Here is a 113,813-nt window from a genome sequence, read left to right on the forward strand (position 1 = left end):
TTTATTTGGCGGGGCCATGTGTGGTTTGGCCGGGGCTTACATTTCACTGATTTATACGCCGATGTGGGCGGAAAACATGACGGCGGGCCGGGGCTGGATTGCTCTGGCACTGGTGGTTTTTGCCACATGGAAGCCGGGACGTGCCTTGATCGGGGCTTACCTGTTTGGGGGTGTCACCATCTTGCAGCTTAACGTACAAAGTTTGGGCGTGGATGTTTCTGCGCACTTGATGAATATGTTGCCTTATATCGCAACGATTTTGGTTCTCGTGCTGATTTCACGCGATGAAACTAAAATCAGACTGAATGCACCAGCCTGTTTGGGGAAACCCTTCCGGGCTGATGGATAAATGACTTGGGAATGAGAGACGATAAAACAATTAAAACTGTTTGCTGTATGCGAAAGGATGAAACGAATGTCTAAAAAACTTCTGGCGGGTGTTTTGGGCGCTGCGGCCCTGATGATGGGTGCAGCTTCGGCACAAGCCGACGAACCGGCGAAAATCGGTTTTGTTTATGTGTCACCGATTGGTGATGCGGGTTATACCTACCAACATGATTTGGGTCGCAAAGCGATTGAAGAAAAATTTGGCGACAAAATCAAAGTTAGCTTTGTTGAAAGTGTGGCAGAAGGCCCGGATGCCGAGCGTGTGGTTATGAATTATGCAAAAAGCGGCTATAAAGCTGTTTTTGCAACATCATTCGGCTACATGAACCCGACGTTGAAAGTTGCCAAACGTTTCCCGAAAGTCGCGTTTGAACATGCAACAGGCTATAAACGGGCGGCAAACGTCAATACCTATCAGGCGCGTTTTTATGAAAGCCGATACCTGACAGGTCTGGTGGCCGGTTCTATGACAAAATCTAATATTATTGGTTATGTTGCCGCCTTCCCGATCCCGGAAGTGGTGCGTGGCATTAACGCCTTTACCCGTGGTATCCGTGCAGTAAATGACAAGGCGCAAGTGCGTGTGATCTGGACGAATTCCTGGTTTGACCCGGGCAAAGAACGCGAAGCCGCCGATACATTGATCGGTCAAAAAGCCGACGTGCTGACCATGCATGCGGATAGTCCGGCCACCATTCAGGCGGCAGAAGACGCCGGTATCTATGCAATTGGCTATAACTCCGACTTTGCGAAATTTGGTCCTAATTCTCATCTGACATCCTCTGTGACCAATTGGGCGCCTTATTATGTGAAACGTGTGGGCGAAATTCTGGATGGGTCCTGGAAAGGCAATCAGGACACATGGGAAGGACTGAGTGCGGATATGGTACAAGTTGCGCCGTTCCACAAAGACGTTCCCCAAGATGTGCGTGACCGTGTTGAACAAGCTAAAGCCGACATTATCGCAGGTAAACTGCATCCGTTTGCAGGCCCGATCAACGATAACGAAGGTAAAGAGCGTGTGGCTGGCGGTCAAACCATGAGTGATGGCGATATGCTGGGCTTTAACTGGTATGTCGAAGGCGTTGTCGGTAAATTGCCGAACTAAGCTGTCTTTTCCAGATTTAATGAAAAAAGGACCGGTGGACTTGTCTGCCGGTCCTTTTTTATGTCTGTTACATTCTGTTACGAAAAACCTTCTTATATGCAATCATTCTGTTACAGCAAATGGGTTATCTTTAGGTTGCGTGGAACTCTAGAGGACTTAAGTGTTATGGAACAGAAAACCAAATATTCTTTTATCTTACGAAACCTGCACATAATCGGCGGGCTTGTCTTTGTTGCGGCTCTTGTTTTAGGGATTGTCATGGAAGATATGGCGCGGGGGCCGGAAAAATTCCAACTGATGTTTTTTCACAAAAGCCTTGGATTGGCTGTTCTGGGATTGGTTGCCCTCCGTCTTTTAGAATGGGTGCGTAGCGCACAACCTGTTGCGCTTGAAAGCCATGCGAACTGGGAAGTCTGGGCCGCAAAGCTTGTGAAAATTGCCTTGTATATCGTGATGATTGTCTTGCCGATTTCCGGAGTGCTTATGTCTTGGTTTAAAGGCTATCCTGCGGCCTTCTTCGGCCTGTTTGAACTGGCCCCGATGGTCGAAAAAAGCAAAGACCTAGGCGAGCTGTTTGAAAGCATCCATAAAGCAATGGTCCCCTTGACATTTGGACTGCTGGGTTTGCATGTGGTGGGAGCTCTGAAACATCACTTTATTGATCGCGATGAGACCCTTGTGCGTATTTCTCCCTTTTCCAAAGGGTGATCATAGCTTAAAATCAAAGCAGGTTGCCGAAGTAGCTCAGGGGTAGAGCAACTGATTCGTAATCAGTAGGTCGGAGGTTCAAATCCTCTCTTCGGCACCATGTTTTTCAATGGCTTAGCGTATATCCAATGCTAGGTCATTTTTTATTTGGACGCAATTTGGACGCAGTTGGCACGATTTCACGATCTTCTTCCTTGGTAATTATATTACTTCTTTTCTTATTTTTCTAAGATTCTATAGAAAACAAGGTGTCCAACCTGTCCAAGTGTCCTAATTCCTGCAAAATCAGATAGTTAAATAGGGGCACCTTTGATTTTAACCTGTCCAACACCTGTCCAAATATCCGAAAAACCCCCTAAATTCTTGAAATATAATTATGTGTTAAATGGATAAAATACGCTTAAGGCCTTGTTAAGCAATAAGAAAAACAACAACCACAACAACAACCACAACCAAAAAAATAATACATATTCTCTCACAGGTCGGGGTGTGCATTACCCGCTCCTCAACTCATTGGCCAGAAGGACCCGTTACCTGTATCAGGGGGGGGGTAAGTGCTATAGACTGTCGCGGTTTTAGACCAAACGTGACATGGCATCAGGTTTCGCGGGTCATGTGAGGCACATTGCGGCTTTCAGATCAGAGAGGGGGCGGGATTGATGTATAAAAAAAGAGGAGCAACAGCCCCTCGATCTTTTATTTATTCGGTATCATTCTTGTTAATGATCCAATGTCGGTTTCCTTGTATCTTGCCTTTTTCTGCATGAACGCCAAGGATACGTAATGTCGGTGTTACCCGCCTCATAGCAGTTCCCATTGCTGTTGGTGATTTGGGCCAGCTTGAGGAACGACGCAGGGGTTCAGAGACATACCCGTTGATCCGTTCCATTAATGCTGCAGCCGTTCCTTTAAAGCCTCCTTCATCAGCAATGGAAAGAATAGCCTGAATTAAGGGATCGTCTTCGGCGGTTGCCCGAATGGCATTATCTTTATTTTGTTTGAATATATGAATAAACGAATAAGGTTCCCAGCCGAGTCCCGGTTCTGCCGCTGTAATCCATTCTACAAAATCAATCATACGCGGTGCGTCTTCGAGTTTAATATGGTCGATATTACGTAAGGCACATGAGACAGCATCTAATAAAGCACCCAATACGCCGGGATGTGCTTCTTTAAAGATTTGGTCTACTTCCCGTTGGCTTCGACGTTGTTTTTCAGAAATGGTGGGGAGTTCAATAAAAATGGATCGATCGCCAAAATCGGGGCGGGATGCCAAATCAGGAATGCCGTTTAGAATCATCGGGCAATTGGCTTCTAAAATACATTCGCCCATATCACTATGCAGTTCCCGTGTTGCGTATCCCCCGCCTGTTGCAATACGGCATAACGCATCGGATAACCAAGGGGCAATATATGATACATTATCGTAAAAAAGAACACGGTTGTTGGTCGCTGAAACCATAAGGTCTCGCTCGTTACTCGGTTGACCATTGCCGCCTTGAACGGTGGAGGGATCAACCAGTTGGCGCAAAAAATTGGTAATAGTGGTTTTGGCAGATCCCTGTTGTCCATTTACCAATAGGATCGGATAAGGGCCATTGGGGCGAAGGGCTGCAACGAGCCACGACACCATAAGGCGAAAGTCGTTGTCATTTTCAGCATTGATGAAATCATGCAGTCGTTCAATTGTCTCGCCGGCTTCCGGTTCGGGTAAAGCGGCCATGCTTGTCGAACGAATAAATTTAACTGGGGCGCGTTCAATCATGCGCCAGCCTTTTGGGCCTATTTCTACGGCTTTCCAGCTTTCGTCACCCAAGTCTAAATAGATATGGTCTTCCAGTGCGCCAATACGACGATAGACAGGAAAACGCGGTCTATAGTGGATTGCTTCTGCTTCCATTGTTTTTAGGCTATCTGTAACGGCTTGAGAGCCGGGGGCATGCCCAAACTCTCTATAATAATGACCGCATAGCCAAACATTAAAATCGTTGCTTTTGAGCGGCCAGTTTTCCCAATGACCATTAATATAGACGGAAGCATAAGCTGTGCGCTTTTTGTCGTGCCAAAGCTCTATCGTATCCATAAGAGATAAGATTAAATCGCGCTGGGGTACGCGCCCAGCGCCTTCTTCTTCCTCGTCTGTATTATTTGAACGCCCCCTTTTACCACCTGTTCGCGGCTTCGTGTCTTGCCCTGCCCCTGTTTGCCCCTCATCAACATTGAAGACTTCTTCTACCGATTGCGCTGTTCCCACAAATGAAATAGCGCGTTCATAGTCCCAGTCTTTGTTTTCTGCGTCCGCTGCGTCCCATCCTTCTGATACTGTTTCAGGTGGTGAGATAACGGACACTTGTGCAGAAACAAGTTTTAAGGCTTTGGTGGCAAACTTCGCATACTCCATTCCCGGTGTGTCTGCATCAGGCCAGATAATGACGTTACGTTTTGCCAACGTTCCCCAGTTCGCCTTCTTTCCGGCATTGGAGCCACCCATTGTTGTAACGGCAATGTGATCGGGTAAAAGGCGCTGGCAAGCATCGGCAGCCTTTTCCCCTTCGCACAGGATAACGGGGGCTTTTGGGTATTGGGTCAACAGGTGGGCATTATAAATCGGGCGGGGTTCCAATGGCGCTTTCCAACGCCATTGGTGCTTACCGGTTCGCCCATTGTAACAATAAGTCGCTGGAATTACTTCTTTATCCCCATTTCCTAAATCGAAACGATGAACGAGGCAAACCAACTCGCCCGCCGTATTTCGGTAGGCATATTCCGCTGTTGCCTTTCCGTGTTGATAATGTGGATCGGGGGCGGGAATATTGGCGGGTATAACGGCAAGCGGTTCCCATTCTTCTTTTTTCCGGGTTTTTCGTGGGGGTGTAGATTGCTTTTCCTGCTTTGTCATGGGTGCAAACATGGCTTTATTGGTCATAGGCATCTACCCCGAGCATTTCTGCCAATGCCAATGCAGATTCTTTTTGCGAAATGCCAGCAAGAAAGGCTCCTAAACTGACCACGTCACCTCCACTATCACCGGAGGCAAAATCACCCCATTTACCGGAATATAGATTGACCTTGAAACTTCCTTTGTGTCGGTCGTGGCGTAACGGGTTGCGCGCGACATACTCCGCTCCCTCAGTTCTTCCGTCAGGCAACCAACGGGAGAGAATGGAAGGCAAACACGATAAAGCTTGAGCATTGATGTCTTGAAAATTGATCTGTTGGCTCATTTTTCTTCCTCCCCGTCGGAGGGAGTGAACGTAACTTCAGGAATAAAGCAACTTATGTCGATAGACGGAAAGTTTTCTTGATGTTTCAGGTGGCACTCGACACCGGTCAGGTCGATGTAATAAGCATCTTCATCGCAAAACTTTGCTTTTCGTTTGAGAGCTCCATGAATGGCCCCACCAATAACAGCTGAGAAAAGGGGGTAAGGTTTTTGCCGTCCCTCTTGCAGGTATAAATCTCTGCTTTTGCTGAGAAGGGTTTCAATTACAGGCATTGACCGGGATGTAGTTTTAATGCCTGCAGACAAACCGATGGTTCCCGAATAGTCCACATCAGCGAACAGGTTCACAAGCAAATCGGGTATGGCCATATAACCAGCGCGATAACTTAAAGACCAACAAGGACACGGAAGAGGGTCGCCCTGATAACCTTCTTTGGTTAACTCAATTGTAAATAGATCAGGGTTATTAATATCAGATGCCAAGAGGTCCAGATGGCGGTCAATATTACCCTCTGAAATCCAGCCTTTACCAAAAATATCTACGTTGTATGGCTGGATAAAGTCCACTAGCGCATTATAGATATCGTTTCCTGTTGTTACATAGGTGGCCGGTAAAAAAATACTCTCTCTCTGAACAATACCTGCTGAGACAGCGGCAAGACATGGCTGCAGCAAACTATTCATTATATCCGGCCCCCCGCTTCTGAGGTGGAGGTAAAGCGCTGGTCAGCAATCCAGTCAACGACATCGGAACGTCGATAACGAATGGATCGCCCTATCTGAATAAAGGGGCAGCCGCCACCTTTTACACGTTCATTTCTTAGGGTTCCTTCGGCCTGTCCACGTAAATACGCGGCTTCTGCAGGATATAGAAGCGCATCCGGATCAGTTGGGATTGGACGGCCTGCGGGTTCAATGGGGTAATTCATTATAATAGGTCCTTGATTGCTTGTTATTTGATGCAATCCAAGAAACATTATTGTGTTTTATAATGCGAACACCCTTAACCCTGCTTAAGAGTGTTTGACCTGATATTTTTTCAAAAACGTAAGGTAGTATTCATTGGTATGGAAATTTTCTCTCGCAAATTTTCTTATATTTTATGATTAAGATGATTGTTTTTATACCCCATTATTAGCGTAAGGGCGATATCCAGCGCTAGGTCCATTTCTTCTGGCCAGTCTTTTACGATACGTTTTTTCTTATACGCATCAAGTTGTTTAATATGTTCAATTGCGTCTTGTTTGCTTCTGGTTGGGCGAGGGCCATTTGCTTTTATTTCATCACGTATTATTTTAAAACAAATGGGTATTCCTACCAAGACACAGGGACTAGGTAACCATCGTCCAAAAGCACCGCTTAGAGGATGTTCATTTTTTTTACCCGCTGTATTTAAATGTAGAAGTAAGGAAGGGTTTGGAACATATACCCAGCCAGTTAAAGAATGTTGTTTCTGGAACTGAGTGAAATTTTTACGAGCAGTAGAAGGTTTTCCTAACAATTGTTTTGTATTAGCTGCTCTCGAGGCGGCAGCATCTGCGTCAACATTCAGGATTCGATCTTCAACCAGATCTTTAGGAACATGTATGAAGTGTTTATTATCTAGTTTTTTAAAATCCTTTATGAATGTATCAAAGTCCTTGGAATACTTCCCCCAAAGGCTAGCTTGCACAGCTTTACCAGAAAATTGTTCGGCCCATACAGCCTTCCAACTCATAAAGGCATCGCAATAAGTTGCATAATGTTTGCGGTCTTCCTCAGGGCTAACTAACCCTTGATGATATCGAATTATCTTTTCTTGAATGGCAGTTTGTAATTTAGAGGGAATATTTATGCGATATCGCTTGCAGACCTCTACCGCTTCATACAATGGAGAAAACAAGTTTAATTTATGGTATGCTGACAAAGCGGATTCCACAGCATACCACACAGTTAAAACAATAGGATCGTGATTATTACCTAGACTTTTATGGTCAAAGAAATCTGGGACTTGAATAACTCTTTGTAAAGGGTCCTGACATGACTGAAATGTCAAATTCGTAAAGTCCCACATACCAAACTGTGTGTAGCTCAATTCTTTTCCTTCAATTATTGAATATAATGAAGAAGTAAGCAGCGTACCGCGATTGTTGATGAATATACTTGATTCTGGTTGGATGAGTTCAGCAGAGAAAATTTTGGCATCTTTACCAAATGGGTACCCTTCACTTTCTAAATTAATATCTTCTAGGTTGATTGTATTACTATCGCCGTCTTCCCATGTGATTGATAATTTTGAGCCTCCATCAATGTGTTGAACATTGATGATTTTTCGAAGAAGAAACACAATATTATCCCTTCAATCTTACACCAGCGCCGCCGTCAAGGCTCTGCGCCCCTTCTTCAATGAAAATGATACCAGCGTCTTCAAGAGTTGTTTGAAGGGCCTGTATTGTGCGGCCATGTACGCCTGAACCATTTTCAAAACGGCTAACTGTATTAAAACTGACGTTTGCTTTACTAGCTAGTTCGCGTACTCCCCAACCTAATGCTGTACGTGCAAGTTTAATTTGAAGGCCATTAATCATTTTTACCTCGAAAAACTGATTACAGTGTACCTATTTTTGATTGATTGGTACATAAATATAAGATATGATTACACTGTAATCAAAAATGGGTAAAGAGGCAACAAAATGCGATATCGTCTTTCTTCTGCAATCAGTCGCAAATGGGATACGGGTGGTCGTTCTTTTTCTGCCCCAGTTCAAAAAGTGTATGTCACGGCGCTGGCGAAAAAGGTGATGTGCATGGCGTGGGCGATTGCTCAGGAAGCCCAAGAAGATTTTGGTGGATCCGTTCGGCAATATCTCAAAGAAGCATTAAAGCGTGCTTGGGCGCTGATTAAAACTGATCGGATGGAACTGGTAACGGCTGATATTTGTTTCCATTCTTCGAAGCAGAAACAAGCCAACCATTCCCCGATTGCGATGAAACCTAATTCTCAGTCTGCCGCATATTATGCGGCTTGTTGGTAAAGGAAAATCAAATGTGTACACAAATGACAAAAGATGAAGTTGTCAAACAAATTCCCACATTTTCGTTCAATGGTGAAACCTATAAACTGAATTTTGAAACGTATATTGGGTTCGAGAACATTATGATTTCATGGCCGAATGGAAATACGCCAGACGCATTGTATGAATACTGCACAAAGCACCAGAACGCTTTTATCTCGGAACTTCTTAAGATTTCTACTCTAAAGGCAGCAATGGTGAAATTACAGGTGATGGAACGTGAAATGTACACGTCTTCCTGCATGCAGCGTGATGATTGGTATGCCAGTGATGAACTTGCGCTTTTCAACTCCGCTATAAATGACCTTAAAAAAATTGCTGGGGAGGCAGTATTATGAAACCAGGTACAGTAGAGCCGTCTGTTAAAAAACCGGATTGTGAATGTGAGGGGACTAACGAAAGACCAAGAGCAGAAGAGCTTGCTGTATATTTGCTGCAATTGAATCCTATGCAGAAACAGGCTGCGTTCGCACTCATGCTCAATTTGGCGCTTAAAGGAGACAAACGACTTCGTGAAGTAGAGGACGATCACGGGATTCAATATTTCGATGAATCTGGAAAATTATGGGGCACTATGACATTGAAAGATAAGAAGGCCCCAATATGGCAAAAAGCTGATGCTCCTGATTGATAATGTGTTAATTATCAACATGTTATGGTGATTTTTTCTCTGCATGTTTCCGAATTAACCACCTTCTGGCGCTTTCTAGACCATCTTCTGATAAGGGGGGCTGAGTAAGCACATAATACGTAAATTTCACGTTGCAAATAACATGAGATCGACGTTTTGCCATACGAGCCGCATGGAGCCTGTCGCTCCTGCGGCTTTCTTTATCATATTCCAGACACCGGAATATCAGTTGCTCAATCTCAAAATCAATAACTCTCCTGTGAAAATCCAGCGCCTGATTTACAATTTCGTCTTCGGTTGGCTCATAGGTATCGGACATGGTCAAAATCTCCTGACAATTGATTGTTTCTTAATTAGATCGCAAATTGACAGGTTTGGTAATTCCGAAATTTCATTAATTACAGAAAGGGCAGGGGCGCTGGTGACAAGGCTTACCTATCAGCTTCGGCGGCACCAATTGATTGGTATAGGTCGAAAAGAGCGTTATGTGCGGTATTAGCTTTTTCAAACCATTGATCATTTCCGACAATACTGGGGTGTTCAAGCAGTTCACGCGCAATCAAATCCATGACCAGATATGTTGTATGCAAGGCAGCATGACAGGCAAAAGAACCGGGTTTACTCTGCTCTATAAGTTCTTCGACCGTTTCACCTTCTTCTAATAAGCTTGCCAGTGTTTGAATGGTATTTTGAAGTGACTGTTCGAGATTATCGTTGTTGGGCAATATACGTTCCTTCCTTCAATTATCTTGTAATTGGTTCAGTGCCACTGCTTAAGATATTTAGGTATTCTTGATAGACAAATATTTTGTGCCGCTCCTTACCCGTCACTTCCTTGATGATGCCTAAATCTTCTAAGCTATTTAAGCTGCGTAAAACTGTAGGAAGTGATACGCCACATGCATCCTTAATTTTACCTGTATTTGCGATGGGGTGAGACTGAAAGTAGGCATGGATGGTTAATATTGCGGCAGTGGATTTACCGGAATCACCTATTTTAAATCGATCTTCTTCAAACAAGGCCATGATGGCTTGCGCTGTAGCTGTGGCTTGATTGGCTGTTTCGATCACGCCAATGAGGAAGAACTCTACCCAAGCTTCCCAATCCCCTGTTTCACGAACATTTTGCAGATGATCATAATAGGCTTGTCGGTTGGCCTTAAAATAGAGACTGAGATATAGCAAAGGTTCTCTAAGAATATTTTCTGTGCATAAAATGAAGGTAATTAGCAAGCGACCTAAACGTCCATTCCCATCAAGAAAAGGATGGATAGATTCAAATTGAACATGGGCTAAGGCTGCTTTAACTAACGCTGGTAAACGCTCTTTTTCATCGTGCAAAAATAACTCAAAAGCATTGAGGCATTCATTCAGCTTTTCAGGTGGTGGAGGAACATAGTGAGCTTGACTAGGGCGGAATCCCCCTACCCAGTTCTGCGAACTTCGAAATACACCCGGCTGCTTGTCGCCACCTCGTGCATTGTTCATCAGCTCAGCATGAATTTCTCGGATTAATCTCAAAGATAACGGAAACTGTTTCAGGCGTTCCAATCCATAATTCATTGCAGCAACATAGCAAGAGACTTCGGTTACATCGTCAATTGGTGCGCCGGGTGCTTCTTCTGTTTCAAAAAATAAGAGATCAGATAGCGAAGATTGAGTTCCTTCAATCTGCGATGACAGGACAGCTTCTTTGCGGACATACATATAAAGGAATAGCTTGGAATCAGGCAAAATCATGCTCATGCTATCCAATCTCCCCAAGGCAACAACTGCTTGGTCAAGCAAAGGATATAACTGCCCCATCTCTAATGGTGGGGTAGGTGGTAACGGATTGGGTATATAGGCTTGATAATTGTCACCAGCTACCGCAGAGCCATTTAAGTACTGTCCGGTTTGTTCTCTATGTACCATCTTGATCTCTAACTAACATAAGGTGCGATTTTCGTTATTTACGATTTTCGTAATAACACGGATGTTAGTTAAGGGCAATTAAGTTGCAAAAAACTTAAATTTTGTTAGTTAGGCTAAGTTAACTCACATAGATGATATTAAACGTGAGCTTCTGGCTGTCTACCAGCTACAAAATAAGTCAGCTAGGGAGTTTGTAGGCACCGATCCTGTGCTAGTTCAGGGATGATATCTGCGACATGTTGAATTATAATCACTGTTTGGAAAACCGGATAATTTCAGCACTTGTTTCATCATCTGCCATAGCCGCCTGTAAGTGTCTACCGATGGTATTTGTTGCTTGATGAAGTGGCTCAGCTTCTAAATGGGCATAACGTGCTGTTGTTTGGGTTTGTGTATGCCCCAATAAGCCGCCAATCAAGGGCAAGGGGATGCCAGCGCCAACGGCAATACTTGCAAAACTGTGACGTAGATCGTGAACGCGGACATCAGCAATACCTGTTGGTAAGGTGTACCCTTTTTGATCTGCAATTCGTTTGACCGTTTGCAAACTTGGCCGGGTGTTATTTTCCTGTTTTATTTTTTCAATGACGGGTCCCCATATCTCGTCTTCTTCCAACATTAATATTGTTGTGAGATTGCGAATGCGTCGCCAAGTAGGACCTAAATCATCCATATGGGTTTGAGGATTCTTGCCCACGATGGCGTAAGGATTGTCTTTGAGCTTCTCTATATTGTTAAGGACTTCCAGTGCGGGTGGGCTTAATGGGATGTCTTTTGCACCCGTCTTGCTGTCCGGTAATGCAAAGCAACGGCGGTCCCAATTGATATAATCCCATTTTAAAGAAAGAATTTCACTCTTTCTTGCGCCGGTGAAAATTAAAAGCCGCAAAGCAGCCAAGGCATGCGGGGTACCTATATTTTCCCGTTCTGCAATGTGCATTGCTTTTGAGATAATCTGTAATTCCTGTTGAGATAAATAGCGTTTGCGTTTCTCTTCTTTAAATTTCTGCAATCGATCAGTCGGATTGCGCCAATCGTGACGGATTTCATAAAGATCATCGGCAGTAAAATTGAATATTTTGGAAAGTAGTGCCAATACACGATTAGCCTGATATGGGGTATCTTTTAAGGATTGGTGCAAACGTCGGACATCACTTTTGGCAACATCTACGGCTTTTACTTTACCCAGTGCAGGGAAAATAAAACGATCCAAGAGGTGACGGTTCTCATAAACTGTTTTTTCTTTGTTATGAGGAATAGAATGTTCGATTAAGAAACGGTTGCCCAGCTCTGTCATGGTTTCGGCTTTACGTAACAGGTCTTGTTTAACTGCGGGATCATTACCGTTTTCAACATCGGACAACAATTCGAAGGCGGCTTTTCGGGCTTGGTCAACAGTCATTGGTGGATAGCGGCCCACCTTGCGTTTACGTTCCCGCTTGCCAGCGCGCCAGTAAACTTGGAAGGTTTTATTCCCTTTTGGGCTAACGCGTATGCCGAACCCCTTTAATTCATCATCCCAAACAGCATATTCCTGTTCGGTTGGCTTTAGGGAATCAATTAAACGTTTGGTCAATTTCGGCATAGGTCACCTCATATAATAGAGTGGACAGGTGTAGGACAGGTAAATTTTTAAAGTGCCCCTTCTAAATGGCGCAGTAACCTTGGCGCTGGACAGGTTGGACACGTTGGACACCTTTCAGGCCCCTCTATCTCAATATTGATTACATCCATTTTGTATTTTCAAAATTCCATTTGGACGCAATTTGGACGCAAATTTCAGTTATTCATGGTGATCTACATTAACAATACTTATCATGCTATGTCACTAAAATAACGTAATATCAATATGTTGATGATATGCAGTGATTTTGCATGGCCCCACGTGATACCATAAAATTCTAATTCGTAATCAGTAGGTCGGAGGTTCAAATCCTCTCTTCGGCACCATGTTTTTCAATGAGTTATGTTACGTTATATACTTATTACTGTAATATGGACATGGTCGTAATAGCTCTAGCCATATATTGGCGGGATGCTTTTTCTTGGAAAAGGAGTTAAGGCTGACGTTTGCGACGGTGTTATGTGGATTGATCGGGCTGTCCGTCAAGGTGACACGGATGCACAATTGATGTTAGCAGCCATGTAAATATGACAAAAACTCAATTGATAGATTGACACACACCGAATTTGGGCGCAAATGATCCCTTTAGTATTCATTCGCGATCGCGCAATTCCGCTGAAAGCTCAGCGTGACAATATCTCGAAATTGAAAATAATTTATTGAATGCCCCGCCTGCGCTCCGGGATGTTAAAAATGCCGAAGTTCATCCCTGTGTCGAAATAGGATGTATGCGCGGCCGAAAGAAGCTTTATGCAATCGAAAAATTTTGAGGCGCTAGGCCTGTCTGAACCATTGTTGCGTGCACTGCAAGAACAACAATTTGAAACTCCTACGCCCATTCAAGAACAATCAATACCTTCTCTGTTAGAAAAATGCGATTTGTTGGGGATTGCACAGACCGGGACTGGCAAGACGGCAGCCTTCAGTCTTCCCATCCTGCATGAACTTGCCGAAGATTGGGAACCACCTGCGCCCAAGTTTCCCTTAAGTATCATTCTTGCTCCTACCCGAGAGCTGGCAATTCAAATTGGCGAATCGATTGAAAGCTTAGGGCGACATCTCCCTGTTCGACATACGGTTATTTTTGGGGGTGTTAGCCAAAAACGTCAGGTTAGCGCACTTCAGCGCGGTGTTGATATTGTCGTTGCGACACCTGGACGTCTTTTAGACCTAATGAACCAAGGGCATATTTCACTCAATCACATTTGGCATTTTGTATTGGACGAAGCTGATCGTATGTTGGATATGGGCTTCATCCATGATGTTAAAAAAATCATTGCCGCATTGCCAAAAGAACGCCAAACCCTGTTCTTTTCCGCAACTATGCCCAAAACGGTTTCTGGACTTGCCAGTAGTATACTGCACGATCCCGTCCGTATAGAGGTGACACCGCAATCAACACCGGTTGAACGCATTGCCCAAAGTGTGTACTACGTGCCCGCAGCGGATAAAAATGGATTGCTAACCAATATCTTAGGCGATAAGTCCATAAATAAAACCATCGTTTTTACGCGGACGAAACACCGGGCCAACCGGGTGGCACAACAGCTTGATAAGGCAGGTATCACGTCAGCCGCTATTCATGGCAATAAATCGCAAAGCGCACGGCAAAAAGCACTTAAAAACTTCAGCAGCGGTGAAGTCCGTGTTTTGGTGGCGACAGACATAGCAGCACGAGGGATTGACATCGACAATGTCAGCCACGTCATTAACTTCGAGCTTCCGAATATCGCTGAAGATTACGTCCATCGTATCGGTCGTACAGCAAGGGCCGGGGCATCTGGCGCTGCAATTTCTATGTGTGATCCAAGTGAACAAGCTTACCTTCGTGATATTGAAAAACTGATGCAGCAGCAACTTGATGTTTTAGGTGGTCAACCGTCTCAGGACGAGCCCAAACCGACTAAGCGGGGTTCTCGAGTGTCTCCGAACCGCCGAGCGAAGTCAAAACGGTATCGAGGTAAGCCTAAAAAAAGCGCAGCGTAAGTTTTACTGAACATATGACATCACGAAATCGGAGTGGCTTCGGGCTATCTTTTTTTAAATTGGCAGATGCTGGCGAGATCGACATTTTTCTGTCAGATGAAGATGATGAATTATTCTCTCAAGAGAAGGAAAAGTTATGGGATCAGGATCAACACGACTAAACACTGCAGATGATAAAATGATCGCGGCCATTGAACGCGGCGATCAGAGTGAATTTCAAGACAGCAGACCGCCAAAGGTTAAGGACAATACCCTTATCAAATCCAAAAAAGCACAAAAGCAAAAAACGCTTGATAAAACCAAAGCTTTGAAAGCGTTGAGGCTGGCTGCAGAGAAAGAAAAGAAGGCTAAATAGAAGCCGAAGATTTCTTTTTGCTTTGGGTTCATAGCGGACATTTAATCCATCACAGAGTTTGTCCGTTCTCGGCCTTGATATTTTGTCCGGTGATGGAAAAGGCCTGCAATAACATTAGAACAGTATTGGCGATATCTTCTGGTGTCGAAATACGTTGTAACGGAAGTTGACCGGACAAGGCATACATTTTGTCTTCATTGCCTTGCCACCACCGGGTTTTTACGGCGCTCGGCATAACGCCATTTATACGGATATCCGGGGCTAATGCCCCTGCCAATGGCTTTGTTAGTTCATCATTGCAGCTTTGGAAACGGCATATGGGATTGACGACCCAAAACCGGTTTTTCCAGCAATACTGCCCACATTGACAATTGCGCGCCCAATGCCAGTTGCGCCGCCTGTAACCACGGCAATTTTACCATCCATTGGGCTGAGCATTTACCGACAAGCTGATCTCCTAATTTGTCCAAGCCTTTTAAAAGGTAAAGGGGGTTGCGAGCGCGGGAAGGGCAAAAACTGCAAACGCGGTTTTATGCAACTACAGCTGAATCCAGAGTGTTTAAAAACCCTTAAATTTTGTCTGCGCATGTAGGTAACACTTTTTTTACGAAAAAACAGTATGTTGTAAGGAGCTTGAGGCGTGCCTTGAACGTTAGACTTTCTGCGACATGGATGTTTTTTACCGTAAAAACAACATTCGCAGTTGATCTTAACGGGCAAAGGCTCACATAATGACAAATAGGCAATAAAAATGTTGGAAAATTCAACGCATGTCCATCAGGGGGCATCCGATCCGTCGGCGTCATCTTTTTCACATGGCGCAGACAATGATAAAGAACAAAATGGCGATGTAAAAATGACTGAGACAAAATCAAAAGCATCGAATTTGAAACATTCCTATACCATTCCCTGCACCAGTCAATTTCGGGATCGGGTGTCAAAACTGGCAGATCGCAAAAAAGTGAATGTGGCGGATCTTGCTCGTTCCGTTTTGTTGATGGTCAGTGATGCTGACATATCTGATTTTGCTGATCCGGGTGATCCGGACCCCCAAGATCGTGAAACCGTGATCCTGAAATCTGGTCCGAGCAAGGGACGACCGTGGCGACGCAAGCCTCGCCTGCAAGTTCGTATGGCGCCCGGTTATGATGCTTTGTTTATTCGTAAGGCACTCAACTTGGCATTGTATATGGAGGAGGGGAAGGCACAGGTGCGCATCGATACCCCAGAAACCATAGAGCAACGCCAGCGCGAGATTGAGCGTATTCGTAAAGAGGCGCAAGAAGCGGCGCAAACAGAACAGAAAAATCATCAACTACCCGAAACAGTTGAGGAATTGGAAAGACTTCAGGCGATTGTTTCTGTGTTATCGTTTGAACCGTTACGAGATGGTGTTCAGGATCGAAGTGATGCGTTGCATATTCTGGGTTTCCCACCAAGGACCTATCCAAGCCGTATGGAACTGCGGGCCCGGTTTCGCATGCTGGCAACAATTCACCACCCAGACGGGAAGTATGGCAGCCATGAACGCATGAGCCAATTGAACCAAGCGATGGAAGTTTTGCGCTATGCAAGCTGACTTATCCACAGGGATGTGGATAAATTTTCTTTTGCCGTTCTGTTTTCGGAACGGCATTTTTTTTGGTAGGATACTCTCATAAACTACACTGATTGAAAGGTAGAATAGATGCAGCGACCTCGTCTTCTTGTCACCAGAAGATTGCCGCAAGATGTGGAAAATCGACTTATGGATACATTTGAAACCAATTTATCCACAGGTGAATTTGCCGACAATTCAGAAAAGTTAATTAAACACAGTCAAAATGTAGATGGTATTTTATGCGCGCCTTGTGATCAAATCGGTGCCGATTTGATTGCAAAACTACCGGACCGTATTCGCATCATTTCGACATTTTCCGTCGGCTATGAACATGTGGATGTTGCGGCTGCGAAAAAACGCAATATCGTGGTAACCAATACCCCCGGTGTTTTGACCGACGCAACAGCCGATATTGCACTGTTATTGATCTTAGGGGCGACCCGTCGTGCCTATGAAGGTGAACGCCTTATTCGGGAAAATAAATGGACAGGTTGGGTCCCGACCCAATTGATGGGAATAGGGCTTCAGGGCAAGCGTTTGGGTATTTTAGGTATGGGGCGTATCGGACAGGCGGTTGCCGTGCGTGCCAAAGCGTTTGGCATGGATATACATTATCATAACCGTCGTCCGGTTGCGTTTGATGCGACCTATCATGAAACGGCGGAAAGCTTGTTGGCACACAGTGACGTCCTGTCCCTGCATTGCCCCTTAACGCCTGAAACCAAGGGGTTTTTAAACGAAGAAGCCATTGAGAAAATGCCGCAAGGTGCTGTGGTGGTGAACACCGCCCGTGGCCCGGTTGTAGATGATGACGCCTTGATTGCGGCGTTGAAAAGCGGTCGTTTAAGCGCGGCCGGACTGGATGTCTTCACCGGGGAACCAAACTTGCATGCTGGCTATCGTGACCTGCCCAATACGTTTTTACTGCCTCATTTGGGCAGTGGCACGGTGGAAACACGCAACGCGATGGGGTTTTGTGCCTTGGAAAACCTTAAAGCATTTTTTGAAGGAAACACGCCGCCCAACGTGGTGGTGTAAACAAAGAAAAAGCCCTCTGTCATTAACTGCAGAGGGCTTTTTTTATGTGCGCAAGAGGGCTATCCTCTTAGTACATGTGCTGACCACCGTTGATGGACAGGGTTGCACCTGTGATGAAGTCGCCTTCATCAGCAACCAGGAACAGTACGCCACGTGCGATATCGTCGGCACGACCCAAACGGCCCATCGGGATTTTCGCGATAATTTTTTCAAGAACCGCAGGCGGAACTGCACGAACCATATCGGTATCTACGTAACCCGGTGCAATGGCGTTAACGGTGATGCCTTTGCCTGCGCCTTCTTGGGCCAAGGCTTTGGTGAAGCCGTGGATACCGGATTTGGCAGCAGCATAGTTAACCTGACCATATTGCCCGGCTTGACCGTTAATAGAACCAATGTTGACAATCCGACCAAAGCTACGCTCACGCATGCCGTCAATAACACCGCGACACAGGTTGAAGCAGGAGGACAGGTTGGTTGCAATAACCGCTTCCCAGTTGTCCGCAGACATACGGTGCAGGGTGCCGTCACGTGTGATACCGGCGTTGTTGATCAGGATCTCAACAGGGCCGAGGTCGGCTTCAATTTTCTTGAGCATTTCCTGACAGGCATCAAAATCGCTGACGTCACATTTATAAGAAGCAATGCCTGTTTCTTCTGTAAATTTCTTTGCGGCTTCTTCGTTACCGCCAAAATTGGCAGCGACGGTATAACCGGCTTCTTTAAGGCGTTCAGAAATTGCGCGGCCAATACCGCGCGTCCCACCAGTTACGAGTGCTACACGACCCATCTGTTTCTTCCTCTACTTTTTTAGTCCACAGTTTTTTTGTTCTGAAAAGACCGAAACTCCCCGATCTTCAATCTTGGCATTGTGGGGACATTAATGGCATAAATCCACCCCTAATTTTGAAATATTCAAACTTTATCGTTTTGCATAAAAAAAACAGCTCTTCCCATATAGAAAAGAGCTGTTTTTCAATAGTTTATCAACGTTGTTCGCTTGTTTAACAAACGATCATCAGTTGTGACTTAGGCGCGTTCTACACACAATGCTACACCTTGACCGCCGCCGATACACAGCGTTGCAATCCCTTTTTTGGAATCGCGGCGTTTCATTTCGTGCAACAGGGTGACAAGAATGCGGTTGCCGGATGCGCCGATCGGGTGACCAATGGCAATAGCACCGCCATTAACGTTGACTTTATCAGTGTCCCAGCCGAGTTCCTTGTTAACGGAAATGGCTTGTGCCGCAAACGCTTCGTTGGCTTCCATCAGATCGAGATCGTCGATAGACCAGCCGGCTTTATCCAATGCTTTGGTGACAGCCGGGATCGGGCCTGTCCCCATGATTTTCGGATCAACACCGTGGGTGGCCCATGCTTTGATGGTTGCCAGTGGTGTCAGGCCGCGTTTGTCAGCTTCTTCCTTGCTCATCAACACAACAACGGAAGCTCCGTCATTGAGACCGGAGGCGTTACCGGCGGTGACGGAACCGTCTTTAGAGAAAGCCGGGCGCAGTTTACCAAGGCCTTCTGCGCTTACGCCTTCTTTGATGAATTCGTCTTTGTCAAAAACGATATCGCCTTTGCGATTTTTGATGGTTACCGGGACGATTTCTTCGTCGAACTTACCAGCAGCGCGTGCGGCTTCGGCTTTGTTTTGCGAACCGGCGGCAAAAGCGTCTTGCTCTTCGCGTGAGATTTGGTACTTGTCCGCGATATTTTGCGCCGTTGTCCCCATATGGTAGTCGTTAAAGGCACACCACAGACCGTCTTTGATCATGGTGTCTTCCATTTTAGCCGGGCCCATTTTTGTGCCGTTGCGAAGATGCATAACGTGCGGAGACAGAGACATGTTTTCCTGACCACCGGCAACAACGATATCGGCATCACCCATCAGGATGGCTTGCATACCCATTGCAACGGAGCGTAGACCGGACCCGCAAACCTGATTGATGGTCATGGCGGTGGACTCTTCCGGGCAACCGGCAAGAAGGGCGGCTTGGCGTGCCGGGTTTTGGCCCTGACCACCGGTCAAAACCTGACCCATAAAGACTTCCTGAACGTCTGCAGCATCGACGCCTGCGCGTTCCAACGCGGCTTTGATTACCGTCGCGCCCAATTCGTGCGCGGGGACGCTGGCAAGGCTGCCGCTAAAGTTACCGACCGCTGTACGGGCTGCACCAACAATGACCACTTCAGTCATACTCAATGTCTCCTAAATATAATTATTATTTCCCCTGCAAAGGGCGGATAAGCCGCCGCCTCGCAGGCCAATAGGGTATAGAAGCAAGACGAATGGTCAAGCAATGATTGTGCGAATGCGAAATTAGAATTGTTATATAATTATTTTTCTTGTGTTAAGAGCCACTTAGCCAAGGGGGTATAAAGCCCCCGCTGCGCGTTGCGCCCAGTCATCATGCCGATGTGTCCGGCTTTTACGGTTTTGACCTGACGGTTCGGTAGTTTTTGGGCCAAAGCATGGGCCGATTCCGGGGAAGCGATTCGGTCATTTTGTGGGATCACCAGATAAGTTGGATGATGAATTTCCCTCGGGTCAATAAAATGGCCGTCGATTTCCCAAATACCGCGTCCGGGTTTGTTATCGATATACCAACCAAACAGACAGTCACGCGCAACATTCCCGACCAAGGGGACGCCATCATTGATCCAGTCTTCCATTGCGACAAACTTTTCGGCCGTGCGACTTGCGGGATCCATTTTAGAAAATTCCATAAACTTTTGTAGAATTTGGTAGGGATCAATGGCGGCAAACAGGCTTTGGATCATATCGACGGGTAAAAGCCCCAAAGTTTGTATGAGACTTTCCAATTGAGGTTGAGCGCAGCGCATAATATGGGCATGGCGAGAACTGCCCGCGTGAAAATCCCACGGTGTCGCCAAAAGGGCGAGGCGGTCAATTTTGTCCGGTTCCAAGGCCGCCAATGCAGTGCATAGAACACCCCCCATACAATATCCGATCAAAGTGACGGGGCGATTGCATTGACGATGGATTTCAGTGACGGCGTTGTTCAGGCGTTCAAGGATATAGTCTTCCAGTGTGAATTCTTTTTCTGCCGCACCCGGTTCCCCCCAATCCAGTAAAAAACAGCGGATACCTTTGTCTGCGAGGCTGCGCATCAAGCTGCGTTTTTCGCTGAGATCAAGAATGTAGGCTTTATTGATCAGCGACGGTACGGCAAGAACGACGGGGCTGTTGTCGGGACCGCCGTAATCCAGAAGACGTGATGCGCCGTCCTGCCATAAAACGGGGGCCTCGCTCAGGCAGCGTTCATAAGGGTGTTTGTGATAGGCGCGCACGCCCGCCAAAAAATGCTGAGCCCGTAAAAAGGTTTCCGCATCAAGGGCAGCGCGAAAAGAATCTTCAGGATAGGCCGAAATTTGGTCAGTCAGGCTTTCGGCCTGTATTTTCAAGTCGGGACTCCAGTTCATGGACCCGCTTTTCAAGCTCATTAATGCGGCGCGACAGCTCATCCATGTTGCGCTCAGTGTGCTCAGGTGCAGGGGAAGCGGACGTGGTCCCACCCGTTTGGGCGGTTGTGAACGGGTTTGTGCCATCTTTGAATTGCTCTTTCCAGCTATCAGCCCAGTTTCCCATCCAGCTTTGAATTTTTTCCGGCGTATCCAGTGTTTTCATCATTTCGCTGGCTTGTTGATTGAAGACTTCGCCTAATTTAAGGCTGTCTTCGACAGCGCGTTCTGAAGATTGGGAAAGAAGCTGTTTTTGCCAAAGGTCGAGATATTGTGCGGCGAGATCGTGGATCTTGTTATCGGAATCACTCATTGCTTTTGTTGTCTCTTTTTTGCCGTTATGCAGCAACGCTGCCGCAAAAAGTTACTATAGGGACCGGATAAAGGTCAATTATTTGGTGATTTTTGTAATTTTTTTAACAATACTGCAATGCGATACTTTTGTGTGCAGTGAATTCGCGTTATGGTACAAGGCTATGGGGAGACCTCCACATAATATATATGTGAGAGGGCTTGGGACTTAAAAAAAGAAGATATGATATGGCACAAACTGAAGATAAAGAAGCACCGATTACGATCAAGAAGTACGCCAACCGCCGTTTATACAACACCGCCACCAGCAGCTATGTTACGCTGGACCATCTGGCACAGATGGTAAAAGAAGGGACCCAGTTTGCTGTTTTTGATGCAAAAAGCGGAGATGAAATCACGCGTTCAGTCCTGACACAGATTATTGTGGAAGAAGAAGCCAAGGGCCAAAACCTGTTGCCGGTCAGCTTTTTGCGTCACCTGATCAGCTTTTATGGTGATAGCTTGCAAGGACTGGTGCCCAGTTATCTGGAACAATCGATGCAATCTTTTGCCACCAATCAGGAAAAGATGCGCGATTATATGAAAGAGACAATGGGGGGATTAAACCCGTTCGGTTCCTTTGAAGAGATGAACAAGCAAAACATGGTGATGTTTGAAAACGCCATGCGCATGTTTGCGCCGCAATTCTATAAAGAAGGCGAAAATAAAGAGACGGACGCAGGCCGGAAAACGGATGAGAAACCGTCTCAATCGGCTGAAAAAGCAGGCGATGATCTGGAAAAAATGAAAGCTCAACTGGAAGCCATGCAGCAGCAGTTGAGCAAACTCAGCGAAAAATAAATCCAACTTAAATTTTAAGACTGCATGCGTTCAGAACGCCTTTTGCTATGCGCGAAAGGCGTTTTTTTGTGATCACATTTTGTTGCAAAGGTTGCCTTTGGGCTGACAGTCTGCTGTTTTGATTCTATACTGAACCACTTTCTGTATCTGAATTGCAGGTAAATACGCCCGTGGCCGTTACTCTTGAAACCAAAGCACTTGTCCCCACCGTACCGGCGGGACCCTTACGTGCGCGTGGTCGAAATCAAGAAACTGTAACGGATGCGTCTAAAACGCAGAATTCGGCACAGGCTTTTGTCAATAGCCTGCCGGCAGATATTCGCAATAAAGTCGTGCGCCCCTTGCATGATCGTGTGCGCCACGACAAATCAGAAGAAGCCACGCAAGAACAGGAGACACAGAAAAGCAAGGCGCAACCTGCCGATACAGGTCAGGCGCAGGCGCTGAATGAGGGGAGAGATAATAGATCTTATTATTCAAGCCCGACATTCATTGCCAATTTGACAGTGCTGCAAGCGCAACAGGGATATGGGGCTGATCCGCAGGTACCCCTCGGGGCAGCGCGTTACAAAACGTCACATCAAGCTTACCTTGATGCTGGCGCGCAACCTGGAGGAGAGTTCAACGCAAGAGAAGACTCCATAAAGAGTGCGGAACGCGAAGAGAAGATTATGATCGTGCCTCCGGTCATTTCAACCGTAAATTTTGTTGCATAATTGTTGAAATATTTTGAAATATTTTGACAGAAAATATTTTTGAGATGCTCTAGAACGCCCTTGGATCATAAATATTTTGCCTTGCAACAGTTATTTCTTATATATTGTAAGGCGAAATATTCTAGAAATATTTTCTTGCAAAATATTTTTGTCCGGTATAATCATTGATAGAAATCCATAATAAACAAAGCGGAATATTGGTTGAATAAGGAGATCACTTTCATGTCCGATGCCGTCGAAAGCAAAGTCGCAAACCGTGCCACAGATACGGACCGTCATGTAGGCGCACGTATTCGCGAACGCCGTATTATGTTGGGATTGAGCCAACAACAAATGGCCGACATGATCGGCGTTACCTATCAACAGGCGCATAAGTATGAGCGTGGGATCAATCGTATTTCAGCCGGTCGCCTTTATGAAATTGGGCAGGTTCTGAAAGTTCCAGTCGGATTTTTCTTTGAAGGTCTGGATGAAGAAGACGAAACAGAGATTGAACTGACAGACCGTCAGCGTATGTGTCTGGAACTGGCACGGAATTTCTCTCATATCAACAATGATCGTCATCAGGACGCACTCAGCCAATTGGCGCGTGCACTTGCTGCTGAAAAAAAATAAAGCAGACGGATTCTAGGTTTTGAACGTTTAGCCGGGCGTGAAATGTTTTCGCGCCCGGTTTTGTTTGTCTGGAAAATACAAGAAATGACTGCTATATAATCGGTAATTTTATTAATTTCGGCGCACTAAACTTGAAACTTTGGATAAAGTTTTGGGTAAAATTGACAAATGTCATGGGCGAACGGCCCTGTTTTTGGGATATAAAGCCGAGCTTTCGAAATTGTATTTAAGGAATCGCGAGACACATGACCTCTCAGACTGTTTCCATTGCCATCACCGGTGCCGGTGGGGCGGGTGTAATGACGGCGGGCCAGATGCTTCTGGACGCTGCTGCAAAAGCTGGCCTTTATGGCCTTATGACACGTTCCAGCGGACCGCAAATTCGAGGTGGCGAAGCCGCAGCCTTTATTCGCTTGTCCAGCGAACCCGTGGCCTGCCCGGATGATCACTTTGATGTATTATTCTGCTTTGACTGGATGAACGTAGATCGTTTTGCTGCCGAATTACCCTTGCGCAATGACAGTGTGATTATCGGCGATGCGTCAGCAGGTGAAGCCCCGGACGTTTTGAAAAACAGCGGGGCCCGCATGGTTCTTGTGCCGCTAAGCGATACGGCAAAAGAAGTTGAAGGCGGTCGTCCCAATATGATCGGTTTGGGGATGCTGGGCGAGATTGCCGGTTTGCCCTTGGACGCGTTGTCAGCCATTTTGACAAAGGTGCTGAAACGCAAAGGTCAGGCGGCATTGGATGCTTCCATTGCCGGGGTGAAACGCGGGATGGAAGTTGCCGGTGAACTGGAAGCCGAGATCGGTATCAATTTACATCTGGCGAGCAAAGACAGTGAAGCGATACGTTGGTCTTTAACCGGGAACGAAGCAGCCGGAATGGGGGCCATTCGCGGCGGTGTTCGTTTCTGTGCGGCTTACCCGATTACACCGGCGACCGAAATTTTGGAATGGCTTGCCCCCAATCTGGAAAAAGTGGGGGGGACCCTAGTTCAGGCCGAAGACGAACTTGCGTCTGTCAACATGATTATCGGCGGCTCGTTCGGGGGCGTTCCATCGATTACAGCAACATCCGGTCCCGGTCTGGCTTTGATGACCGAGGCGCTCGGTTTGGCGGTTTCAGCCGAAATACCCATTGTTGTGGTGGATGTGATGCGCGGGGGGCCCAGCACGGGGATCCCGACCAAATCCGAACAAAGTGATTTGAACATTGCGCTGCATGGTTTACATGGCGATGCACCCCATATTGTAACGGCACCGAATTCCATTTCTGACTGCTTGTTTACAACGCAGTGGACCGTACATCTGGCGGAGGCCTTGCAGACAACGGCAATCGTTTTATCCGATCAGTCGTTGGGTCAGTCGCGCAATGTCATTGATAAACCGGCGGATTTGGCTTTTGTGGCAAAACGTGAAGTCGCCCCGGCCCATGTGGTCGATTACAAACGCTATGCCCTGACGGACAGCGGCGTTTCGCCTATGGCTATTCCGGGCACACCGGGTGGGGAATATGTGGCAGACGGTCTGGAAACACAGGAAAATGCCCGACCTAGTTCACAGGCCGAAGACCATTATGCCCAACTTGATAAGCGCGAACGTAAATTGACCGGGTTCGATTACGGCCAACATTGGGCGGAAATTGAAGGCGATAGCGATTTTGCCGTTATTACTTTTGGGTCGGTTACAGCCCCGGTACGCGAAGCGATCAAACGATTGGAAAGCGAAGGCCAAAAGATTAAATTAATATCCATGCGCTTGCTGGCTCCTGCCCTGCCTGATCGTTTCAATGAAGCAATGGCAGGTGTGAACAAGGCATTGGTCGTGGAACAAACACATTCAAAACAGTTCTATCGTTACCTGCGCAGTGAATTTGATCTGCCGAAAGACACAACTGTATTGGCGAAACCGGGACCGTTGCCGTTCCGCCCTAATGAAATCGTTACTAAAATCAAGGAGCTGGCATAATGGATCAGGCTGTTCAACACAAACCGTTGACGTTTAAAGACTATAAGTCCGATTACAAGCCGGTCTGGTGTCCGGGATGTGGCGACTTTTCTGTTTTGGCCTCTGTCACCAAAGCCTTGGCGGAACTGCAAGTCGCGCGTGAAAATTGCGCGGTGATTTCCGGTATCGGCTGTAGTTCTCGTATTCCGGCTTATACCAGCGTTTACGGGTTCCACGGTATTCATGGTCGTGCGCTTGCCAGTGCGACAGGCCTAAAAGTGGCCCGTCCTGATTTGACCGTTATTGCCACAGGCGGTGACGGGGATGGATTTTCCATTGGGGGGAACCATTTCCTGCATGCTTGTCGTCGCAATGTGGACATGACCTATATTGTGATGGATAACGAAGTCTACGGCATGACCAAAGGGCAAGCCTCACCGACAACAGCATCGGATTGGGAAGGTTCCAAACTGACACCGCATGGGACAGGGGTTTCCCCTTTCAACCCGTTGGCGGTTGCGTTATCTGCCGGGGCAGGTTTTGTGGCCCGTGGTTTTGCAGGGGACCCGAACGGATCGGCGAAACTGATTACACAAGCTATTCAGCACAAAGGATTTTCTTTTGTACAAATTCTCAGCCCTTGTGTGACGTTCCGTCCCGAACAGACGGAATGGAAAAAAATCATCCGCAAAGGCGAAATTTCGGAAACCAATGCTTTGGCTGAAGCAATGGCATTTTTGGCAACCGATGACGGGTTCAGCACAGGCGTTCTTTATGAGACACAGCGCCCGGTTTATGCGCCCAAACAGGAAGAGAAATATAGTGTGAAAGATATTGAAGCCAGTTTTGAGCTTTAAGGTTTTTACATAACTGGAAAAAGGGGCGGCAGACATCATATCTGCTGCCCTTTTTTTGTTATGGGTTTTCTGTTTGTTGTGGTGAAACGGCAGACCCGGCGAGCAATCCACCGTCAATATTGATCTCGCTGCCCGTCATGTAACTTGCTTCGTCACAAGCCAGCAACAGGCAAACGGCTGCAACTTCGTCCGGGGTGCCAAAACGTTGTAAAGGTGTATCCGCGACAAAGGCTTTTAGGCGTTTGTCGCGTTCGGGGCCTTCTCCCAACATGGGATCCCACATGGGGGTAAGAATGGCACCGGGGTGAACGGAATTACACCGGATGTTCAATCCTTCCTGTGCGCAATAAAGCGCAACGGTTTTGGTGTGATTGCGTATGGCCGCTTTGGAGGAGGCATAAGCCGCAGCCGCCGGGATGCCAACCAGACCGGAACGTGACGATATATTGATAATCGACCCATTGCCTTTTTTACGCATGGCTTGAATGGCGTAACGACAACCTAAAAAGGTGCCATCCAGATTGATGGCGTGAACGGCCCGCCAGTTTTCAAGTGTGGCATGTTCAGGGTCATGGGCGACAAGGTTGTCATCAAAGCCCGTGATACCGGCATTATTGACCAGCACATCAATATGCGGATAAAGACTGGCAAGCTGTTGCCAGTGGGCTTCTTGCGAGACATCCAGTTCAAGAGCGATGCCTCCGATTTCTGCCGCGATGTTTTGTGCCCGCTTAAGCAGACGGTCGGTGACGATAACTTCGGCGCCTTCATCAGCAAAAGTTCTGGCAATGGCGGCGCCGATACCGCGCCCGGCGCCTGTAATGACGCAGCGTTTGTTTTTAAGACGATGCATGGGATCCTCGTGAATAAATATGACCCTTACCTTTGGTAAGAGCTTAAAAAGTAACAGGGTTCAGCAAAGCTGCGTTACTTGTTCACGGGACCGACTCCTTGGGTGGACATAAAAAAAGGATGGAACGAGAAAAACGTTCCATCCTTTTAATTTAGCAGAATTTGTTTTAGTCGAATAGACAGGAAACAGATTGTTCGTCATGGATCCGTTTAATCGCTTCCGACAGGATCGGGGCGATGGAAATATGACGAATGTTGCTGGCGTCAATGACCGGGTCTGTACCTTGGATGGAATCTGTAACGGCCAGTTCCTTTAGGGCAGAAGAGGTAATGCGTGAAACCGCACCACCAGACAGGACACCATGCGTGATGTAGGCAGAAGCGCTTTTGGCGCCGTTTTCCAACAGGGCTTGCGCTGCATTACATAAAGTACCGCCGGAATCGACAATATCATCAATCAGAATACAGTTTTTACCGTCAACATCACCGATGACGTTCATAACTTCGGATACACCGGCGCGTTCGCGGCGTTTGTCGATGATGGCAAGATTACAGTCCAGACGTTTGGCAATGGCACGTGCGCGAACCACACCGCCGACATCGGGAGAGACAATCAGCAGATTTTCTGTATCGTAGTGTTGCGCGATATCGCGGGCAAAGACCGGAGCGGCGTGCAGGTTATCCACCGGAATATCGAAGAACCCCTGAATTTGACCGGCGTGCAGGTCCATTGTCAAAACGCGGTCCGCACCGGCAGTGGTAATCAGGTTTGCAACCAGTTTTGCGGAAATCGGCGAGCGCGGGGCTGATTTACGGTCCTGACGGGCATAGCCGAAATAAGGAACAACAGCAGTGATGCGACGGGCCGATCCACGACGCGCGGCGTCAATGGTGACCAACAGTTCCATCATATTGTCGTTTGCGGGATAAGACGTTGGTTGAACGATGAAGACATCTTCACCGCGAACGTTTTCGAGAATCTCAACGAAGACTTCCTGATCGGAAAAACGTTTGACGCTGGCTTCGGTGAGAGGGGTGCCAAGCTCTTTACAGATTGCTTCGGCCAGAGGACGGTTTGCGTTACCGGTGAGGATTTTCATGTGAAAACCTAGTCCATGATGTGGTGGGCCCGAGTGATTTCGCGCCGAACATATCAATGCGTCACTTTGATGTAAACGTCTTATTAACGATCTCGATCATCTTTGTGAAGGAACAAAGACATTTCAACGCGTGTGGGATTGTCAATAAGGGGCAATGAACCGTCGGTTTCGCCGTCCGGGCGCTGCCGTTGTACCGATTGAGGTGCGACTCCGGTCAAATTGGGCTTCACTGCGATGGCGTTCGACCATTAATCCAATACTCTGGACGGCAGCGCGTGAAATTTCATAGGCCAATCGGCCCCACGGTTTGTTCAAACGGCCTTCATCCAGTTGGTTGTTCAATTGTGCCCGGCCCAGCTCATGTCCGGTTGGATCTTTGACGATCCAAGCAATTTTGATGCGCTGTTTGCCTTCAAAAGGATCAAGGGCGCGCACCTCTGCATCCAGAATGTATCCGTTTTTAGACGGCTTATTGCGTACCAAGGCACCGGCTTGGCGTAGGGTCAGGGTCATGGCCTTTTTCAAGGCATTTGCGCCATCCCCCGGTGCTCCGTCGATTTTATCGATGAAAAACACGACGTCTTGATCACGTACTGCCAGTTCGACTGCCTCGCGTTCCCGGTTATCTTGTAGATAACTTGCAAATTCATCGGCGGCAGCTTCGACCAGATTGTCGATCAGGGCTTGATCACCATATTCCCAACGGTGACGATCCACATTTATCGGTTGGGAATATTCGAGTTTTTCGCCGCTTTCGCGTTTGGCAAAGGTCCAGTAAATTGCCCCTGTTATATGAGGGTTACGACGGTTACGTTTAATGACCACTTGTCCCCGAACTTTATAAGACGGGTTGGTAATCAGGTTGCTGGTTGAGGGAATACCGCGCGCGCCCAGACTTTCTGCAAGGCTGTTTCCCATAATCTGTGCTAATGGTTTGGCGATCCCTTCAATCGGTTGAATGAAAATCGTTCCCCCATCGCGCAGACGCAGGCCGGAGGGGTCAAACCCGGTTCGGCTATGGCGTAGCGGTTGCGGGGCCTGCGTACAGGCAACCAGTATCAAGACAAGACTGAGGGCAAAAAGACGATGGAACATGGCGGTGTTATGGTTCTAAATGACCATGACGCAGGAAAACATCAGGGCCGCGAGGCTTAGTAACATCATCATCACAAGATAAGGCATTATTCTGCTTCCAAGCTAATAACGGAAATCTGACGTCCATAGTCCGGTTCGTTTCTATGGGTGGCACGACGGTAGCTGAAGAAACGTTCTTCATCCGGGTAAGTATCGGCCAAGGATGCCTGAATACTGGCCAGTGACAACATTTCCAGACGGGATTTGACAAATCCCGGCAGGTCAAATTGATAATGCCCTTCGCGCTCTGCGTCTGTGAACCAGCTCTCAAAGGACGGGTCCTGATTGAGAAAAGTTTTACGAAAACCGGCATCGACTTCATATGAGGCCTGATGAATGCAAGGACCGATACAGGCATGGATGCTGTCACGTTTGGCCCCAAGATCAATCATGGCCTGAACCGTGTTTTCCAGCACCCCGCCAATGGCCCCTTTCCACCCGGCATGTGCGGCACCGATAATGCGGTTTTCACGATCGTGAAACAGGATGGGGGCGCAATCGGCTGTTAAAATCCCCAAGGCGATCCCCGGCTTGTTGGTAACAAGGGCGTCGACTTCGGGGCTGCGTTCACGTGTCCAGACCTGATCGACGCTATGGACACGATTGGAATGAACCTGTGCCGCACTGAGCAGGTCGGAAATCCGATTGCCGAGACTTTGCACCACAAGGGCGCGGTTGGTCATAACATCAGACAGACTGTCTTTTGAACCCCATGCGCAATTCAACGAGTCATAAAGACCTGTGCTTAATCCGCCGATACGGGTGAAAAAGCCGTGGGTTGTCGTGATGTTGTCGGCTGTTAAAAAGACGGGGTCTTGGCTCATGTCACTTAACCTTCTTCAAAGGCAGCCGGGGTGGGCTGATCGGGATGGGTCGCACATAATACTTTGAATAATTTACCCATTTCTTCAGGCGCTGTCAGGCGTTTGTGGGCGGCGATCAGGCTGGGGCGTTGTGTATCCTTGGCATGTTGCAACAAGGTCTGAAACCGTTGGGCAATGCCAAGGCGTTCCAAAAACAGGCCCTGGCCAATCGGTCCCCAGACTTTGGCCCCGCCATCGCGGAAACTATGGGCCAATGTGGCAAAATCCACATGCGCGGTTAAGTCCACGTCACCGGGATGATCCAGAACGGGGGCGTATTGATGATTTTTCAGGGCTTGCAGGGTTTCGCCAAAATCCGGTTGGGCGTAGCCATAATCAATGGCTAAAAAGGCCCCGCCTTGTTCCTTGATCCGTTGCCCCAACCCATAAGCCACCGATTGTGCGTTGGATGAAATTTCAAACAAGAAACCTTGATCGTCCTTGTCTTTTAAGGCAGGGGGCATCAAGGCTGTGGCGGCTTGATCACTTTGCAGGACAAAACGCAATCCCGTTCCATCGGGGTCAAGATCGATAAACCGTTCTGCCCAGCCCTTTTCACCTTTTTCAAACTGGCGAATGGGCAAGGCATCAAAAAATTCGTTGGCGATGAAAATTGCAGGGCCATCGGGTAAATGGGTGAAATCATCATGCCATTGGATATCCAGCCCGCTATCTTGCAAGGTTTCTTTCTGGCGGGATTTCAAAACGGGGCTGATTTCCACCAGATGCACACAAAGGGCCTTATGAAAGCCGGGTACCGCACGGCTGGCGCGTAAGGCATCCGACATCAAGGTGCCGCGCCCTGGTCCCAGTTCTACAAGATGGACTGACGCGGGACTGCCCATTTGCTGCCATGTAATCGCAGCCCATAAACCAAGCAGTTCGCCAAAAGCCTGAGAAATTTCCGGGGCGGTCGTGAAATCACCTTTGAGCCCAAACGGGTCTTTTTTCATGTAGTAACCGTGTTTGGGATGGCACAAACATTCTGCCATAAAATCGGATACGGAAATCGGACCGGTATTTTCGATGCGCTGGCGCAGGATTTTCAACAAGGACGTCATGCGCGTTCTGTCCCCTTTTTATTTTGCCCGTCGATATTTTGATGGCGCAAGGCATAGATTATGAACCCGACCCCAATGATGATCATGGGCACGGATAGCCATTGTCCCATCGTGGAACCGCCGCTTAAATAGCCGATTTGCACATCGGGTTGGCGCACCATCTCAACGATTGAACGGGCGATACCGTATCCGGCAATGAAAACCCCCATAAAAAGACCGGGTGACTGGCGCAAACGTTCACGGCGCGACAGGATGAACAGCACAATAAACAGGATGAGGCCTTCCATCAGGGCTTCGTATATCTGGCTGGGGTGGCGCGGGTTTGGTCCGCCGTTGGGGAAGATGACCCCCCACGCGACATCGGTTTCGCGCCCGAATAATTCGGCATTGGCGAAATTGGCAATCCGTCCGAAAAACAACCCAATCGGTGCCCCACAGGCCAGCAAATCCCCAAAGCTCAGCATGGGCAGTTTGTGTTTTTTACAGAATAAAATCGCAGCAACAACCACACCAAGGAATCCGCCGTGGAAAGACATGCCGCCTTTCCAGACCTGTAAAATAGCCATTGGATTTTGGCTGAAATAGTCGAAATTATAAAACAGCACGTACCCGGTACGACCGCCTAAAACAACGCCGATTGTTGCCCAGAACAGAAAATCGTCAACTTGTTCGTGGGTGATCTGGCCGGGGAAAGATTTGGTCAGAAACTTGATATACTGCCAACCGCCGACCAGACCGACGATATAGGCCAATGCATACCAGCGAATAGCGATGGGCCCCAGTTCAACCGCAATGGGATCGATCATGGGAAAGGCAATGGCAAATGTCATCTGATGTAATCTCTTTCTTTCGATAAAAGAATGTTTTTACGCAAATGCGTCGTTGCAGGTTGTCTCAACCTGCTTGGGATTTACTTTAGCGGTGCGGATTGTCTTTACAGAGATAGTCTTGAACGTAGCGCCGTACACCCTCTTCAAGCTCCGTAAAAGGTTTATCGTATCCGGCAGCGCGCAACTTATCCATATTTGCCTGTGTAAAATATTGATATTTATCGCGAATATTTACAGGCGTGTCGATGTAATGAATTTTCGGTTCCATATCCAACGCCACATAGACTGCGCTGGCAAGGTCTTTGAAAGAACGGGCTTTCCCGGTTCCCACGTTAAACAGGCCACAAACGTCTTGATGCTCATAAAGCCAAAGGATGACATCAACCACATCGCCAACCCAAATGAAATCACGCAATTGTCCGCCATCTTCATAGTCCGGGTGATGGGATTTAAAAAGCCGACACATTAATTTTTCAGCCGCATCGGGATAGACATGGGCGACAACGCTTTTTTGCCCGCCTTTGTGATATTCGTTGGGTCCATAAACGTTGAAAAATTTCAGCCCGGCCCATTGCGGTGGTGTGGTGCCGCCTTCTTCGGTTGTGCGTGCGACGGTGCGGTCAAACAGATGTTTGCTCCAACCATAGGCATTGAGAGGTTCAAGACGGGACAGGTCTTTGCGGTTTTCAAAATCATCAAAACCATGTTCCCCGTCGCCGTATGTCGCAGCGGATGACGCATACAGGAAACGCACTTTATATTGTGAACACCAGTCCCACAGGGCGGTTGTCAGACGGAAGTTGTTGTCGATGATTTTATCTGCATCTGTTTCTGTGGTGGCAGAAATCGCGCCCATGTGAAAGATGGCTTTAATATCGTCCTGATATTCTGCTAAAAAAGGAAACACATCGTCCGGGTGGATAATGTCATAGAGATCGCGCTTGGCGAGGTTGCGCCATTTGACGCCGTCACGCAAACGATCCACCACGACCAGTTTCTCGTTCGGATAACGTTCTTCAAGGGCTGCAACGATATTCGATCCGATAAATCCGGCACCACCGGTAACAACAAACATGGATATCATCCTTACTTTAACATGAGCATTCTTGCGTTCTCTTATAGGGCGATCAGAGGTATGGCTTCAAGCAAGACTTGCGCTGAAAAGAACTCATGGCATAATGCGCCACCGATTCGCCCCTATAAAAAGGAAAAGACTCATGCAAAGCAAAAACCGTATTTTCGATGATGTTGCCAAGGTTGCCAGCGGTGCCGTCAGCACATTGACAGGTGTGAGAGAAGAAATTGATGGGCTAATTCGTCAACAAATAGAACGAGTTATGGCAGAAATGGATGTTGTGCCTCGTGAAGAGTTTGACGCGGTCAAGGCGATGGCAGCGAAGGCGCGCGCTGAACAAGATGCGTTAAACGTGCGTATTGCGGCGTTGGAAGAAGCCTTGGAAAAAGCAAAAAAATAAACAAGTTAGCTTGGAAATAAGGGGACCCACGAGTCGCGGATTTTCATACCGCGTTGGTCCACAATTTTATCCACAGGAATCTTTTTTTCGAATCCAAGAGGCCCTTGCGCAGGGCCTTTTTTATTGTCTAGGTTCACCCTCAACGACAACGAATTAAAAGATTTTTTGAGTTATGAACTTTCTTGAACAGGTACAAGCGGCAGCACCGGATTACGGTCTGGATATTCTGGAAAACCTCGCCGAAGAACGCGGATGGGTTCTGGAACATTTAAGTAACGGTGATCTGGTGATGGAAAGTGCAGGCGATAACTGCACTTATTCCCTCCAATTTACATGGAGCGCACCTTATCAATGTTTGCACCTGACCTGTTCTATGGATATGTGCCTGCCACAAGCCGCAGGTGGGGCCGTGAACGATTTGCTGGCAACGATCAATTCAAAGCTATGGATCGGCCATTTTGCCGTTATGGCCGGGTTTAATGCACCAGCCTTTCGCCATACCATTATGATGAACGGCACATCCGAACATAAAGCGCGCGAACTTGAAGATATTATCGAGATTGCGTTGGGCGAATGCGAACGTTTTTATGCGGCTTTCCAATTTGCTGCGTTCCACAACATGCCTGCCCAACAGGCGATGGATTGCGCCTTAATGGAATGTGTCGGGCAGGCCTGATTTTCCTTTTTGTCTAATCCCCGCCAAACAGGCGTTCAAAGAAACCTTTGACCTGTTCGACCACTTCGGGGGCTTCATCACCGGGCAGGGGTTTCTGGGGAATGCTTTCGTGGGCGGTGCGCATGATCTGACCCCACAGGATTGCAGGTAAATCGCCACCACTGACCCGCTTCATGGGTTTTTCATTATCGTTACCCATCCAGACGCCAAGGATAAGGTCGGCGCTGTAGCCGATAAACCAGGCATCGCGAAAAGACTGTGAGGTTCCGCTTTTGCCGCCTAGACTGCGTTCGAAATTGGCCTTTTTACCTGTGCCTGTTTGCATGACGGCTTTCATCATGTCGTTCATTTCACGAATATGGCGTTCTTTGACGATACGCCCTGTGCCCCCGCCGCTACGTTGATAGAGAATCCTCCCATTGGCATCTTTGATGCTTTCAATACCGAAGGGGAAAACACCGAAACCGCCGTTGGCAAAAGGACCGTAAGCGGCGGTCAGTTCCAGCAGGTTGACCTCGCTTGCGCCCAATGTGATGGCAGGCTGCGCCTTTAAGGGAGAGGTAATGCCCAAACGATGGGCTGTATCGGCAACTTTTGCAAATCCGACCTTTTGTCCGATTTGGGCAGAAATGGTATTGATGGACTCGGCCAAGGCCGTACGCAAGGTAACAGGGCCTTGATAGGTCTTTGAATAATTACGTGGTTTCCATTTCCCAATGGCAAAGGGGCCGTCCTTCAAGGTGTCGTCTGCGTCCATACCGTTTTCCACACCGGCAAGAAAGACAAACGGTTTGAAGGCGGAACCGGGTTGGCGTTGGGCTTGGGTGGCACGATTGAACTGGCTTTGTCCGTAATCACGCCCGCCAATCATGGCCCGCACCGCCCCATCCGGTGACAAGGCGACGACTGCCGCCTGTCCAACATTGCGTTTCTTGCCATTTTTCTTGAGGAAAGCGCGGCTTTTACGTTCCGCCATCTTCTGTAACTCAAGATCCAGCGTGGTGACAATGGTCAGATCTGTATTCATCGGTCCGACAAAATCATCGACCTGCTCCATCACCCAATCGGCAAAATACCGTGCAGACTTATGTGGTTTTGCCGCGCTGATGATGCGTTCTTTATGTTTTTGGGCCGCGCGCGCTTGTGCCTGTGTCAAATACCCGGCATTTACCATATTGGACAGGACGACAGCGGTTCGTTCTTTGGCAAGATCAGGATTGCTGCGCGGGTTATATTTGCTGGGGGCTTTTAACAATCCGGCGATAAGTGCGGATTCGTAAAGGGAAAGATTGCGCGCTGATTTTGAAAAATATTTCTGCGCGGCGGCTTCCACACCATAGGTGCCTGCGCCGAAATAAACCCGATTGAGATAAAGCGTGAAAATTTGATCTTTGGTGAATTTATGCTCCAGCCAGAAGGCGAGCAACAATTCTTGTACCTTTCGTTTGATGGAACGTTCTGGCGATAAGAACAGGTTTTTGGCGACTTGCTGGGTTAGCGTGGATCCGCCTTGGCGAATTTTACCGGAGACAATATTGGTCACAATTGCACGTCCCAATCCGATGATATCCAGACCAAAATGGTCGTAAAACCGGCGGTCTTCAGTGGCCATAACCGCTTGGGGCAAGTAGTCGGGCAGATCGCTGATCTGGATGGCTTCACCGTAAAGGTCCCCGCTGGTGGCAATAACGCTGCCGTTTGCTGACAGCAAGGTCAGGCCGGGGCGGCGTTCCACGGCGGTGGCTTTATCCACATCGGGCAGATCATAGGCGTAATAAGCCAAGATAGCTGCCAGCAACAGTCCCATCCAAATGGCGATGGTTGCCAACCACATGAACAAACGCTTGAGGGTCCAAGGCTGTTTTGGTGTGGGTGATGATTTTTTTTTCGTGCTTCGGCGTGCCTTTTTTTGGGGGGCCGTTTTTTTCTTTTGTGCGCTCATGGCAAAAGCTATGCACCATTGTGGGTTAGAAATCCATTAATAGAACATATAATTAGGCGATTTTTTGATTTTCCAACCGCTGATTTTCTGTGCATAATGTATTTAAACGTAAAAGCAAGAAGTTCCGTGAAACAGGTTCTGAGTACTTATGTCTGAAGACGAATTAGAAGAGAAATCAAAAAAACCGTTGATCGAGGCAATATCGATTGTATTGCCACCGAACGTCAGCGTGGATAAACAAGTCAAGGGGCAGATCATTCAAGGTGTGAAGGCTGCGATTGCCTTGCTTCAGGAAAGTGATTTGTTGAATCGCGACTGGTCCTTTGATGATATTCTCAATGAACCACAAAACCTGAAACATCTTTTCCAAGTCTATCGCGACAATATGGACCTATTCAGCGAGACAGTGGTCGATAAAGCCGGTGATCCGATTGTGGATGAAGTCACCGAAACCGCGTGTGGTGTGACGTTACAACAGGTACAGAAATTATTGGTTTCAACGGCAGCGCGCCGTTTTTTTATTCGCAATGATGGCGAGATTGTCACGAAAAAACAGAAGAAAAAGGTCAAATCCATGATCTTTTTCACCAAGGAAGTGACGGTCACCAAGAAAGTGCGTTTAAAAGAAGGTGCCAAAAAATTTGATGCCATGCGTCGTGTGATCGGATTTGACTGGCAACTTGATTTGCTGGAATTTTATCGGGATCACTTGCCTTATGCGCATTTGCTGGTGCTCAATGATGATGTCCTTGTCATTCAGGATGAAGCCGCCGGTCATGCGGTTGTCGAAGTGCATCACGAAGATTTCAAAAAGGTCAAAGAGGCTGTCGGCGTTTATTTCCGCAATGTGGTGGCTCATGGTGCGGATGCGATTCCCGGTATTCTTTATTGGCGCAAAGACCTTGTTATGTCTTTTATTAAGGCAATGGGGGAAAAGGCATGGGATTTCTTTAAACGCGACAAGGCTTTTTTCGATCATTGTACAGAACTGGATAACGCGCGGATCGGCATTTACGGCGATACGCTGACCTATATCGCACAGGAAAACCTGACGGAGATGAACCGCTTGAATTTGGATCGTCTGGACGGAACCTTGATCGCTTTTCGTGAAACGTTTGGCGATAAGGTTAGCGAGGTCTTGGGCGAACCCATGCTGTCGGTGGATATCTTACGCCCGACGGTGGATAGCTTTATTCATTTGGAAGCCAAGGACAATGAACAGTTCAACATGGGATGCCGCGCGGCGGTCCATTCCCTGAAGGACGAGATTCTGACTTTTGTCGCAGAAGCCGGAAAGAAACGGGTCAGTCAACCTCCTGAAGATGAGGCTGAAGACGACTCCTAAGCGTTTTAAAACGATCAAGACGATAGACAGGTTTGCCCTTGATATGGCATATGATGCGATGTTCAATGTCTGTAATAGAGTGTATGCATCATGTCCTTGAAGGAATTTAAAAAGAAAACCCTGCGCAAATCCGCAGCCTATAACGGGCTTTCACAAGATTTACGGGCCATTCGCAGTTATTTTCGTGATCGCAATGCACCGAAAGAAATTCAGAAATATATTGATACGCATGATGTTCGCAAACTTCAGCTTGGCGCAAATCGTAATGGTTTGACAGGCTGGTTGAATACAGATTTGCACACCATCAAAGGCAAAGCTTATGCCTTGGACGTGTCCAAGCGGTTTCCTATCCCTGACAATTCCATTGATTATATTTATTCTGAACATTTAATTGAACATATTCCCAGTAATATCGGGATGCATATGTTGAGCGAATGTAAGCGTATTTTAAAACCGGATACGGGCATTTTTCGCGTGGCGACACCGGATCTGGATGTGTTTCTCGGTCTTTTGGAAGATAATCTTTCAGAAGAACAGGAACAATATATCAAGTGGTTCGTCGATCTGTGTCTGCATGACTACACGCCCTATAATGGACTGGAAGTGGTCAACCATATCTTTAAGGGATGGTGTCATCAGTTTATCTATAACGAAAAACATATGGTGAAATCCCTGCGAGAAGCAGGTTTCAAAAATATCAAACGTTGCAAGGTCGGTGAGTCTGTTCACGACGCATTGAACGGGATTGAAAAACACGGTAATGCCATCGACAATCAGGCCCAAAATGAATTTGAAACGATGGTTTTCGAGGCACAAGCCTGATCAGATTACCATTTGCCTTCGCTAAACAGGCGCTGGATATGTGCCCAAAGTCGTTTTAACCCCTTGGGTTTGTTGTGTTTGCGGCGTTTCGGCCATTTGCGGGTCGGATCTGGCAAGCGGCGTTCTCCGCCCAGATCAATGGTGGCGGGTTCGCTTAAAATCACGCAATAATAGCCCAGTTCCCGGTAGGTGCAGCTGATATCCGGTTCATTGGTGAAACGAGCATATCCGCCAATGCGATCATAATCGCTTTTGCGCTTTAAGGCCGGGCGGAAAGAGAAATAGCCCCAATCCCAACCTTCGGCAACTCTGATTTTTTCAAAGCTGGCGCCGTCGATTGTTGTCGGGTCAACAAATTGAAACAGTTCGACACTGTCGGTGGCCCCGTTTGCGCTTTCTTTGCTTTCCAGAAAGGCCTGCATAATGTTGGGATCATGTTCCAAAATGGCAATGGATTCTTCAATAAAACCGGAACGCATGAATTCCCAGTCATCTTCGCAATGGAAAATATAGGGTGTATCGACTGTCGCATAGGCATCTACAATGGATTTAATCTGGCCTTTTTTGGTCTCGTTCGCCCAGATTTCGTAGCGATCACCAAACAATTCGCGAACTTGACGATAGACTTCTTCGTCGCATGAATCTTCTGTGATAATGCCGCGTTTGATGGGGTAGGTATTGAATTTCTCAAATGTTTCGATTGTCGTTTTCAACAGATCGACGCGACCACAACTGGTCAAGATGAAAGTAACTTCAGGCTTGCTCATGCTTCCCTACCCGTATGTGACAAGACACCTTCTTGTAACAGGTTTATTTCTTGAGACAAACCATAAAGAATCGTTTAAAGGGCAGAAGGGTTTTGCCGTCAGAAAGTGCGGGATAAGCCCGTGCAATATGGTCCCGATGACATTACCGGGACCGCATCCCAATCACAATGGTTTGCGGGTTCCATTGCGCCATTAGATTTCCTTGGGTTGTGGCAGCACAAGGCGGAACGTGGTGCCTTGTGCACCGGTTTGTTGCAGGGTTAAATCACCGCCATGTGCGTGCATGATGTCACGTGCAATGACCAGTCCCAGCCCGGTCCCTCCGCGCCGTGCTGATCCGGCGAAGGGTTTGAACAGATTGGTTTTGGCCTTGTTGGGCAGGCCGGGGCCATTGTCGATGACATCAATGCTGCTGTTTTCGTTTGTCAGTTCCACATGGGTGGCCCCCATTTGCAGGGCATTGCGCACCAGATTGACAAGCACGCGGCGCAATTGGGTTGTATCACCTTCGGCCTCAGCCAGTTCGTCGACATGGTTTTCCACCTGCGTGGTTTCGTCATGCAGGTCTGCCACATGGGCAATCACTTCATCGACCAGATCGTGCAGGTAAAAAAGTTCTTTATCCAGTCTGGGGGTGGAATTTGCGACATAATCCATCGTCTGAGCACAAAGGTCGATGGCTTGATCAACGGTTTGACACAGTTGTGGGGCCAGTTTCTGGACTTTTTCATCCGTACTGCCTGCGATTTGATCGGACATCAACATGGCTTTGGACAGGCTGTTGCGCAGATCATGGTTGATCTTGGCAACAGCTGATCCGATAGAAGCCAGCCGGTCTTTTTGGCGCAGCAGTTTTCGCAATTCACCTTGCATGGCGTGAAGTTCGGCTTCCGTTTGGCCAATTTCATCATAGCGATTAGACGGGATGATAATTGTGTTTTCATCTTCGGGGTTCTCGCGAAAATCTGCCATATTGCGGGCCAACTTGCGAATTGGGCGCACCAGAAGACCATGCAGGCTGATATAGACCAATACCCCGGTAATCAAGGATATCACCAGCGACAGATTGAGAATACGCCGTGAATAATCTGCCATTTCCATGCGCAAGGGGGCTTCATCCAAAATAACCTCGATGCTCACCTCGGCGTTGCGCGGACTGGGGCCTTTAATGCGTAAAATTCGATTTTCCTTTTGAAACAAGGTCTCAAAGGCATCCATGACCATAGGGATCCAGCTTTGATCGGCCATGTTGATGTTCAAATCGGTTTTGGGCGGCATATCCTTGGATAAAACCAACATACGTTTATGACCTTCCACCAACACAATCCCGTAAGCTTCGGCATGTTTGAGAAGAAGGTCACGTAATTCATCATTGACCATTTTATCCGGTGCAGCTTCCAGTGATAAAACGGCCAAATGCGCCTTTTCCATATGATCCAGCAGATAGACTTTGCGATAACGCGCAATCGACGGGATATAGATAAAGGCCTCAGCCAGCAGGATGAAAATCGCCGTCAGGATCAAAAGTCGGGCCGAGAGGCCAAGGTTTATGGCACGTGAATTCTGCATAGTTTCAATTTACCCGAAACGCAGCAGAAAGCGGACAAACTTTTTGGTCTTCTCGCTGAATAAAGAGGGGGTAAAGAAACTGCCCGCCGCCCGTTTGGAGACTTCGCCCAACGTGGGATAGGGTGCAATCATGGAAGCAATTGCCCCGATTTTTAGTTTTTGACCAATCGCGAGCACCCAAACTTGAATGAGTTCCCCTGCACTTGGCCCGACAATGGAAGCGCCTAAGATCCGCCCTTTCTTGGTGGTGATGACCTTGATTAATCCGTGTGTTTTGCCTTCTGTGCGGGCGCGGTCATTTTCGCTGAAAGGCCAACGCAGGATGCGGATCTCGTCATGTTCTTTGCGTGCGGCGTCTTCATTTAAACCGACACTGGCAAGTTCGGGGTTGCAATAGGTGACCCACGCCAAAGCATTGTAGTCAGCTTTGGCAGGTAGCCTGAACAAGGCATTTCGAATGATAATACCTGCGTCGTATCCGGCTTTGTGAGTAAATTGCAAACCGCCGGTCACATCACCAATGGCGAATATTTTTTTATTGCTGGTTCGCAGGCGCTCATCAATGCGAATGCCATGATTGTCATAAGCGACATTTGCGGCTTTCAGATCAAGACTATCTGCATTGACTTGACGACCGGTGGCGACCAACAGGTGGGATCCTGTGTAAATCTCGTCCCCTGTTTTGACGACGATTTCGTCGTTCAGTTGGGTGATGCTTTCAACCGATGTCTGTTCAACGATATGAATACCGTCTTGTTGCAGGCGGGTGCGGACAAAATCCACCAGTTCGGGATCATCCTTGGGCATCATGTGGGAACGGATTAAAATGGTGACGTCTGCCCCCAATTGGCGATGGGCTTGTGCCATTTCAATACCGATGGGGCCGCCGCCTAAAATAATCAGATGTTTTGGTGTTTCTGTCAGATTGAAGATGGTTTCGTTGGTCAGGTAATCAACCTCGTCCAATCCATCAATCGGCGGGATAAAGGGGCGCGACCCTGTGGCAATCACAAACCGTTTGGCTTGGACGGTTTTACCATCGGCACTTAATGTTTGCGGGCCAATAAAGCGGGCGGCCCCTTGAATGACTTGTACGCCCATGCCTTCAAATCGTTCAACGGAATCATGGGGCGCGATACCATTGATAACACCGTGGACATAATCATGGACTTTTTGGGGATCAATGGCGTTTAAGGTGGCATCAGTGCCGAATGTACCTGCCTCGCGGACATGCTGGGCGGCATGTGCTGCCCCCAGCAGAGCTTTGGAGGGAACGCAACCATAATTCAGGCAATCGCCCCCCATCTTGGCTTTTTCAATCAGAACAACCTTAGCCCCCATTTGCGAAGCCCCTGCGGCAACTGACAACCCACCGGACCCGCCGCCGATGACGCAAATATCGGTTTTGATAATCTCGCTCATTGTGCTCTCCGATTTTTAATTTTTTTGTAGACTACAGGGACCATTGCCAATGCAGCAAGGCCGATAATGGGGGTAAGGATTTGCGGGCTGAAAATAATGCTTAAATCCGGTGTGTTACCCGCATCAAAGACAGCACCCAATCCACTGCCGACAGACGCATAGACAAAGGCACCGGGAATGATGCCAAAGAACGTACCGATGATATAAGTGCGCAACTTAACCCCCAAAAGGGCGGGAACAAGATTAACCAGCCAGAAGGGAAACAAGGGGACAAGGCGTAAAACCAGCATGTAGCTCAGCGCATCTTCCTGAAAGCCTTTTTCCATACGGTTTAACGATTTGCCGACTTTGGCATGGAAAAAATCATAAAGGGCATAACGGGCCAGCAGAAAAATACCAATGGCCCCGGCCGTGGCCCCCAGGACAATATATAAGGTGGCCTCAACTGTCCCGAACAGAAACCCACCGCTTAAGGATAACCAGATTGCACCGGGCAGAGAAAACATAACAGCGATATGGTAGGCCAGAATAAAGCCGAGAATCGCCAGAATATAATGTTCCTGCGTCCAGTCTAAAATGGCTTGGCGATTGTCGCGCAAGGTATCAAAAGAAAGATAATCCGCACCGCCAAAGACAAAAAAGGCCATGAACCCGCTTGCGATAATCAGCAAAGGGATGATGTGAAGCTTTTTCTTTTTTGAAGGAGGTGGGTTTTCTATTGTGTTCATTCTGATCGGCGCAGTCATTTGTGTTTCCTTGGGCTTGTTCTCTTGTCTCCTATTCTAGCGTTCTTTACAAGTGGGGCCAGTCACGCTTGCGTGAGGGGGATGTGATTGGCGGTTGAATTTTGAAATTCAAATGTTGTTCTGTTTTAAAATACGATTATTGAACGTAAAATAATCGATGGTATGATTTCTGTCTGGACCGCCGTTTTCTTTCCCATTACAAACATGGCATGAACACAAAATCGCCAAACGTTTATAGCATTTCGCCTCATGTATCCTTTGCGGATGCGTTGGTTCATGGCGTCATGGAAAAATTTGGGGAAAGGCCGGAAACCTTGTCCCAAGTCACATTGTTGTTACCGACGCGGCGGGCCTGTCGCACGGTGCGCGATGCTTTTTTGCGCTATGGCGACGGCAAGGCTATGTTGTTGCCACGTATGCAGCCGATTGGTGATCTGGATGAAGATGAACTGGCCTTGACCGGCTGGCAGGATATCGGTGGTTTAAATGCGATTAATCCCGCCATCGCACCCTTGCGCCGCCAAATTCTTTTGACCCGTTTGATCCTTGGTTTTGAAAAAGAAAAAACGACCGCTGATCAGGCCGCACAATTGGCAAATGAATTGGCAAGCCTGCTGGATCAAGTCCATACCGAGGGGCTGAATTTCACCGACTTACAAAGCCTTGTGCCGGAAGATTATTCGGAACATTGGAATATCACCCTCGATTTTCTGAAGATTTTGACGGAACACTGGCCGTCTATTTTAGAAAGCGAAGGGGTGTTGGACCCGGCGCAACGGCGCAATCGCCTGTTGGCCGCACAGCGTCAGGTGTGGGAAAAGACCCCGGCAAAACATCCGGTCATTGCCGCCGGTTCAACTGCGTCTATTCCGGCGGTGGCGGACTTGCTGGCCTGTGTGGCCCGTATGGAAAACGGCATGGTGGTTTTGCCGGGCCTTGATCGGTTTATGGCAGATGATGACTGGGATAATCTTGATCCCAACCACCCGCAATATGGATTGCGTCAGTTGTTGCGCCGTATGCGCACGGCCCCGCAAGAAGTCCGTGATTGGGGGGGGGTTGCCTTATCCGGGGCACATCCCTTGCGCGCCCGTTTGTTAAGCGAAGCCATGTTACCCGCTGCCAGCACCGATAAATGGCGAACCATGACCCATCCCGCCAATGGTCTTTTGGCCGGGGTGGAACGTCTGGATTGCCCAACCCCGTTTGAAGAAGCCGGCGCCATTGCCCTGATGTTGCGAAACGAGCTGGAATTTGCAGGCAACACAGCCGCCCTTGTTACCCCGGATCGGAATTTGGCGCGCCGTGTCGCGTCTGAATTGCGTCGATGGCAGATTGAGATTGATGATTCGGCCGGTATTCCGTTGCAACATAGTCCTGTCGGGGCTTTTTTGCGTTTACTGGCCCAATGTGTTGCGGATGATTTTGCCCCTGTTGCCTTGTTGGCCCTGTGTAAACACCCCTTTAGTGCCGCCGGGATGGACAGCAAGGTTTTTCGCCGTCAGGTGCGACGGTTGGAACTTTATAGTCTGCGTGGCCCCCGTCCGACAGGCGGGCTGAGCGGTTTGCGCAGTGCCTTGGAAAAACGCGAAGCCGATTGGCGCAAACGTACAAAGCGTCTCAGTGTGTATCAGAAAAAGATCTTGGATGAACTAAATGGTTTGCTGGATGCGCTGGACAAGGCCTTTCATCCGTTTAACAAAGTGATGAAGCGCAAAAAAACCGATATCCTGAAACTGGTGGAAAGCCATATCCGGGCCGCTGAACAAATGGCCAGTATAGATGTGGAAACAGGTGCGCAGCGCCTATGGGCCGGGGAAGCGGGTGAAACGTGTGCCGATTTTATCAGTGAATTGATTGAGGCCGCAAACGGGTTTGGCGAACTCGATTGTGCCAGCTACCCTGCCCTGTTTGATGCGTTGTTGGCGGGCCGGGCCGTTCGTCCCAAATTCGGGGCGCATCCGCGTCTGTCGATCCTAGGGTTGTTCGAGGCCCGTTTGCAGCAGTTTGACCTTGTCGTGCTGGCTGGATTAAACGAAGGAACATGGCCGCCCGATACCACCGCAAGTCCGTGGATGAGCCGCCCGATGATGCGCGATTTCGGCTTGCCGCTGCCGGAATTCCATATCGGGCAAACCGCCCACGATTTCGCCCAGCATTTTTGCGCCCCGCGTGTGGTGATTACGCGTTCTGAGCGTGTCGATGGCACACCGACGGTGCGTTCACGCTGGTTGCGTCGTCTGGAAAATAGACTAAGCGGGACGGAACTGGCAGAGGATTTCAAAGGCAATGCAGGTTGGCTTTCTATGCAGGCTGCCCTTGATTATGTAGCAAAAATTCAGGCAGTTGCTCCGCCCGCCCCGCGCCCGCCGGTGAGTGCGCGTCCGCGTCATCTGTATGTAACGCGTGTTGAGGAATGGATGCGTGATCCATATGGCCTGTATGCCAAAGAAATATTAAAAATCAGGAAACTAGACCCGATTGATGCCGATCCCGGCGCGGCAGATTATGGTAATATTATACATGAATCATTAGAAAAATTTATGGATAAATACCCGCGTGACCTACCGGATAATGCAGTAGAAGAACTGCGTGCGATCGGGCGTGAAGTTTTTGGTGCAGAACTGGAAAACCCCGGTATCTGGGCGTTCTGGTGGCCCCGGTTTGAACGGATTTGTGATTGGTTTGTGGCACAGGAACAGGATCGTCGGGCCTTGATTGCCAAAAGTTATAGCGAGATTGAAGGCGGCCTGACGTTTGAGGCGCCGGCTGGCCCCTTTACCATTTCTGCCAAGGCGGATCGGGTTGATCTGTTCAAGGATGGGGAAATCGCCATTATTGATTATAAAACCGGGGTCCCGCCCACCAAAAAAGAGGTGGAAGCCGGGTTTGCTCCGCAATTGCCGTTGGAAGCCGCGATTGCAATGGCAGGCGGGTTTGAGCAGTTTGGCCCGCGCGATGTAAAAGAATTGGAATTCTGGCGTTTACGTGGCGCACAAGAAGCCGGTAAACGCCAAGCGGCAACCGATAATCCGGCGCAGACGGCGGCGGATGCATTGGAAGGCTTGCAAGGACTGGTCGCGGCCTATGACCGGATTGAAGCGCCCTATGGATCGCGGCCCAATCCTGAAAATGCCCCAAAATATTCTGACTATGAACATCTGGCCCGCATCAAGGAATGGTCCACCGCCGCGCAGGAGGGAGAGGAATGAGCGATCTTCTGGATCCCAATGTCGTGCAGCGCCAAGCATCTGACCCAAAGGCATCCGTCTGGGTGGCGGCGAATGCGGGGACCGGCAAAACCAAGGTTTTAACCGATCGTGTGTTGTCATTGATGGTGACGGGAACCAAACCCCATCATATTTTGTGTCTGACCTTTACCAAGGCGGCTGCGGCTGAAATGTCCAACCGGATTGCCGATAAGCTGGGGCAATGGTCGGTGATGCCGGATGCTGATTTGCGTGCAACACTGGGGGAATTGTTAAGCCGTAGCCCGAGTGAAGGCGAATTTGTGCTTGCCCGTCAATTGTTTGCTCATGTGCTGGATGCACCGGGAGGCATGCAAATTCAGACCATTCACGCCTTTTGTCAGTCTTTGTTGCGCCGTTTTCCACTGGAAGCCGGATTGGCCCCGCATTTTCAGGTCATGGATGAACGCAATGCGGCGGAATTACTGAAAAAAGCGCAAGACGAGGTCATGCTGGATGCCCGATTGGGCCGCACGCCGGAACTGTATGATGCCTTGCGTCTTGTTACCTCGCAAATTCACGAAACGGCCTTTCCTGAATTGATCGGGGCATTGGCGGGGGCACGTGGTCGATTGCGCCGGGTGTTAGATCATCATGGTGGGGTGCGCAAACTGGTGGCGGTTCTGGCGGATCGGATGGACCTGCAACCCGGTGATACACCGTTGCGCATTGTGGATCAGGCCTGTGATCAACATAGTTTCGATGCATTGGGTCTGCGCGTTGCGATGGAGGCTTTGCTCAATGGCAGCAAGGGCGATATGGAACGCGGGCAAATGCTGGCAAAATGGCTGAGTTCCACACAAACCGAGCGTTTGGCGTTTTTTGAGGCTTATCGCGATGCTTTCCTGACAGGAAAAGGGGAACTGCGCAAAACTTTGATCACCAAAGGGGCAGCGGCGGATAGCTTAGGGGCCATTGATGTCCTGACGGTGGAAGGCGAACGGATGTTGCGCACCGCACGAAAAGTGCGTGCGGCGGTGACCTTGCAATCCACCCATGCCTTGTTGCGGATCGGCAAATCCCTGCTGGATTCCTATGATCGGCAAAAACGAAACCAAGCGGTGCTGGATTACGATGATTTGATCCTGAAAACCCGTGATTTATTGACCCATGAGTCAGTGCCGTGGGTTTTATATAAGCTGGATGGGGGCATCGAACATGTTTTGGTCGATGAAGCCCAAGATACCAACCCGGACCAATGGCGGGTGATTGAAGCCTTAACACAGGAATTTTTCGTCGGTGACGGAGTCCATGATGGGGAAAACCCCCGGACAATCTTCGCCGTGGGGGATGTAAAACAGTCGATCTACAGTTTCCAAGGGGCTGATCCGGCAGAATTTGACCGGATGAAACATCTCTTTGCTGATCAGGTTCCGAAATCACAACGTATCTGGCGCGAAGTGCCCATGACCATGTCGTTTCGATCGACACGGGCGGTGTTGCAAGCTGTTGATGCGATTTTTAAAGACCCAAGCGTGGCGCAAGGTGTCGAAATTGATGATGCCATTCGACATGATGCGTGGCGTCAAAGTGATGGCGGACTGGTGGAAATCTGGCCGCCGATCCGCCCGAGTGCCGCCACACCGGCGCAACCGTGGAAACCCCCGGTGGAACGGCTGCAAGTCGATAGTCCACGTGCCCGTCTTGCCAAATTAATCGCCAAGCGCATTCAAAAAATGGTTCTGTCACATGAGTTGTTGGAAGCCAAAGGCCGTCCCATCCAGCCCGGTGATATTATGGTACTGGTGCGCAGGCGCAGCGGTTTTGTCGAAGAACTGGTACGCGCCTTGAAAGAACTGGATATCGCGGTGGCTGGGGTTGACCGGATGGTTTTGGGCGAACAAATCGCGGTGATGGATCTGGTGGCGTTGGGGCGGTTTTTGCTGCAACCCGATGATGATTTGCAATTGGCTTGTGTCTTGAAAGGACCGTTGCTGGGCCTGAGCGACGAAGACCTGTTTGATCTTGCCTATAAACGTCCGGGCAGTTTGTGGTCGGCTTTGCGTGATAAGGCTAAAAGCGATTTGCGTTTCCATACAGCGCATAATTATTTGGCGGATTTGATGGCGCGTACCGACTATGTCCGTCCGTTTGAATTGTTTACTTATGTGCTGACGGCGCTGGGCGGGCGGCGCAAGTTGATTGCCCGTTTGGGGGTGGAAGCCGAAGACCCGATCAATGAATTTCTGGATTTGGCCCTGAATTTTGAACGTAGCCATGCTCCTGCACTGGAAAGTTTTCTGGCATGGTTGGAAACAGGGGATACAGAAGTCAAACGGGATCTGGAACAGGCCAGCCAGAATGCGGTACGGGTGATGACGGTACATGGGGCGAAAGGTCTGCAAGCGCCCATCGTCTTTATGCCCGATACCATGCAGGTGCCCAGCAAAGGATCAAAACTGTTGTGGCCCTTTGATAAAGAAATGGGAACCGAGCTGTTTATCTGGCCGCCGAAAGCGGAATTTTTTGAAGAGATTGCAAGTGCTGAAAAAGACCGCCTTGCCCAGAAACAGGATGAGGAATACCGTCGTCTGTTGTATGTCGCGCTGACGCGGGCTGAAGATCGGCTTTATATCTGTGGATGGGAAACCAAACGGGCGGCCCCGGCGCACTGTTGGTATAATCTGGCCCGCGAAGGCTTGAAAGAGGTTGCGGACAAGCTGGATGATGCGTTCCTTGAATCGTGTGACGAAATCGATGAAAGCGAGATTTTGCGTCTGGTTTGTGCACAGGAAAAAGAAGCCAAAGTGGAAAAAGGACCGGACCGCCTGAATGTGGTGATCGAATCTTTGCCACCTTGGGCACGAAGCAATCCCAAATCGGAACCCAGCCCGCCCCGTCCCCTTGCCCCGTCCCGCCCAACCGAGATGGAACCGGCAACGCGTTCGCCCTTAGGCGATGATCATGGTTATCGTTTCAAACGCGGGAATATCATTCACGCCCTGCTGCAAACCTTGCCGGAATTACCGGAAGGGGAGCGCGAAAAAGCCGCGCGTACCTATCTGGGAGGGGCTGCGCATGGCTTAAGCGTGGCACAGCAGGATGAGATTGCCTGTGAAACTTTGCGTGTTTTGTGTGATGATGATTTTGCGGATGTGTTTGCACCGGGATCACAGGCCGAGGTGCCGATTGTCGGGACGGTGAATGGACGGGTAATTTCTGCGCAGGTGGACCGACTCCTGATCGGGGAGCGTGAAGTTGTAATCGTTGATTACAAAACCAACCGCCCGCCGCCGCGTTCGGTTAAAAAAGTTCCGCAAATCTATATCAATCAGATGAAGGCCTATCGTGCGGCTTTGCAGGCAATTTATCCAGACAGATCGGTACGTTGTGTGTTGTTATGGACGGACACGCCAAGGCTGATGGAGATACCGGAAAATATGCTGGAATAGCTTTTTTATAGTTTCAGGTGACTTGACGCGCAGGCATGGCGACCTTAAATTCAGAGCCACGCTATTTTTTAAAGCCTTACCCAACTAGGATAAGACAATGACCAAAAAGATTACAGACGACAGCTTTGATGCAGATGTCGTAAATTCCGATAAACCCGTTCTGGTCGATTTCTGGGCCGAATGGTGTGGCCCGTGTAAACAGATTGCACCGGCACTGGAAGAACTGTCCGACGAACTGGGCGGCAAAGTGACCATTGCGAAAATCAATATCGACGAAAACCCCGGTACACCGTCTAAGTTCGGTGTGCGCGGTATTCCGACATTGATGTTGTTCAAAGACGGTCAGGTTGCAGCCACTAAAATCGGCGCACTGCCCAAGAACAAATTGCAGGAATGGATCGAGTCTGTCCTTTAAGACAAACGCCGATAAAAATGCATAAAAAAGCCGCCGGGTATAATCACCGGCGTCTTTTTTAATTTCAGTGGTTTCAGTCAGTTACGCTTTCAGTTTGTAGCCTGTCTTGAACATGCGATAGGACAGGATCCATAAGAAGGTATTGACCCCGGCCATAACCAAAATACCCGTGAGGATATTACTGTCGGCATGACCGATAAACCCGGCACGGAAACCGTCGATCATGTAGAAAAACGGGTTTAAATGCGCAAGAAACTTACCCAGCTCCGGCAAACGTTCGATGGAATAAAAGGTGCCGGACAGGAAGGATAGCGGGGTCACCACAAAGTTGGTAACCGCTGCGATATGATCGAATTTCACCGACCAGACACCGCCAACAACTCCAAACAGGGACAGCATCAAGGCGCCCATGAAACCGTGATAAAGGACAAGGGCAGCATTTTCCATGCCCATCGGGACAAACAGGCTCATCACCGCAACAATCAAGGCCCCGATCACCAGCCCGCGGGTGGTGCCGCCCATTGCAAAGGCAAAGGTCAGCTCGTGCGCGGTCAAAGGTGGCATCAGGGTATCAACGATATTGCCCTGAACTTTGGCAATCAGAATGGAACTGGAAGTATTGGCAAAAGCATTTTGCGTAATGGCCATCATCACCAGACCGGGGGCGAGGAATTCCAAAAACGGAATGGACCCGATGTGTTCAACCGAGCGACCTAGCGCAAGGCTGAAAACAGCAAGGAATAAAAGGGTGGTGACCAGCGGGGCAAGCAAAGTCTGGGTATAGACTTTTAAGAAGCGGCGCACTTCGCGTGAATAAAGCGTCCACAGGCCCAGCCAGTTTCCGGCATTGGGATTGACTTCAGTGGGATGCATAAAGGATTCTCTTTTTGGCTAAATAAATTTATATTTGTTGTATCAGATAAATGACTGCATTCTAAGTGAGATATGTCACAAGATAAAAAAATTCCAAGGCCATTGACCAAAGAGTCTCTGCGTCACAAGGCGTTACGCTACATTGATCGTTTTGCCACATCGCGTGAAAATTTGCGCAATGTGTTAATGCGCCATGTCCAAACATCAAACTATTATCACGAGACTTCTATCCAAGACGGGATCGACTGGATTGAAGACTTGTTGAACAAGCTGGAAGCAGCAAATTTTATCAATGATGCCCGTTATGCCGAGGGACGCGCCGGCGCTTTGCATCGCAAAGGTACCTCTCAACGTGTGATCCGTATGAAGTTAATGGAAAAAGGCCTATCTGAGAACCATATCGCGCAGGCTTTGACGGCTTTGAAGGAAGAAACACAAAGCGAAAACTTGGAACGGGACGCTGCCCTCGCCCTTGCCAAACGGCGCAAGCTCGGCCCCTACCGTTTGCCAGAAAAACGCGAGGCTTATAAAGAAAAAGACCTCGCTGCAATGGCCCGCGCCGGTTTTTCCTACGACCTCGCCCGCGATATTATCGAGGCTGAAAGCGTGGAAGATTTCGAACGATAAGGACGCCACCCCCGCTTTGCAGGGATGGCGATCATGAGGACTTATTTAAACGTTGCCAGATAAGCGGCAACATCTTTGCGATCTTGTTCATCTTTCAGTTTGAACGTCATTTTGCTGCGGGTTGTGGCATCGCCGGTTTGGTCGCGCAGGAAATTGGTGGGGTTTTCAACATAGGTTGCAATCAGGCCTGTATCCCATGTGAGGTCAAGGGCTTGCATGCCTTTTGAATATTTGAAATCTGCAATGCTACCGGCCTTACGTCCGACCACACCAAACAGGTTCGGGCCGACTTTATTTTTGCCACCTTGTTCCGCCGTGTGGCAAGCTTTGCATTTTTTAAAAACAGTCTCGCCTTTTGTTGCATCACCACCGCTTATGGCATTGCTGAGAGAGGCGGCAGCACTTTTGGCGGCGTCGGAGGCTTTCCCGGCCAGTTCTTCGGCTTTGTCGGCAACTTTGCCGGCATCACGTTGCATGTTTTCCAGTGCTTCAGCCGGTGTCATATCAAGGTTTTTATCATCGCTTTCAGCTGTGGCAGCGGGTTCTTCCTTGGGGGCTGCTGGTGCCGGGGCGGGTGCTTTTGTGGTTTGTTCAACGGTTTTTGTTGGCGCGGGGTCTTTCTGTTCGGCCTTTTTGTCTTCGTCACCGCAGGCCGTCAGAATGAGGGCGGTTGTCAACAGAGCGGGCAGAGAGATAAGAGAACGCATAATTCTTTCCTTTGTCTATAGGGGGAGGATATTCATCGGAAATAAAGACTGTGCACGCTATGACGGCGCTCACAGGTTAACCATTTTAAATGAGATGTCAGACCAGAATATTCAGATAATAGCCGCGCGGGACATCGTCGCGCAAAGGCTCACCTGAGGCAAGCAGGCGTCGCAGGCGTTCAAGCGCACCGCGAATGTCGGGGCCGTCGCGGCGGGTCGTTTTGGCAATACGGACGCGTTCTTCCCGGTCTGCACCGTAAGAACCGCGATCACCGACGACCGGCTGGGTCGTTGACCCGGATATGCGAATATCTGAAGACATGCGCTTATTCTAACAGCTGTTATTGAAAATCGCCATACACGATTTAGGTGATATGGACGTATTCTGATGTTTTGTAAATGGCGGGTACCGTCTGTTGGTCCTTGACTTCCATAAACCGCCGTAGCGTCCATTCCACCGACGGGAACGCAAGATCATCCCACGGGATATCGGCCCAATCGAACAGGGCGACTTCCAGACTTTCGCTCCCGGCTTCAAAAAAGGGGCTTTGCATGGGGGCACGATGCATAATCATAACGTGACCAACCTGCGGAACCTCGTAAATACCGATAATATCCTGAATATCTACATCGACACCGGCTTCTTCTTTGGCTTCGCGGGCGGCGCCTTGGGCGACGGTTTCGTCCAGTTCCATAAATCCGGCGGGGAAAGTCCATTTGCCATAAGACGGTTCAATGGCACGTCGGCACAGCAGGAATTGATCTTCCCACGTGCAGACAGCACCGACAACGATGCGGGGATTGCGATAGTCGATAAATCCACAATCGGGGCAGACAAGGCGTTCGCGATCATCACCTGCCGGGATTTGTTTTATGCTGGGGCCTGTTAACTTTTGATTAGACATGAACGCATTTTGCCCTTTTGATGGTTTTAAGGCAATATGTGTTTGCAAATGCATATGAAGTTAGAAAACACGTTTGAAGTTAGAGAAAAAAAATTTATGTTTTTTAAAACAAATGAATCCCATCCCTTGCCCCATCATCCGTTTAAAGCTTGTATTGCGCCACGCCCCATCGGTTGGGTCAGCACGGCGAATCGGGATGGGGTCGGCAACGTTGCGCCCTTTAGTTTTTTTAATGGTATAGCGCAAAATCCACCTCAGCTAATGATTGCGATTAATGGAAAATCGCCTCATGCAGAACGCAAAGATACCTTACAAAACATTGAAAATACAAAAGAATTTGTTGTAAATATTGCAACGTATGACTTGAAGGATGAGATGTTTCGCACGGCCGCACCTGAACACCCTGACATGGATGAAGCGGAGCTCGCAGGTCTGGAGATGATTCCCTCCACCTTAATTAAACCGAAAAGAATTAAAAAATCACCGATTCATCTGGAATGTGTTTTGACCGAAATTATCCCGCTTTTGTGTGATCACGAGTCAGAACGTAACACCGCAATCTTTGGACATGTGGTTGGCATTCATATTGATGACGGGGTTTTGGTGGATGGTAAAGTTGACTTGAAAAAGGTCAATCCGATCTCGCGATTGGGCTATAAAGATTACGCAACTCTGGGCGATATCTTCCAATTAGATGCACCTTGGCGTAAGGGATGAAGATGAGGATACAAATGTATCCATACAAAAATTTTCTTGTCAGATTTTCTTTTTTTCGACAAGGTAGGCACCTTCAAACAACTTACGGCATTATTTAGAGAGCTTTAAAGTCATGGCATACGATTCAAACAACATTTTCGCGAAAATTTTACGCGGCGAAATCCCTTGTGAGAAAGTGTATGAAAACGACTATGCGCTTGCTTTTAAAGATATTGCCCCGCAAGCCCCTGTACATACTTTGGTCATCCCAAAAGGCGCCTATGTCAGTTTTGATGATTTCAGCGCCAATGCGTCCGACGTGGAAATTGCCGGATATATCCGCGCAATCGGTGTGGTGGCCCGCGAAGCCGGTGTGGTGGAAAGCGGTTATCGCATTCTATCGAACATCGGCGAAGATGGCGGACAGGAAGTCCCACATCTGCATGTTCACATCTTTGGTGGTCGACGTCTCGGCACGATGGTCAAACCAGCAAACAAATCATAAGATTCCTTTGTTTTTTTCAGGGGATCTTCCCCTGAAAGATAAAAAAATTCAGCAATGGGGAAGTCCGCTTTTCACAGGAGGCATTCTCCATGTCGAACCTTTCTGATATTTCCCGTGGCCTGATCCTGATGGCGTTTGGCATGGTGGTGATGAGCATCATGGATGCCATCGTCAAACATCTGACCGATAGCATCAGCGCACCGCAAATTCTGTTCTTTCGCTCGTTTTTCGGACTGCTGCCTCTGTTGATTATTGCATGGCGCAAAGGGGGGAAACGGGCCGTTTATACCCGAAAACCGCTGGTCCATATGGTGCGCGCCGGATTAGCCGCGGTTGCCTTTGTATCTTTTACCATTGGCCTGCGCGAGATGTCGCTCGCCAATGCCTTGGCAATCAGTTTTGCCGCCCCGTTTTTTGCCGTCTGTTTTTCCGCCCTTTTAATGGGGGAGCGGGTTGGGTTTCATCGTATTTTCGCATTGGTTGCCGGGTTTGGCGGAGTGGTCATTGTCCTGCAACCTGATGACGGTATTTTGGGGGATGGCAGTGGCTATTTCCTGCTGGTTGCCGTGACCTATGCTTTGGCACAGGTTATTGCCCGCAAATATCGTGAAACGGAAACGGGACTGAGTTTCAGTTTTTGGACAATGACAGGCATGACCATACTAGGGGCTGTGAGCATGCTGTTCTATTGGGAAGAGATGACACCCGAAATTTGGGGCTGGGCCTTTGCAATGGGGATTTTTGGTGGACTGGCGGCTTATTGCATGACGGAAGCAGTGCGTGCCGCCCCCACTGTTGTGGTCAGCCCAATGGAATATACGGCCTTGATTTGGGGGGCGTTGTTTGACTGGATGTTCTGGCAGGTCTTCCCCGAACAGGCGACGATTGTCGGCAGTCTGGTGATTGTTGCCAGTGGTATTTACATTTTATGGCGTGAACGTTCTTATAAAGAGGAAATAAAAATCTTATGAATATTCGTACGATACAAGAAGGTGATTTTGACCAATGGCTTGTTTTGTGGCAAGGCTACCTTGATTTCTACAAAGTCGATTTGGGGGAATTGCAAAACCGCGCCGTCTGGATGCGCCTGATGAACGAGGCTGATCCGTTGCAGGGATTTGTGGCCGTTGAAGATGATCGCTTGATCGGTTTTGCCCATTTCTTTTTTCATGGCACGACATGGTATCAGACATCTTATTGTTATCTGGAAGATTTGTATGTGGATCAGACGGTGCGTTCCCGAGGTACCGGGCGGGCCTTAATTGCGGCCTTGAAAGAAGAGGCCTTGTCAAAAGGTGCGGCAAAGCTTTATTGGCATACGGACAAGCAAAATGAAACCGCACAGGGACTTTATAACAAAGTCGCGGTTTTAACCGATTTCATTCGTTACGATATTGCTTTGTAGCAAGAGCCACTGAGCTGTCATCCCCGACCCCGATCGGGGATCCATCTTTGCTCAATGAGTAACATATAATCCATTGATTCTAAATGGATCCCGCATCAAGTGCGGGATGACGGATTTTGGTCAATTATTTACTAAAAAAACACTTTGTCAGTAGGCTGAAAAGGCCTTCCGGCCTTCTTTTTTGTTATCCGTAAACGATTTGGGCAGCTTGGGCGAGGTCTTCTTTGATATCCTCGACATCTTCCAAACCAACAGACAAACGCAACAGACCTTGGCTGATGCCCAAGTGCAAGCGTTCGGCCTCGTCCACTTTTGAATGGGTGGTGGTGGCCGGATGGGTGATTTGGGATTTGGTGTCACCCAGATTGTTGCAAATCTTGACGAGGTTCAACGCATTTTCAAAGGCAAACGCCTTATCCTTGCCACCGTCCAGTTCAAACGACAGCATCGGGCCACCTGCGCGCATTTGCTTCATCGCCAGTTTATGCTGGGGATGGGCCTGCAAACCGGGGTAGTTGACTTTAGCGACCCCTTTCAGGTTTTCCAGAAAACGCGCCAGCAAAGTTGCGTTTTCGCTATGCTTCATCACCCGGATGTCCATTGTTTCCAGACCTTTAAGCTGGGTCCAGGCGTTAAACGGACTCATCGCCGGTCCGGTATTGCGGAAAAACGGCATCATTTCATTTTTCAACAGGTCTTCGTCGTTAAATAGAACCGCGCCACCCAAGGTCCGACCCTGACCATCCACATATTTCGTGGTGGAATACACAACAATATCTGCGCCAAATTCCATCGGTTTTTGTAAAATCGGTGTCGCGAAGACGTTATCGACAATGACACGTGCACCACTGGCATGTGCCAGATCACACACGGCCTGCATATCAACAATATCCAAGGTCGGGTTACTGGGTGTTTCCAATAAAACAACGCGGGTCGGTTGCTTTAAGGCCTCTTCCCATTGATTTAGGTCGCCGCCGTCCACCAGAACGGTTTCAATACCGTAACGCGGCAGGATGTTGTTCAAGATAAAGAGACTGGACCCGAACAAGGCGCGCGAGGCTACGACACGGTCGCCCGCCTTCAGTTGCGCCATCAGGGCGGTATTGATCGCCGCCATGCCGGTTGCAGTTGCCAGACAGAATTTTGCCCCTTCGATCATCGCCATTCGTTCCTCGAACATGCCGGTCGTCGGGTTGGCAAATCGGGAATACTGATAGCGTTTGATCTCTTCTTTGAAAGTTGCTTCTTGTTCTTCGGCCGTTTCATAAATATAGCCTGAAGTCAGGAATAAACCTTCGCTGTTTTCATCAAAAGCAGAACGTTGAATACCACCATGCACCAGCTGAGTCGCCGTGCGCCAGGTTTTGTTGCTCATTGCTTTCGTCCTTTACGTAAGGTCAAGTTAGGGGAAAGGCCTTTTACACCGTTGACGAAAGCAGTACAAGAGGCCACATTCTAATATAAATATTCTCTTCTGACGATAAAGGCACCTCATGTCCGATTTTAAAGCCACCGACGATCTTTTCTTTTCCCGCTTCGAACTGGATCAAGCTCAGGTTGAAGCCAGCGTCACCAACGCACTGAACGGGGCTGATGATGGGGAGTTATTTCTCGAATATCGCCAAAGCGAAGCCCTTGGCTTTGATGATGGTCGCCTGAAAAGTGCCAGTTTCGATACCGCCCAAGGGTTTGGCCTGCGCAGTGTCGCCGGTGAAGCCAGTGGCTATTCCCATGCCTCCAATCTGGATCAAGGCGCAATTGATCGGGCCTGCACAACCGTTCAGGCCGTTCATAGTGGTCATAGCGGCACCATGAGTGACGCCCCGCAAGGCACCAATAAATCGCTTTATATCGATGACAACCCGATCAACCTTGTGCCGTTTGAAACCAAGGTTAAATTGCTGGAAGAAATTGATGCGTACTTGCGCAGTAAAGACAGCCGGGTCAAGCAGGCCACGGCTTCCATCGCCGGATCGTGGCAAGCCGTGCGGATTATCCGCGCAGATGGCACACAGGCGGCTGATATCCGACCGATGGTGCGCCTTAATGTTTCTGTTGTTGTGGAAAAAGACGGCAAAATGGAAAGCGGTTCGCACGGCTTTGGTGGGCGTACAACTTATGAAGAATTTTTCAAAGCAGGGCGTTGGAAACCAGCCTGTGATGAAGCCCTGCGCCAAGCCCTTGTTAATCTGGACTCCGTTCCCGCCCCGGCAGGGGAGATGCCTGTGGTTCTCGGCCCCGGCTGGCCCGGTATTTTATTGCATGAAGCCATCGGTCACGGGTTAGAAGGCGATTTCAACCGCAAACAGACATCGGCTTTCGCAGGTCTGATGGGGCAACGCATCGCGGCCCCCGGCGTGACGGTTGTGGATGACGGCACCTTGCCTGATTTGCGTGGTTCCTTGACCATTGATGATGAAGGCACCCCGTCGCAAAATACCGTTTTGATCGAAGACGGCATTCTGACCGGATATATGCAAGACCGCATGAATGCCCGTCTGATGGGGCAAAAACCCACCGGCAATGGTCGTCGTCAATCTTACGCCCATATGCCTTTGCCGCGTATGACCAATACCTATATGCTGGGCGGGGATAAAGACCCACAGGAAATCATTGCCTCGGTTAAGCGCGGTCTCTATGCCGTGAATTTTGGTGGCGGTCAGGTCGATATTACCTCCGGCAAATTCGTCTTTAGCTGCACCGAAGCCTATATGATTGAAAACGGCAAAATCGGTGCCCCGGTCAAAGGCGCAACCCTGATTGGCAATGGCCCGGACTGCCTGACCAAAGTAAAAATGATCGGCAATGATATGGAAATCGACCCCGGTGTCGGCACCTGCGGCAAAGGCGGACAAGGCGTGCCCGTCGGCGTGGGTCAACCCACCCTGTTAATCGACCCGATTACGGTCGGTGGCACAGATATGTAAGGACTTCCCCCCATGAACCTCAGCGGAAAAATTATCGGACTTTACGTTGGTAAGGTCGAAGAAAGATGGCCGGACAAAGCCCCCTCGGCCATTGCCAAAACCTACACGGACGGACCGCTTGAACTGGATGAAAACGGTTTTCTGCGTGATGAACAGGCAGATTTGAAAGTTCATGGTGGCCCGGAAAAAGCCATTCACCATTACGCCAGCGACCATATGGGGTTCTGGCAAAACGAACACCCCGAACAAGCTGAGCTGTTTGTGCCCGGTTGTTTCGGTGAAAATATCGCAACAACCGGACTGACGGAAGAGAACCTGTGCCTGGGGGATATCCTCAGTTTGGGAACGGCAAAGGTGCAGGTCTGCCAAGGTCGCCAACCTTGTTGGAAACTGACAAAACATATCGGTATCCGCAATTTCGCCCTGCAATTTCAGCAAACCGCGCTGACCGGCTGGTATTATCGTGTTCTGGAAAATGGGCAGGTCAAAGTCGGTGATACAATGGACCTTTTGGAACGTCCTTGCCCGGAGTGGTCGATCAAACGGCTCATTCAAGCGCGCTTCAATTCCAAAATTGATGCAGACACCGCGCAGGAACTCGCCAATCTGGATGTTTTATCAACAAGCTGGCGCACCGCTTTTGAGAAAAAAGCCCAGAAGGGATACGCGGAAGACACAGGTCCACGTCTGAAGGGATAACAAAACAGCGCTGTCTTTATTTACAAAAGGCAGCGCTGTTGTTCTTTTTAATCTTCTTTACGGATATGATTGAGGAAGGCTTTGGCCTCTTCACCCAGATCATCAGACAACTTGTTCAATTGTTTGACCGATCCTGCCAAATCCTGTGAAGACTGTCCAACTTCAATCGCGGCTTCATTTACATTGGCAATGGTGGAAGAAACCTGACTGGTTCCCGCCGCTGCCTCTTGCGCATTCAGCGAGATTTCCTGTGTTGCGGCCCCTTGTTGTTCAACAGATGCCGCAATTGTGGCCGAGATTTCATTAATCTCACCAATCACACGGGCAACCCCATCCATTGCCTCCACCGACTCGTCCGTGGCAGACTGAATATTGGCAATCTGATCGGCAATATCCTGTGTTGCACGTGCTGTTTGATTGGCAAGGTTCTTCACCTCCCCTGCCACAACAGCAAAGCCTTTACCTGCTTCGCCTGCACGCGCGGACTCGATCGTTGCATTCAGCGCCAACAAATTGGTTTGTTCGGCAATACCACTGATCAACTGCACGACTTCCCCGATTTTATCCACGGCCTCAGCCAATTTGCGGATTTTATCGTTTGTATCGGTTACTTGATCCCGTGCACCTGTCGCGACTTCACTGGCATGGGACACCTGATTGGTGATGGAACCGATGGAAGCCGTTAATTCTTCTGCCGCTGCCGCCACAGTTTCCGCATTACGCGTTGCCTGATCGGCCATATTGGCAACTGCGCCTGCCTGATTTTGGGCATCCGAAGAGACTTCGTTCATACGTTCTGCCGCCACATCCAGATTGCGGGTGAAATTCCCCAGATCATTGGCGATGGAACCGATGGATTTTTCAAAATCATTCGCCATCTTCTCAGTTTGCAAACGGCGTTTTTCCACCAGCTGAGTTTCACGCAGTTTTTGTTCTTCCAAATCCTGCTGGCGACGCTCTCGATTTGTTTTAAAAGTTGTAATCGCCTTCACCATCTTACCGATTTCATCGACCCGCTTGGTTGTTGGGATTTCAACGTTGTTACGCCCTTCGGCAAACTCATTCATAATATTGGTCATATGTGTAATCGGAGTTGCCACCGATTTTGCACTCAGCAAGGCAACGACTGTTAAAATGGTTCCCAATAACAAGGTAAAGACAACCATCGTCATCGCAATTTGATCCCCTCGTGCAATCACGGCATCAATGGCTGTATCCACTTCCAATACACCGCGCACATCGCCCAATTTCCAGTCATCTTTGGGTGTATCAGGGCGGTGATTGTGACAATCCACACAAGCGTCTGCTGACATGATATCTGCAATAGCAACCCGTACGATTGTCTTCCCGTCTTGTTCAACGGTATTTACAAATTTCAGGTCCTTGTTTTTAGAGATTTTATCCCAGGCTTCTTTTTCAAAAGCATCAAGTGTACGGTCCGCCCGATTGGGAAAAGGAAAAGCGCTGTAAAGGCGCATAGTCGTGTCTTCTTTGGACAGCAACTCACTCATATCATGAATAAATGTTGCCGGTAGGGGCACGCCATCTTCCATTGTTTTATGGTCGACACTCGGAACCAAGCTACTTTCAGTCAGAATTTTTTGAATAACGTTTTTTGTATAATAGCCCCGAATCGCTTTAAACTGATTGACCGTTTGTGTGGCAGAATCCACCGCATTCTCAACGGCATTGTCCCGCATCATTCCAGGAACGACAAAAAACATTAAAACCACTGCCAATATGGCAGCAACGGGCACAGGAAGGACAATCTTCCATAAGATACTTCTAGAAATCCAACCCACAATCAGCTCCTCTTCAAGACACCTTCCCCCCACTGTTACAGCGGAAATGCCTATAAAGTTAAATAGGTGGGAACTGGTCGATGACTTATCAATTATAGATTTACTACACCTTATGCATGTAAAACATTAAGATGTAATCAATCTTGTAGTCTAAAGCTGTGATAAGGGGATTAACTTTGGTTAATTTTATCCCAACGAATTTCTTCGCGCGCGATAGATTCTTCCATAATATGACGATAGATCGATTCTGCCATATCCGGGTCCATTGCATTTTCTTCAGCAAAATGGCGCACACGTTCCACAATATATTCGATACGCGAGGGAATGCGGACATCCCCGCGCGTTTCTTTAAATTGTGCAGCCTGAAGCACATAGCCGATCCGTTCAGCAAGCAAACCGACGATAATTTCGTCCAGGCGATCAATATTGTCGCGTACATCTTGCAAAGAATGACAGGTAACGGCTTTGGGCATTTTAATCTCTTAGGCTATTCAAATTAATAGGCGTGATCTTTAAAGACCTGATCAATATCACCTTTCCAGCGGGTTTCAAACTCTTTGAGCATAATTTCCGCCTGCGTTTGACCGGATTCCGCGATTGTGTAAAGCGGCTCAAGAAATTTACTTTCATCCTGACCCTGACTATTGACTACACCGCGACGTTTCAAACCGCCTTGAGCTATATCAAGCACATCCATCGCGATATCGCCAATGGTTTGCCCCTTAAATTCAGTATTCAGGGCTGTATAGGGCACACGTTCACGCAAATATTCATTATCGGCCAGTGACCAGTCTTTCACCAGTTGTTCTGCTTCATCCAGTGCCTGATCATCATAAAGAAGACCAACCCAGAATGCGGGTAGCGCACACAGACGATTCCACGGCCCGCCATCGGCGCCACGCATTTCCAGAAACTTTTTCAAACGAACTTCGGGGAAAGCCGTTGTCAGATGATCTTCCCAATCCTGTATGGTCGCGCGTTCTCCTGGCAAGGCTGGCAATTTTCCTGCCATAAAATCTTTAAACGACTGACCGGACGCATCAATATATTTACCCTCACGATAAACAAAATACATCGGCACATTCAGCATATAATCCACATAAGATTCAAAGCCGAAACCGTCTTCAAAGACAAAAGGCAATGTTCCACAACGATCCGGGTCCGTATCCGTCCAAATGTGGGAGCGGAAAGACAGCAGGCCATTGGGTTTGCCATTGCGAAACGGTGAATTTGCCCAAAGCGCTGTTGCAATCGGCTGCAAGGCAATAGATGTACGGAACTTGCGCACCATGTCTGTTTCAGAAGCAAAATCCAGATTAACCTGCACCGTGCAGGTTGCTTTCATCATATCCAGACCAAGGGTGCCTTTTTTCGGCATATATTCGCGCATAATCTTGTATCGCCCCTTGGGCATCCACGGAATATCGTCCACTGACCATTTGGGCTGGTAACCCAATCCCAGAAAACTAACATCCAGTTCAGCTGCCACTTTCTTGGCCTGTTCCAAATGCGTCCCGACTTCTTTACAGGTTTGGTGAATACTTTCCAGCGGCGCACCGGACAATTCAACCTGTCCCCCCGGTTCAAGGGTCACCGATGATCCATCATTGCCTTTCAGGGCAATGATATTGCCGGCCTCAAAGACGGGTTCCCATTCCGGGAATTGGGACATATTTTCCAATAGGGCGCGAACGGATTTCTCACCCTCATAGGGCAGTGTCTTTAGGGATTTCGTACAAAAGGCGAATTTTTCATGTTCCGTTCCGATCCGCCAATCGGATTTTGGTTTACAGCCGCTGGCAAGATAGTCCACCAATTGTTGTTTATTTTCGACGACAACGGATTTGTTACCCATTTTCAGGTGTCCTTATCAAACTTCTTTTTTTATCTTTCCCGAAGTGGCGTTTGCCAATCTCCGAGGACGGATTGCCAACAGCTAAGTGCTGCCAAGGCAGCCGTATCGGCCCGTAAAATACGGGGACCAATACTTAGCGGCGTAACAAACGGCAGTTTCAGCAAAAGGTCAAGTTCGGATGGATCGAAACCACCTTCCGGCCCCACCAAAATAGCAGCCGGTTCCTGTGAATCTGCATTCTGTAAGCCAAGATTGATTGCCGGTGCCCCACCCTGTTCATTCAGCACAAAAAGTCTGCGTTCCTGCGGCCAATCTTTTATCAGCTGCGCCAAAGATACGGCTTCTTTGATAGCGGGAATGTTAAGTCGTTCACATTGCTCGGAGGCTTCGATCACTTGTGCGTGAAGTCGCTCCGTATTAATGCGCGAGGTAATGGTCCGCTGTGTTATCACAGGGACAAGTGCCGCGACTCCCAACTCGGTTGCTTTTTCAACGATAAAATCCATACGTTGTTTTTTAATCGGCGCAAACACAAGCCAAAGATCAGGACAGCCATCCTGATCCCGTGTTTTATCTTCAACTTCGATCAAACATTTTTTCTTACGCGCAGAAACAATCCTTGCCTGCCATTCCCCATCACAGCCATTAAAAACAGCTACGCGGTCTTCGGCCTGCAATCGCATGACATTATTCACGTAATGGGCTTGGTCTTCGCGCAAATCCAGCTGATTGCCGGTTGCAAGGGCACCATCAATAAATAAGCGGATAAGGTTAGCCATCTCTTCCCAAAAAAGCCAAGCGGCCCACAGACATCCCCGAGGGCCGGACGCATTCAATGATTTTTTATATCCCTAGCTGGTCACAAGACCAAGGGAAAAGCGTCATAAAAAAGAAAGGCTTTTTAAGAACAGGCTTTGTGCATGGCTGCATAAGCCGCCGAAATCCCTTTTAGGGAGTAGGTATCGGTGGTTTTTGTTCCGCGTGTGGAAATGCCAACGGCGTTCATGGTGGCGCCCGCTTTCATCATTTTAACCAAACGCTGATCATCTTTTGATTCGTAGGTCCACGCCGTCTCGCCAGAAGCAAACAGTTTGAAATTTGCGCTGCCAATCGTGACCTGAACATCCTTGGATTTATCCAGTGGATAGCCTTGGTGGAAGCTGACAACATCCTTCAGCCCTTCGGACTTGCGGATGGTCACCAGAACGTAGATGTCCCCGCGCTTATCCGTATGGCTCGCCTTGGAAGGCACAGATGCAATATAACAAACGGACGCATTGGATTTTTTATCCGCAAAAACATCCCAGTCACCTTGCGGACCTAAAAATTCAAAACCGGCAGCCTCTGCCGTCCATGAGAGCAGCAGCGCTGAAAGAAGTGTAAAAATGTAAGTAAAATGTCTCATGGCTCTTATGCTGGCAAAAGACCCTTAATAAATTACAAAGATTCCAAAAAAAATTGCAGCGCACCCTAACCACTACGGCCAAATAGCCGTTCGATATCCTTCAGTTTCAATTCCACATAGGTGGGACGACCATGTTTGCACTGGCCGGAATGCGGTGTGACTTCCATTTCACGCAACAAGGCGTTCATTTCATCCAGCGTTAAACGACGCCCGGCGCGGATGGACCCATGACAGGCCATCGATCCGCAAACATCCATAAGCCGATCGCGCAATGACATGGCTTCATCAACCTCCGCCAGGCTATCGGCAACATCTTTGACCAGTCCTTGAATATCCACCTTTGCCCCCAGCATGGCTGGAATTTCACGCACAACCACCGTCCCGGAGCCAAAGTTTTCAATCACCAGTCCCAGCTCTTCCAATTCTGTCGCACGGGCAACCAGACGGTCGGCATCAACAATATCCAGCTCCACCACTTCGGGGATCAACAGGCCTTGGCGTTTGACACCTGTTGCTTCCAGATCTTTTTTAATGCGCTCATAGACCAGACGTTCATGGGCAGCGTGTTGATCCACCATAATAATGGCATCCCCGCTTTGGGCGACAATATAGGTTTCATGTAACTGTGCACGCGCCACACCTAAGGGATATTGTTCCCCTGCAATATCATAATCCGTATCCGAAGATTCGCGTCGGTTGGCTTGAAGGGGGGCATCCAGTCCGCTTAAAGGGGCCTGAAACTGTGCCGCTGCCTCGCGCAGACCTTCGCTGGGTGCGGGCATGGGGTTATAATGGGAAAAACCACCACTCGTGCCTTTGGATGTAATCGTACGCGCCATTTCCACCGCTGCCGGGTCCATCTCGCGCCTTTGCGGGGCCTGCATAGCTGCCAATGCGTCTTCAGCAACCGTGCTAGACGCCAGATGTCCCGCCCCGTTTAACGCTTGTCGCAAGGCGCTGACAATCAAGCCGCGCACCCCTTGAGCATCGCGAAACCGCACTTCTGCCTTGGCTGGATGCACGTTGACGTCCACCGCACGCGGTGGCAATTCGATAAACAGAGCCAGAAGCGGATGACGGTCATGGGCCAAAAAATCACGATAAGCCCCGCGCACCGCGCCGTAAAGCTGCTTATCTTTCACCGGACGACCATTCACGAAGAAAAATTGTAACGCATTATTGCCCCGGTTCAGCGTTGGTAAGCTGACATGCCCGGTCAAACGTACGTTATCGCGTTCTGCATCGATCACAACAGAATTATCACCGAATTCACGGCCCATAATCGCCCGCAAACGATCCAGCATCGCCGCAAACAATTCGCCCTGACTGGAGGGCAAATTTAAAAGGGTGCGCACACCATCGCTTAGGGTAAAGGCAATCTCAGGGTGGCACATGGCCAGACGTTTCAGCATATCAATGCCGTGATTTAATTCCGTGCGGGGCGCTTTTAAAAATTTCAGGCGCGCCGGTGTTGCAAAAAACAAATCACGCACTTCCACACGTGTCCCTTGGGCATGGGCAGCTGGTTCCGGTCCATCGACCTCGCCACCTTCCACACGGATACACCAGCCGTTTTCACTGTCTTTGTTACGCGACGTAATTGACATTCGTGCCACAGACCCGATTGACGGTAAGGCCTCTCCCCTAAAACCCAATGTGGCGATATTGAATAAATCTTCATCCGGGATTTTCGATGTCGCATGACGCTGCACCGCCAGTTCCAATTCGTCCGCATTCATCCCGGACCCGTTATCACTGACCGATAAAAGTACACGCCCGCCTTCTTTCATCACCACGTCAATGCGGGTGGCCCCGGCATCAATGGCATTTTCGACCAGTTCTTTCATGGCAGAGGCCGGACGTTCCACAACCTCCCCGGCGGCAATTTGGTTGATCAGGGTTTGCGGCAGAAGGCGGATGCCCATCAATCGTATTCCTTCTTCAACAGTTTCATATATTTCAACAAGCCTTGCGTCGAACAATCATTACCCATAATCGGGGCTTCCCCGGTAATTTGCGGGGCGAGATCACGGGCCAGTTCTTTCCCCAACTGCACCCCCCATTGGTCAAATGAATTGATATTCCAGACGACTCCCTGCACAAAGATTTTATGCTCATAAAGGGCCAGTAATTGTCCGATTGTGAACGGCGTAATCAAGGGCAAAACCAGCGAATTGGTCGGCTTATTTCCGGGAAAGGTCATATGGGGGGCCAATTGGTCAATCCGTTCTGCAGGAACCCCTTTTTTCTTGAGTTGTGCGCGAACTTCTTTTTCAGTCTTCCCCCACATCAAGGCTTTGGTCTGCCCTAAAAAATTGGATAACAAAATCGTCTGATGATCCCGCAAGGGGTGATGATTATTCGCCACCCCGATAAAATCCATCGACACATCCCATTTGCCTTGATGCAACAGCTGAAAGAACGAATGCTGCGCATTGGTGCCTGCATGCCCAAACACAATCGGACCCGTTTGATAATCCACCGGACGTCCCTGTAGATCAACCCGCTTGCCATTGCTTTCCATATCCACCTGTTGCAGATATTGCGGAAAACGCGTCAGATACTGGTCATAGGGTAAAACCGCGTGCGTGGACCAACCAAAGAAATTTGCATACCATACCCCCAGCATCGCCATAATAATCGGGATATTATGTTCGATGGGGGAGGTCCGAAAATGTTCATCCATCGCAAATGCCCCTTCGAGCATTTCCTCAAACTTATCCATACCCAACACCAGCGCAATCGCCAGACCGATCGCTGACCATGTGGAATAACGTCCCCCGACCCAATCCCAAAACGGAAACATGTAATCGGTATCAATCCCGAAATCACAGACTTTCTCTTCGTTGGTGGAGACCGCAACAAAATGATGGCGCACCGCGTCAGTGCCTAACTTCTTAATCAACCAGGTGCGCGCGGATGTCGCATTCAGCAAGGTTTCCTGTGTGGTGAAACTTTTGGATGACACAATAAACAAGGTGGTTTCTGCATCCAGTCCACGTAGGGTTTCTACAAGGTGAGAACTGTCAACGTTGGAAATAAAACGCGGTGTCAGATCATCGCTTTGATAGCTACGCAATGCCTGCAAAGCCATAATCACACCCAAGTCAGATCCGCCGATCCCGATATTGACGATGGTACGAATGCGTTTTCCGGTTACACCACGCCAACGCCCTTCGCGCACATCATCGCAAAAATGGCGCATTTTTTCCAAAACGTCCCGGACCTCGGGCATGACATCGTGACCATCCACAATCATCGCCCGATCGGAACGATTACGCAGGGCGACATGGTAAACCGCACGGTCTTCCGTTGTATTGATATGTGCGCCATTGAACATGCGATCACGGGCTTCTTCCACGCCGCAAGAACGCGCGAGATCCCCCAACAAGCCCATTGTTTTTTCAGTAATGCGGTTTTTGGAATAATCCAGCAACAACCCGCTGGATCGTTCGGAAAACCGTTCAAAACGGCCTCGATCCTTTTTGAACAAGTCGCGCATATGCACGTCCTTGATCTCTTGATGATGATCCAAAAGGGCTTGCCATGCCGGGCTATCTGTCAGGGCGCTCATGAAAAAATCGTCTTGTTTGCTGTCTAAAAAAACACCCTAGACGTTTTTTTTCAAAAAAGGAATCCCCGATCTCATAGATTTCAGGTCTTCCAATACCGCCAGCAACGCGGGAATAACGACCAGAACCAACAAGGTTGCCACCATCAGGCCGAAAACCATCGTAATCGCCATTGGAATTAAGAATTGCGCCTGCAAGCTGGTTTCAAACATCAAAGGGGTCAGCCCGCCAATCGTCGTGGCAGAGGTCAAGATAACGGCGCGCAAACGTTCAATCGTGCCCCGCGCAATCGCTGTCATTGCCTCTTCGCCCATATCCTGATGTTCTTTCACCGTCGATACCAGAATAATGGAGTCATTCACCACAATGCCACTTAAGCCGACCAAGGCCACAAGACTGAGGATCGTCAAATCATATCCCATGATCAAATGACCGAAAGCGGCTCCGACAAAACCAAACGGGATAACCGACATCACCACAATCGGTTTGGAATAACTGGCAAAGACCCATGCTAAAATAATATAAATCGCACTGAAGCCAACAACCACGCCGCTTAACATATCGCCAAAGGTCCGTTGCGTTTCTTCTGCCTTGCCGGCAAACCCGATTTCTACCTTATGTTTGGCCGCGATTTGATCCACGTCATCGCGCTGCAATGCTTCGATAATGCGCCCGGTGCTGGTTGCCGATTTATTCAGTTCCCCCGTGATGGAAACCTGACGGGTGCCATCTTCGCGTTTGACAGTTGCAAACCCGGTTTTGGTACGCAAGCGAACCACTTGGGTCAAGGGCACTTCTGCCCCTGAAGGACTGCGCAAGTATAAGCCATCCAAATCCGTTTCATTGATATGATTGCGATCAAACTGGACACGGATCAAAACCTCTTCATCCCCGCGTGGAAAACGCTTCGCCACCGCACCGTCAAAATTATCACGCACCTGCCGGGCAACATCCTGTGTGGTAAAGCCCAAGGCCTGCCCATGTGGTGTCAGTTCCAAAATGGCTTCTTCCTTGCCATAAGGCAGGTCGTCTTCAATCGCCGAAATACCGGAATAGCGTTTCAGCAGATCCATCACCTCATTGGAGGCCTGTTTCAATCCATGAATATCGTCACCATTGATACGAATATCCACATCACGTCCCGGTGGTCCCGCTTGAACCGGGATCAGGGTCAATTTGATCAACCCGGGCTTTTCATCCAGTTTTTCGCGCCATAAATCCAGAAAGGTTGCTGTGCGAATATCGCGTTTATCTGAGGAAACAAGTTCAACATAGACCCCGCCGAGATGATCACTGCCCAGACTGTTCTTACCACCAATACCACCGCTGGCTGACGTTTTTGCGCCCACCTTCGTCACATGGGCGACAATCAATTTACCGCCCAGTTCCTCATTTGCAGCAAACATGGCGCGTTCCAATTCATCCACCATAATCTGTGTTTGGCTACGCGGTGTTCCGGCAACCATTTCCACATTGGCAAAAATCCGCTCGGCTTCCGGTCCCTTAAAGAACTGGAACCCCACACGACCACCAACCAGTAAACCAACGGCAATAATTAAAGAGGCAACGGCAATTGCCAATGTCCCATAACGGTATTCCAAGACCCAAGCCACCAAGCGGGCAAAATGTTCATCGCGAAACCGATTGAACCTTGTATTAAAGGCTTTGCGAAAACCGTTGGCTTCTTCCGGTTTGCCTTTTAAAGCATGACGCATATGTCCGGGCAAAACGAGGAAACATTCGATTAAGCTGGCAATAATCACCGCGATAGAAACAAACGGGATCGCGGCAATAATCTGCCCCATAATATCGGAAATGGCCAACAGCGGCATAAAGGCGGCAATTGTCGTCAGAGACGAGGCAAAAACAGGCGTCAGCATACGCAATGCCCCGCCTTCGGCGGCTTCGGCCGGGGACAGGCCCCGCCTGCGTAATGTTTCGGAATGTTCCCCCACCACAATGGCATCATCCACCACAATCCCGATGGCCATGATCAGTCCGAACAGGCTGACCATATTGATGGTTTGCCCGGACAGTTCCATCACAAACATGGTCGCCAACAACGAAACCGGAATGCCCGCTGCTACCCAAAATGCCACGCGGGTATTTAAAAACAAAAACAAAATCGTCAAAACAAGGATCAAACCGCTAAGACCATTTTCCAATAACAGATCAATGCGGTCCTTAATCAGATTGGCTTGAATTTCGTACTGGTCCAAACGCAGATTTGGGGGCAGGGTGGGACGAACATCGTTCAAAAATTTTGTAACGATTTTATCGACATCCAATGCATCCGCCGTTGTCGCCCGTTTGACCAACAATTCAACCGCGCGCGTTTGATTGAAACGGACTTCGACCCCGTCGGCATCAAACTGTTCACTGACGCGGGCAATATCGGACAATTTAATTTTTTCACCGTTTTCACGCGCACGCACTTCAATTTGTGCCACACCCTCGGCTGTTTTGACTTCCCCCAATCCGCGGATTTGTTTGGCTTGTATTCCGCCTGTTTCACCCGCAGGAATGTCTTGTGAAATCTGTTTAATCCGTTCTGCAATATCACCAATGCTCAAATCCAGTCGCCGCAATGTTTCCGGCAGGACATCCACCCAAATTTCTTCATCGCGGGCACCTGCCAAATCAACCTTGTCAACGCCACGTTCCAGCAATTCATCACGCAAGCCTTTGGCAATCGCTTTCAAGGCAGACTCGGGATAAGGACCACTGACCAGCAAACGGGTAATCGGCTCGTAACGCACAACGCGGTTGATCACAGGTTTTTCGCTGTCTTCGGGTAAGGTGGTGACCCCGCCAACCGCCGTTTCCACATTAGAGAGCGCGGTCTGCATTTCGGTTCCAGCCTCAAATTCAATGGAAATAGAGGCCAGCCCCTCATTCGAGGTTGATTTCACATGTTTGACACTGTCCAGAAAACGCAGTTCCGGTTCCAATGCCTGTATAATATTGGAATCGACATCTTCCGCGCCCGCCCCGGACCATTTCACCGAAACCGTGACTACATCAATCCCGAAATTGGGGAAAAACTGGACATTTAGGCGCATTAACGAGACAACGCCCAGTAACAGCATTAATAACATCAACAAATTTGGTGCGGTTCGATGGCGTGCAAACAAGCTGACCGGATTAAAGCGGCTTTCATTATGGCCCATCGTCATTTGACAAGCACCTTCACACCACTGCCCATTTCTGCAAAACGGGTAATACAAACCTGTTCATCGGCTTGCAGACCTGTGGCAATCAACACGTGTTCACCATCCAGTGCGGCAATTTCAACATCGCGTTTTTCCAAACGGCTGTCTTTGACGACATACACATAAGCCGCGTCATGGATGGCCTGAACAGGCAGGGACACAACCGATTTATATTCTTCATCCGGCACATTGACCTGTACAAACAAACCGGGACGTAAATCCGTATCCAGTGTCAAACCCGATAAGGCTGCAAACACGTTGCGCCCCCCGGTTGCGGCATCAACACGGGCATCAATACGTACAATCGTTCCTTCAAATTTTTCCACAACCGTTCCGCGGCGCACCGAAATTTCAACCGTGCGCCCCTTTAACGGTGTTTGCCGGGTCAAACGGGCATAGGCTGTTTCGCTGAGATGAAAACCGACTTCCAGACGTTGCAAGGAAATCAAACGGGCCAAGCGATCAGATGTGGAAACCTGTTTGCCTTCGGTCACATCCGTCTGTGTTAAAAAGCCGTCGAACGGTGCTTTTAATCGGGTGTCTTCCACATCGCGTTGCGCTTTGCTCAGGGCTATTTTCGCCTTTTCAACGGCAGAGGTCGCCTGCACAATCTGGGACTGAAAACGTGCAATTGTTTGTTCGCGGACCAAGACATTCTGACGACGGGTGTTCAAATTCAATTGCGCATCATCATGGGCTTTTTTACTGACCGCGGATCGTTTTAACAATTGGCGCTGACGGTCCAGTTCCCGGGCGGCTAAGTCCACCTGCTTTTTGTCAACAGGCAGTAATTTTTCCTCTCCGCTCAACATGGTTTGCAGTTCAACCAGCTTGGCCTCGGCTTCGTGCAAATCAGCGCGGCGTTCCTGCGCGGTGGCGACATAATCAAAATCATCAATGCGGATTAAAACATCGTTCGCCCGAACGGAGGCCCCATCACCCAAACTATCGGAAACAGATATAACCCGACCGGAGACTTGTGCGCGTAATTCGGCTTCTCGCCCGGCGCGGATTTCACCAAAACTGCTGACCCGTGGGCGGACATTTTCAAATTGCACTGTTTCCACCGCAACGGGCCAATACCGTTCCTCAACCTCCATCAAAGGCGTTTGCGGTTTGGTTGCTTTTAAAATCGCAAAGACGCCAATGCCTATTAAAATTGCAACCAATGGGAAAATGGCTTTTTTGTATCGCTGCCAAAGCTCCATGCCCGATTACCTTTATGTCAATTGAGGGGGGGATCCATTTGTAATTGAATGTATATTACCAAATGATAAAGTAATTCACAATTGATGATCGTCAACTCAACTACAATAAATCCGCGATTTTATAATCAGGCATCTGTTTGCGGACGTTTATTCACCAGCGGGGGAACATGGCGCAAGACGCGCTTGGCGTTATCTTGTACGGGGGTTGGGTTCTTCTTTTTCGGTTCGAGCAAATCTGTCCCATCAAACGATTTATGAGAACCCTTTAAACGGCGTTGTTCCACCGTATCCAAGGTGCGTTGTACCAACGGGTCACGATCCGGGGAATGGACACAGGCGCGCAGATGCACCCGAACAATCACATCCACACGTTTATGTAACGTACGCGCACGACGATGGGCATCCAGCCACAGAATGTAGGCTGACAAGGTCCAAGGATGGACGGGGAAAGCCTTCAATCTTCGCTGTACACACCAGTCTTTAAATTCCAGCCACTCCTTGCGGCGGTGCGGCGCATTCATGGGGTGTTATCCTGCTTGTTGTGTCAGTCTGCGTCTTAAGCGGGTATATGGCATTTCTCACGCTGCCTTAACACAAGGCCGCAAAGCGTGCCAAAAATTCCGAGAAGAGTCATTATAAAAAATGCCCCGCCGGAAAACAGTTCGTAAAAATAACCGACAAACAGCAGCGATATACCGGCTCCAACCCCAAAAGCCGATGCGCCGTATAAACTTTGCGCTGTTGCAGAAAAATCAACGCTAACCGTACGTGAGATAAAGTTCATCGCCCCCAAATGCATGGCGCCAAAGGTCAAGGCATGAAGGATTTGAACCAGACATAAAACAATCACATCAGGGTCATTTGCCAGAACGGACCAACGCACAACACAGGCGATTGCAGCAAAGACCAACAGGCTGGCGGCCCCAAAACGATCCCCGATTCGCCCGCCAAAAATAAAAAAGACCACTTCCGCCACGACCCCTTCAGCCCATAAAAAGCCGATAAACGCATCACTGTAATCTTGGGCACGCCAGTGTAGGGTTGCAAATCCGTAATAAAGGGCGTGGGAACCATGAATACAGGCCACCGTTGCCATGAATATCTGAAATGTTCTGTCTTTCAACAAGGTGCGCACCGGACGCCCTGTTCGCCCCAAGGGCATGGCGCGCATATCGGGTAAGCCGAGGGTGGCCAAGAACGTCAAGGCAATGGCGCCCAATATGGTCCAATAGATAATACCGACATCGCGTCCTTCCAAGACAAAACCGAAGCCAAAAGACATGACGATAAAACTGATCGATCCCCACAGACGCAGCCGTCCATACTGGATATTTCCCCCGCGTGTTGCAAGTAAGGTTACGTTATCGCCAAACGACATAAGCGGTGCCCAGCTGATGCCATATAAGAGCGAAATGATAAACAGGGCATAAAAACTATGGGCAACGAAAAACAATGCAAAACAGAAGAATGAGCTGGCAAGAAACAGCAACATCAAGCGTTTTCGTTCCCCCAGTTTATCGCCCAAACTGGCAAATAAGGGGGAGAAGACAACTTTGCCCAAAACAGGGATCGCCGTTAAAATACCGATTTCCACCCCCGTCATGCCCCGGTGCTGCAACCAGACGGGCCAATAGGGCATCATGCAGCCGATCACAAAAAATATTGCGATATAAAAAGACGACAATCTGGGGGCCAGAAACGTCATCCCGGCAGGCCTCACTTACACACCTTTCCAGCGTTCAAACAAATTATGTTCGATATCAAACTGATCCAGTGCCTTACCGATACTTTGGTGGATAATATCCTGTACGGTCTTCGGTTTGTGATAAAAGGCAGGGACGGGTGGTAAAATGGTCGCGCCCAAATCTGCACACCGCGCCATCAATTCCAGATGCCCCTTATGCAAAGGCGTTTCGCGCACCATCATCACAAGGCGACGACGTTCTTTTAAACAAACATCCGCCGCGCGGATCAACAGATTGGAATTGTCCGATGTGGCAATGCCTGACAGGGTTTTAATCGCACAAGGGGCAATAATCATTCCCTTGGTTTTAAATGATCCACTGGAAATGGCTGCGCCCATATTTTTGGCATCATAGACAACATCGGCCAAGGCTTTGACTTCATCCAATGTCACATCGGTTTCCAATTGCAGATTAATTTGCGCGCTGTCACTGACAACCAGATGGGTGGGATGCCCGATATCTTTCAAGGCACGCAGCAGTTCCACGCCATAAATCACACCGGATGCACCCGATATGCCAACGACCAAGGGCAATGTCATTTTCAACCTCTTCTAACAGACGGGGTAAGGGTTTGAATATTTAACCATACTTTTGCCATAGTTATAGAGAAAATACCCAACTAGGGAAATGAGTTATTCTTGACTTTTTAAGAAAAACACCCTACAAATGAGAACATAACGGGAAAGTTGCTTATTTTGAGGGCTTTTTCGTGTTGATTTTGCGCCCAAAAGGCGGAAATCACAAAAACGTGACCATGAAATCGTATTGCTTAAAAAAGGATATGACCATGACTGTGACCTACTTCACTCTCCTCTTGCAAAACTGACGTTACTGTACCTGTGCATGAATAAAGTGCACCGGAAACAACAAACATATTTTTTAAAACACGTGCTTCGTTTTTAGCGTGTCCGGCACACAACAAGGTTTATTTTTCGACCATCAAGTTGCGTGTCACTGTTGTAAGAATAGGGAGTTATCAAATGTCCGTATCGACTGTAAATCTGCCCGCATTGCCGAGCGATTCCGGTGACAGCTTAAATACCTATCTGCGTGAGGCCTGGAAGTTTCCCATCCTGAGCGCGGACGAAGAATACATGCTGGCGAAACGTTTCCATGACAGTGGCGATGTTGACGCCGCGCATAAGCTCGTGACCAGCCATTTACGTCTCGTTGCAAAAATTGCAATGGGCTATAAAGGCTATGGCTTGCCGGTCGCTGATTTGATCAGTGAAGGCAACGTGGGCCTGATGAAAGCCGTTAAGAAATTCGAACCTGAAAAAGGCTTCCGCCTGTCCACTTATGCCATGTGGTGGATCCGTGCCAGTGTGACAGAATATATTCTGCAAAGCTGGTCAATGGTGCGCCTTGGGACAATGTCCGCACAGAAAAAGCTGTTCTTCTCGTTACGTCGAACCAAAAGAAAATTGTCAATCATCGACAATGGGGAACTGACGGATGAACAGGCGGCTGCAATTGCGGAACAAACGAATGCAACCACGGACGAGGTCATGCACCTTAACCGTCGTTTGTCCACACGCGATATGTCGCTGAATGCTCCGCTGTCCATTGATGAAGGCGGCGAACATCAGGACCTGTTGGAAGATGATCGACCGAGCCCGGAAAAAATTGCATCTGACACACAAATGCACACCATGCGCAATGAACTCGTTGGGCAGGCGCTGGACGAATTAAACCAGCGTGACCGCGACATTTTTGAACGCCGCCACCTGTCCGAAGAACCGCCGACCCTTGAAGAACTCGGGACGGAATACGGCATTTCACGCGAACGGGTTCGCCAATTGGAGGCACGTGCCTTTAAAAAGGTCAAAGAATTTATTCTGGGCAATAGCCTTGCCCCGCAATTGACCTAATCACGGGACATTTACAACAGCCTCTCCTATTCGTTGTGGTAGGTATCCAACTGCGTTGCAGGATGCGATATCTACCACAATATATGGATTTGCTCCCCTCACATTAATGCTTTACACTTCCTGCACATTATGGGCATTACACCTTTAAGGTGTCTGGGGAGGCTATGCACGACATCAAGCTGAGGAAACGGCTGTTCTTTCGCCAAACGCGAAACGCTATTCTGGCTGCACTGGGTTTAGGTGTCATCCTTTCCATTGGACAGATTATTTTTGATTTCCGTGCCGAACAGGAACATATTGATAAAACTGTTCGTCAGGTTCTCAATACTTCCAAAGAATCTGCCGCTCAGGCGGCTTACGGTCTGAACGAGGAACTGGCCACACGCGTCATCAACGGCTTGTTCGAATATCGTCCCATTCGCTTTGCCCAAATCAACGACGATTTTGGACGGCAACTGGCGTTTAAAGAACGTCCGACGACCACCCATAATCTGGAATGGCTTGGTCCTTTAATGGATGCCGGGTCCAGTCTATATACGGTTCCATTATATATCAAAGAACAGCGTCAAACCGTTATTGGTGAAATGCGTGTCAAGGTCGACAGATTTTTGATTGCACAGAATTTCATTCAGCGCGCCGGTTTTGTTGTCTTGCTTGGTATTTTACGAAACACCATTTTGGCGATCGTTTTCGGATTTTTATTTTACTTTACGCTGGGTAGGCCTGTGATGATGGCCTTAAACGGCATGTCAGGCATTGACCCTCAAAACCCCGGGCGGACAAAGCTTACCATTCCCAAGGGCCATCGTGAGGATGAAATCGGTCTGCTCATCACCAAACTCAATACCGTTCTGGAGGAATTTCAAGAAACACTTCTTCAACGCTATTACGCCGAAAGCCAATTGAAGAAAAAACAACAGATGATCGCCTTACTCAATCAACGCTTGGAAGAACGGGTACGCCAGCGCACCAGCGAACTGGAAGCGGCCAATAAGGAAATGGAAGCCTTCACTTATTCCGTTTCCCATGACCTGCGCGCCCCGTTACGGACCATTTCCGGCTTTAGCGATATCTTGCAGGATGAATATGGCGATCAACTGGATGATCAGGCCCGCCATTATTTGGACCGGGTGAGCAAAGGGACTGAACGTATGGATCAATTGATCAACGATCTTCTCAAGCTGTCGCGCAGCACCCGTGGTGAATTGCACCGCAATGATGTCAATCTGTCCAAACTGGCGCAAGAAATCTTTGAAGATCTGCTGCATGCCACCCCACAGCGCGATGTGGAACTTCATATTGAACCCAATATCCACGCACAGGGGGATAAAAGATTTCTCCGTCTCGCGTTGGAAAACTTGATCTCGAACGCGTGGAAATATACCTCAAACGAAGACCTGAGTGAAATTAGTTTCGGCAGATTAAAACAAGATGGCGATATTGTTTATTTTATCTCCGACAACGGGGCCGGCTTTGACATGGCCTATGCGGAAAAACTCTTTTCCCCGTTCCATCGCCTGCATACCAGCAAAGAGTTCGAAGGTACTGGCGTTGGCTTGGCCACCGTTCAGCGCATTATTCATCGTCATGGCGGGGATATCTGGGCACAAGCCACGCTGGGCGAGGGCGCAACCTTCTTTTTTACTCTTCCCGCCAATGAGCCGGATTTGTTCAATGATGGTAATCAGGATTACGCTATTTAGGGTAATTTAGCACAAATCTAACCTTCTCACTTTTGAATCCTTCTAACCCATTTGAAGGATGCGGCTTAAGATTGAACAATCCAAAATGCAACCAACTTAAAGAAGGATGCAATCCCCAGAGGTGCGACGATGACCACAATCCTGATCGTAGACGACGATCCCATGATATTGGAAAGTACCCAGCTTTATCTTGAAAGCCACGGTTTTGATACCTTATGCGCCCATGACGGGGATGAAGCTTTTGAACAGATAAATGCAAATCGTGTACACGTCGCCCTTGTCGATATCTTTATGCCCAAACGAGATGGCTACCAATTTATTCTGACCTTAAAAGACAGCCTTCCGATTATTGCCATGAGTGGTGTCACCTCCAGTCGCTTTGAACCACTTGAATTTGCACAAACACTGGGGGCTTCGGCTACTTTATCCAAACCATTCGAACCTAAAAAATTACTGCATACCATTGATCATCTTTTAAATACGGCTCATTAATTAAAAAAACATTGTTCGACTATCGAACAGTTAATATAGTAACGAATAAATCAAATCTATATTAACAGGGACTACCGTGAACATAAGCTTTCAGGATATTGAATTCCAAACCCAGCGTATGCGGGCCAAACATATCATTTTGCACGAAGACAATGACAAACCCACGCTTGTATTTTTACATGAAGGTCTTGGTTGCCTTGAAATGTGGAAGGATTTTCCCGAAAAACTCTGTCAAGAAACCGGACTAAACGGTTTTGTCTATGAACGGATCGGCTTTGGTCAGTCTTCCCCCCTTGGCCTTGTCCCCAGACCTATTGACTATCTGGAACGCGAAGGCCGCGACATTTTACCTGTCGTTCTGGAGCAAGGCGGCATTCAAAATCCGCTGCTGGTGGGTCACAGTGACGGTGGATCCATTGCGTTGATTTATGCAGCCTTCCACGCCGATAAACTATGTGCTGCCATTACAGAGGCCGCGCATGTTTTTGTCGAAGATATTACGATTGACGGTATTGTCGAGGCTGGAAAAATATATTTCAAAACTGACGACCTCAAAACCAAACTGGCACGTTATCACGGCGACAATACGGATAAAGCCTTTCGGGGTTGGCATGATACATGGCTCACGCCCGAATTTCGCCATTGGAATATGGAAAACCTGCTGGCCAATATCACTTGTCCTTTGTTGGTCATTCAGGGGATTGATGATGAATATGGCAGCCAGTTACAGGTTCAATCTATAGTTGAGAATTCAACTGGGCCCGCGACCCCTTTTATGGTTCCAAACTGTGCACATATTCCACACTTTCAGGCAGCTGCCCCTGTTATGCAGGCGATGAAGGATTTCATTAACAAAATCGTCTAATCGCTTGCATTTCAATATTTTTTTAGGCAAAGTGTTCCAGCTTCACATGCAGGAAACGTTATAGGATGTTCAGATCACAGCTTACGATACGCGCCATCGTCGGACATACGATCCTGCCTGTCACCATTGCCCTGCTTCTTACATTCTTTCCGCTAAGCCAAGGGGTTATGGTTGAAGGATCGCAAGCCTTCTTTGATTTTTCTCCGTCTCATTCTCTGGGATATCCTATCTTTCTGGCACTGATTGGCCTGATTACGCCCGAACATATGGACATTGCCTATGTACAAGTCTGGGCTTATGCCTTTGCTGTCTTTATATTGGCGCTTGGTATCTGTCGCGTCAGCACCAATCATTTCTTTGCTTTGTTATGCACGCTGTGCCTTTTGTTGAACCCCTTTATCCTGAACGCACATTTTGTCATCCAGCCGGACTCGCTTTTTATCAGTACAAGCCTGATGATTTTGGCCTTTTTGCTGCATGCCATTGCCTCACACGGTTTTTTTGCATTATTTGGCTTTGGTCTCAGCATTGGCGTCGCCATTGCCCTGTGCCCGTTTGGTCTCGCCTACCTTCCTTTATTGATTATTGCGCCTGTGCTTTTTTTACGCAAAAACCATTGTTCTTTTGCTAAAGCGTTTCTGGTGCCCGCTCTTTCCTCTATCGCCTTGATATCGTTTGAGGCCAGTGCGTATCACAACCTGCACACTGATCAGGAATACAGGCCGGCAGCAGGCAGCGTTTTTGCCAATGCCGCCTTGATGAACAGCAATCAGCAATCGCCTTATGCTTCAAAAGACCCGCGTACGACCTTATGGGAAAGAATAGAACAAGACCTTCAAGGCATCCGTAATGAGATTTGGCAGGAAGATGATTTTAAAACACGCAGTAACCTGTTGCTTTCTCAACAACACTATTTAAGTGAGAATTTTTCTATCAATGCGCTGACCCAAGCCGGTTTTATGCTTGATAAGTCCGTTGATGATATTCGCATGGATATCGCATCGTCGCGCATTGTTCAGGACCCGCTGGCATTCTTAGAAATTACACTGACCCATTATCGTCGTATATGGACATCGGACAATATGCTGTCTTATCCTTTTTGGGTCATCAGCTTAGTGACCAGCCTCATCGGTCTATGGTCGTGGATCAGAGGAAAACCGTTCAACGGCGCTTTTGCCTTGGCCTTTATTAGTGCCTTCGCCGTTCAGTGCCAAACCATCCTGAGCGCCCATATGGGGATTGGCCCCCCTCACCCGTTGATGTTTTACAGCCCGTTGCTCAGTCTCAATGTGATCGCTCTGATGCTTGGTTTTTATATGGCCTTTATCAATCCACCGCGCACAAACGGCTAAGAAGATCGGCGGCGCTTTGCGCATCACTGACGATTGATTGCGCCCCACAAGCCATCATCAGATTATCCACCAAATCAAAATCTTCAACCATCAGACCATTCGAGTCCACTTCATCCCCGGCTCGTTTCTCAAGACCGCTATAAAAGTCGCGTGTACGTGCCAGATATGTTGATTGTGTATTATATCCCACAACAGGCAGGCCTTTTGCCACGGCATATCCCATTTCAAAAGCGGTTCCCCCATCCATGCCCGGCCCCCGAAAAGCCTGCATATCCGCCATAACACCAGCGCAACTGTCAATCAGTTTGATATTGGCCTCGTAGATAGCACGCGCAGCCTGATGTTTGCCTAATTTTGAAATATCCAGCCCTGCGTCCATAGGAAAAACACCTTCCAAACCATATTGCTCACAAATCACTTTTAATTCTTCGCTATGCGCAATCGGATCGGGATAGAAAACACCGGGGCCTGCCAAATAAATACGAATTGTCATGTCTCGTTCTTTCAAAACCTAGGCTGTGTAAAGCAGTGTGACGCTCCATCTTCCATGCGTCAAACATTCATAAAAATGTCATTTGATTTCCTTGTTAATTCGATTATTGTCGAAATATGGAAATTAATAATGCAACCGAGATGCTCGGCGCGCTGTCTTACGAGGCACGTCTGAGAATTTTTCGCTATCTGGTTCGACAAGGACCGGACGGGGCAAGTGCTGGCAATATCGCCGGTGCGTGCGAAATCACCGCCTCCACCTTGTCCCATCACCTGAACCAGATGCGTAATGCCGGCCTGATTGAACGTACGCGCCAGTCGCGCTCCCTTATCTACGTTGCAAACTTTAAAACGATGACTGCCCTGATCGACTTTCTGTCGGACGAATGTTGCAACGGGCAGCCCGAACTCTGTCGATCAACAAAGGAATAAACAAAATGACCCTGCGTGTCGCAATCAATGGTTTTGGGCGTATGGGCCGTTTGGTTCTACGCGCCGGATGGAACAATCCCGATCTGGAATTCGTCCATATCAACGAACCCAAAGGCGGTGTGGAATGTGCCGCCCACCTGCTGCAATTTGACACCGTTCACGGTACATGGGGCAACGATATCTCCCATAATACGGACAACATCATCATTGATGGCAAATCTCTGTCTTTTTCTGAAAGCACCACGCCGGAAAAAATGGATTGGGCAGCAATGGGCATTGACCTTTTACTGGAATGTTCCGGCAAATATCGCACAGATGAATTGCTGCAACCCTTTCTCGATCAGGGGATCAAAAAAGTTCTGGTCGCTTGCCCGGTGAAAACGGACGGGGCCCTCAATATCGTTTATGGGGTCAATCATCATCTCTATGATCCGGTAAAACACCATATCGTCACGGCAGCTTCCTGCACCACAAACTGTATTGCCCCGGCAATTAAGGTCATCCATGAAAATATCGGTATTGAACGTGGGTCCATTACCACCATTCACGATGTCACCAATACACAGATTATGGTCGATGCCCCGCATAAAGATTTGCGCCGGGCACGATCGGGGCTGAACTCCCTGATCCCGACAACCACTGGGTCTGCAACCGCTATCACTGTCATTTACCCGGACCTGAAGGGAAAACTGGATGGTCACGCGGTCCGTGTCCCCTTACTGAATGCCTCGTTGACCGATTGTGTCTTTGAATTAAAACGCACGGTCAGCGCAGACGAGGTCAACGCCATGTTTGCCGAAGCGGCAGAAGGGGAACTGAAAGGCATTCTCGGATACGAAAGCCGTCCGCTGGTGTCCTGTGATTTCACCAACGATCCCCGATCTACCATTGTTGATGGTCCCTCGACACTGGTTGTCGATGGCACCCATTTGAAAGTCTATCTTTGGTACGATAATGAATGGGGATACGTCGAACGCATGGTCGACATCGCACAGATGATGGCACAACAGGCATGACGGATGTAAAAAACTATGCTTGCGTTACCGCCAGTTATTGGGGGTTCACCCTCAGTGACGGGGCGTTGCGCATGCTGGTCCTGTTACACTTTCACCATCTTGGCTATACCCCGCTAGACCTTGCCTTCTTATTCTTGCTGTACGAGGCAATGGGCATTCTCACCAATTTTATCGGGGGATGGATCGGGGCGCGCTTTGGCCTGCGCCTGACCTTGTTTGTCGGACTAAGCGTGCAGATTTTTGCTCTGATCATGCTGTCGTTATTACAAGCAGACTGGGCAATGTCTTTGTCTGTTGCCTATGTGATGGCCGCACAAGCCCTGAGCGGGATTGCCAAGGATTTGACCAAAATGTCTTCCAAAAGTGCGGTCAAACTGGTGGTGTCTGACGAAGGTTTGCTGTTTAAATGGGTATCCTTGCTGACGGGTTCAAAAAATGCCTTAAAAGGGATTGGCTTTTTTCTCGGTGGGCTTTTACTGGAAACATTGGGGTTTCAACTGGCCTTGTGGGTGATGGCGGGTGTATTGGGTTTTATCCTTCTTATCGCCCTAAACCTTATTCATGGGGAACTTGGAAAAGCCAAATCAAAAATCACGGGTAAAGACCTTTTTTCCAAATCCCGTGAAATTAATATCCTGTCTTTTGCCCGTATCTTTTTGTTCGCCTCGCGTGATGTGTGGTTTGTGGTTGCCATTCCGGTGTTTTTTGCGGAAAAACTCGGATGGAATTTTAATCAGATTGGTTTTTTCATGGCCGCCTGGATTGTCGGCTACGGCATCATTCAAGCCTTCGTCCCACGTCTCAGCAAACAAACCACAGATGCCCAAAGCGGAGCGCAAGCCGCAATGCTCTGGGGGTTCATCCTGCTGATCTTACCTGTTTCCATGACGTTGGGCTGTCTTTTTCTGCCCGATTATATTGTCTGGATCCTCATCAGCGGTCTTTTGATTTTCGCCCTTGCCTTTGCGGTGAATTCTTCTTTGCATTCCTATCTGATTGTTTCTTTCAGTGATGCAGACAAGGTTTCTCTGAGCGTTGGGTTTTATTATATGGCAAACGCAATTGGTCGCCTGATCGGCACCTTACTGTCCGGTCTGGTTTATCAATGGGCGGGGCTGGAAGCCTGCCTCGGTGTATCCGCCATAATGGTTCTTATTGCAGCCAGCAGTATGATCTTGTTGAACAAAAAACCGTCGCTTCAATCCAAAGGAACATAACCGCGTTTGCGCATACAATCGCCCACCAGTTGCGTCATTTTTTTGCCAACCTCAAACTGGCGCATACGTTCATCATAGGCACTGAGCCCGCGATCAGCGTGATAGTCTGTATCCAGACCAAGGTAACGTTCCGCGGCACGTTGGCAACGGCGTTGATCACTGCCCCATTGTTCAGACGGGATGGTTTTATGCTGCCAATGGCGTGTTGGCGTTGTCATGCACCCCGCCAATAAGCCAACAGCAAGAAGAACAAACAGGAACTTCATTTCTTATACCAACTTCACTGTGAAATCAGGTAAACCTTCGATTTTACAGGTCATAACATCCCCTGCCTTTACCGCCCCGACACCCGCCGGTGTTCCGGTAAAGATGATATCACCGGGCAACAGGGCATCATAACTTTCCAGATGCGCCATAATTTCTTGCACATTATAAATCATTTGGCCCAAGTCACCTTGCTGGCGGACTTCGCCATTCACAGACAAACTAATGGCACCCCGGCTTACATCCCCGCATTGGTCCGCCAATGTCAGTTGCGAAACAGCTGCTGCCCCTGTGAAGTTTTTCGAGGTATCCCACGGCATACCGGTTTCTTTTGCCACCGCCTGCACATCACGTTTGGTAAAATCAATTCCGATGCCATAGGCATAGACCTCGGCATTTTCACCCAAGGCAACAACCAGTTCAACTTCGTGATGCAGGTCATTTGTCGCGCGCGGATAATCAATCGTTACCTCATCCACGCCTGCTGCAACCGCATGGGCGGACTTTGAAAAAAACTTGGGTTTTACTTTTTGGGGATCCCCGCCCATCTCCCGGATATGTTCGCCATAATTTTTTGCAACACAATGAACGCGACGAATGGGGAATTCATCCACAGTTCCGGCAATTTTTAACGCAGGTGGGGTCCAAAGCGGCAGAACGTAACTCATTATAAACTCCAAAGCTGGACAGACGGGTAAACGGGTTATATGTTTGTATCCATAACATTTAATCTAAAACCATCCGAGAGGTTTTTTGGTGTCTGATCTTGGTACGAAAAATCAAAAAACAAATATTGGCCCTTTAAATGAGTTGATGACCTATCACCTGCGCCGCGCACAGGTTTCTTCGTTCAACAACTTTTCAGGGGCTATGGGCGAGATTCAGGTCACACCCGGCCAATTTGGCGTTCTCACTTTGATCGCCAGTAATGAAGGCATGTCACAATCCGCTGTTGCCCGGTCTTTAGGGGTCGAACGTTCCACAATGGTTGCGGTCATTGACGGGCTGGAAAATCGCGGTCTTGTCATTCGTAAACCCTCCCCGACGGATCGCCGTTCCAACGCCTTGGTCCTCAGCGATGAAGGCCAACAGGTTTATGCACGCGGGTTAGAACTGGCAAAAGAAAGCGACAAAGTTACCACCAGTGGTCTTAGCGAAGAAGAAAGCGTTCAGTTGATTACACTGCTTCGCAAACTCAACAGCGCCGCAGGTCTTTAATTTGCATCTGAAAAAGGTGCTTTATTCTGGCAGCTCATTGACCAGACCATAAGCATAAAGGCTGGCGGGAACCGATTGAATACGCACATGGCGGTGATAACCCGTGCGCACCATATTGTGCGTCAGCAGCAAGGTGTCTTCTTCGCCATTACAATTCAAACGTACAAATTCTGTGACCGTCTGCGGTCCCTCACCAAAACCGGATAGTTTTTGCTTCCAGTCCATCTCGATCACCAGATTGGGTTCTGGGGCACGCTGTTTTTGCATCGCCAAATCCTGAAAACCGACCAGATCGATCTTGCCCCCGCGCCAACTGGCGTAAGTCAGCGCCGAAATACGTTGGCTGGCCCCCAACCATTGCGTATAGACCGCTGTTTCCACCAGACGTCCATAAATGTCGTCATTGGGTAAAACAGGGCCAAAAAGGGCGGCATACCAACTGGGCGAGGTAATATAAACCTTAAAAGAGACCGCGCGCTGAAACCGCTTGGCATTTTTATCCACCCGATGCAAACGTCGGATCAACCAAGCAGATTCCAGAAAATCGAGATATTTGCGCAAGGTATTTTTGGCAATTTTGGTTTCACGCGCCAGTTCTTCAATACTCACTTCAAGTGCCGTATTATAGGCGAGCAAGGTAAAAAGATGGGACAGGCCCTTTAGATCGTTAATGCCAAAAAAGGAGGCCGTATCTTTATGCAGCAAGCGTTCAATCATGCCGTCGCGTACAAAAAGCGGTGAAGGCGCACCCTGCATTTTCCCAAGAATACTCTCAGGAAAACCACCGTAGTTAATGTAATAGTTTAACTCACGATTGAGCGCAGGCAGGTTTGACTGGTTAAAAGCCAACCTGTGCTGTGCAGGGTCACCGCCAAACAATTCTTGTTCACGCCCGCGAAAGCGCAAAAATTCTGCAAAACTGACCGGTGGTAAAACCGCTACGTCGTAACCGGGATCTTTTGCTTCAATTTCTTCTGCCAACGGAACACCCGCCGACAATGCTGCCACGATCCGAACTTGTGGAAAATCTTTTGCGACTTTTTTCAGATCGGTTTCCCAATCCGCAACATATTGCATATCATCCAAAAAAGCATAAAGCGTCTTGCCTTCTGCTGTTTCAGCGTTGCGTTCTAGGAACAGCTCAATAATTTTATAAAAGCCAACATCCCAATAGGTCGGGGTACTCAGTGAAGCCAATAAGACATGTCGGGGCGAGGCACCACCTTCGATCAAACGCGCAACCATCTGGCGGACCATAACGGTTTTACCAACACGGCGCGGACCGGATAAAACAACCGCACGCCCCATATCGCCTTGCTCAACCTTTTGGGCAAATTGTTCAAAAAACAGGCGTTTGGAGGGTTGTTTAAATTTGGGGGGCGCCTGATCATCCAATGCCCACCACGGGTTATCAAACAATAAGCGGTTTTTGACCGTCTCAACCCCGTACGTTTCCATATTGCAGATGCCCCAACCTGTTTCCTAAACCTTTATTATGCCAAGAGAATACGCAAGCTTTTACCTAAGCGCAAGGCAATGATCTTAGAAAGTCTGTTTCGGCACTCGATTATAGCCATTCATAAACCGTTGGTAGTTTTTTCTATAAATCAAATACTTGTGAAGCTTGAAAAAACTAAAAATCGCCATCACAGATACGGTGAATACAATAAGGAATCCAACAAACGCGAGAGCAATAAACCCTTGTTTCCAATCAGGGCAGAGAACTATTAGAAAATGAGTATAAAGGTTCAGCAAACAAAACCGTCATCCCGCGCTTGATGCCGGGATCCAGTTGTCACTCAATGATCTCATAGTGTCTTTCAACGTTTATGGTGACGTCTCCCCAATGCGAACTCTTGACCCTATTTTGATGTTTATTAAAGGCATCTCTATCAACAAATTCTTCATAAACATCAAATCTGTTGGGATTACTATCGCTTTTCGTGACCTTGAACGTTAAGCACCCTTCTTCATCAAGCGTAAGCTTGGTGTGTGTGGGAAGTTCTCCTTCTACCGCTTGTAAATCTTCGTCAGATACAACGATAAACCCCTTGAGAATAATTTTAGACACTTGCGCTCCTTGCAACGGCAATATTCATCATGTGACCATAAATAAAAAGGGGATGGTTTGCCATCCTTCGTTTTCACAAGGATGCTAACATGTAGAGGCTGTGAAAGAGGTGAAGCGCCACCTTAAAAAAAGATGGCGCAGTTTCTCCGTTAAGCTTCGCCGCGTGCCGGATAGCCTTTTGCAAGGATGAAGTCCAGATTTGCCAACAGGCCAGACAAGTCCGGGCGTAAAAACGGCATGGTTTGGATGTCAGCGAAATAAAGTGTTTGATCCGGGCGAACCATCAGCAAGCCCGGTTCTGCAAAAATTTCAGGTTCCTGAACACCTGTGGAAGTTACACCGATCCCGTTGGACACAAACAGGCCCAATTTACGGGCCTCTTCGATGGATAGGCCGTAGCTCATGGGAAGATTGGCAATATCCCATTCTTCAACAGCCATTTGCGCGCGCTCTTGTGTGTCCGAACTGGTCACCAACAGATCAATGCCGCGTTCCTTCAAACCGTCCACGAGTTTTGTCAGTTTGCCCAGATACATTTTGCATAAGGGGCAATGATAACCACGATAAACAACAATCATGGTAAAATTTTCGGGGGACCGTTCAGACAAGCGCCATGTGGATCCATCCATCAAGGTAACAGCAAAGTCGGGAACTTCTTTACGGGGGGTGATCATGTTCAAACTCCTTTATTGAATGATTGTTCAAAAATAAGTCAAAAAAATAATTTGTAAATTCACATCCTTGTGAACAGCGACTTAATCTAAAATTTTCAAGGCCAAACGGGTCGTTGTGGTCAGGGTTTCCTTGCTGGTGGAACTTTTTGCCAGAACACGCAAGCCCTGCACCGTGCTGACCAGAAAACGAGCAATATCTTCCGGAGCCTCATTCGTTTTAAATTCACCGCTGGTTTGACCGTCCTGCACCACATCACAAAAGGCTTGGGCAATTTCTACCAGATTATCCTGCACCAACCCTTTGATTTGTGGGTCGACTTGTGACATTTCCACCGCACTGTTGGACATGAGGCAGCCGAGTTTTCGTCCTTCTCCTAATGAAAATTCGATTAAGTCATTGAAAAATTCTTCGAGTCTGGGTCGTGCTGGACCGGGGGAAGCCAGCTTGTCCAGACGTTCCCGCACGACCGTGTTGCGATAATACTCAATCGCATCCAGGAACAATTGGTGCTTATCCCCAAAACAGTCGTAAAGCGAGCCCGGTTTCAAGCCTGTTGCGTTCTGGATATCCATCATCGACGTTGCCCCGTAACCTTTTTCCCAAAACAAGGTCATAACCTGAGTAAGAACGGTTTCTTTATCAAAGGAACGTGGGCGAGCCATAATCTGATATCCATTAAATGAATGATCATTCAAGAATAAAGGAAAAGATTTTCAGAATCAAGAGGGCTGTCTTTCATTCTACACTTGGCTTCTTTTCGCGAAATGGTTTAAAACAACAAGAAGAAGCCAATCATATGAGTGTAAACCCATGTCTTTACCCAAAAATCCTGTCGTGATCATCCCCGCGCGTATGGCATCGGAACGCCTGCCGGGCAAACCGTTGGCCGATATTCATGGCGACCCCATGATTGTCCATGTTTGGCGCCGCGCAATGGAGGCCAAAATCGGCCCCGTTTTTGTCGCCTGTGCGGAAAAAGAAATTGCCGATGCTGTCATTGCAGCCGGGGGCCACGCGGTTTTAACCCGCCCGGACCATCCCAGCGGGTCTGACCGGGTATACGAAGCCGTTCAAGCCATTGACCCGGACGAGAAATATGACGCGATCGTCAATGTCCAAGGTGATTTACCGACACTGGACCCCGAAATTGTGCGCAAAGTTTTCGCCCCATTGGGTAAAGAGATTGTCGATATTTCCACGCTTGCCGTAGAAATCAGTGAAGAATCGGAAAAGACCAATCCGAATGTTGTCAAAGCCGTGGTCGGGTTTGAAGACGGCGCAAACGTTGGACATGGCCTTTATTTCACCCGTGCCACCGCCCCTTACGGCAATGGACCACTTTATCACCATATTGGTCTTTATGCTTTCCGCCGGAACGCTTTGCACCGTTTTGTCCATCTCGCCCCCGGTGTGCTGGAACAACGCGAAAAACTGGAACAGCTGCGTGCGCTTGAAAATGGGATGCGCATTGATGTCGCCCTCGTTGACACCGTCCCCTTGGGCGTTGATACTCCCGAGGATTTAGAACGCGCACGTGATGCGCTTAAATAAGAAATAGGTAGAGAAAAACAAATGTCTGATTTGTCCCGCCCGGTTGATCCGGCCAAAATTATCGCCTTTCAGGGCGAACATGGTGCTTATTCGGATTTGGCATGCCGCATGTCACGCCCCGAAATGACAACAATGCCGTGTCGGACATTTGAAGATGCCTTTAGCGCGGTACGTGACGGTAAAGCCGGGCTCGCCATGATCCCGATTGAAAATTCGGTTGCTGGACGGGTTGCAGACATTCATCACCTGTTACCGGAATCCGGCTTGCATATCATTGGCGAACATTATCAACGCATCAACCATCACCTGCTGGCTGTTCCCGGTACAAAACTGGAAGACGTCACCGAAGTTTACAGCCATGTGCATGCGTTGAATCAATGTCGTGATTTCTTAAAGGAACATAAGATCACCCCCATCGTCGCCGTCGATACCGCCGGGTCTGCCAAAGAAATTGCAAAAACCGGCGACACCACCCGCGCGGTTATTGCCTCGGAACTGGCCGGTGAGATTTACGGACTGACATCGCTGGCGGCTGATATTGAAGATGCTGAACATAACACCACCCGTTTTGTCGTGATGTCCAAGGACGCAATTGTCCCGCATCCAAAGGCCGGCATGTCCGTTACTTCTTTTGTCTTTCGGGTTCGCAACGTCCCTGCTGCCCTGTTCAAGGCCCTGGGCGGATTTGCCACCAACGGCGTGAATATTACCAAGCTGGAAAGCTATATTGTTGATGGCAGTTTTGTTGCGGCTCAATTCTATGCCGATTGCGAAGGCCATCCTGATAACCGTAATCTGCGCCTTGCCTTGGAAGAACTCGAATTCTTCACCCAAACGGTTAAAATTCTCGGCGTTTATCCGCCACACCCCTACCGTTTACAGCAAAAAATAACCGATGAATAAAGCAAAACCCGGATCAAATCCGGGTCAAACCGGGTTCAGGCTGATAATTTTTTCTGTTTGAAAGACAGCAGAAGGTCTTCCAGCGCAAGGGGCTTGCTGTAATAGAAGCCCTGTATGAGATCGCATTGGCGTTCTTTCAGATATTCGGCCTGCCCGGCATTTTCCACACCTTCAGCCACGACTTTCAGGTTCATGCTTTTTGCCATCGAGAGTATGGCTTGGGTCAAGGCGGCATCTTCGCTGTCGCTGAGGATATCGCAGATAAAAGAGCGATCGATTTTTAAGGTCGTGATCGGGAAACGTTTGAGATAACTGAGAGACGAATATCCCGTTCCAAAATCGTCAATGGAGAGAAGAACGCCGAGGTCACGCAGTTTGCGCAAAGTTTTTAAAATCTCGTTCTCGTCTTCAACCAGCAGACTTTCGGTAATTTCCAGTGTCAATTTATTGGCGGGAAGTTGGCTTTCTTTTAAAACATCTTTTACCAACCCATAGATATCGCTGCGCATAAACTGACGGGAAGACAAGTTGACACTGACCCCGATATTTAAGCCTTCTTCCTGTTGCCAGTGGGCGGCATCTGCACAGGCTTGACGTAAAATCCACTCCCCCATCGGGACGATCAGGCCGGTATCTTCGGCGGCCGGGATAAATTTTTCTGGCGTGATCAATCCTTTTTCCGGGTCATTCCATCGCACCAATGCTTCGGTTGACACAACGGTCTGGGTATGGGGATCGACAATCGGTTGGTAATGTAACAGGAAGTGCTTTTTATCCAGTGCTTTGTGAAGGGCCACTTCCAATGTGTGACGTTCTTGTGCGCGACTGTTCATTTCCGGTGTAAAGAATGAATAGGTATTACGCCCCATCTCTTTAGCCTTGAACATGGCAGCATCGGCATTTTTGAGCAGGTTTTCACTGCTTTGGGCATCGTCGGGAAAGAAAGTCGCGCCAACAGAGGCAGAAGTATAAGCGGTATTGCCATCCAAAACATAGGGCAGACTGACGCATTCCAGCAACCGGGCCAAGAGGTGTTGCAGATCGGGGTCATAGTTGGCTTCGTTAATGATAATAACGAATTCATCTCCGCTTAGACGTGCAATGGTGTCGCTTTCACGGAAAAGAGAACGCAATCGTTCTGCCACCTGACGTAATAATTCATCCCCCAGCAGGTGTCCAAGCGTATCGTTGATATGTTTGAAATTATCCAGATCAAGGAAAAGCAGGGCCACGCGGTCTTTACTGCGTCGGGCCATATTGATGGCATGGTTCAGGCGTTCTTTGAACAGATTGCGATTGGGTAAATCGGTCAGGGAGTCGTAATTGGCCTGATAATGAATGCGTTCTTCCGACTTTTTTCGACTGGTGATGTCGGTAAAGAGGGAAACGCGTTGCAAAACCTCGCCATCGTCATCATAGATTGTCGAAATGGACAGCCATTCTGGATAAATCTCACCGCTTTTGCGCCGGTTCCAAATTTCGCCCTGCCACGTTCCGGTATTTAGCAGGTCGAGATACATTTTCTTGTAATAGGCCGCATTGTGATGACCAGAGCTGAGAAGGGTCGGTGATTGACCGAGGACTTCACGTTCCAGGTAGCCGGTGATTTTGCTAAAGGCCGGGTTTACCATTTGAATGATATCGTCTTTGTCGGTGACCATCATGGCTTCGCTGGCGGTTTGGAAAACGGTTGCCGCCAATTGTAATTGATCCTGCGCACGTTTCTGTTCAGTTAAATCAACACGGACAACGGCATAACCGCCTTGATGCATATGGGTGTTGGCGCTCAACATCCAGTTTCCATCTAAGGTCAGGTCTAATGTGCTGCCATCTTTTTGTAACTCGCTTTGCAACAGGAAACCGACTTCTTTTTGGGTGTCTTCAAATTCCTGCCAGCTCATGCCTTTATAAAGTCGATTTTCCAAGGGGTCGTGCAACCGGGCAAAGGTTGAGTTCCAGAAAACAAGTTTTTGGTTTGGGCCAAAAAAGGCAAATCCTTCGGACATGCTGTCGACCGCATCTTCAAATAATTGGGCGGCCTCCTGGGCGCGGTGACGTTCTTTTGTCCAGCGGACAATCATATAGGCCAGCGCAATGAAAATAAGAACAGCCACACCAAACAGGATATAACGATATCCATTGGACAGATTTTGACGCTGGGTTTGAACGGCATACAGATGAGAGATAAATTCATCGATTACCTCATTACTCTCGTTCGCCAGCACGTTATTCAGTAAAGCCGAAATATCCTGTGTGAGTTCAAAGCTGCGTTGCAGATGATGGACGACAATTTGAAAGACATGTTCACGATCAAGCGTGTCGTTCAGTTCATGCAATATGTCTTGTGTTGCCTTAAGACGTTGGCGATTGGGAAAGAGCTGAAAAGCCTGCAATTCCGTCATGGCTTGCAGGGACTTGAGCGCGATTTCGCTGGATTGTTTATCGACGTTCATGCTCAGATATTTTAGCAGGAAATTGCTTGAATTGCGGGCGAGGGCAACCTTGGCTTTCAGACGTTCAAGCTGATCAATGCGTTGATCAATCACCGCTTCCAACTTAGTGAATCGTTGGGTTAATTGTGATGGTAACTGTTGGACAGATTGTTGCAAAGACAGGCGTACTTCGGACAACTGGCGGACTGTTTGTACGATATGGTCGAAATGTACAAGCCGAAAACTGGCGGCTTTCAAGGCATGTTCGTTTAACTGGGTATCCAGTTGTTTAACCTGCAAGGCCTGTTGCATGGTTTGGGATAAATGTGCAATTTCATCGGCATCGGATTTGAAAAACTGGAAAATTGTACCGATGACAATTCCGAGAACAACAAATAATAGTCCAATGGTATTGGAACGTTTCATCGTGTTTCCTCATGGGGGAAAGGTCCGCTCAGCGAGCCTAGAAACGCCTGAATATCCTGATTATCTGATTTTGAGATGGTGTAACCAAGTTGATAGCGCGCCATAATGTCAATAGCCTCGCCCAATGTGGCAACACTGCCGTCATGGAAGTAGGGGGCAGTATGGGTAACCATGCGCAGGCCGGGGACCTTGAAGACATATAAATCACGCGTGTCTTTCGTCACATTGTAACGGCCAAGGTCTTTGGGTTGAGCGGTGTTTTCCTCATTAAAATAAGGAAGAAAAGCTCCTATGCGTTGAAACATATTGCCACCCACATTGACCCCTTGATGGCAGGTAATGCAGCCATATTCCTTAAACAGTTTGTAGCCGTGTTTTTCCTGTTCTGAAATGGCATTGTCATCACCTCGCAGATATTGATCAAAGGGGGAATTGGCGCTTACCAGTGTGTATTCATAAGTTTGAATCGCATCGGCAATGGTGTTTTCGGTAATGCCTTCTCTATAAACTTCCTTGAACGCACGGACATAATCCGGCTGGCGGCGCAGCTTGGCGATAACGTCTTTCCAGGTTGCACCCATTTCAATGGGATTGGTGATGGGGCCTTTGGCCTGTTCACGAAGATTGGTGGCGCGTCCATCCCAAAATTGCGCAAAATTAAAGCGACTGTTGATGACGGTGGGGGCGTTCATAACGCCCTTTTGCCCTTCTATTCCAGTTGAAGAGCTGCTTGCCTCGGCCCCGGAACGTGTAACGTCGTGGCAACTGGCACAGCTTAATGAATTATCACCTGATAAAAGAGTTTCGTGAAACAAGCGTTTGCCAAGTGCAGCTTTTCTGAGGGAAACATCATGTTTTAGCGGAACAGGTAAAATCGGTTCTTCTTCGCGCGCGAAGACAGGGTCCGCCGAAAATGCAGTTTTTACGTGCATCGCAGTGCAGAACAATAGAACAAGCAGGCATGCGCTTTTAAAAAGCGGTACGCGTTTCATCGGCAACTCGTCGTTTTTATGTTAAATGTTCATCCTTTATGATGAAAACTACGCCTAAAGGAGTAGTATTCAAGCATGAAAGACAACCATTACTTATTTTCCGCGCAATTTAAGAAAAAAAGCAGCATAAATCAACCGCCAAGTTAGGGCGGCGATGATTAAGGTTAAATAAATGACCCTTTTGGGATGCGGATTTATTTTTGGTCTTCGCGTGCAACCGCGCGCCAGCCGATATCGCGGCGGCAAAAGCCTTTTTCCCAATCAATCGCATCAACGGCTTTATAGGTTGTTGCCTGCGCCTCACGGACGGTTTGACCGCGCCCTGTTACCCCCAATACACGTCCGCCAGTTGCCAGTATTTTGCCATCATCGGCTTTGGTACCAGCATGAAAGACAAAGGCATTTTCGATTGTGTTGGCCTGATCAATGTTTTTGATCTCGGTACCTTTTTCATAAGCCCCTGGATAGCCTTGCGCTGCCATAACAACGACCATTGCGGTTTCATCATGCCAGTCGAGTTGAATATCATCCAGCTTGCCTTGGGCGGCGGCATCCAAAGCTTCTAACACATCTGACTTCCAACGCATCATAAGGACCTGACATTCCGGGTCCCCGAACCGGATATTATATTCCAGAACCGTCGGTACGCCGTCTTTAACCATCAAACCGCAGAACAGGACGCCTTTATAAGGGCAGCCTTCTTTTGCCATTGTTTTGATCAGGGGCGTAATGGCGGTTTCCATGATTTTATCGCAAATTTCAGGTGTCGCAATCGGGGTTGGGGAATAGGCGCCCATACCGCCTGTATTGGGTCCCTTATCCCCGTCATAAGCGGCCTTGTGATCCTGTGCCGCGGCTAAAGGCAACGCGCGCTCGCCGTCAATCAAGGCAAAGAAACTGCATTCTTCGCCTTCTAGAAAATCTTCGACGACGATTTCGTTACCGGCATCGCCAAAAATCTTATCGCCCATCATGTCATCAACGGCTTTTTCAGCCTCGTCAACCGTTTGGCAAATAATCACACCTTTTCCGGCGGCCAGTCCGTCGGTTTTTACAACAATCGGGGCACCGTTTTCACGGATGAAGGATTTTGCCGCTTCTGCCTCTGTAAAACGGCCATATGCGGCGGTGGGGACACCGGCTTTGGCGCACATGTCTTTCATGAATCCCTTGGAGCCTTCCAGCACGGAAGCAGCAGCACTGGGGCCAAAGGCACGAATGCCGGCTTCTTCCAGTTTATCAACAAGGCCGAGAACCAAGGGCGCCTCGGGACCGACAACGACAAGGTCAATTGCATTATCCTTGGCAAACGTGACCAGCGCGTCGATATCTTCCCCGCCAATGGCGACACATTCGGCAACGTCTGCAATACCCGCATTGCCCGGTGCACAAAAGAGTTTGGACAGTTTCGAGGACTTGGCAATGGCCCAACACAAAGCATGTTCACGACCACCGGAACCAACGACGAGTACTTTCATAGCGACTTCCCACCTTCAATATGGATTTGCTGTTCACAAGTTGATCGTCTTGTACCATATTACCCCCCATGACTGACAACCCTTTTGCAGATGCTTTTGACACACCCGCTGAACATAACCAGCCGGTTTTTAGTGTCTCTGAACTCTCCGGCGCTTTAAAGCGGACGGTGGAAGATGCCTTTTCGCTGGTGCGTGTACGCGGTGAAATCAGTGGATTTAAACGCGCGGCCTCCGGTCATCTTTATCTGGCGCTCAAGGATGAAAACGCAGTGATGGATGCGGTGTGCTGGAAAGGTGTGGCGGCCAAACTGGATTTGCGCCCGCAAGACGGGATGGAAGTGGTTTGTAAAGGGCGCCTGACCACCTATCCGGGGCGTTCCAAATACCAAATGGTGATCGAATCGATGGAATTGGCAGGCGAAGGCGCTTTGCTGAAACTGTTGGAAGATTTAAAACGCAAACTGGCGGCAGAAGGATTATTCGCCCCGGAACGCAAAAAGAAATTGCCGTTTTTGCCCAAAACCATCGGGATTGTGACGTCGCCGACCGGGGCCGTTATTCGCGATATCATGCATCGATTAAATGATCGTTTCCCCCGTCATGTTTTGTTATGGCCTTGTTTGGTTCAGGGGAAGGGGGCAGCCGATCAGATTGCAAAGGCTATTCGTGGATTTAACGCGTTGGATGGATCAAACGGTATCCCCCGACCGGACCTGTTAATCGTTGCGCGTGGCGGTGGATCATTAGAAGACCTTTGGTCCTTTAACGAAGAAATTGTTGTGCGTGCAGCGGCAGAAAGCGACATTCCGCTTATCTCGGCCGTCGGGCATGAAACGGATACAACGCTGATTGATTATGCTTCCGATCAACGTGCACCGACGCCAACAGCAGCGGCTGAGATTGCCGTACCGGTCCGCCGGGAATTATTGGCACAAGTGATGGACGATGCCGCTCGTCTGGAAAGCGCGATTACCCGAAATCTGGAAGATCGCCGCCTGCGTGTGGTCAGTGCAGGACGGGCCATCCCCAACCCACAGCGTCTTGTGGATGATATGACACAACGACTGGATGATCGAGTGGAACGCCTTGCCAATTCGATGGACAATTACTTGCAGCGCTATGGCATGCGGGTGGATCAATTGGCCTCTAAAATCCCGCAACCGCACCAGCAATTACAAAATGCGCAAGACCGCTTAAGTGCGCGTACACAGGCGTTGATGTCGGGATATCAATCTTTTTTACAGAAAAAACACAGCCAATATGATCGCACAAGTGCTTTGGTACGCCGCAAGGCTGTGGATGACGGGATTGATCGTGCGCAACAGAAACTTGCCAGCCTATCTGCGTTGTTGGAGAGTTATTCCTATAAAAGCGTTCTGGATCGTGGTTTTGCCCTTGTCACCGATACGGCAGGTAATGCCGTGACCTCTGCCAAAGGATTGGAAGGCGGACAAGGTCTTGCCATTCAATTTGGTGGAAACGAACATGTTGATGTGGTGGTGGCCCATGACGGTGAAACCCCGTCCCCATCCGCCCCGCCGGTTGCGACCAAACCTAAACCCAAGCCAAAACCCCAACGCCCAAAAACGCCATCGAAACAAGGAAGCCTGTTTTAATGCCTTTGATGTCTCGTATCCGACTATGTGTCCTTCTGTTGAGTTTCAGTGTTTTTCTGGCGGTGGGTGCGCAAGCTGCAACCTATTCCTTGAACGGGGCATTTAAACAAGGGGGATTGGTTTTTGGAACCGTGACACCGGGCAGTCTTGTCAGTCTGGATGCTACAAATATTGCGGTTTCCAAGGAGGGTTTGTTTCTGTTGGGATTTGGCCGGGATCATGGGGCACAAAGCCATTTGATGATTACATATCCCGATGGTCAGCAAGTCAGCAAAACGCTTAAAATTGCCAAACAGAATTTTAAAATACAACGTATTGACGGTTTGCCGAAAAAGAAAGTGACCCCCAACCCCGAAGCCGTTAAACGCATTCGTGCCGATAATGCGGCTGTTGGACGGACGCGTCAGACCTTTACACCTGAAACATGGTTTGCCTCTGGCTTTATGCAGCCGGTTGAGGGGCGTATCTCTGGCGTGTTTGGATCCCAGCGGATTTTAAACGGTAAACCGCGCAGTCCACACAAGGGGGTGGATATTGCGGCACCCAAAGGTACCCTAATTAAGGCCGATGCCGATGGTGTGATTTCATTGGTGCATCCTGACATGTATCTGATGGGCAAATGTGTGATGATCGATCATGGGCATGGCCTGCAATCCATTTATATTCATATGGATGACATTTTGGTGAAAGAAGGCCAGTTGGTAAAAAAAGGCGATCCGGTTGGGAAAGTCGGGATGACAGGGCGGGCAACCGGGCCCCATTTGCATTGGGGGGTCAGTCTGAAGGGGACGGCATTGGATCCGCAACTATTGCTAAAATAATTATTCATCTCCTTCAATTTAAATGGTATAGAATGCTACATTAGATTTTAATGGTGGATCAACCATTCTATCTGGAGACTGAATTTTTCAATGACGAAAATCTTGTTGGTCGATGATGATGAACAAATCCGGTTTGCGATGTCCGAAGTTTTGGGTGGTCACGGATATCATGTTCGGGTTGCAGAAAATGGCATTCAGGCCAGTAAAATTCTTGATGATGAAAACGTCGATGTCGTTTTACTAGATATTTTTATGCCCGAATGCGATGGGTTCGAGACAATCGGTCATATCCGCCAAAACCATCCCGACCTCAAAATTATTGCCATGAGCGGGTATGGCGATAGCGAGTTTGAACCCTTGCGTTATGCAAAAACGTTAGGGGCTGATGATGCGCTGGCAAAACCTTTTAGTGCGGAACAAATGGTGGAAATGCTGGTCCGTTTTGGCTGTTCGGGAAAGCCTTAAAATTCGAGTATGGAACTGTACAGTGCCAGTATAAGCAACATAAGAATAGCGGCGCCCCCAACCACACCCACAGCGAATAAGAGATTAATAACAGACCGAACCGGATGAGTATGGCGTTCTTCCTTTAACCGGGCGTGTGTGCGTTGTTCCGGGCCACCGACAATGGTCAGATAAAAACGTTTCGTGAAGAATGGAACAGACAGGCGAAGATTTAAAGGATGCTCATTGGACCATTTCGCGGTTTCCAACGCATCGTTGATGGCATGGCGCTGCCAATCGTCTAAAGAAGCCACAATGTCCCCGTCTAAACGGCGATGAAGAAGGTGGTGTTGTGGATTCGTTTCATGTCCTGTTTCCAGCATCTTTTTTTGCCCTGTATGCCTATCCCTTTATAGGTAAATATACTCCTGCAAAGCCCCTATTCAAAGTAGAATGCAAAAAAAACTGCATAAAATTTAGTCAGAAGTCATCTATTTACTTGTAAATTGGTATTTTTATCCTAGCCTTAACTTATGGGGAAAAATCCCCATATGTGTAACGACCCAATAAATGGGCTACAGGGATGAATGGAATGAATAAGACGCTTTCCAAGTCGGAACAGCAGAAAGCAGACCTCATAAATAAAGTTGCCAAGCTGATTAACGACAGACTACCAAAAAAAGATGCCGCAGATGCGGTAAAATTTGTTCAACAATTTTTTTCAAAAGTACCACCACACGATTTAATCGGACGCCAGGAAGAAGAGATTTACGGCTCTGCACTGGCGTTTTGGCGTTTTGCCGCCAAACGTAAAAATGGCGAGACGCTGGTGCGTGTCTATAACCCCAATCTGGAAGAACACGGTTGGCAGAGCGACCACACGGTCGTGGAAATCTGCACACCGGACCGTCCTTTCCTTGTCGATTCCGTCACCACTGCCTTGACGGAAAGCGACATGACAATCTACCTGACAATTCATCCCGTCATTACTTTGTGCCGCGACGATAAAGGTTATCTTGTCGGCACATTGTTTGAAGACGAAAAAATACCGAAGTCGTGGGGCGATACCTGCCAGTATGAATCCTATATGCTGTTCTTTGTGAATAGGCAGTCAGATAAGGACCAACTGCAGACATTAAGCGATAATTTAAAACATTGCCTAAGTGAAGGTGATGCCGCTGTGCGCGATTGGCAGGATATGCGCAAAGCCGCCCGCGATACGATTGATGGTCTGTCTAAAAAACTACCCGATGTGAACCCGGAAGAAGCCAAAGAAGTTTGTGACTTTATGCAATGGGTCCACGATGATCACTTTACGCTGCTGGGTGTCTGTGATTTTGATATCAAGGGGGATACGGTTGTTCCCGTTCTGGATGGGGCGCTGGGTATCCTGTCCAATCCGAAGTCAAACATTTTGGATGAAATCAGTATTCTGGCAACCAGCCCGGCATCGGATAAGGGCAAATTTACAGAAGATTCATCCCCGCTGATGATTGTAAAAACATCTCATAAGTCGGTTATTCACCGCCCGGTTTATATGGATGTGATTTGTGTCAAACGTTATGGCGCAAAAGGCAAAGTGATTGGTCAGCGTGTCTTTGTCGGCCTGTTTACGTCGGCGGCTTATAGCCGGGCACCCCACGACATTCCGGTTGTGCGTATGAAATCCATGCGTGTTATGGATCGGGCCGGTTTTAAACCGGGCAGTCACAACCGCAAGGCTTTTGCCCATATCATTGACACGTTCCCGCGTGACGAACTTTTCCAGATCAATGAAGATGCGCTTTATGAAATGTGCATGGGCATCCTCAATCTGCAAGAACGCCAACGGGTTGCGTTGTTTGTGCGTATGGACGACTTTTCACGTTTTGCATCCTGTTTGATCCATATTCCACGCGACAGCATGACGACGGAATTGCGCCAAGACATGCAGGCCATTCTGGAACGGGCGTTCAATGGTGAATTGAAGGCTTTTTATACCCAGATTGGCGATGCACCCTTGGCCCGTTTGCATGTGATTATCTCGACACCGGATGCGGGTAAGACCGACGTTGATCTGTATGAAGTAGAAAACCAATTGATTGAAGCTGCGCGCAGCTGGTCCGATCATTTGCGCGATCAATTGGTGACGTCAAACGGTGAAGAAAAAGGGTTGGAACAATATCGACGTTATCGCAATGCTTTCCCGGCGGGCTATATTGAAACCCACAACGGCGCATTGGCAGTAAACGATATTGCCAAACTGGATGATGTATTGAAGACGGGTGAATTGCAGTTGAGCCTTTATCGTCCGATTGAGGCGGCAGGTAATGTTATCCGTTTTAAACTTTATCATCCCAATGGGGCGGTTCCGTTATCCCATGTTTTGCCGATGCTGGAACATATGGGTTTGCGTGTACTGGATGAACATCCCTATCCGGTCTATCCGCAGAATTGTGATTGCGAATTGATCATGATCCACGATTTCGGATTGACCACGGCCAGTGGCGGTGATGTTGATCTGTCGGCCATTCGTGAAAGTTTTCAGGAAGCGTTCCGTCACGTCTGGACGTCGCAAGTGGAAAATGACGGTTTCAACCGTTTGGTGATCGAAGCCGGGATCAAACCCTGGCCGGTGATGTTGTTGCGTGCCATGTGCAAATATTTGCGTCAGGCCAACATTCCGTTCTCGCAGACCTATATGCAGCGTGCATTGGCTTCCAACCCGGAAGTAACGCGTTTGTTGGTTGATCTGTTTTATGAGAAATTTGATCCGAAGATCAAAAACGATCCTAAAAAGATCGATGCGATCCGTACGAAAATTCTGGAAATTCTGGATACGGTGCAGAATGCGGATGAAGACCGTATTTTGCGACGTTTCCTCAATCTGGTTGATTGCACGTTACGCACCAACTATTTCCAAATGGATGAAAATGGCAAAGACAAGCCTTATGTATCCTTTAAACTGAACTCTAGGGAAATTGAAGATTTACCTCTGCCGCGTCCGTGGCGTGAGATTTTTGTTTACAGCCCGCGGGTTGAAGGGGTGCATTTGCGCGGCGGACCTGTTGCCCGTGGTGGTTTGCGCTGGTCGGACCGTCGCGAAGATTTCCGCACAGAAGTTCTTGGGCTTGTGAAAGCTCAGCAGGTTAAGAATGCGGTTATCGTGCCGGTAGGTTCCAAAGGCGGCTTTGTCGTCAAACAACCGCCAAGCGAAGGCGGGCGTGAGGCTTTCCTGAAAGAAGGGATTGAATGTTACAAGACCTTCATTCGCGGCTTGCTGGATTTGACCGACAACTATGTGGCAGGCAAGGTTGTCCCGCCAAAACAGGTTGTACGCCATGATGACGACGACCCTTATTTAGTGGTTGCTGCCGACAAAGGGACCGCGACATTCTCCGATATTGCCAATGGTGTGTCTGAAGAATACGGGCATTGGTTGGGCGATGCGTTTGCTTCTGGCGGGTCTGTTGGTTATGACCACAAGAAGATGGGGATCACTGCCAAAGGTGCGTGGGAGTCGGTCAAACGTCACTTCCGCGAAATGGGCAAAGATATCCAGAATGAAGATTTCACCGTGGCTGGTGTGGGTGATATGGGCGGCGACGTGTTCGGTAACGGCATGTTGTTATCCAAACATATCCAATTGGTTGCGGCCTTTAACCATCTGCATATCTTCATCGACCCGACCCCGGATGCGGCAAAGTCGTGGGAGGAACGCAAACGTCTGTTTGATGAGGTCAAGGGCTGGGATCAATATGATACCTCCCTGATTTCTAAAGGCGGTGGTGTTTTCCTGCGTTCAGCCAAGAAGATTGAGATTACACCGGAAATTCGCAAGGCCTTAGGTTTGGCGGGGTCGGTTAAATCCTTGTCCCCGAATGACTTGATCCGCAGCATTTTAAAAGCACAGGTCGAGTTGCTTTGGTTTGGCGGGATCGGCACTTACATCAAGGAAAGCCACGAAAGTGATGCCGATACCGGTGATCGGGGCAACGATGCCATTCGCGTGGATGCAACGGAGCTTCATTGCAAAGTCATCGGCGAAGGGGCGAACCTTGGATGTACGCAACGTGGACGGATTGAATTTGCCCTTCATGGCGGACGTAACAATACTGATGCGATTGATAACTCCGCGGGTGTAGATTGTTCTGACCACGAAGTGAATATCAAAATTTTGCTCAATCAAATTGTGGCAAATGGCGATATGACCATGAAGCAGCGCAACAAGATTCTGGAACAAATGACCGATGAAGTTTCCGATTTGGTCTTGCGTGACAATTACCTGCAAAGTCAGGCGATTACGATCGTTCAGGATCGGGCTTTGGATTTGCTGGATCAACAGGCGCGCTTGATGAAATATCTGGAACGCCAAGGCCGTTTGGACCGTGATGTTGAAGTTCTGCCCAATGAAGAAGTTTTGGCAGAACGTCAAGCGGCGCAAAAAGGGCTGACCCGACCGGAAGTCTCGGTCCTGATGCCTTATGCGAAAATCTGGCTCTATGACAAATTGCTCGAGTCCGATTTGCCTGACGATCCGCGTCTGGAAGAAGATTTGATCCGTTATTTCCCGACACAGTTGGGGGACATGTTTGAGGATCAGATCAAAAACCACATGCTGCGTCGTGAAATTATTGCGACCGGGATTACCAACTCTTTGATCAACCGTGTGGGCGGTAGCTTCCTGACACAAGTGATGGAAAATACCAACGCAACACCGGATGATATCGCGCGGGCTTATTTGATCACGCGCGATTCGTTTGGATTGCGTGACACTTGGGCGGATATCGAGGCGTTGGACAATAAAGTCAATGCCAAAGAACAAATCCGCATGTTGCAACAGGTCAATAAACTGATTGACCGGGGCACCAAGTGGTTCTTGCGCTATGGCGAAAAACCGTTGGATCTGGGTAAAACGGTTGAGTCTTTCTCAAGCGGTTTGCAAAAACTGGGTGATAAGCTGGAAGAGGTGCTGCCGAAGAATATTTTGAAAGCACATCTGGATCAGGCTCAGACCTTTATTGACAATGGTGTCCCGGAAGAATTGGCCAAGAGCGTTGCGGGCAAAGTGGTGATGGTATCGGGTTGTGATATCGTCGGCATTGCTCAAAAACGCGAAATGGATGTTGTGGACGTTTCCAAAATTTATTTCGAAGTCGGTTCACGCTTCGATTTGGGTTGGATGCGCGCCACGGGTGAGCAACTGGGCCTGAAAAACCATTGGCAAAAATTAGCTGTCGGTGCGTTGATCGAGGATTTGTACAATTACCAGTCAACCTTGACCAATATGGCGATTGATAATATTGCGGGTGACAAAGATGCGCTCAACGGATTGACGAAATGGATCGATGACAATCAAACTGTTGTGGACCAAACCGATCAAATGCTGGCGGAAATTAAATCCACACCGGGTATTGATTTTGCCATGTTGACCGTAGCGGCAAAACAGTTGCGCGATATGATCGCACAAGGCTGATAAGCTCCTGAAAAAAAAGACCCGCTTGTACTTAACAGGCGGGTCTTTTTCTTTATCTTATTGAAAAATATCAGATAAAATTTTAAATACCCCTTTACAGGCAGAAAATTCAGACTATCTCAAATAGAGTGAAACACAAAAGAGGAGCCTGTTTTCTACTTATTTTAAGGATAGCGCAGCATTGCTTTGAAAGGAATGCATGCGTTCAGATCATAAGATTTTTCAACAACGGCATGACTGAATAAAAGCATGTCCGCGCGGAGCCAAAACATTTAGGTTGAAAAATCAAGATCCACCCTCTGCGCGTGACGACGGATATATTTCTTACGGCAGCCTGTTTTGGCTTTTTATACACCGTCTATCCGTCGAAACCTTCGTCAAAAACATTGAAAAGCCGATATTGCACTTTCTCTGATGTGAGAGAGTTTGCAGGCGGTTTTAAAACGAATGGAGAAGTCACGTGACCCATAAAGAAACCTATATTCAGAAGATCAAAAACCAACTTGATGACCTTGAGTTTGAAATTGAACGCTTAAAGGATAAAGCGACGCAAAAACGTGCTCAGGTACATGTTGAATATTCTCGCCAAATGATGGAACTCAACGCGAAAAAGGAAATGCTGAACAAGGAACTTGAAGACCTTGCTATTGCTTCCGAAGATGCGTGGGAAGAGTTGAAAACCGGTGCGGATAATGCATGGCAGGATTTAAAAGAAGCCGTGGAACGTGCCCGCAATCATTACTCTTGAAATAGATCTGCAGCAAGTGATCACACGCAAGACTGTTGATTTTGAACAAGAGGATTTCACATGATTTACAAGATGAAAAATATAGCGGCATCAGGTTTCATTGCCGCAACTTTGACCGTACCGGGCATAATGTTTGCGACACCGGTAATGGCGGATGAAACGACCTATCAGCAAATGAGCAAGGAAGTCGATCAGGCTGTTAATAGTGTTGGTGAATATACACAAACCAAGCGTGATCAAGCCGCACAGAAAATTAAAGGTGCGATGAATAAAATGGATCAGGAAATTGACCAACTGGAAAATCAGGTGCGCGAGAACTGGAATGATATGACAGACGCGACGCGTGAAAAGACAAAGGCTGCCTTGAAAGATTTGCGCCAGAAACGGAACCAGTTAGGAGAACGTTTCGGTGAAATGAAATCCGGTACGCAGGAAAGCTGGTCCGAACTGAAAGACGGTTTTAATGAGGCGTGGAACGCATTTAAATCGTCGTGGTCTGAGGCTTTTAACTCCGCGCAAACGGATGATGGCAAGTCCTAATCCGTTTTAAGCTGATACCATGATGAAAAATGGCTGCGTTTTATGCGCAGCCATTTTTTTATTCAAAAACCGATAGCGGGGATTGTCGGCTTAGGTTTCCTGATCCAGATTTGCACCCGCTTCGTCATTTCCCGCTTCATAAGCCTCTGTTGTAGCGGATGAGGCCTCTTCACTCGGCGCGCTATCAGCTTGCGGGGCTTCATATTTCGGACCGCCCTTGGTGACGCCGACCATTGCGGGGCGCAAAAGACGGTCATGGATGACATAGCCATCCTGCATGACTTGTGCGACCAGACCAGCGGGCTGGCTTGGATCGTTCACTTCGAACATGGCCTGATGCAGGTTGTGGTCAAACGGTTGACCCGCGGCTTCGACACGCTTGATACCAGCTTTTTTAAAGGCGTTTTGCAATTCGCGTTCGGTCATATCGACACCTTTGATCACATCGGTGTCTTTCATATCGTCCGGGGTACTTTCTAGGGCGCGTCGCAAGTTATCTGCAACGGATACCATTTCGCGGGCAAAATTGGTGACACCGTATTTCAGCGCGTCCTGTTTTTCGCGTTCGGCACGGCGGCGTATGTTTTGTTCTTCCGCGACAGCGCGCAACCATTTACCTTTGGTTTCTTCCAGTTCCGCTTCCAACTGGGCAATGCGCTTATTTGCATTTGCGTCTTCGCCAAAACCTTGTACGTCCGCGTCCAGTGTTTCTTGCGGTGCGCCTTCCTCGATTGTAACTTCTTCGGTTACAGGGTCATTTTCTGCAGGTGTTGCTTGTGTGTTTTCGCCTGACATTTTGTCTTCTCTTCAATTTTATTCTAGCCAATCAATCGGCCGATTACCTTGGAGGTATAATCGACCATCGGAATAATGCGCGCATAGTTGATACGGGTTGGCCCGATCACACCAATTGCGCCGACAATCTTTTGGTGACCGTCGCGAAACGGAGCCACCACCATAGAACAGCCGGACACGTTAAACAACGGATTGTCCGACCCGATAAAAATTTGTACGCCATCTGCCCCATCGGCAAGGTGCAGAAGCTTTAACAGGGTTTCTTTGGTTTCTAAAGCTTCAAATAGGGATCGAATGCGTTCCAGATCGCCAATGGCGGCAATATCATCCAGCAAATGCGCTTGGCCCCGGACAATCAGGGAACCCGAATCGCTTGTCCCGCCTGCCCATTGTGCCATACCTGTTTTGACAACATGGCTGGTCAGTTCATCCAGTTGTGCCTGCTGGTTCTTGAGTTCTTTATGAATGTCGCCCAAACCTTCGGCCACGGTGCGTCCAACCAGTTTGGCCCCCAAATAATTGCTGGCTTGAACCAAGGCGCTGGGCGGGATGTCATGCGGGGTGTCGATGACCCGGTTTTCGACCACGCCGTTTTCCATCACCATGATGACAAGAGTGCGTCCGGGTGACAGATTGACGAATTCGATATGTTTCAGCGGAGAATCTGTTTTTGGGGCAAAGACCAGACTGGCGCACCCGGACAGGCCGGAAATCATGCCAGAGGCTTCGGACATTACATCTTCGAATTTGCGACCCTTGGCAGAACATTCCTTATCAATGACTTTTCGTTCATTGGCCGGTAAGTCACCAATTTCCATAACCCCGTCGATAAACAGGCGCAATCCTTGTTCCGTCGGCATACGCCCAGCGGATGTATGGGGCGAATGTAAAAGCCCCAAATCTTCCAGATCCGCCATGACATTGCGAATGGAGGCCGGAGACAAAGAGTTTTCCAGCAATTTTGAAACGGTGCGCGAACCCACAGGCTCGCCCGTTTGCATATAGGCATCCACAATGCGGCGAAAGATATCGCGCGATCTATCGTTCAAATTACTCAACATGAGGGAAATTTAGTCTCAAGAGGTCATTGCGTCAATGCGAGAGGCTATGTTAAACCGACTCAAACTTAATGACAGGCCCAATAGGATATTTGATATGATCACGATGGATGAAATTCAAAAAGTCACCGCTCACCTGCGTAAAACGTTCGGTAACGATAAAATTCGTATTCAACCACCGAAAAAACCGGAACATCCGACCGAAGTTTATATTCTGGATGAATTTATCGGCGTTTTGCACCGTGATGAAGACGAAGGCGAAGTGTCTTATGATCTGAATATCTCCATCATCGAAGAAGATTTACTGTAATGACCATACGTCCGTCCGGTCGCGCGGCCGATCAACTGCGCAATGTCAGTTTCGAACTGGGTTTCAGCAAATATGCAGAAGGTTCCTGTCTGGTAAAATTTGGGGATACCCATGTGTTATGCACAGCCACCGTGGAAGAAAAAGTCCCCGGTTGGATGCGTGGCAGTGGTGCAGGTTGGGTAACTGCGGAATACGGTATGTTACCGCGTTCCACCCATGACCGGATGCGCCGCGAAGCGTCCAGCGGGAAACAATCCGGGCGGACACAGGAAATCCAACGTTTGATTGGGCGTTCCTTGCGCGCAGTAACGAACTTAAAGGCAATGGGTGAAATTCAGGTCCGTGTGGATTGTGACGTGTTGCAAGCTGATGGCGGGACACGCACAGCATCCATTACCGGGTCTTATGTGGCCATGTATGCGGCGTTTCAAAAAATGGTGGAAGCGGGCAAGCTGGATGCCATCCCGATGTCGGATGAAGTGGCAGCGGTTTCTTGCGGTATCTATGAAGGCGAAGCTGTTCTTGATCTGGATTACGATGAAGACAGCACAGCACAGGCCGATACGAATTTTGTTCTGACAGGCAAGGGCGGGATTGTTGAAATTCAAGGAACGGCGGAAGAAGATCCGTTCAGTCGTGAACAATTTATTCAATTGCTCGATCTTGCGCAAAAAGGCATCACCGAATTAAGTGTTCTACAACGCAAAGCCCTTGGATTGGAGTAAAGCTTATGACCCGCAAACTGGATGCCGGAAAACTTGTTATCGCCAGCCACAATGCGGGCAAAGTGCGTGAAATTCAGGAATTGCTTGCCCCTTATGGGATGGACGTTATTTCTGCTAAGGATTTAAATTTGCCGGAACCCGTTGAAGATGGGGAAACCTTTATTGCCAATTCCCTGATTAAGTCGTTGGCCGCGGCGAAAGCATCCGGCTTACCGGCTTTGGCAGATGATTCCGGTTTGGCAGTAAATATTTTGGCCGGTGCCCCCGGTATTTATTCCGCGCGCTGGGCAGGGCCACGCAAAGATTTCCAACGGGCGATGAAAAAGGTTCAGGACGCGATCTGCGAATATGACACCATCGAAGCCAAGGCTGACCGTGGTGCGGCCTTTATTTGTGCGTTGTCTATCGCCTGGCCGGATGGTCATACCGAGGTGTTTGAAGGCCGTGTCGAAGGCGAGATGGTCTGGCCACCGCGCGGGGAACAGGGGTTCGGGTATGACCCGGCTTTTCAACCTGTTGGGCATGACGTAACCTTCGGGGAAATGGAACCTGCTGCCAAACATGAAATCAGTCACCGGGCGGACGCTTTTCGTCAATTGGTGACCAACTGTTTTTAAAGAATCGTTATTCGCTGTTGTTCCTGTTTTTTCACTTCCTATATCAGCTTGATAAGATGTGGAGAATAAAATGGATAACGAGATAACAAGCGTTCTTGAATTTTGGTTTGGCAGTGCAAAACCTGAACAGATGGCGACCCACCGCGATATGTGGTGGATGAAAGATCGGGAAATCGATCAACAAATCATCAATCAATTTACCTCTCTCTATGAACAGGCAGCGAGTGGGGCTTTGGTTCATTGGAAAGAAGACCCGCTGGGCTGCCTTGCGTTGATCCTTTTGCTGGATCAATTTCCACGCAATATGTTTCGTGACAGTGCCAAATCCTTCGCCACAGACGAACAAGCCTTGGATGTCACACGTTATGTACTGGAACGCGAATGGGATGCGGACTTGGTACTGGCGGCCCGCTTGTTTATTTATTTGCCGTTGGAACATAGTGAAAATGTCGATGATCAAAATGCGGCCGTTACCCTGATTAGTTCCTTGGGGGACGACAATTATACGGACTTTGCCTTGCGTCATCGCGATATTATCAAACGGTTTGGACGGTTTCCCCATCGTAATAAAATTTTGGGACGCGAAGATACCAAAGAAGAGGCGGCGTTTCTGAAACAACCGGGCAGTGGTTTTTAACCTCTTTCTCCGACATGTTAAAACGTGTATGAAAGAGGCATGCAAAACAGTATCGACATAAACCGTACAGATATCGTGTATCACGGCTGGGTCGGGCAAATGCCGCGGGCCGTGCGTCCCTATTTGATTTTAATGCGGGCAGACCGTCCCATCGGGACATGGTTGTTATTGCTGCCATGTTTCTGGTCCTTGGCCTTGGCCTCCAATGGGGTTCCCAATCTGTATTTTGCGGTTTTATTTGCAATCGGGGCCTTTGTTATGCGCGGGGCCGGATGTGTGATGAATGATCTGGCGGACCGAAATTTTGATGGCAAGGTTGCTCGCACGGCAACGCGCCCTATTCCCAACGGAGATGTGAGTCCATTGCAGGCGGCTCTCTTTATGGGTTTCCTGTGCCTTATTGGTCTGGGGATTTTATTGCAATTTAATTGGTACACGGTTGTTCTGGCCAGTTTCTCACTGGGGTTGGTCTTTATTTATCCGTTTTGCAAACGCTGGACCTACTGGCCGCAGGTTGTCCTTGGGTTGACCTTTAACTGGGGGGCCTTGGTGGGGTGGAGCGCCGTTGACGGTGTGCTGGCGTGGTCGGCGGTCTGTCTTTATTTTGCCGGACTATTCTGGACCTTAGGATACGATACAATTTATGCCCATCAGGATAAGGAAGATGATATTTTAATCGGTATTAAGTCTTCTGCCCTGAGATTGGGGGAGAAAACCGTACCAGCACTTTATTTTTTCTATACCATGACAACCGGGTTGGTCGTGTTGGCGGGCTATTTGGCGCAAACCGGACCTTTGTTTTATATCGGTTTATGTGCCCCGGTTGCTCATTTGATATGGCAGGTCAGAACAGTTGATATTCATGATGCCCCGACTTGTCTGATGATTTTTAAATCCAACAAATGGTTCGGTTGGTTGCTGTTAGGCGCTTTCCTGATGGGCAATATATCGCTTTAATCTATTTTGTGGTTTTGTTGTTTTCGTGCAAAAGCTCTGCGGCGCGCTCCATTACGGCTGCCAGACTTTGGCGAACTTGCGGCTGGTCAAGTTGCTGAAAATCCTTGAGCAATGAAATGGAAAGTTTGTTGAGAAGCGGATCAATATCTTCAAATTCCGCTAAGGCAGGTGTTTGGTCGCCAGCTTCAAAAAAGTAATTCACATTTATGTTGAAAACCTGTGCCAGCAAAAAGAGCTTTGACGCAGGGATTGCGATTTGGCCTGATTCATATTGACCGATTTTGATGCGCGAGACGTCTATTTTCTGTCCTAAGGCGCTTTGCGTTAGGCCCGCAATTTCACGTTTCAGGCGGAGTCGACGACCAATGCCCCGATTGATAGGGTTTGGTCCTTGTGGGTCTTCAGACATGGTAGCTCCTTGGAATACACTAAAGAGGTGTATAAAGTAAAAAATACACCTCTGTTGTATACCATGAAAGCTAAGCGTGCCAACTGGATATTCATCTTTTAATAGGATTAGTAATAATTTTACCACTATTTAGTGTGCGCAAGGATGGGAGTGTTAAAGGTTTTCTTCTTCGTGCGGCGTTTCTGTCAGGCTATTGGCCAACGCACGCATAAATTGCCCCATGCGTTGACGCAATATATCATCGGGGATGCGGTGAAAATCATGCACTAGCGAAATGGAGTCACGCGAAGACAGCGGATCACTGTCAAAGGGTTCTGCATGCGGTTCGCTTAACCCGTAAGGGTCTGCGTGAGAGGCTTCATACAAATCTTCCGGCATTTCTTGAAAGAAGTAAGATACATCAACCCCGAGCTGGCGGGCAATTTTATAAAGGTTACTTGCGCCAATACGGTTGGTTCCATTTTCATATTTTTGAACTTGCTGAAAGGTAACGCCAATGGAATCACCAAGCTTGGTTTGCGAAATGCGTAACCCGACACGGCGTGCGCGGACACGGGAACCTACATATTTATCAATTGGATCAGGGCTGGTTCTTGGTGGTCGTCTGCTCATTGTTATCTACTCGTTTCTATTCGCACCATATTTTTAATTTTTATTCTTGCACGCGTGTGCAAACTCTCTCTTACACAATCCAGCGCCAGAATTTTATTATATCGGCCTGTAGAAATACATTTCGATATAAAGATTTTTATAGCTGTCCAAGACTGTTTTCGTTAAAAACGATTAGAGGTTTTCGTGATACACTTGTGGGCGTACATCGAAAGCAGTCTTAAGAAGAATTCAGAAACTCAGGGTGTAGAGTCTACAACCAATAGTTCGAAAATACCTCTGTTCAGCAGGCTTAACATATATTTAAATTGTTGGTATTGCAAGGTTTTCAATAGGTTGGAATATGAAAGATATAGGTCAGCGGTTTACGGAAATACGCAAGAATTTAGGTGTGACTCAGAAAGAATTTGCCGACCGTTTGGGGGTGTCTTTAGGGGCAGTTCAAGGCTATGAGTACGGAAAAGTTCCCAAAGGGGAAGTTTTGCAAACTTTGCTCAATATGGGATTTAATTTGAACTGGTTGGTTGATGGGCGCGGGACGATGATGCGTGACCAAAGTCAGGATGTGGCCCTGAACCGGATGTTGATGTGGAATGTTGCGTATTTTTTATGCAAACGACATGATACGGATGAAGACCCGGAACTATATGCCGATGCCTTTATGGAAATATATGATGCAATGGTGCGTGACAGCGGTATGAAGAAAGAGGGTGAGGAAAGCGATATTTCAAACATCATTGATTTTTCCTTGCGACGGTTGGGGCAATAAAAAAGGATGCCTGCGCCAGTATCATACGACGCAGGCACCTTAGCCCCTTAGTTTGCGCGATGGAGTTGACGTTCGGTCAGTTCGATCAGTTTATTCGGTTCGAAATGAACCATGCCGAACTCTGGAACATCGACGTTGTTGATTCTCCTATTTCTGGCAATCATACGCTTGAAACCAAGGCGTTCGTACCATCTCCAAATTTTGTTTTCCTGAAAGGCCCAGCAACATAAAGGGGCAAGACCCCGCTCAACCAAATATTTAGAAAGGGTACTGATGGCCAGATAACTGACACCAAATGTCCGATATTCCGGTAAAACATACAGTGCATGTAACTCGCCTTTTGCACCGATCAACATATCGTCGTCATTGGGTTTGCACATGCAAAAGCCCACAGGTTTGTTGTTATCCTCAAACACAAACAGGGCTTCGTTTTTATTGGGGCGATCTTCGTCAAACCAGCGTTGCCATTGATGGAAACGGTAAGATCGATCCCGATTGGACAAGACTTCCTCGGGCATAAAGCCATAGGCATGGCGCCAGCAAATTTCGTGAATTTCTGCAATATCAGCGACATCGTCTTGAGTTGCTACACGTATATTAAGCATTTCTATCTCCTTTTCTTGCTTAAGAGATAAAAATGTACAAAAAATATTATTGCATGGCTGTTCACAATCTATAATAATATCCCATTGGTGGGCAAGAATATAAGATATCTTTACTATAAGGTGTAATATGTTTGATCAAAACATTCAGGACGCATTGGCAAAACTTGACGTGAATGCCAAAAAGCGCAAGAGAAAACGCTCATTGGTTGTTTCCATTGCGGGAATCGCACTTATTTTTAGTGTGCTTGGTGGCGTCTGGGGTTATCAGCAAATGATGCCGACGGTTAGTATGGATCATTTGTCGCGTTTGATTATCGTGGCCTCACGCAGCAGTGATAACGATCCCATTCGTTTATTAGGGGACATTGAACGCCGCATGGGTAAGAAAATGGATAAACTGTCCAACGCGGAACGCGTTGATGCGGTGGCTTATCTGATGAACCACATTGAACTGCACCACAATCGTCAGGAATTGATTTCCTATTAATTCGCATGTGATTTCCTTTGTGAAAAGGGAAATAGATGGTAGCCAATACGGCGCTTTAGCGCTATGGTCGCGTCGATTTTATTCGGGTCTATCTTGAAGAACGATGCGCATTCTTTTTATTACTTCCACACGGATCGGCGACGCCGTTCTTTCCACAGGCATTCTGGATTTTTTGCTTGAACGTTATCCGCAGGCAAAATTTACAATTGCATGCGGCCCTGTTGCGGCCCCTTTGTTTGCGGCAACCCCGCAGGTGGAACGTGTTCTTATAATGACCAAAAAGAAACGGTCTATGCATTGGATCGATCTTTGGAAAGAGTGCGGTTTTACATGGTGGCACCGTGTGATTGATTTACGTAATGGACCGATCACATATCTATTCCCGACGTTGCGCGGGACGCATCTGCACCGCGATGACAAGCAAACACATCGGGTTGAACTGTTTTCCAATCTCTTAAAATTGAATCCGCCGCGTGGCCCGATTTTATGGACAAATGAAACACACGAACAAAGGGCAGATACGTTATTACCGACCGATGAAATGGTCCTTGC

At 48.4% G+C, this 113,813-nt stretch carries 115 protein-coding genes and 1 tRNA gene (2 of these 116 only partly in view); 55 read left to right on the forward strand and 61 right to left on the reverse strand.

The window, feature by feature from the left end; all coding sequences use genetic code 11:
• The 4 genes from ACN0VA_RS02435 to ACN0VA_RS02450 all read left to right on the forward strand — a co-directional run.
• Positions 1–349: the 3' portion of an ABC transporter permease gene (locus ACN0VA_RS02435; protein ID WP_417819599.1), read on the forward strand. 587 nt of this gene lie to the left of the window's left edge; 349 of the gene's 936 nt are visible here — the last part of the coding sequence; its start codon lies beyond the left edge, outside the window; it ends in the stop codon at positions 347–349.
• Positions 350–415: 66 nt separating this feature from the next.
• On the forward strand, positions 416–1,495 hold the full coding sequence (locus ACN0VA_RS02440; protein WP_417819600.1) for a BMP family ABC transporter substrate-binding protein: 1,080 nt from the start codon (positions 416–418) through the stop codon (positions 1,493–1,495).
• A gap of 165 nt (positions 1,496–1,660) precedes the next feature.
• Positions 1,661–2,203, forward strand: coding sequence for a cytochrome b (locus ACN0VA_RS02445; protein WP_417819601.1), 543 nt, complete (start codon positions 1,661–1,663; stop codon positions 2,201–2,203).
• Positions 2,204–2,228: 25 nt separating this feature from the next.
• A tRNA-Thr gene (locus ACN0VA_RS02450) sits at positions 2,229–2,303 on the forward strand.
• 600 nt (positions 2,304–2,903) lie between these two features.
• On the opposite strand, the gene ACN0VA_RS02455 is transcribed toward ACN0VA_RS02450, so the two are convergent.
• The 6 genes from ACN0VA_RS02455 to ACN0VA_RS02480 all read right to left on the reverse strand — a co-directional run bounded on the left by ACN0VA_RS02455 (position 2,904) and on the right by ACN0VA_RS02480 (position 7,993).
• Complete coding sequence (locus ACN0VA_RS02455) at positions 2,904–5,129, reverse strand: DUF6371 domain-containing protein (protein WP_417819602.1); 2,226 nt, start codon at positions 5,127–5,129, stop codon at positions 2,904–2,906.
• Positions 5,119–5,427 (reverse strand): hypothetical protein, encoded by a 309-nt coding sequence (locus ACN0VA_RS02460; protein ID WP_417819603.1) that lies wholly within the window; start codon positions 5,425–5,427, stop codon positions 5,119–5,121. The genes ACN0VA_RS02455 and ACN0VA_RS02460 overlap by 11 nt, the downstream gene beginning before the upstream one ends.
• A complete protein-coding gene (locus ACN0VA_RS02465; protein ID WP_417819604.1) occupies positions 5,424–6,110 on the reverse strand; it encodes a hypothetical protein in 687 nt (228 codons plus the stop codon). Before ACN0VA_RS02465 ends, ACN0VA_RS02460 begins: the two co-directional genes overlap by 4 nt.
• Entirely contained in the window at positions 6,110–6,355 is a 246-nt protein-coding gene (locus ACN0VA_RS02470) for a helix-turn-helix domain-containing protein (RefSeq protein ID WP_417819605.1), read from the reverse strand. Before ACN0VA_RS02470 ends, ACN0VA_RS02465 begins: the two co-directional genes overlap by 1 nt.
• Before the next feature lie 164 nt (positions 6,356–6,519).
• Positions 6,520–7,752, reverse strand: a complete 1,233-nt coding sequence (locus tag ACN0VA_RS02475) for a hypothetical protein (RefSeq protein WP_417819606.1) — start codon at positions 7,750–7,752, stop codon at positions 6,520–6,522.
• A gap of 4 nt (positions 7,753–7,756) precedes the next feature.
• Complete coding sequence (locus tag ACN0VA_RS02480; RefSeq protein ID WP_417819607.1) at positions 7,757–7,993, reverse strand: helix-turn-helix domain-containing protein; 237 nt, start codon at positions 7,991–7,993, stop codon at positions 7,757–7,759.
• A 105-nt stretch (positions 7,994–8,098) separates the two neighbouring features.
• Between ACN0VA_RS02480 and ACN0VA_RS02485 the strand changes: the two genes are divergently transcribed.
• From ACN0VA_RS02485 to ACN0VA_RS02495, 3 genes are read left to right on the forward strand one after another with little or no spacing between them, the layout of a single operon-like run.
• Positions 8,099–8,440 (forward strand): hypothetical protein, encoded by a 342-nt coding sequence (locus ACN0VA_RS02485; RefSeq protein WP_417819608.1) that lies wholly within the window; start codon positions 8,099–8,101, stop codon positions 8,438–8,440.
• Between the two features lie 11 nt (positions 8,441–8,451).
• On the forward strand, positions 8,452–8,817 hold the full coding sequence (locus ACN0VA_RS02490; protein WP_417819609.1) for a hypothetical protein: 366 nt from the start codon (positions 8,452–8,454) through the stop codon (positions 8,815–8,817).
• The gene (locus ACN0VA_RS02495) at positions 8,814–9,110 is read left to right on the forward strand and encodes a hypothetical protein (protein WP_417819610.1); all 297 of its coding nucleotides are present in this window, start codon (positions 8,814–8,816) and stop codon (positions 9,108–9,110) included. The genes ACN0VA_RS02490 and ACN0VA_RS02495 overlap by 4 nt, the downstream gene beginning before the upstream one ends.
• A 22-nt stretch (positions 9,111–9,132) precedes the next feature.
• Here ACN0VA_RS02495 and ACN0VA_RS02500 read toward each other — a convergent pair whose 3' ends face one another.
• The 4 genes from ACN0VA_RS02500 to ACN0VA_RS02515 form a co-directional block, all read right to left on the reverse strand.
• Positions 9,133–9,429, reverse strand: coding sequence for a hypothetical protein (locus ACN0VA_RS02500; RefSeq protein ID WP_417819611.1), 297 nt, complete (start codon positions 9,427–9,429; stop codon positions 9,133–9,135).
• A 112-nt stretch (positions 9,430–9,541) separates the two neighbouring features.
• On the reverse strand, positions 9,542–9,835 hold the full coding sequence (locus tag ACN0VA_RS02505; protein WP_417819612.1) for a hypothetical protein: 294 nt from the start codon (positions 9,833–9,835) through the stop codon (positions 9,542–9,544).
• Positions 9,836–9,854: 19 nt separating this feature from the next.
• Complete coding sequence (locus ACN0VA_RS02510; RefSeq protein ID WP_417819613.1) at positions 9,855–11,024, reverse strand: Fic family protein; 1,170 nt, start codon at positions 11,022–11,024, stop codon at positions 9,855–9,857.
• A 250-nt stretch (positions 11,025–11,274) separates the two neighbouring features.
• Positions 11,275–12,609, reverse strand: coding sequence for a tyrosine-type recombinase/integrase (locus ACN0VA_RS02515; RefSeq protein ID WP_417819614.1), 1,335 nt, complete (start codon positions 12,607–12,609; stop codon positions 11,275–11,277).
• Between the two features lie 789 nt (positions 12,610–13,398).
• Between ACN0VA_RS02515 and ACN0VA_RS02520 the strand changes: the two genes are divergently transcribed.
• Both ACN0VA_RS02520 and ACN0VA_RS02525 read left to right on the forward strand, forming a co-directional pair.
• Positions 13,399–14,634: a DEAD/DEAH box helicase gene (locus ACN0VA_RS02520; RefSeq protein ID WP_417819615.1), complete on the forward strand. Its 1,236-nt coding sequence runs from the start codon at positions 13,399–13,401 to the stop codon at positions 14,632–14,634.
• Between the two features lie 136 nt (positions 14,635–14,770).
• Entirely contained in the window at positions 14,771–14,989 is a 219-nt protein-coding gene (locus tag ACN0VA_RS02525; RefSeq protein WP_417819616.1) for a hypothetical protein, read from the forward strand.
• Positions 14,990–15,038: 49 nt separating this feature from the next.
• On the opposite strand, the gene ACN0VA_RS02530 is transcribed toward ACN0VA_RS02525, so the two are convergent.
• A complete protein-coding gene (locus ACN0VA_RS02530) occupies positions 15,039–15,266 on the reverse strand; it encodes an SDR family oxidoreductase (protein WP_417819617.1) in 228 nt (75 codons plus the stop codon).
• 8 nt (positions 15,267–15,274) lie between these two features.
• A complete protein-coding gene (locus tag ACN0VA_RS02535) occupies positions 15,275–15,415 on the reverse strand; it encodes a hypothetical protein (protein ID WP_417819618.1) in 141 nt (46 codons plus the stop codon).
• A gap of 325 nt (positions 15,416–15,740) precedes the next feature.
• Between ACN0VA_RS02535 and ACN0VA_RS02540 the strand changes: the two genes are divergently transcribed.
• Both ACN0VA_RS02540 and ACN0VA_RS02545 read left to right on the forward strand, forming a co-directional pair.
• Positions 15,741–16,568, forward strand: coding sequence for a J domain-containing protein (locus ACN0VA_RS02540; protein WP_417819619.1), 828 nt, complete (start codon positions 15,741–15,743; stop codon positions 16,566–16,568).
• Positions 16,569–16,676: 108 nt separating this feature from the next.
• Positions 16,677–17,627, forward strand: coding sequence for a 2-hydroxyacid dehydrogenase (locus ACN0VA_RS02545; protein ID WP_417819620.1), 951 nt, complete (start codon positions 16,677–16,679; stop codon positions 17,625–17,627).
• A gap of 67 nt (positions 17,628–17,694) precedes the next feature.
• Here ACN0VA_RS02545 and phbB read toward each other — a convergent pair whose 3' ends face one another.
• From phbB to ACN0VA_RS02565, 4 genes are all read right to left on the reverse strand, one after another.
• Entirely contained in the window at positions 17,695–18,417 is a 723-nt protein-coding gene (gene phbB, locus ACN0VA_RS02550) for an acetoacetyl-CoA reductase (RefSeq protein WP_417819621.1), read from the reverse strand.
• 239 nt (positions 18,418–18,656) lie between these two features.
• Positions 18,657–19,832: an acetyl-CoA C-acetyltransferase gene (locus tag ACN0VA_RS02555; RefSeq protein ID WP_417819622.1), complete on the reverse strand. Its 1,176-nt coding sequence runs from the start codon at positions 19,830–19,832 to the stop codon at positions 18,657–18,659.
• Between the two features lie 140 nt (positions 19,833–19,972).
• On the reverse strand, positions 19,973–21,079 hold the full coding sequence (locus ACN0VA_RS02560; protein WP_417819623.1) for an alpha/beta fold hydrolase: 1,107 nt from the start codon (positions 21,077–21,079) through the stop codon (positions 19,973–19,975).
• Positions 21,033–21,431, reverse strand: coding sequence for a hypothetical protein (locus ACN0VA_RS02565; RefSeq protein WP_417819624.1), 399 nt, complete (start codon positions 21,429–21,431; stop codon positions 21,033–21,035). Before ACN0VA_RS02565 ends, ACN0VA_RS02560 begins: the two co-directional genes overlap by 47 nt.
• Before the next feature lie 227 nt (positions 21,432–21,658).
• Between ACN0VA_RS02565 and phaR the strand changes: the two genes are divergently transcribed.
• The 5 genes from phaR to ACN0VA_RS02590 all read left to right on the forward strand — a co-directional run bounded on the left by phaR (position 21,659) and on the right by ACN0VA_RS02590 (position 26,407).
• Complete coding sequence (gene phaR, locus ACN0VA_RS02570) at positions 21,659–22,270, forward strand: polyhydroxyalkanoate synthesis repressor PhaR (protein WP_417819625.1); 612 nt, start codon at positions 21,659–21,661, stop codon at positions 22,268–22,270.
• Positions 22,271–22,440: 170 nt separating this feature from the next.
• On the forward strand, positions 22,441–22,986 hold the full coding sequence (locus ACN0VA_RS02575) for a hypothetical protein (protein WP_417819626.1): 546 nt from the start codon (positions 22,441–22,443) through the stop codon (positions 22,984–22,986).
• 222 nt (positions 22,987–23,208) lie between these two features.
• Entirely contained in the window at positions 23,209–23,601 is a 393-nt protein-coding gene (locus ACN0VA_RS02580) for a helix-turn-helix domain-containing protein (protein WP_417819627.1), read from the forward strand.
• A gap of 245 nt (positions 23,602–23,846) precedes the next feature.
• Positions 23,847–25,571, forward strand: coding sequence for a 2-oxoacid:acceptor oxidoreductase subunit alpha (locus ACN0VA_RS02585; RefSeq protein ID WP_417819628.1), 1,725 nt, complete (start codon positions 23,847–23,849; stop codon positions 25,569–25,571).
• A complete protein-coding gene (locus ACN0VA_RS02590) occupies positions 25,571–26,407 on the forward strand; it encodes a 2-oxoacid:ferredoxin oxidoreductase subunit beta (RefSeq protein WP_417819629.1) in 837 nt (278 codons plus the stop codon). The genes ACN0VA_RS02585 and ACN0VA_RS02590 overlap by 1 nt, the downstream gene beginning before the upstream one ends.
• Positions 26,408–26,465: 58 nt before the next feature.
• Here the strand turns inward: ACN0VA_RS02590 and ACN0VA_RS02595 are convergent, their stop codons facing one another.
• The 7 genes from ACN0VA_RS02595 to rfaD form a co-directional block, all read right to left on the reverse strand.
• On the reverse strand, positions 26,466–27,260 hold the full coding sequence (locus ACN0VA_RS02595) for an SDR family oxidoreductase (protein ID WP_417819630.1): 795 nt from the start codon (positions 27,258–27,260) through the stop codon (positions 26,466–26,468).
• A gap of 166 nt (positions 27,261–27,426) precedes the next feature.
• Positions 27,427–28,359: a ribose-phosphate pyrophosphokinase gene (locus ACN0VA_RS02600; RefSeq protein ID WP_417819631.1), complete on the reverse strand. Its 933-nt coding sequence runs from the start codon at positions 28,357–28,359 to the stop codon at positions 27,427–27,429.
• A 141-nt stretch (positions 28,360–28,500) separates the two neighbouring features.
• A complete protein-coding gene (locus ACN0VA_RS02605) occupies positions 28,501–29,454 on the reverse strand; it encodes a hypothetical protein (protein ID WP_417819632.1) in 954 nt (317 codons plus the stop codon).
• Positions 29,455–29,540: 86 nt separating this feature from the next.
• A complete protein-coding gene (gene pgeF / locus ACN0VA_RS02610; RefSeq protein ID WP_417819633.1) occupies positions 29,541–30,317 on the reverse strand; it encodes a peptidoglycan editing factor PgeF in 777 nt (258 codons plus the stop codon).
• 5 nt (positions 30,318–30,322) lie between these two features.
• Positions 30,323–31,417: a class I SAM-dependent methyltransferase gene (locus tag ACN0VA_RS02615; protein ID WP_417819634.1), complete on the reverse strand. Its 1,095-nt coding sequence runs from the start codon at positions 31,415–31,417 to the stop codon at positions 30,323–30,325.
• Positions 31,414–32,247, reverse strand: coding sequence for a prolipoprotein diacylglyceryl transferase (gene lgt, locus ACN0VA_RS02620; RefSeq protein ID WP_417819635.1), 834 nt, complete (start codon positions 32,245–32,247; stop codon positions 31,414–31,416). The genes ACN0VA_RS02615 and lgt overlap by 4 nt, the downstream gene beginning before the upstream one ends.
• An 85-nt stretch (positions 32,248–32,332) precedes the next feature.
• Positions 32,333–33,322: an ADP-glyceromanno-heptose 6-epimerase gene (gene rfaD, locus ACN0VA_RS02625; RefSeq protein ID WP_417819636.1), complete on the reverse strand. Its 990-nt coding sequence runs from the start codon at positions 33,320–33,322 to the stop codon at positions 32,333–32,335.
• A gap of 142 nt (positions 33,323–33,464) precedes the next feature.
• Between rfaD and ACN0VA_RS02630 the strand changes: the two genes are divergently transcribed.
• Complete coding sequence (locus tag ACN0VA_RS02630) at positions 33,465–33,722, forward strand: accessory factor UbiK family protein (RefSeq protein ID WP_417819637.1); 258 nt, start codon at positions 33,465–33,467, stop codon at positions 33,720–33,722.
• A 172-nt stretch (positions 33,723–33,894) separates the two neighbouring features.
• Entirely contained in the window at positions 33,895–34,398 is a 504-nt protein-coding gene (locus tag ACN0VA_RS02635; protein ID WP_188665168.1) for a YbjN domain-containing protein, read from the forward strand.
• 13 nt (positions 34,399–34,411) lie between these two features.
• On the opposite strand, the gene ACN0VA_RS02640 is transcribed toward ACN0VA_RS02635, so the two are convergent.
• Positions 34,412–36,232 (reverse strand): transglycosylase domain-containing protein, encoded by a 1,821-nt coding sequence (locus ACN0VA_RS02640; RefSeq protein ID WP_417819638.1) that lies wholly within the window; start codon positions 36,230–36,232, stop codon positions 34,412–34,414.
• Positions 36,233–36,488: 256 nt separating this feature from the next.
• On the opposite strand from ACN0VA_RS02640, the gene ACN0VA_RS02645 reads away from it, so the two are divergent.
• Positions 36,489–37,685, forward strand: coding sequence for a hypothetical protein (locus ACN0VA_RS02645; RefSeq protein ID WP_417819639.1), 1,197 nt, complete (start codon positions 36,489–36,491; stop codon positions 37,683–37,685).
• A 90-nt stretch (positions 37,686–37,775) separates the two neighbouring features.
• Entirely contained in the window at positions 37,776–38,507 is a 732-nt protein-coding gene (locus ACN0VA_RS02650; protein WP_417819640.1) for a class I SAM-dependent methyltransferase, read from the forward strand.
• Between the two features lie 5 nt (positions 38,508–38,512).
• On the opposite strand, the gene ACN0VA_RS02655 is transcribed toward ACN0VA_RS02650, so the two are convergent.
• From ACN0VA_RS02655 to ACN0VA_RS02670, 4 genes are all read right to left on the reverse strand, one after another.
• Positions 38,513–39,274: a hypothetical protein gene (locus tag ACN0VA_RS02655; protein WP_417819641.1), complete on the reverse strand. Its 762-nt coding sequence runs from the start codon at positions 39,272–39,274 to the stop codon at positions 38,513–38,515.
• A 192-nt stretch (positions 39,275–39,466) separates the two neighbouring features.
• Complete coding sequence (locus tag ACN0VA_RS02660; RefSeq protein ID WP_417819642.1) at positions 39,467–40,843, reverse strand: sensor histidine kinase; 1,377 nt, start codon at positions 40,841–40,843, stop codon at positions 39,467–39,469.
• A 9-nt stretch (positions 40,844–40,852) separates the two neighbouring features.
• Positions 40,853–42,265 (reverse strand): dihydrolipoyl dehydrogenase family protein, encoded by a 1,413-nt coding sequence (locus tag ACN0VA_RS02665; RefSeq protein WP_417819643.1) that lies wholly within the window; start codon positions 42,263–42,265, stop codon positions 40,853–40,855.
• A complete protein-coding gene (locus tag ACN0VA_RS02670; RefSeq protein ID WP_417819644.1) occupies positions 42,262–43,011 on the reverse strand; it encodes a TVP38/TMEM64 family protein in 750 nt (249 codons plus the stop codon). The genes ACN0VA_RS02665 and ACN0VA_RS02670 overlap by 4 nt, the downstream gene beginning before the upstream one ends.
• 209 nt (positions 43,012–43,220) lie before the next feature.
• Between ACN0VA_RS02670 and addB the strand changes: the two genes are divergently transcribed.
• The 3 genes from addB to trxA all read left to right on the forward strand — a co-directional run bounded on the left by addB (position 43,221) and on the right by trxA (position 50,066).
• Complete coding sequence (gene addB, locus ACN0VA_RS02675; protein WP_417819645.1) at positions 43,221–46,223, forward strand: double-strand break repair protein AddB; 3,003 nt, start codon at positions 43,221–43,223, stop codon at positions 46,221–46,223.
• On the forward strand, positions 46,220–49,651 hold the full coding sequence (addA, locus tag ACN0VA_RS02680; RefSeq protein ID WP_417819646.1) for a double-strand break repair helicase AddA: 3,432 nt from the start codon (positions 46,220–46,222) through the stop codon (positions 49,649–49,651). Before addB ends, addA begins: the two co-directional genes overlap by 4 nt.
• 97 nt (positions 49,652–49,748) lie before the next feature.
• A complete protein-coding gene (trxA, locus tag ACN0VA_RS02685; RefSeq protein WP_188665181.1) occupies positions 49,749–50,066 on the forward strand; it encodes a thioredoxin TrxA in 318 nt (105 codons plus the stop codon).
• An 81-nt stretch (positions 50,067–50,147) separates the two neighbouring features.
• Here trxA and ACN0VA_RS02690 read toward each other — a convergent pair whose 3' ends face one another.
• Complete coding sequence (locus ACN0VA_RS02690; protein ID WP_417819647.1) at positions 50,148–50,939, reverse strand: ABC transporter permease; 792 nt, start codon at positions 50,937–50,939, stop codon at positions 50,148–50,150.
• Positions 50,940–51,011: 72 nt separating this feature from the next.
• Between ACN0VA_RS02690 and ACN0VA_RS02695 the strand changes: the two genes are divergently transcribed.
• The gene (locus tag ACN0VA_RS02695; RefSeq protein ID WP_417819648.1) at positions 51,012–51,566 is read left to right on the forward strand and encodes a regulatory protein RecX; all 555 of its coding nucleotides are present in this window, start codon (positions 51,012–51,014) and stop codon (positions 51,564–51,566) included.
• Between the two features lie 41 nt (positions 51,567–51,607).
• Here the strand turns inward: ACN0VA_RS02695 and ACN0VA_RS02700 are convergent, their stop codons facing one another.
• The 3 genes from ACN0VA_RS02700 to ACN0VA_RS02710 all read right to left on the reverse strand — a co-directional run bounded on the left by ACN0VA_RS02700 (position 51,608) and on the right by ACN0VA_RS02710 (position 53,178).
• Positions 51,608–52,273 carry a c-type cytochrome gene (locus ACN0VA_RS02700; RefSeq protein ID WP_417819649.1) on the reverse strand — a complete coding sequence of 222 codons (666 nt, stop codon included), beginning with the start codon at positions 52,271–52,273 and terminating at the stop codon, positions 51,608–51,610.
• A 97-nt stretch (positions 52,274–52,370) separates the two neighbouring features.
• Positions 52,371–52,595: a hypothetical protein gene (locus ACN0VA_RS02705; protein WP_188665187.1), complete on the reverse strand. Its 225-nt coding sequence runs from the start codon at positions 52,593–52,595 to the stop codon at positions 52,371–52,373.
• A 43-nt stretch (positions 52,596–52,638) separates the two neighbouring features.
• Entirely contained in the window at positions 52,639–53,178 is a 540-nt protein-coding gene (locus tag ACN0VA_RS02710; RefSeq protein WP_417819650.1) for an NUDIX domain-containing protein, read from the reverse strand.
• 36 nt (positions 53,179–53,214) lie between these two features.
• On the opposite strand from ACN0VA_RS02710, the gene ACN0VA_RS02715 reads away from it, so the two are divergent.
• The 4 genes from ACN0VA_RS02715 to ACN0VA_RS02730 all read left to right on the forward strand — a co-directional run bounded on the left by ACN0VA_RS02715 (position 53,215) and on the right by ACN0VA_RS02730 (position 55,784).
• Positions 53,215–53,895: a flavin reductase family protein gene (locus ACN0VA_RS02715; RefSeq protein ID WP_417819651.1), complete on the forward strand. Its 681-nt coding sequence runs from the start codon at positions 53,215–53,217 to the stop codon at positions 53,893–53,895.
• Between the two features lie 112 nt (positions 53,896–54,007).
• Complete coding sequence (locus ACN0VA_RS02720) at positions 54,008–54,379, forward strand: histidine triad nucleotide-binding protein (protein ID WP_417819652.1); 372 nt, start codon at positions 54,008–54,010, stop codon at positions 54,377–54,379.
• An 89-nt stretch (positions 54,380–54,468) separates the two neighbouring features.
• A complete protein-coding gene (locus tag ACN0VA_RS02725; protein ID WP_417819653.1) occupies positions 54,469–55,350 on the forward strand; it encodes a DMT family transporter in 882 nt (293 codons plus the stop codon).
• Positions 55,347–55,784, forward strand: a complete 438-nt coding sequence (locus ACN0VA_RS02730; protein ID WP_417819654.1) for a GNAT family N-acetyltransferase — start codon at positions 55,347–55,349, stop codon at positions 55,782–55,784. The genes ACN0VA_RS02725 and ACN0VA_RS02730 overlap by 4 nt, the downstream gene beginning before the upstream one ends.
• A gap of 184 nt (positions 55,785–55,968) precedes the next feature.
• On the opposite strand, the gene metZ is transcribed toward ACN0VA_RS02730, so the two are convergent.
• Entirely contained in the window at positions 55,969–57,159 is a 1,191-nt protein-coding gene (gene metZ, locus ACN0VA_RS02735) for an O-succinylhomoserine sulfhydrylase (protein WP_188665201.1), read from the reverse strand.
• 118 nt (positions 57,160–57,277) lie between these two features.
• On the opposite strand from metZ, the gene tldD reads away from it, so the two are divergent.
• Both tldD and ACN0VA_RS02745 read left to right on the forward strand, forming a co-directional pair.
• A complete protein-coding gene (tldD, locus tag ACN0VA_RS02740) occupies positions 57,278–58,711 on the forward strand; it encodes a metalloprotease TldD (RefSeq protein WP_188665203.1) in 1,434 nt (477 codons plus the stop codon).
• 12 nt (positions 58,712–58,723) lie between these two features.
• Positions 58,724–59,410 (forward strand): MOSC domain-containing protein, encoded by a 687-nt coding sequence (locus tag ACN0VA_RS02745; protein ID WP_417819655.1) that lies wholly within the window; start codon positions 58,724–58,726, stop codon positions 59,408–59,410.
• Positions 59,411–59,457: 47 nt separating this feature from the next.
• Here ACN0VA_RS02745 and ACN0VA_RS02750 read toward each other — a convergent pair whose 3' ends face one another.
• The 12 genes from ACN0VA_RS02750 to ACN0VA_RS02805 all read right to left on the reverse strand — a co-directional run bounded on the left by ACN0VA_RS02750 (position 59,458) and on the right by ACN0VA_RS02805 (position 74,748).
• Positions 59,458–61,212, reverse strand: coding sequence for a methyl-accepting chemotaxis protein (locus tag ACN0VA_RS02750; protein ID WP_417819656.1), 1,755 nt, complete (start codon positions 61,210–61,212; stop codon positions 59,458–59,460).
• Positions 61,213–61,382: 170 nt separating this feature from the next.
• The gene (locus tag ACN0VA_RS02755; RefSeq protein ID WP_417819657.1) at positions 61,383–61,685 is read right to left on the reverse strand and encodes a chorismate mutase; all 303 of its coding nucleotides are present in this window, start codon (positions 61,683–61,685) and stop codon (positions 61,383–61,385) included.
• Positions 61,686–61,708: 23 nt separating this feature from the next.
• On the reverse strand, positions 61,709–63,067 hold the full coding sequence (locus ACN0VA_RS02760) for a glutamate--cysteine ligase (protein WP_417819658.1): 1,359 nt from the start codon (positions 63,065–63,067) through the stop codon (positions 61,709–61,711).
• 29 nt (positions 63,068–63,096) lie between these two features.
• Positions 63,097–63,846, reverse strand: a complete 750-nt coding sequence (locus tag ACN0VA_RS02765; RefSeq protein WP_417819659.1) for a 16S rRNA (uracil(1498)-N(3))-methyltransferase — start codon at positions 63,844–63,846, stop codon at positions 63,097–63,099.
• A gap of 122 nt (positions 63,847–63,968) precedes the next feature.
• Entirely contained in the window at positions 63,969–64,472 is a 504-nt protein-coding gene (locus ACN0VA_RS02770; RefSeq protein ID WP_417819660.1) for an invasion associated locus B family protein, read from the reverse strand.
• Between the two features lie 65 nt (positions 64,473–64,537).
• On the reverse strand, positions 64,538–66,397 hold the full coding sequence (gene mutL, locus ACN0VA_RS02775) for a DNA mismatch repair endonuclease MutL (protein ID WP_417819661.1): 1,860 nt from the start codon (positions 66,395–66,397) through the stop codon (positions 64,538–64,540).
• Positions 66,397–68,046 carry a glucose-6-phosphate isomerase gene (gene pgi, locus ACN0VA_RS02780; protein WP_417819662.1) on the reverse strand — a complete coding sequence of 550 codons (1,650 nt, stop codon included), beginning with the start codon at positions 68,044–68,046 and terminating at the stop codon, positions 66,397–66,399. The genes mutL and pgi overlap by 1 nt, the downstream gene beginning before the upstream one ends.
• Positions 68,047–68,082: 36 nt before the next feature.
• Complete coding sequence (locus ACN0VA_RS02785; RefSeq protein WP_417819663.1) at positions 68,083–71,220, reverse strand: efflux RND transporter permease subunit; 3,138 nt, start codon at positions 71,218–71,220, stop codon at positions 68,083–68,085.
• Positions 71,217–72,464 carry an efflux RND transporter periplasmic adaptor subunit gene (locus ACN0VA_RS02790; protein WP_417819664.1) on the reverse strand — a complete coding sequence of 416 codons (1,248 nt, stop codon included), beginning with the start codon at positions 72,462–72,464 and terminating at the stop codon, positions 71,217–71,219. Before ACN0VA_RS02790 ends, ACN0VA_RS02785 begins: the two co-directional genes overlap by 4 nt.
• A 125-nt stretch (positions 72,465–72,589) precedes the next feature.
• Positions 72,590–72,985 carry a hypothetical protein gene (locus tag ACN0VA_RS02795; protein WP_417819665.1) on the reverse strand — a complete coding sequence of 132 codons (396 nt, stop codon included), beginning with the start codon at positions 72,983–72,985 and terminating at the stop codon, positions 72,590–72,592.
• Between the two features lie 35 nt (positions 72,986–73,020).
• On the reverse strand, positions 73,021–74,169 hold the full coding sequence (locus tag ACN0VA_RS02800; RefSeq protein ID WP_417819666.1) for an MFS transporter: 1,149 nt from the start codon (positions 74,167–74,169) through the stop codon (positions 73,021–73,023).
• 15 nt (positions 74,170–74,184) lie between these two features.
• Positions 74,185–74,748, reverse strand: a complete 564-nt coding sequence (locus tag ACN0VA_RS02805; protein WP_417819667.1) for a UbiX family flavin prenyltransferase — start codon at positions 74,746–74,748, stop codon at positions 74,185–74,187.
• Positions 74,749–75,189: 441 nt separating this feature from the next.
• On the opposite strand from ACN0VA_RS02805, the gene rpoH reads away from it, so the two are divergent.
• The 5 genes from rpoH to ACN0VA_RS02830 all read left to right on the forward strand — a co-directional run bounded on the left by rpoH (position 75,190) and on the right by ACN0VA_RS02830 (position 80,492).
• Positions 75,190–76,080: an RNA polymerase sigma factor RpoH gene (gene rpoH, locus ACN0VA_RS02810; protein WP_417819668.1), complete on the forward strand. Its 891-nt coding sequence runs from the start codon at positions 75,190–75,192 to the stop codon at positions 76,078–76,080.
• Between the two features lie 164 nt (positions 76,081–76,244).
• Positions 76,245–77,783: a sensor histidine kinase gene (locus tag ACN0VA_RS02815; RefSeq protein ID WP_417819669.1), complete on the forward strand. Its 1,539-nt coding sequence runs from the start codon at positions 76,245–76,247 to the stop codon at positions 77,781–77,783.
• Positions 77,784–77,912: 129 nt separating this feature from the next.
• Complete coding sequence (locus tag ACN0VA_RS02820) at positions 77,913–78,275, forward strand: response regulator (protein WP_417819670.1); 363 nt, start codon at positions 77,913–77,915, stop codon at positions 78,273–78,275.
• A 76-nt stretch (positions 78,276–78,351) separates the two neighbouring features.
• Complete coding sequence (locus ACN0VA_RS02825) at positions 78,352–79,140, forward strand: alpha/beta fold hydrolase (protein ID WP_417819671.1); 789 nt, start codon at positions 78,352–78,354, stop codon at positions 79,138–79,140.
• Positions 79,141–79,205: 65 nt separating this feature from the next.
• The gene (locus ACN0VA_RS02830; RefSeq protein ID WP_417819672.1) at positions 79,206–80,492 is read left to right on the forward strand and encodes a hypothetical protein; all 1,287 of its coding nucleotides are present in this window, start codon (positions 79,206–79,208) and stop codon (positions 80,490–80,492) included.
• Here ACN0VA_RS02830 and ACN0VA_RS02835 read toward each other — a convergent pair.
• Positions 80,467–80,985: a nucleoside 2-deoxyribosyltransferase gene (locus ACN0VA_RS02835; protein ID WP_417819673.1), complete on the reverse strand. Its 519-nt coding sequence runs from the start codon at positions 80,983–80,985 to the stop codon at positions 80,467–80,469. The two genes, ACN0VA_RS02830 and ACN0VA_RS02835, sit on opposite strands and share 26 nt — an antisense overlap.
• A 116-nt stretch (positions 80,986–81,101) precedes the next feature.
• On the opposite strand from ACN0VA_RS02835, the gene ACN0VA_RS02840 reads away from it, so the two are divergent.
• From ACN0VA_RS02840 to arsJ, 3 genes are read left to right on the forward strand one after another with little or no spacing between them, the layout of a single operon-like run.
• On the forward strand, positions 81,102–81,416 hold the full coding sequence (locus tag ACN0VA_RS02840) for an ArsR/SmtB family transcription factor (RefSeq protein ID WP_417819674.1): 315 nt from the start codon (positions 81,102–81,104) through the stop codon (positions 81,414–81,416).
• A 5-nt stretch (positions 81,417–81,421) separates the two neighbouring features.
• Positions 81,422–82,432: an ArsJ-associated glyceraldehyde-3-phosphate dehydrogenase gene (locus ACN0VA_RS02845; protein WP_417819675.1), complete on the forward strand. Its 1,011-nt coding sequence runs from the start codon at positions 81,422–81,424 to the stop codon at positions 82,430–82,432.
• Positions 82,375–83,649, forward strand: coding sequence for an organoarsenical effux MFS transporter ArsJ (gene arsJ, locus ACN0VA_RS02850; protein WP_417819676.1), 1,275 nt, complete (start codon positions 82,375–82,377; stop codon positions 83,647–83,649). The genes ACN0VA_RS02845 and arsJ overlap by 58 nt, the downstream gene beginning before the upstream one ends.
• Here arsJ and ACN0VA_RS02855 read toward each other — a convergent pair.
• The gene (locus ACN0VA_RS02855; protein WP_417819677.1) at positions 83,631–83,915 is read right to left on the reverse strand and encodes a hypothetical protein; all 285 of its coding nucleotides are present in this window, start codon (positions 83,913–83,915) and stop codon (positions 83,631–83,633) included. The two genes, arsJ and ACN0VA_RS02855, sit on opposite strands and share 19 nt — an antisense overlap.
• A 3-nt stretch (positions 83,916–83,918) precedes the next feature.
• Complete coding sequence (locus ACN0VA_RS02860) at positions 83,919–84,581, reverse strand: fumarylacetoacetate hydrolase family protein (RefSeq protein WP_417819678.1); 663 nt, start codon at positions 84,579–84,581, stop codon at positions 83,919–83,921.
• Positions 84,582–84,669: 88 nt separating this feature from the next.
• Here ACN0VA_RS02860 and ACN0VA_RS02865 point away from each other — a divergent pair, with 88 nt between their 5' ends.
• Positions 84,670–85,131 carry a MarR family winged helix-turn-helix transcriptional regulator gene (locus tag ACN0VA_RS02865; protein WP_417819679.1) on the forward strand — a complete coding sequence of 154 codons (462 nt, stop codon included), beginning with the start codon at positions 84,670–84,672 and terminating at the stop codon, positions 85,129–85,131.
• A 21-nt stretch (positions 85,132–85,152) separates the two neighbouring features.
• Here ACN0VA_RS02865 and ACN0VA_RS02870 read toward each other — a convergent pair whose 3' ends face one another.
• From ACN0VA_RS02870 to ACN0VA_RS02885, 4 genes are all read right to left on the reverse strand, one after another.
• Positions 85,153–86,589, reverse strand: a complete 1,437-nt coding sequence (locus ACN0VA_RS02870; protein ID WP_417819680.1) for an ATP-binding protein — start codon at positions 86,587–86,589, stop codon at positions 85,153–85,155.
• A 337-nt stretch (positions 86,590–86,926) separates the two neighbouring features.
• The gene (locus ACN0VA_RS02875; protein WP_417819681.1) at positions 86,927–87,202 is read right to left on the reverse strand and encodes a putative quinol monooxygenase; all 276 of its coding nucleotides are present in this window, start codon (positions 87,200–87,202) and stop codon (positions 86,927–86,929) included.
• 149 nt (positions 87,203–87,351) lie between these two features.
• Positions 87,352–87,876: a peroxiredoxin-like family protein gene (locus ACN0VA_RS02880; protein WP_417819682.1), complete on the reverse strand. Its 525-nt coding sequence runs from the start codon at positions 87,874–87,876 to the stop codon at positions 87,352–87,354.
• An 81-nt stretch (positions 87,877–87,957) separates the two neighbouring features.
• On the reverse strand, positions 87,958–88,539 hold the full coding sequence (locus tag ACN0VA_RS02885) for a TetR/AcrR family transcriptional regulator (RefSeq protein ID WP_417819683.1): 582 nt from the start codon (positions 88,537–88,539) through the stop codon (positions 87,958–87,960).
• A 148-nt stretch (positions 88,540–88,687) separates the two neighbouring features.
• On the opposite strand from ACN0VA_RS02885, the gene ACN0VA_RS02890 reads away from it, so the two are divergent.
• Together ACN0VA_RS02890 and ACN0VA_RS02895 are read left to right on the forward strand one after the other, a co-directional pair.
• Positions 88,688–89,428, forward strand: a complete 741-nt coding sequence (locus ACN0VA_RS02890; protein ID WP_417819684.1) for a 3-deoxy-manno-octulosonate cytidylyltransferase — start codon at positions 88,688–88,690, stop codon at positions 89,426–89,428.
• Between the two features lie 21 nt (positions 89,429–89,449).
• Positions 89,450–90,331: a prephenate dehydratase gene (locus tag ACN0VA_RS02895; protein ID WP_417819685.1), complete on the forward strand. Its 882-nt coding sequence runs from the start codon at positions 89,450–89,452 to the stop codon at positions 90,329–90,331.
• 35 nt (positions 90,332–90,366) lie between these two features.
• On the opposite strand, the gene ACN0VA_RS02900 is transcribed toward ACN0VA_RS02895, so the two are convergent.
• From ACN0VA_RS02900 to purD, 3 genes are all read right to left on the reverse strand, one after another.
• Entirely contained in the window at positions 90,367–93,189 is a 2,823-nt protein-coding gene (locus ACN0VA_RS02900; protein WP_417819686.1) for an EAL domain-containing protein, read from the reverse strand.
• Positions 93,186–94,181 (reverse strand): cytochrome-c peroxidase, encoded by a 996-nt coding sequence (locus tag ACN0VA_RS02905; RefSeq protein WP_417819687.1) that lies wholly within the window; start codon positions 94,179–94,181, stop codon positions 93,186–93,188. Before ACN0VA_RS02905 ends, ACN0VA_RS02900 begins: the two co-directional genes overlap by 4 nt.
• Positions 94,182–94,375: 194 nt before the next feature.
• On the reverse strand, positions 94,376–95,659 hold the full coding sequence (gene purD / locus ACN0VA_RS02910) for a phosphoribosylamine--glycine ligase (RefSeq protein ID WP_417819688.1): 1,284 nt from the start codon (positions 95,657–95,659) through the stop codon (positions 94,376–94,378).
• Positions 95,660–95,727: 68 nt separating this feature from the next.
• On the opposite strand from purD, the gene xseA reads away from it, so the two are divergent.
• The 3 genes from xseA (at position 95,728) to ACN0VA_RS02925 (ending at position 98,561) form a co-directional block, all read left to right on the forward strand.
• Positions 95,728–97,275: an exodeoxyribonuclease VII large subunit gene (xseA, locus tag ACN0VA_RS02915; protein WP_417819689.1), complete on the forward strand. Its 1,548-nt coding sequence runs from the start codon at positions 95,728–95,730 to the stop codon at positions 97,273–97,275.
• Complete coding sequence (locus ACN0VA_RS02920; RefSeq protein ID WP_417819690.1) at positions 97,275–98,096, forward strand: M23 family metallopeptidase; 822 nt, start codon at positions 97,275–97,277, stop codon at positions 98,094–98,096. The genes xseA and ACN0VA_RS02920 overlap by 1 nt, the downstream gene beginning before the upstream one ends.
• A 90-nt stretch (positions 98,097–98,186) precedes the next feature.
• Positions 98,187–98,561, forward strand: a complete 375-nt coding sequence (locus tag ACN0VA_RS02925; protein WP_417819691.1) for a response regulator — start codon at positions 98,187–98,189, stop codon at positions 98,559–98,561.
• Here ACN0VA_RS02925 and ACN0VA_RS02930 read toward each other — a convergent pair.
• Entirely contained in the window at positions 98,558–98,923 is a 366-nt protein-coding gene (locus ACN0VA_RS02930; protein WP_417819692.1) for a hypothetical protein, read from the reverse strand. The genes ACN0VA_RS02925 and ACN0VA_RS02930 overlap by 4 nt on opposite strands.
• 209 nt (positions 98,924–99,132) lie before the next feature.
• On the opposite strand from ACN0VA_RS02930, the gene ACN0VA_RS02935 reads away from it, so the two are divergent.
• From ACN0VA_RS02935 to ACN0VA_RS02945, 3 genes are all read left to right on the forward strand, one after another.
• Positions 99,133–103,995, forward strand: a complete 4,863-nt coding sequence (locus ACN0VA_RS02935) for an NAD-glutamate dehydrogenase (protein WP_417819693.1) — start codon at positions 99,133–99,135, stop codon at positions 103,993–103,995.
• Between the two features lie 460 nt (positions 103,996–104,455).
• Positions 104,456–104,743, forward strand: coding sequence for a hypothetical protein (locus ACN0VA_RS02940; RefSeq protein WP_417819694.1), 288 nt, complete (start codon positions 104,456–104,458; stop codon positions 104,741–104,743).
• A gap of 60 nt (positions 104,744–104,803) precedes the next feature.
• Positions 104,804–105,283 (forward strand): hypothetical protein, encoded by a 480-nt coding sequence (locus ACN0VA_RS02945; RefSeq protein WP_417819695.1) that lies wholly within the window; start codon positions 104,804–104,806, stop codon positions 105,281–105,283.
• A gap of 90 nt (positions 105,284–105,373) precedes the next feature.
• On the opposite strand, the gene grpE is transcribed toward ACN0VA_RS02945, so the two are convergent.
• Both grpE and hrcA read right to left on the reverse strand, forming a co-directional pair.
• Positions 105,374–106,078, reverse strand: a complete 705-nt coding sequence (gene grpE / locus ACN0VA_RS02950; RefSeq protein ID WP_417819696.1) for a nucleotide exchange factor GrpE — start codon at positions 106,076–106,078, stop codon at positions 105,374–105,376.
• A gap of 23 nt (positions 106,079–106,101) precedes the next feature.
• A complete protein-coding gene (hrcA, locus tag ACN0VA_RS02955) occupies positions 106,102–107,139 on the reverse strand; it encodes a heat-inducible transcriptional repressor HrcA (RefSeq protein WP_417819697.1) in 1,038 nt (345 codons plus the stop codon).
• Positions 107,140–107,233: 94 nt separating this feature from the next.
• On the opposite strand from hrcA, the gene ACN0VA_RS02960 reads away from it, so the two are divergent.
• The 5 genes from ACN0VA_RS02960 to ubiA all read left to right on the forward strand — a co-directional run bounded on the left by ACN0VA_RS02960 (position 107,234) and on the right by ubiA (position 110,382).
• A complete protein-coding gene (locus ACN0VA_RS02960) occupies positions 107,234–107,446 on the forward strand; it encodes a DUF3126 family protein (protein WP_417819698.1) in 213 nt (70 codons plus the stop codon).
• A 5-nt stretch (positions 107,447–107,451) separates the two neighbouring features.
• Positions 107,452–108,171 carry a ribonuclease PH gene (gene rph / locus ACN0VA_RS02965; RefSeq protein ID WP_417819742.1) on the forward strand — a complete coding sequence of 240 codons (720 nt, stop codon included), beginning with the start codon at positions 107,452–107,454 and terminating at the stop codon, positions 108,169–108,171.
• A gap of 5 nt (positions 108,172–108,176) precedes the next feature.
• Complete coding sequence (rdgB, locus tag ACN0VA_RS02970) at positions 108,177–108,788, forward strand: RdgB/HAM1 family non-canonical purine NTP pyrophosphatase (protein WP_417819699.1); 612 nt, start codon at positions 108,177–108,179, stop codon at positions 108,786–108,788.
• 70 nt (positions 108,789–108,858) lie between these two features.
• Positions 108,859–109,425 carry a DUF924 family protein gene (locus ACN0VA_RS02975; RefSeq protein ID WP_417819700.1) on the forward strand — a complete coding sequence of 189 codons (567 nt, stop codon included), beginning with the start codon at positions 108,859–108,861 and terminating at the stop codon, positions 109,423–109,425.
• A 39-nt stretch (positions 109,426–109,464) separates the two neighbouring features.
• Positions 109,465–110,382 carry a 4-hydroxybenzoate octaprenyltransferase gene (gene ubiA / locus ACN0VA_RS02980; RefSeq protein WP_417819701.1) on the forward strand — a complete coding sequence of 306 codons (918 nt, stop codon included), beginning with the start codon at positions 109,465–109,467 and terminating at the stop codon, positions 110,380–110,382.
• 1 nt (position 110,383) lies between these two features.
• On the opposite strand, the gene ACN0VA_RS02985 is transcribed toward ubiA, so the two are convergent.
• Both ACN0VA_RS02985 and ACN0VA_RS02990 read right to left on the reverse strand, forming a co-directional pair.
• Positions 110,384–110,791, reverse strand: a complete 408-nt coding sequence (locus tag ACN0VA_RS02985; protein WP_417819702.1) for a helix-turn-helix domain-containing protein — start codon at positions 110,789–110,791, stop codon at positions 110,384–110,386.
• Positions 110,792–110,944: 153 nt separating this feature from the next.
• Positions 110,945–111,403 carry a helix-turn-helix domain-containing protein gene (locus ACN0VA_RS02990; RefSeq protein WP_417819703.1) on the reverse strand — a complete coding sequence of 153 codons (459 nt, stop codon included), beginning with the start codon at positions 111,401–111,403 and terminating at the stop codon, positions 110,945–110,947.
• Positions 111,404–111,743: 340 nt separating this feature from the next.
• Here ACN0VA_RS02990 and ACN0VA_RS02995 point away from each other — a divergent pair, with 340 nt between their 5' ends.
• The gene (locus ACN0VA_RS02995; protein WP_417819704.1) at positions 111,744–112,169 is read left to right on the forward strand and encodes a helix-turn-helix domain-containing protein; all 426 of its coding nucleotides are present in this window, start codon (positions 111,744–111,746) and stop codon (positions 112,167–112,169) included.
• 47 nt (positions 112,170–112,216) lie between these two features.
• Here the strand turns inward: ACN0VA_RS02995 and ACN0VA_RS03000 are convergent, their stop codons facing one another.
• The gene (locus ACN0VA_RS03000; protein ID WP_417819705.1) at positions 112,217–112,774 is read right to left on the reverse strand and encodes a GNAT family N-acetyltransferase; all 558 of its coding nucleotides are present in this window, start codon (positions 112,772–112,774) and stop codon (positions 112,217–112,219) included.
• A gap of 127 nt (positions 112,775–112,901) precedes the next feature.
• On the opposite strand from ACN0VA_RS03000, the gene ACN0VA_RS03005 reads away from it, so the two are divergent.
• Entirely contained in the window at positions 112,902–113,261 is a 360-nt protein-coding gene (locus ACN0VA_RS03005; protein ID WP_417819706.1) for a hypothetical protein, read from the forward strand.
• A gap of 103 nt (positions 113,262–113,364) precedes the next feature.
• Positions 113,365–113,813 carry the 5' end (the start) of a glycosyltransferase family 9 protein gene (locus tag ACN0VA_RS03010; protein WP_417819707.1) on the forward strand. 514 nt of this gene lie beyond the right edge of the window, so only the first 449 of its 963 coding nucleotides appear in the window; it begins with the start codon at positions 113,365–113,367; its stop codon lies beyond the right edge, outside the window.

This window comes from Terasakiella sp. (assembly GCF_048267425.1).
Taxonomy (GTDB): domain Bacteria; phylum Pseudomonadota; class Alphaproteobacteria; order Rhodospirillales; family Terasakiellaceae; genus Terasakiella.

Excerpts from the sequence above, each read along its gene's own strand:
- ACN0VA_RS02595 (WP_417819630.1), bottom strand. The coding sequence starts at position 27,260 with ATGCATCGTCTTAAAAACAAACGCTGCGTCATTACAGGCGCCGGGCGC.
- ACN0VA_RS02545 (WP_417819620.1), top strand. The coding sequence starts at position 16,677 with ATGCAGCGACCTCGTCTTCTTGTCACCAGAAGATTGCCGCAAGATGTG.
- addB (WP_417819645.1), top strand. The coding sequence starts at position 43,221 with ATGAACACAAAATCGCCAAACGTTTATAGCATTTCGCCTCATGTATCC.
- xseA (WP_417819689.1), top strand. The coding sequence starts at position 95,728 with ATGACTGACAACCCTTTTGCAGATGCTTTTGACACACCCGCTGAACAT.
- ubiA (WP_417819701.1), top strand. The coding sequence starts at position 109,465 with ATGCAAAACAGTATCGACATAAACCGTACAGATATCGTGTATCACGGC.
- ACN0VA_RS02895 (WP_417819685.1), top strand. The coding sequence starts at position 89,450 with ATGTCTGATTTGTCCCGCCCGGTTGATCCGGCCAAAATTATCGCCTTT.
- ACN0VA_RS02650 (WP_417819640.1), top strand. The coding sequence starts at position 37,776 with ATGTCCTTGAAGGAATTTAAAAAGAAAACCCTGCGCAAATCCGCAGCC.
- ACN0VA_RS02630 (WP_417819637.1), top strand. The coding sequence starts at position 33,465 with ATGCAAAGCAAAAACCGTATTTTCGATGATGTTGCCAAGGTTGCCAGC.
- ACN0VA_RS02525 (WP_417819616.1), top strand. The coding sequence starts at position 14,771 with ATGGGATCAGGATCAACACGACTAAACACTGCAGATGATAAAATGATC.
- ACN0VA_RS02990 (WP_417819703.1), bottom strand. The coding sequence starts at position 111,403 with ATGAGCAGACGACCACCAAGAACCAGCCCTGATCCAATTGATAAATAT.
- ACN0VA_RS02995 (WP_417819704.1), top strand. The coding sequence starts at position 111,744 with ATGAAAGATATAGGTCAGCGGTTTACGGAAATACGCAAGAATTTAGGT.
- ACN0VA_RS02805 (WP_417819667.1), bottom strand. The coding sequence starts at position 74,748 with ATGACATTGCCCTTGGTCGTTGGCATATCGGGTGCATCCGGTGTGATT.
- ACN0VA_RS02960 (WP_417819698.1), top strand. The coding sequence starts at position 107,234 with ATGATCACGATGGATGAAATTCAAAAAGTCACCGCTCACCTGCGTAAA.
- ACN0VA_RS02860 (WP_417819678.1), bottom strand. The coding sequence starts at position 84,581 with ATGAGTTACGTTCTGCCGCTTTGGACCCCACCTGCGTTAAAAATTGCC.
- purD (WP_417819688.1), bottom strand. The coding sequence starts at position 95,659 with ATGAAAGTACTCGTCGTTGGTTCCGGTGGTCGTGAACATGCTTTGTGT.
- ACN0VA_RS02615 (WP_417819634.1), bottom strand. The coding sequence starts at position 31,417 with ATGACGTCCTTGTTGAAAATCCTGCGCCAGCGCATCGAAAATACCGGT.
- ACN0VA_RS02455 (WP_417819602.1), bottom strand. The coding sequence starts at position 5,129 with ATGACCAATAAAGCCATGTTTGCACCCATGACAAAGCAGGAAAAGCAA.
- phbB (WP_417819621.1), bottom strand. The coding sequence starts at position 18,417 with ATGGGTCGTGTAGCACTCGTAACTGGTGGGACGCGCGGTATTGGCCGC.
- ACN0VA_RS02945 (WP_417819695.1), top strand. The coding sequence starts at position 104,804 with ATGATTTACAAGATGAAAAATATAGCGGCATCAGGTTTCATTGCCGCA.
- ACN0VA_RS02560 (WP_417819623.1), bottom strand. The coding sequence starts at position 21,079 with ATGAACTGGAGTCCCGACTTGAAAATACAGGCCGAAAGCCTGACTGAC.
- ACN0VA_RS02770 (WP_417819660.1), bottom strand. The coding sequence starts at position 64,472 with ATGAGACATTTTACTTACATTTTTACACTTCTTTCAGCGCTGCTGCTC.
- ACN0VA_RS02870 (WP_417819680.1), bottom strand. The coding sequence starts at position 86,589 with ATGGAAACGTACGGGGTTGAGACGGTCAAAAACCGCTTATTGTTTGAT.
- mutL (WP_417819661.1), bottom strand. The coding sequence starts at position 66,397 with ATGGGCATCCGCCTTCTGCCGCAAACCCTGATCAACCAAATTGCCGCC.
- ACN0VA_RS02540 (WP_417819619.1), top strand. The coding sequence starts at position 15,741 with ATGTTGGAAAATTCAACGCATGTCCATCAGGGGGCATCCGATCCGTCG.
- ACN0VA_RS02485 (WP_417819608.1), top strand. The coding sequence starts at position 8,099 with ATGCGATATCGTCTTTCTTCTGCAATCAGTCGCAAATGGGATACGGGT.
- ACN0VA_RS02745 (WP_417819655.1), top strand. The coding sequence starts at position 58,724 with ATGAACCTCAGCGGAAAAATTATCGGACTTTACGTTGGTAAGGTCGAA.
- ACN0VA_RS02660 (WP_417819642.1), bottom strand. The coding sequence starts at position 40,843 with ATGCAGAATTCACGTGCCATAAACCTTGGCCTCTCGGCCCGACTTTTG.
- pgeF (WP_417819633.1), bottom strand. The coding sequence starts at position 30,317 with ATGAGCCAAGACCCCGTCTTTTTAACAGCCGACAACATCACGACAACC.
- ACN0VA_RS03000 (WP_417819705.1), bottom strand. The coding sequence starts at position 112,774 with ATGCTTAATATACGTGTAGCAACTCAAGACGATGTCGCTGATATTGCA.
- ACN0VA_RS02520 (WP_417819615.1), top strand. The coding sequence starts at position 13,399 with ATGCAATCGAAAAATTTTGAGGCGCTAGGCCTGTCTGAACCATTGTTG.
- ACN0VA_RS02515 (WP_417819614.1), bottom strand. The coding sequence starts at position 12,609 with ATGCCGAAATTGACCAAACGTTTAATTGATTCCCTAAAGCCAACCGAA.
- ACN0VA_RS02760 (WP_417819658.1), bottom strand. The coding sequence starts at position 63,067 with ATGGGTAACAAATCCGTTGTCGTCGAAAATAAACAACAATTGGTGGAC.
- ACN0VA_RS02440 (WP_417819600.1), top strand. The coding sequence starts at position 416 with ATGTCTAAAAAACTTCTGGCGGGTGTTTTGGGCGCTGCGGCCCTGATG.
- ACN0VA_RS02905 (WP_417819687.1), bottom strand. The coding sequence starts at position 94,181 with ATGAAACGCGTACCGCTTTTTAAAAGCGCATGCCTGCTTGTTCTATTG.
- ACN0VA_RS02665 (WP_417819643.1), bottom strand. The coding sequence starts at position 42,265 with ATGAGCGAGATTATCAAAACCGATATTTGCGTCATCGGCGGCGGGTCC.
- ACN0VA_RS02465 (WP_417819604.1), bottom strand. The coding sequence starts at position 6,110 with ATGAATAGTTTGCTGCAGCCATGTCTTGCCGCTGTCTCAGCAGGTATT.
- ACN0VA_RS02820 (WP_417819670.1), top strand. The coding sequence starts at position 77,913 with ATGACCACAATCCTGATCGTAGACGACGATCCCATGATATTGGAAAGT.
- ACN0VA_RS02855 (WP_417819677.1), bottom strand. The coding sequence starts at position 83,915 with ATGAAGTTCCTGTTTGTTCTTCTTGCTGTTGGCTTATTGGCGGGGTGC.
- ACN0VA_RS02765 (WP_417819659.1), bottom strand. The coding sequence starts at position 63,846 with ATGGCTAACCTTATCCGCTTATTTATTGATGGTGCCCTTGCAACCGGC.
- ACN0VA_RS02720 (WP_417819652.1), top strand. The coding sequence starts at position 54,008 with ATGGCATACGATTCAAACAACATTTTCGCGAAAATTTTACGCGGCGAA.
- ACN0VA_RS02715 (WP_417819651.1), top strand. The coding sequence starts at position 53,215 with ATGTGTTTGCAAATGCATATGAAGTTAGAAAACACGTTTGAAGTTAGA.
- ACN0VA_RS02490 (WP_417819609.1), top strand. The coding sequence starts at position 8,452 with ATGTGTACACAAATGACAAAAGATGAAGTTGTCAAACAAATTCCCACA.
- ACN0VA_RS02585 (WP_417819628.1), top strand. The coding sequence starts at position 23,847 with ATGACCTCTCAGACTGTTTCCATTGCCATCACCGGTGCCGGTGGGGCG.
- ACN0VA_RS02800 (WP_417819666.1), bottom strand. The coding sequence starts at position 74,169 with ATGACGTTTCTGGCCCCCAGATTGTCGTCTTTTTATATCGCAATATTT.
- ACN0VA_RS02755 (WP_417819657.1), bottom strand. The coding sequence starts at position 61,685 with ATGCCCAAAGCCGTTACCTGTCATTCTTTGCAAGATGTACGCGACAAT.
- ACN0VA_RS02845 (WP_417819675.1), top strand. The coding sequence starts at position 81,422 with ATGACCCTGCGTGTCGCAATCAATGGTTTTGGGCGTATGGGCCGTTTG.
- ACN0VA_RS02555 (WP_417819622.1), bottom strand. The coding sequence starts at position 19,832 with ATGACTGAAGTGGTCATTGTTGGTGCAGCCCGTACAGCGGTCGGTAAC.
- ACN0VA_RS02535 (WP_417819618.1), bottom strand. The coding sequence starts at position 15,415 with ATGGATGGTAAAATTGCCGTGGTTACAGGCGGCGCAACTGGCATTGGG.
- ACN0VA_RS02600 (WP_417819631.1), bottom strand. The coding sequence starts at position 28,359 with ATGAAAATCCTCACCGGTAACGCAAACCGTCCTCTGGCCGAAGCAATC.
- ACN0VA_RS03005 (WP_417819706.1), top strand. The coding sequence starts at position 112,902 with ATGTTTGATCAAAACATTCAGGACGCATTGGCAAAACTTGACGTGAAT.
- ACN0VA_RS02500 (WP_417819611.1), bottom strand. The coding sequence starts at position 9,429 with ATGTCCGATACCTATGAGCCAACCGAAGACGAAATTGTAAATCAGGCG.
- grpE (WP_417819696.1), bottom strand. The coding sequence starts at position 106,078 with ATGTCAGGCGAAAACACACAAGCAACACCTGCAGAAAATGACCCTGTA.
- ACN0VA_RS02790 (WP_417819664.1), bottom strand. The coding sequence starts at position 72,464 with ATGGAGCTTTGGCAGCGATACAAAAAAGCCATTTTCCCATTGGTTGCA.
- rfaD (WP_417819636.1), bottom strand. The coding sequence starts at position 33,322 with ATGTTTGTTGTTACCGGTGGTGCCGGATTTATCGGATCGAATATCGTT.
- arsJ (WP_417819676.1), top strand. The coding sequence starts at position 82,375 with ATGGGGATACGTCGAACGCATGGTCGACATCGCACAGATGATGGCACA.
- ACN0VA_RS02935 (WP_417819693.1), top strand. The coding sequence starts at position 99,133 with ATGAATAAGACGCTTTCCAAGTCGGAACAGCAGAAAGCAGACCTCATA.
- ACN0VA_RS02730 (WP_417819654.1), top strand. The coding sequence starts at position 55,347 with ATGAATATTCGTACGATACAAGAAGGTGATTTTGACCAATGGCTTGTT.
- ACN0VA_RS02785 (WP_417819663.1), bottom strand. The coding sequence starts at position 71,220 with ATGACGATGGGCCATAATGAAAGCCGCTTTAATCCGGTCAGCTTGTTT.
- ACN0VA_RS02640 (WP_417819638.1), bottom strand. The coding sequence starts at position 36,232 with ATGTGGTTGGCAACCATCGCCATTTGGATGGGACTGTTGCTGGCAGCT.
- ACN0VA_RS02655 (WP_417819641.1), bottom strand. The coding sequence starts at position 39,274 with ATGAGCAAGCCTGAAGTTACTTTCATCTTGACCAGTTGTGGTCGCGTC.
- ACN0VA_RS02830 (WP_417819672.1), top strand. The coding sequence starts at position 79,206 with ATGTTCAGATCACAGCTTACGATACGCGCCATCGTCGGACATACGATC.
- metZ (WP_188665201.1), bottom strand. The coding sequence starts at position 57,159 with ATGAGCAACAAAACCTGGCGCACGGCGACTCAGCTGGTGCATGGTGGT.
- ACN0VA_RS02695 (WP_417819648.1), top strand. The coding sequence starts at position 51,012 with ATGTCACAAGATAAAAAAATTCCAAGGCCATTGACCAAAGAGTCTCTG.
- ACN0VA_RS02925 (WP_417819691.1), top strand. The coding sequence starts at position 98,187 with ATGACGAAAATCTTGTTGGTCGATGATGATGAACAAATCCGGTTTGCG.
- ACN0VA_RS02645 (WP_417819639.1), top strand. The coding sequence starts at position 36,489 with ATGTCTGAAGACGAATTAGAAGAGAAATCAAAAAAACCGTTGATCGAG.
- ACN0VA_RS02605 (WP_417819632.1), bottom strand. The coding sequence starts at position 29,454 with ATGTTCCATCGTCTTTTTGCCCTCAGTCTTGTCTTGATACTGGTTGCC.
- ACN0VA_RS02900 (WP_417819686.1), bottom strand. The coding sequence starts at position 93,189 with ATGAAACGTTCCAATACCATTGGACTATTATTTGTTGTTCTCGGAATT.
- ACN0VA_RS02835 (WP_417819673.1), bottom strand. The coding sequence starts at position 80,985 with ATGACAATTCGTATTTATTTGGCAGGCCCCGGTGTTTTCTATCCCGAT.
- ACN0VA_RS02885 (WP_417819683.1), bottom strand. The coding sequence starts at position 88,539 with ATGGCTCGCCCACGTTCCTTTGATAAAGAAACCGTTCTTACTCAGGTT.
- ACN0VA_RS02580 (WP_417819627.1), top strand. The coding sequence starts at position 23,209 with ATGTCCGATGCCGTCGAAAGCAAAGTCGCAAACCGTGCCACAGATACG.
- ACN0VA_RS02495 (WP_417819610.1), top strand. The coding sequence starts at position 8,814 with ATGAAACCAGGTACAGTAGAGCCGTCTGTTAAAAAACCGGATTGTGAA.
- ACN0VA_RS02725 (WP_417819653.1), top strand. The coding sequence starts at position 54,469 with ATGTCGAACCTTTCTGATATTTCCCGTGGCCTGATCCTGATGGCGTTT.
- ACN0VA_RS02445 (WP_417819601.1), top strand. The coding sequence starts at position 1,661 with ATGGAACAGAAAACCAAATATTCTTTTATCTTACGAAACCTGCACATA.
- ACN0VA_RS02975 (WP_417819700.1), top strand. The coding sequence starts at position 108,859 with ATGGATAACGAGATAACAAGCGTTCTTGAATTTTGGTTTGGCAGTGCA.
- phaR (WP_417819625.1), top strand. The coding sequence starts at position 21,659 with ATGGCACAAACTGAAGATAAAGAAGCACCGATTACGATCAAGAAGTAC.
- ACN0VA_RS02795 (WP_417819665.1), bottom strand. The coding sequence starts at position 72,985 with ATGAATGCGCCGCACCGCCGCAAGGAGTGGCTGGAATTTAAAGACTGG.
- pgi (WP_417819662.1), bottom strand. The coding sequence starts at position 68,046 with ATGAGCGCCCTGACAGATAGCCCGGCATGGCAAGCCCTTTTGGATCAT.
- hrcA (WP_417819697.1), bottom strand. The coding sequence starts at position 107,139 with ATGTTGAGTAATTTGAACGATAGATCGCGCGATATCTTTCGCCGCATT.
- ACN0VA_RS02985 (WP_417819702.1), bottom strand. The coding sequence starts at position 110,791 with ATGTCTGAAGACCCACAAGGACCAAACCCTATCAATCGGGGCATTGGT.
- rpoH (WP_417819668.1), top strand. The coding sequence starts at position 75,190 with ATGTCCGTATCGACTGTAAATCTGCCCGCATTGCCGAGCGATTCCGGT.
- ACN0VA_RS02890 (WP_417819684.1), top strand. The coding sequence starts at position 88,688 with ATGTCTTTACCCAAAAATCCTGTCGTGATCATCCCCGCGCGTATGGCA.
- lgt (WP_417819635.1), bottom strand. The coding sequence starts at position 32,247 with ATGACATTTGCCATTGCCTTTCCCATGATCGATCCCATTGCGGTTGAA.
- ACN0VA_RS02670 (WP_417819644.1), bottom strand. The coding sequence starts at position 43,011 with ATGACTGCGCCGATCAGAATGAACACAATAGAAAACCCACCTCCTTCA.
- ACN0VA_RS02705 (WP_188665187.1), bottom strand. The coding sequence starts at position 52,595 with ATGTCTTCAGATATTCGCATATCCGGGTCAACGACCCAGCCGGTCGTC.
- ACN0VA_RS02710 (WP_417819650.1), bottom strand. The coding sequence starts at position 53,178 with ATGTCTAATCAAAAGTTAACAGGCCCCAGCATAAAACAAATCCCGGCA.
- addA (WP_417819646.1), top strand. The coding sequence starts at position 46,220 with ATGAGCGATCTTCTGGATCCCAATGTCGTGCAGCGCCAAGCATCTGAC.
- ACN0VA_RS02565 (WP_417819624.1), bottom strand. The coding sequence starts at position 21,431 with ATGAGTGATTCCGATAACAAGATCCACGATCTCGCCGCACAATATCTC.
- ACN0VA_RS02690 (WP_417819647.1), bottom strand. The coding sequence starts at position 50,939 with ATGCATCCCACTGAAGTCAATCCCAATGCCGGAAACTGGCTGGGCCTG.
- ACN0VA_RS02480 (WP_417819607.1), bottom strand. The coding sequence starts at position 7,993 with ATGATTAATGGCCTTCAAATTAAACTTGCACGTACAGCATTAGGTTGG.
- ACN0VA_RS02880 (WP_417819682.1), bottom strand. The coding sequence starts at position 87,876 with ATGATCACCCCCCGTAAAGAAGTTCCCGACTTTGCTGTTACCTTGATG.
- tldD (WP_188665203.1), top strand. The coding sequence starts at position 57,278 with ATGTCCGATTTTAAAGCCACCGACGATCTTTTCTTTTCCCGCTTCGAA.
- trxA (WP_188665181.1), top strand. The coding sequence starts at position 49,749 with ATGACCAAAAAGATTACAGACGACAGCTTTGATGCAGATGTCGTAAAT.
- ACN0VA_RS02470 (WP_417819605.1), bottom strand. The coding sequence starts at position 6,355 with ATGAATTACCCCATTGAACCCGCAGGCCGTCCAATCCCAACTGATCCG.
- ACN0VA_RS02635 (WP_188665168.1), top strand. The coding sequence starts at position 33,895 with ATGAACTTTCTTGAACAGGTACAAGCGGCAGCACCGGATTACGGTCTG.
- ACN0VA_RS02930 (WP_417819692.1), bottom strand. The coding sequence starts at position 98,923 with ATGCTGGAAACAGGACATGAAACGAATCCACAACACCACCTTCTTCAT.
- ACN0VA_RS02840 (WP_417819674.1), top strand. The coding sequence starts at position 81,102 with ATGGAAATTAATAATGCAACCGAGATGCTCGGCGCGCTGTCTTACGAG.
- ACN0VA_RS02590 (WP_417819629.1), top strand. The coding sequence starts at position 25,571 with ATGGATCAGGCTGTTCAACACAAACCGTTGACGTTTAAAGACTATAAG.
- ACN0VA_RS02700 (WP_417819649.1), bottom strand. The coding sequence starts at position 52,273 with ATGCGTTCTCTTATCTCTCTGCCCGCTCTGTTGACAACCGCCCTCATT.
- ACN0VA_RS02460 (WP_417819603.1), bottom strand. The coding sequence starts at position 5,427 with ATGAGCCAACAGATCAATTTTCAAGACATCAATGCTCAAGCTTTATCG.
- ACN0VA_RS02815 (WP_417819669.1), top strand. The coding sequence starts at position 76,245 with ATGCACGACATCAAGCTGAGGAAACGGCTGTTCTTTCGCCAAACGCGA.
- rdgB (WP_417819699.1), top strand. The coding sequence starts at position 108,177 with ATGACCCGCAAACTGGATGCCGGAAAACTTGTTATCGCCAGCCACAAT.
- ACN0VA_RS02920 (WP_417819690.1), top strand. The coding sequence starts at position 97,275 with ATGCCTTTGATGTCTCGTATCCGACTATGTGTCCTTCTGTTGAGTTTC.
- ACN0VA_RS02510 (WP_417819613.1), bottom strand. The coding sequence starts at position 11,024 with ATGGTACATAGAGAACAAACCGGACAGTACTTAAATGGCTCTGCGGTA.